Annotated in this window: 112 protein-coding genes, 2 pseudogenes and 1 riboswitch (1 of these 115 cut by a window edge); of the genes and pseudogenes, 51 read left to right on the forward strand and 63 right to left on the reverse strand. The window is 71.0% G+C overall.

All coding sequences use genetic code 11. The features are described from left to right. Positions 1–151: 151 nt before the first annotated feature. The gene (locus tag AB0C38_RS15565) at positions 152–1,144 is read left to right on the forward strand and encodes a putative zinc-binding metallopeptidase (protein WP_360672678.1); all 993 of its coding nucleotides are present in this window, start codon (positions 152–154) and stop codon (positions 1,142–1,144) included. 24 nt (positions 1,145–1,168) lie between these two features. On the opposite strand, the gene AB0C38_RS15570 is transcribed toward AB0C38_RS15565, so the two are convergent. Continuing rightward, positions 1,169–1,654 carry a DUF4383 domain-containing protein gene (locus tag AB0C38_RS15570; protein WP_360672680.1) on the reverse strand — a complete coding sequence of 162 codons (486 nt, stop codon included), beginning with the start codon at positions 1,652–1,654 and terminating at the stop codon, positions 1,169–1,171. A gap of 503 nt (positions 1,655–2,157) precedes the next feature. On the opposite strand from AB0C38_RS15570, the gene AB0C38_RS15575 reads away from it, so the two are divergent. From AB0C38_RS15575 to AB0C38_RS15585, 3 genes and pseudogenes are all read left to right on the forward strand, one after another. Continuing rightward, positions 2,158–2,925, forward strand: coding sequence for a hypothetical protein (locus tag AB0C38_RS15575; RefSeq protein WP_360672682.1), 768 nt, complete (start codon positions 2,158–2,160; stop codon positions 2,923–2,925). A 2-nt stretch (positions 2,926–2,927) separates the two neighbouring features. Continuing rightward, a pseudogene (locus AB0C38_RS15580) lies at positions 2,928–3,916 on the forward strand (glycosyltransferase). A gap of 70 nt (positions 3,917–3,986) precedes the next feature. Then, positions 3,987–4,252, forward strand: a pseudogene (locus AB0C38_RS15585) (SRPBCC family protein); the annotation flags it as partial. Positions 4,253–4,277: 25 nt separating this feature from the next. Here AB0C38_RS15585 and AB0C38_RS15590 read toward each other — a convergent pair. Then, the gene (locus tag AB0C38_RS15590) at positions 4,278–4,775 is read right to left on the reverse strand and encodes an STAS domain-containing protein (protein ID WP_360672685.1); all 498 of its coding nucleotides are present in this window, start codon (positions 4,773–4,775) and stop codon (positions 4,278–4,280) included. Positions 4,776–5,029: 254 nt separating this feature from the next. On the opposite strand from AB0C38_RS15590, the gene AB0C38_RS15595 reads away from it, so the two are divergent. Then, positions 5,030–6,037 carry a DUF5914 domain-containing protein gene (locus AB0C38_RS15595; RefSeq protein ID WP_360672688.1) on the forward strand — a complete coding sequence of 336 codons (1,008 nt, stop codon included), beginning with the start codon at positions 5,030–5,032 and terminating at the stop codon, positions 6,035–6,037. On the opposite strand, the gene AB0C38_RS15600 is transcribed toward AB0C38_RS15595, so the two are convergent. Genes AB0C38_RS15600 through AB0C38_RS15635 form a run of 8 tightly spaced genes read right to left on the reverse strand, consistent with a single transcriptional unit; the run spans position 6,038 to position 13,537 of the window. After that, positions 6,038–7,543, reverse strand: a complete 1,506-nt coding sequence (locus AB0C38_RS15600; RefSeq protein WP_360672691.1) for an FAD-dependent oxidoreductase — start codon at positions 7,541–7,543, stop codon at positions 6,038–6,040. Further along, on the reverse strand, positions 7,540–8,241 hold the full coding sequence (locus AB0C38_RS15605) for a class I SAM-dependent methyltransferase (RefSeq protein WP_360672693.1): 702 nt from the start codon (positions 8,239–8,241) through the stop codon (positions 7,540–7,542). The genes AB0C38_RS15600 and AB0C38_RS15605 overlap by 4 nt, the downstream gene beginning before the upstream one ends. After that, positions 8,238–8,558: a lycopene cyclase domain-containing protein gene (locus AB0C38_RS15610; protein WP_360672696.1), complete on the reverse strand. Its 321-nt coding sequence runs from the start codon at positions 8,556–8,558 to the stop codon at positions 8,238–8,240. Before AB0C38_RS15610 ends, AB0C38_RS15605 begins: the two co-directional genes overlap by 4 nt. Continuing rightward, positions 8,555–8,905, reverse strand: a complete 351-nt coding sequence (locus tag AB0C38_RS15615; RefSeq protein WP_360672699.1) for a lycopene cyclase domain-containing protein — start codon at positions 8,903–8,905, stop codon at positions 8,555–8,557. Before AB0C38_RS15615 ends, AB0C38_RS15610 begins: the two co-directional genes overlap by 4 nt. A 1-nt stretch (position 8,906) precedes the next feature. Continuing rightward, the gene (locus AB0C38_RS15620; RefSeq protein ID WP_360672701.1) at positions 8,907–9,875 is read right to left on the reverse strand and encodes a phytoene/squalene synthase family protein; all 969 of its coding nucleotides are present in this window, start codon (positions 9,873–9,875) and stop codon (positions 8,907–8,909) included. Continuing rightward, positions 9,872–11,392: a phytoene desaturase family protein gene (gene crtI / locus AB0C38_RS15625; protein WP_360672703.1), complete on the reverse strand. Its 1,521-nt coding sequence runs from the start codon at positions 11,390–11,392 to the stop codon at positions 9,872–9,874. Before crtI ends, AB0C38_RS15620 begins: the two co-directional genes overlap by 4 nt. Further along, on the reverse strand, positions 11,389–12,462 hold the full coding sequence (locus AB0C38_RS15630) for a polyprenyl synthetase family protein (protein ID WP_360672707.1): 1,074 nt from the start codon (positions 12,460–12,462) through the stop codon (positions 11,389–11,391). Before AB0C38_RS15630 ends, crtI begins: the two co-directional genes overlap by 4 nt. Before the next feature lie 37 nt (positions 12,463–12,499). Then, on the reverse strand, positions 12,500–13,537 hold the full coding sequence (locus AB0C38_RS15635; RefSeq protein WP_360672710.1) for an acyl-CoA desaturase: 1,038 nt from the start codon (positions 13,535–13,537) through the stop codon (positions 12,500–12,502). Between the two features lie 241 nt (positions 13,538–13,778). Here AB0C38_RS15635 and AB0C38_RS15640 point away from each other — a divergent pair, with 241 nt between their 5' ends. From AB0C38_RS15640 to AB0C38_RS15650, 3 genes are read left to right on the forward strand one after another with little or no spacing between them, the layout of a single operon-like run. Continuing rightward, positions 13,779–14,558 carry a hypothetical protein gene (locus tag AB0C38_RS15640; RefSeq protein ID WP_360672713.1) on the forward strand — a complete coding sequence of 260 codons (780 nt, stop codon included), beginning with the start codon at positions 13,779–13,781 and terminating at the stop codon, positions 14,556–14,558. Continuing rightward, positions 14,555–15,013, forward strand: a complete 459-nt coding sequence (locus AB0C38_RS15645; protein ID WP_360672716.1) for a phage holin family protein — start codon at positions 14,555–14,557, stop codon at positions 15,011–15,013. The genes AB0C38_RS15640 and AB0C38_RS15645 overlap by 4 nt, the downstream gene beginning before the upstream one ends. After that, entirely contained in the window at positions 15,010–15,615 is a 606-nt protein-coding gene (locus AB0C38_RS15650) for a DUF3618 domain-containing protein (RefSeq protein ID WP_360672719.1), read from the forward strand. Before AB0C38_RS15645 ends, AB0C38_RS15650 begins: the two co-directional genes overlap by 4 nt. Positions 15,616–15,717: 102 nt before the next feature. Here AB0C38_RS15650 and AB0C38_RS15655 read toward each other — a convergent pair whose 3' ends face one another. The 3 genes from AB0C38_RS15655 to AB0C38_RS15665 all read right to left on the reverse strand — a co-directional run bounded on the left by AB0C38_RS15655 (position 15,718) and on the right by AB0C38_RS15665 (position 18,709). Then, entirely contained in the window at positions 15,718–16,116 is a 399-nt protein-coding gene (locus AB0C38_RS15655; RefSeq protein WP_360672722.1) for an ankyrin repeat domain-containing protein, read from the reverse strand. 12 nt (positions 16,117–16,128) lie between these two features. Further along, a complete protein-coding gene (locus AB0C38_RS15660) occupies positions 16,129–18,372 on the reverse strand; it encodes a catalase (protein WP_360672725.1) in 2,244 nt (747 codons plus the stop codon). 130 nt (positions 18,373–18,502) lie between these two features. Then, positions 18,503–18,709, reverse strand: coding sequence for an ATP-binding protein (locus AB0C38_RS15665; RefSeq protein ID WP_360672728.1), 207 nt, complete (start codon positions 18,707–18,709; stop codon positions 18,503–18,505). Positions 18,710–18,909: 200 nt separating this feature from the next. Between AB0C38_RS15665 and AB0C38_RS15670 the strand changes: the two genes are divergently transcribed. After that, a complete protein-coding gene (locus tag AB0C38_RS15670; RefSeq protein ID WP_360672731.1) occupies positions 18,910–19,362 on the forward strand; it encodes a DUF6292 family protein in 453 nt (150 codons plus the stop codon). A 172-nt stretch (positions 19,363–19,534) separates the two neighbouring features. After that, on the forward strand, positions 19,535–20,281 hold the full coding sequence (locus AB0C38_RS15675) for a GAF and ANTAR domain-containing protein (RefSeq protein ID WP_360672734.1): 747 nt from the start codon (positions 19,535–19,537) through the stop codon (positions 20,279–20,281). A gap of 24 nt (positions 20,282–20,305) precedes the next feature. Here the strand turns inward: AB0C38_RS15675 and AB0C38_RS15680 are convergent, their stop codons facing one another. Continuing rightward, a complete protein-coding gene (locus tag AB0C38_RS15680; protein WP_360672736.1) occupies positions 20,306–20,488 on the reverse strand; it encodes a hypothetical protein in 183 nt (60 codons plus the stop codon). Positions 20,489–20,632: 144 nt separating this feature from the next. Between AB0C38_RS15680 and AB0C38_RS15685 the strand changes: the two genes are divergently transcribed. From AB0C38_RS15685 to AB0C38_RS15695, 3 genes are all read left to right on the forward strand, one after another. Next, positions 20,633–21,070 (forward strand): Hsp20/alpha crystallin family protein, encoded by a 438-nt coding sequence (locus AB0C38_RS15685; protein ID WP_360672739.1) that lies wholly within the window; start codon positions 20,633–20,635, stop codon positions 21,068–21,070. Between the two features lie 398 nt (positions 21,071–21,468). Continuing rightward, positions 21,469–21,906, forward strand: a complete 438-nt coding sequence (locus AB0C38_RS15690; protein ID WP_360672742.1) for a hypothetical protein — start codon at positions 21,469–21,471, stop codon at positions 21,904–21,906. 647 nt (positions 21,907–22,553) lie between these two features. Next, positions 22,554–22,754 carry a hypothetical protein gene (locus AB0C38_RS15695; protein ID WP_360672745.1) on the forward strand — a complete coding sequence of 67 codons (201 nt, stop codon included), beginning with the start codon at positions 22,554–22,556 and terminating at the stop codon, positions 22,752–22,754. Positions 22,755–22,781: 27 nt separating this feature from the next. Here AB0C38_RS15695 and AB0C38_RS15700 read toward each other — a convergent pair whose 3' ends face one another. Further along, positions 22,782–23,231: a MarR family winged helix-turn-helix transcriptional regulator gene (locus AB0C38_RS15700; protein WP_360672748.1), complete on the reverse strand. Its 450-nt coding sequence runs from the start codon at positions 23,229–23,231 to the stop codon at positions 22,782–22,784. A gap of 91 nt (positions 23,232–23,322) precedes the next feature. Here AB0C38_RS15700 and AB0C38_RS15705 point away from each other — a divergent pair, with 91 nt between their 5' ends. Then, the gene (locus tag AB0C38_RS15705) at positions 23,323–24,540 is read left to right on the forward strand and encodes an amidohydrolase family protein (RefSeq protein WP_360672751.1); all 1,218 of its coding nucleotides are present in this window, start codon (positions 23,323–23,325) and stop codon (positions 24,538–24,540) included. A 42-nt stretch (positions 24,541–24,582) separates the two neighbouring features. Here the strand turns inward: AB0C38_RS15705 and AB0C38_RS15710 are convergent, their stop codons facing one another. From AB0C38_RS15710 to AB0C38_RS15720, 3 genes are all read right to left on the reverse strand, one after another. Then, positions 24,583–25,335 (reverse strand): D-Ala-D-Ala carboxypeptidase family metallohydrolase, encoded by a 753-nt coding sequence (locus AB0C38_RS15710; RefSeq protein ID WP_360672754.1) that lies wholly within the window; start codon positions 25,333–25,335, stop codon positions 24,583–24,585. A 313-nt stretch (positions 25,336–25,648) separates the two neighbouring features. Beyond that, positions 25,649–25,987, reverse strand: coding sequence for a hypothetical protein (locus AB0C38_RS15715; protein ID WP_360672757.1), 339 nt, complete (start codon positions 25,985–25,987; stop codon positions 25,649–25,651). A 33-nt stretch (positions 25,988–26,020) separates the two neighbouring features. Beyond that, positions 26,021–26,452, reverse strand: a complete 432-nt coding sequence (locus AB0C38_RS15720) for a MarR family transcriptional regulator (RefSeq protein ID WP_360672760.1) — start codon at positions 26,450–26,452, stop codon at positions 26,021–26,023. Between the two features lie 46 nt (positions 26,453–26,498). On the opposite strand from AB0C38_RS15720, the gene AB0C38_RS15725 reads away from it, so the two are divergent. Next, positions 26,499–27,194, forward strand: a complete 696-nt coding sequence (locus AB0C38_RS15725) for a class I SAM-dependent methyltransferase (protein ID WP_360672763.1) — start codon at positions 26,499–26,501, stop codon at positions 27,192–27,194. A gap of 368 nt (positions 27,195–27,562) precedes the next feature. Here AB0C38_RS15725 and AB0C38_RS15730 read toward each other — a convergent pair whose 3' ends face one another. Next, on the reverse strand, positions 27,563–29,647 hold the full coding sequence (locus AB0C38_RS15730; protein ID WP_360672766.1) for a glycine/betaine/sarcosine/D-proline family reductase selenoprotein B: 2,085 nt from the start codon (positions 29,645–29,647) through the stop codon (positions 27,563–27,565). Positions 29,648–29,720: 73 nt separating this feature from the next. Here AB0C38_RS15730 and AB0C38_RS15735 point away from each other — a divergent pair, with 73 nt between their 5' ends. Continuing rightward, a complete protein-coding gene (locus AB0C38_RS15735) occupies positions 29,721–30,299 on the forward strand; it encodes a CGNR zinc finger domain-containing protein (RefSeq protein ID WP_360672769.1) in 579 nt (192 codons plus the stop codon). A 37-nt stretch (positions 30,300–30,336) separates the two neighbouring features. On the opposite strand, the gene AB0C38_RS15740 is transcribed toward AB0C38_RS15735, so the two are convergent. The 4 genes from AB0C38_RS15740 to AB0C38_RS15755 all read right to left on the reverse strand — a co-directional run bounded on the left by AB0C38_RS15740 (position 30,337) and on the right by AB0C38_RS15755 (position 34,195). Continuing rightward, the gene (locus tag AB0C38_RS15740) at positions 30,337–31,587 is read right to left on the reverse strand and encodes an alpha/beta fold hydrolase (protein WP_360672772.1); all 1,251 of its coding nucleotides are present in this window, start codon (positions 31,585–31,587) and stop codon (positions 30,337–30,339) included. Between the two features lie 88 nt (positions 31,588–31,675). Continuing rightward, positions 31,676–32,539 carry an RNA polymerase sigma-70 factor gene (locus tag AB0C38_RS15745; protein WP_360672775.1) on the reverse strand — a complete coding sequence of 288 codons (864 nt, stop codon included), beginning with the start codon at positions 32,537–32,539 and terminating at the stop codon, positions 31,676–31,678. A gap of 116 nt (positions 32,540–32,655) precedes the next feature. Further along, complete coding sequence (locus AB0C38_RS15750; protein WP_360672778.1) at positions 32,656–33,087, reverse strand: nitroreductase family deazaflavin-dependent oxidoreductase; 432 nt, start codon at positions 33,085–33,087, stop codon at positions 32,656–32,658. Between the two features lie 79 nt (positions 33,088–33,166). Further along, positions 33,167–34,195, reverse strand: a complete 1,029-nt coding sequence (locus tag AB0C38_RS15755) for an aldo/keto reductase (RefSeq protein WP_360672781.1) — start codon at positions 34,193–34,195, stop codon at positions 33,167–33,169. Positions 34,196–34,341: 146 nt separating this feature from the next. Here AB0C38_RS15755 and AB0C38_RS15760 point away from each other — a divergent pair, with 146 nt between their 5' ends. The 11 genes from AB0C38_RS15760 (at position 34,342) to AB0C38_RS15810 (ending at position 45,772) form a co-directional block, all read left to right on the forward strand. Then, positions 34,342–35,259 carry an AraC family transcriptional regulator gene (locus AB0C38_RS15760; protein WP_360672784.1) on the forward strand — a complete coding sequence of 306 codons (918 nt, stop codon included), beginning with the start codon at positions 34,342–34,344 and terminating at the stop codon, positions 35,257–35,259. A 798-nt stretch (positions 35,260–36,057) separates the two neighbouring features. Continuing rightward, positions 36,058–36,627, forward strand: a complete 570-nt coding sequence (locus tag AB0C38_RS15765; protein WP_360672786.1) for a helix-turn-helix domain-containing protein — start codon at positions 36,058–36,060, stop codon at positions 36,625–36,627. Between the two features lie 286 nt (positions 36,628–36,913). After that, a complete protein-coding gene (locus AB0C38_RS15770) occupies positions 36,914–37,888 on the forward strand; it encodes a dihydroorotate dehydrogenase (protein WP_360672789.1) in 975 nt (324 codons plus the stop codon). 28 nt (positions 37,889–37,916) lie between these two features. Further along, complete coding sequence (locus tag AB0C38_RS15775) at positions 37,917–39,170, forward strand: MFS transporter (RefSeq protein ID WP_360672792.1); 1,254 nt, start codon at positions 37,917–37,919, stop codon at positions 39,168–39,170. A 14-nt stretch (positions 39,171–39,184) separates the two neighbouring features. Beyond that, the gene (locus AB0C38_RS15780) at positions 39,185–39,973 is read left to right on the forward strand and encodes an IclR family transcriptional regulator (RefSeq protein ID WP_360672795.1); all 789 of its coding nucleotides are present in this window, start codon (positions 39,185–39,187) and stop codon (positions 39,971–39,973) included. Then, positions 39,970–40,434, forward strand: a complete 465-nt coding sequence (locus AB0C38_RS15785; RefSeq protein ID WP_360672797.1) for a hypothetical protein — start codon at positions 39,970–39,972, stop codon at positions 40,432–40,434. Before AB0C38_RS15780 ends, AB0C38_RS15785 begins: the two co-directional genes overlap by 4 nt. Further along, complete coding sequence (locus AB0C38_RS15790; RefSeq protein ID WP_360672800.1) at positions 40,431–40,913, forward strand: hypothetical protein; 483 nt, start codon at positions 40,431–40,433, stop codon at positions 40,911–40,913. Before AB0C38_RS15785 ends, AB0C38_RS15790 begins: the two co-directional genes overlap by 4 nt. Beyond that, positions 40,910–42,205: a Zn-dependent hydrolase gene (locus AB0C38_RS15795; protein ID WP_360672803.1), complete on the forward strand. Its 1,296-nt coding sequence runs from the start codon at positions 40,910–40,912 to the stop codon at positions 42,203–42,205. Before AB0C38_RS15790 ends, AB0C38_RS15795 begins: the two co-directional genes overlap by 4 nt. Then, positions 42,202–43,053 carry a dihydroorotate oxidase electron transfer subunit gene (locus tag AB0C38_RS15800; protein WP_360672806.1) on the forward strand — a complete coding sequence of 284 codons (852 nt, stop codon included), beginning with the start codon at positions 42,202–42,204 and terminating at the stop codon, positions 43,051–43,053. Before AB0C38_RS15795 ends, AB0C38_RS15800 begins: the two co-directional genes overlap by 4 nt. Beyond that, positions 43,053–44,375, forward strand: coding sequence for a dihydroorotase (locus tag AB0C38_RS15805; RefSeq protein WP_360672809.1), 1,323 nt, complete (start codon positions 43,053–43,055; stop codon positions 44,373–44,375). The genes AB0C38_RS15800 and AB0C38_RS15805 overlap by 1 nt, the downstream gene beginning before the upstream one ends. Next, positions 44,372–45,772 carry an aspartate ammonia-lyase gene (locus tag AB0C38_RS15810; protein ID WP_360672812.1) on the forward strand — a complete coding sequence of 467 codons (1,401 nt, stop codon included), beginning with the start codon at positions 44,372–44,374 and terminating at the stop codon, positions 45,770–45,772. Before AB0C38_RS15805 ends, AB0C38_RS15810 begins: the two co-directional genes overlap by 4 nt. Before the next feature lie 54 nt (positions 45,773–45,826). Here the strand turns inward: AB0C38_RS15810 and AB0C38_RS15815 are convergent, their stop codons facing one another. From AB0C38_RS15815 to AB0C38_RS15835, 5 genes are all read right to left on the reverse strand, one after another. Further along, a complete protein-coding gene (locus tag AB0C38_RS15815; protein WP_360672815.1) occupies positions 45,827–46,111 on the reverse strand; it encodes a YciI family protein in 285 nt (94 codons plus the stop codon). A gap of 58 nt (positions 46,112–46,169) precedes the next feature. Next, positions 46,170–46,415 (reverse strand): acyl carrier protein, encoded by a 246-nt coding sequence (locus AB0C38_RS15820; RefSeq protein WP_360672818.1) that lies wholly within the window; start codon positions 46,413–46,415, stop codon positions 46,170–46,172. Between the two features lies 1 nt (position 46,416). Next, entirely contained in the window at positions 46,417–47,634 is a 1,218-nt protein-coding gene (locus tag AB0C38_RS15825) for a ketosynthase chain-length factor (protein ID WP_360672821.1), read from the reverse strand. Then, positions 47,631–48,896, reverse strand: a complete 1,266-nt coding sequence (locus AB0C38_RS15830; protein WP_360672824.1) for a beta-ketoacyl-[acyl-carrier-protein] synthase family protein — start codon at positions 48,894–48,896, stop codon at positions 47,631–47,633. Before AB0C38_RS15830 ends, AB0C38_RS15825 begins: the two co-directional genes overlap by 4 nt. Before the next feature lie 116 nt (positions 48,897–49,012). After that, positions 49,013–49,444, reverse strand: a complete 432-nt coding sequence (locus tag AB0C38_RS15835) for a MerR family transcriptional regulator (protein WP_360672827.1) — start codon at positions 49,442–49,444, stop codon at positions 49,013–49,015. A 50-nt stretch (positions 49,445–49,494) separates the two neighbouring features. Here AB0C38_RS15835 and AB0C38_RS15840 point away from each other — a divergent pair, with 50 nt between their 5' ends. After that, positions 49,495–50,943 (forward strand): DHA2 family efflux MFS transporter permease subunit, encoded by a 1,449-nt coding sequence (locus AB0C38_RS15840; RefSeq protein WP_360672830.1) that lies wholly within the window; start codon positions 49,495–49,497, stop codon positions 50,941–50,943. 396 nt (positions 50,944–51,339) lie between these two features. On the opposite strand, the gene AB0C38_RS15845 is transcribed toward AB0C38_RS15840, so the two are convergent. Genes AB0C38_RS15845 through AB0C38_RS15875 form a run of 7 tightly spaced genes read right to left on the reverse strand, consistent with a single transcriptional unit; the run spans position 51,340 to position 56,652 of the window. Beyond that, positions 51,340–52,578, reverse strand: coding sequence for a cytochrome P450 (locus tag AB0C38_RS15845; RefSeq protein ID WP_360672832.1), 1,239 nt, complete (start codon positions 52,576–52,578; stop codon positions 51,340–51,342). After that, on the reverse strand, positions 52,575–53,639 hold the full coding sequence (locus AB0C38_RS15850) for a methyltransferase (protein WP_360672835.1): 1,065 nt from the start codon (positions 53,637–53,639) through the stop codon (positions 52,575–52,577). Before AB0C38_RS15850 ends, AB0C38_RS15845 begins: the two co-directional genes overlap by 4 nt. Then, positions 53,636–54,100, reverse strand: coding sequence for a cupin domain-containing protein (locus tag AB0C38_RS15855; RefSeq protein WP_360672838.1), 465 nt, complete (start codon positions 54,098–54,100; stop codon positions 53,636–53,638). The genes AB0C38_RS15850 and AB0C38_RS15855 overlap by 4 nt, the downstream gene beginning before the upstream one ends. Before the next feature lie 2 nt (positions 54,101–54,102). After that, complete coding sequence (locus AB0C38_RS15860) at positions 54,103–54,435, reverse strand: hypothetical protein (RefSeq protein WP_360672841.1); 333 nt, start codon at positions 54,433–54,435, stop codon at positions 54,103–54,105. Next, positions 54,432–54,818 carry an SCP2 sterol-binding domain-containing protein gene (locus AB0C38_RS15865; RefSeq protein ID WP_360672843.1) on the reverse strand — a complete coding sequence of 129 codons (387 nt, stop codon included), beginning with the start codon at positions 54,816–54,818 and terminating at the stop codon, positions 54,432–54,434. The genes AB0C38_RS15860 and AB0C38_RS15865 overlap by 4 nt, the downstream gene beginning before the upstream one ends. 5 nt (positions 54,819–54,823) lie before the next feature. Then, positions 54,824–55,834 (reverse strand): methyltransferase, encoded by a 1,011-nt coding sequence (locus AB0C38_RS15870; RefSeq protein WP_360672846.1) that lies wholly within the window; start codon positions 55,832–55,834, stop codon positions 54,824–54,826. Further along, positions 55,834–56,652: an aromatase/cyclase gene (locus AB0C38_RS15875; RefSeq protein ID WP_360672849.1), complete on the reverse strand. Its 819-nt coding sequence runs from the start codon at positions 56,650–56,652 to the stop codon at positions 55,834–55,836. Before AB0C38_RS15875 ends, AB0C38_RS15870 begins: the two co-directional genes overlap by 1 nt. Positions 56,653–56,810: 158 nt before the next feature. Between AB0C38_RS15875 and AB0C38_RS15880 the strand changes: the two genes are divergently transcribed. Both AB0C38_RS15880 and AB0C38_RS15885 read left to right on the forward strand, forming a co-directional pair. After that, entirely contained in the window at positions 56,811–57,212 is a 402-nt protein-coding gene (locus AB0C38_RS15880; protein ID WP_360672852.1) for a group 1 truncated hemoglobin, read from the forward strand. 81 nt (positions 57,213–57,293) lie between these two features. Continuing rightward, the gene (locus tag AB0C38_RS15885) at positions 57,294–57,836 is read left to right on the forward strand and encodes an NAD(P)H-dependent oxidoreductase (protein ID WP_360672855.1); all 543 of its coding nucleotides are present in this window, start codon (positions 57,294–57,296) and stop codon (positions 57,834–57,836) included. A gap of 6 nt (positions 57,837–57,842) precedes the next feature. On the opposite strand, the gene AB0C38_RS15890 is transcribed toward AB0C38_RS15885, so the two are convergent. From AB0C38_RS15890 to AB0C38_RS15900, 3 genes are read right to left on the reverse strand one after another with little or no spacing between them, the layout of a single operon-like run. Beyond that, positions 57,843–58,010: an acyl-CoA carboxylase subunit epsilon gene (locus AB0C38_RS15890; protein WP_360672858.1), complete on the reverse strand. Its 168-nt coding sequence runs from the start codon at positions 58,008–58,010 to the stop codon at positions 57,843–57,845. Next, positions 58,007–59,551, reverse strand: coding sequence for an acyl-CoA carboxylase subunit beta (locus AB0C38_RS15895; RefSeq protein ID WP_360672861.1), 1,545 nt, complete (start codon positions 59,549–59,551; stop codon positions 58,007–58,009). The genes AB0C38_RS15890 and AB0C38_RS15895 overlap by 4 nt, the downstream gene beginning before the upstream one ends. Continuing rightward, the gene (locus tag AB0C38_RS15900) at positions 59,551–60,315 is read right to left on the reverse strand and encodes a cyclase family protein (RefSeq protein WP_360672864.1); all 765 of its coding nucleotides are present in this window, start codon (positions 60,313–60,315) and stop codon (positions 59,551–59,553) included. The genes AB0C38_RS15895 and AB0C38_RS15900 overlap by 1 nt, the downstream gene beginning before the upstream one ends. Positions 60,316–60,444: 129 nt before the next feature. On the opposite strand from AB0C38_RS15900, the gene AB0C38_RS15905 reads away from it, so the two are divergent. Then, positions 60,445–60,840, forward strand: a complete 396-nt coding sequence (locus AB0C38_RS15905) for a lipocalin-like domain-containing protein (RefSeq protein WP_360672867.1) — start codon at positions 60,445–60,447, stop codon at positions 60,838–60,840. A 123-nt stretch (positions 60,841–60,963) separates the two neighbouring features. Here the strand turns inward: AB0C38_RS15905 and AB0C38_RS15910 are convergent, their stop codons facing one another. From AB0C38_RS15910 to AB0C38_RS15930, 5 genes are all read right to left on the reverse strand, one after another. Continuing rightward, positions 60,964–61,749, reverse strand: a complete 786-nt coding sequence (locus AB0C38_RS15910) for an AfsR/SARP family transcriptional regulator (RefSeq protein WP_360672870.1) — start codon at positions 61,747–61,749, stop codon at positions 60,964–60,966. Between the two features lie 130 nt (positions 61,750–61,879). Continuing rightward, the gene (locus tag AB0C38_RS15915; protein WP_360672873.1) at positions 61,880–62,305 is read right to left on the reverse strand and encodes a hypothetical protein; all 426 of its coding nucleotides are present in this window, start codon (positions 62,303–62,305) and stop codon (positions 61,880–61,882) included. 393 nt (positions 62,306–62,698) lie between these two features. Further along, positions 62,699–65,380 carry a tetratricopeptide repeat protein gene (locus tag AB0C38_RS15920; protein WP_360672876.1) on the reverse strand — a complete coding sequence of 894 codons (2,682 nt, stop codon included), beginning with the start codon at positions 65,378–65,380 and terminating at the stop codon, positions 62,699–62,701. A gap of 108 nt (positions 65,381–65,488) precedes the next feature. Beyond that, positions 65,489–66,121 carry a TetR/AcrR family transcriptional regulator gene (locus tag AB0C38_RS15925; protein WP_360672879.1) on the reverse strand — a complete coding sequence of 211 codons (633 nt, stop codon included), beginning with the start codon at positions 66,119–66,121 and terminating at the stop codon, positions 65,489–65,491. 89 nt (positions 66,122–66,210) lie between these two features. After that, positions 66,211–67,131 (reverse strand): YafY family protein, encoded by a 921-nt coding sequence (locus AB0C38_RS15930; protein ID WP_360672882.1) that lies wholly within the window; start codon positions 67,129–67,131, stop codon positions 66,211–66,213. Between the two features lie 61 nt (positions 67,132–67,192). On the opposite strand from AB0C38_RS15930, the gene AB0C38_RS15935 reads away from it, so the two are divergent. Then, positions 67,193–67,744, forward strand: a complete 552-nt coding sequence (locus AB0C38_RS15935; protein WP_360672885.1) for a DinB family protein — start codon at positions 67,193–67,195, stop codon at positions 67,742–67,744. Further along, positions 67,741–68,829, forward strand: a complete 1,089-nt coding sequence (locus AB0C38_RS15940; RefSeq protein WP_360672888.1) for a winged helix DNA-binding domain-containing protein — start codon at positions 67,741–67,743, stop codon at positions 68,827–68,829. The genes AB0C38_RS15935 and AB0C38_RS15940 overlap by 4 nt, the downstream gene beginning before the upstream one ends. On the opposite strand, the gene AB0C38_RS15945 is transcribed toward AB0C38_RS15940, so the two are convergent. Then, the gene (locus tag AB0C38_RS15945; RefSeq protein WP_360672891.1) at positions 68,826–69,782 is read right to left on the reverse strand and encodes a YafY family protein; all 957 of its coding nucleotides are present in this window, start codon (positions 69,780–69,782) and stop codon (positions 68,826–68,828) included. The two genes, AB0C38_RS15940 and AB0C38_RS15945, sit on opposite strands and share 4 nt — an antisense overlap. A 100-nt stretch (positions 69,783–69,882) precedes the next feature. Between AB0C38_RS15945 and AB0C38_RS15950 the strand changes: the two genes are divergently transcribed. After that, complete coding sequence (locus AB0C38_RS15950) at positions 69,883–70,341, forward strand: nucleoside deaminase (protein ID WP_360672894.1); 459 nt, start codon at positions 69,883–69,885, stop codon at positions 70,339–70,341. Between the two features lie 25 nt (positions 70,342–70,366). Beyond that, positions 70,367–71,332, forward strand: a complete 966-nt coding sequence (locus tag AB0C38_RS15955) for a 2-oxoglutarate and iron-dependent oxygenase domain-containing protein (RefSeq protein ID WP_360672897.1) — start codon at positions 70,367–70,369, stop codon at positions 71,330–71,332. Here AB0C38_RS15955 and AB0C38_RS15960 read toward each other — a convergent pair. After that, positions 71,326–71,799, reverse strand: coding sequence for a hypothetical protein (locus AB0C38_RS15960; protein ID WP_360672900.1), 474 nt, complete (start codon positions 71,797–71,799; stop codon positions 71,326–71,328). The genes AB0C38_RS15955 and AB0C38_RS15960 overlap by 7 nt on opposite strands. Positions 71,800–71,934: 135 nt before the next feature. Then, the gene (locus tag AB0C38_RS15965; protein WP_360672904.1) at positions 71,935–73,194 is read right to left on the reverse strand and encodes a GGDEF domain-containing protein; all 1,260 of its coding nucleotides are present in this window, start codon (positions 73,192–73,194) and stop codon (positions 71,935–71,937) included. A 240-nt stretch (positions 73,195–73,434) separates the two neighbouring features. On the opposite strand from AB0C38_RS15965, the gene AB0C38_RS15970 reads away from it, so the two are divergent. Both AB0C38_RS15970 and AB0C38_RS15975 read left to right on the forward strand, forming a co-directional pair. Continuing rightward, positions 73,435–74,385, forward strand: coding sequence for a chitinase (locus tag AB0C38_RS15970; protein WP_360672906.1), 951 nt, complete (start codon positions 73,435–73,437; stop codon positions 74,383–74,385). 186 nt (positions 74,386–74,571) lie between these two features. Further along, positions 74,572–75,945 carry a cytosine permease gene (locus AB0C38_RS15975; protein ID WP_360672908.1) on the forward strand — a complete coding sequence of 458 codons (1,374 nt, stop codon included), beginning with the start codon at positions 74,572–74,574 and terminating at the stop codon, positions 75,943–75,945. Here AB0C38_RS15975 and AB0C38_RS15980 read toward each other — a convergent pair. Then, entirely contained in the window at positions 75,909–76,388 is a 480-nt protein-coding gene (locus tag AB0C38_RS15980) for a hypothetical protein (protein WP_360672910.1), read from the reverse strand. The two genes, AB0C38_RS15975 and AB0C38_RS15980, sit on opposite strands and share 37 nt — an antisense overlap. Positions 76,389–76,515: 127 nt before the next feature. Next, positions 76,516–78,297 carry a murein biosynthesis integral membrane protein MurJ gene (murJ, locus tag AB0C38_RS15985; RefSeq protein ID WP_360672913.1) on the reverse strand — a complete coding sequence of 594 codons (1,782 nt, stop codon included), beginning with the start codon at positions 78,295–78,297 and terminating at the stop codon, positions 76,516–76,518. A gap of 132 nt (positions 78,298–78,429) precedes the next feature. Between murJ and map the strand changes: the two genes are divergently transcribed. Next, positions 78,430–79,212, forward strand: coding sequence for a type I methionyl aminopeptidase (map, locus tag AB0C38_RS15990; protein WP_360672916.1), 783 nt, complete (start codon positions 78,430–78,432; stop codon positions 79,210–79,212). A 37-nt stretch (positions 79,213–79,249) separates the two neighbouring features. On the opposite strand, the gene AB0C38_RS15995 is transcribed toward map, so the two are convergent. Then, positions 79,250–79,507 carry a hypothetical protein gene (locus tag AB0C38_RS15995; RefSeq protein WP_360672920.1) on the reverse strand — a complete coding sequence of 86 codons (258 nt, stop codon included), beginning with the start codon at positions 79,505–79,507 and terminating at the stop codon, positions 79,250–79,252. Positions 79,508–79,719: 212 nt separating this feature from the next. On the opposite strand from AB0C38_RS15995, the gene AB0C38_RS16000 reads away from it, so the two are divergent. Further along, positions 79,720–80,184, forward strand: a complete 465-nt coding sequence (locus AB0C38_RS16000; RefSeq protein ID WP_360672922.1) for a hypothetical protein — start codon at positions 79,720–79,722, stop codon at positions 80,182–80,184. Positions 80,185–80,229: 45 nt separating this feature from the next. Here AB0C38_RS16000 and AB0C38_RS16005 read toward each other — a convergent pair whose 3' ends face one another. The 8 genes from AB0C38_RS16005 to AB0C38_RS16040 are packed head-to-tail and all read right to left on the reverse strand — an operon-like array spanning position 80,230 to position 90,008. Continuing rightward, positions 80,230–80,832, reverse strand: coding sequence for a TetR/AcrR family transcriptional regulator (locus AB0C38_RS16005; protein ID WP_360672925.1), 603 nt, complete (start codon positions 80,830–80,832; stop codon positions 80,230–80,232). After that, positions 80,829–81,662, reverse strand: coding sequence for an NAD(P)-dependent oxidoreductase (locus tag AB0C38_RS16010; protein WP_360672928.1), 834 nt, complete (start codon positions 81,660–81,662; stop codon positions 80,829–80,831). Before AB0C38_RS16010 ends, AB0C38_RS16005 begins: the two co-directional genes overlap by 4 nt. Before the next feature lie 9 nt (positions 81,663–81,671). Further along, positions 81,672–82,838 (reverse strand): acyl-CoA dehydrogenase, encoded by a 1,167-nt coding sequence (locus AB0C38_RS16015; protein ID WP_360672931.1) that lies wholly within the window; start codon positions 82,836–82,838, stop codon positions 81,672–81,674. Beyond that, positions 82,835–84,784, reverse strand: coding sequence for a biotin carboxylase N-terminal domain-containing protein (locus AB0C38_RS16020; RefSeq protein ID WP_360672934.1), 1,950 nt, complete (start codon positions 84,782–84,784; stop codon positions 82,835–82,837). Before AB0C38_RS16020 ends, AB0C38_RS16015 begins: the two co-directional genes overlap by 4 nt. Positions 84,785–84,791: 7 nt before the next feature. Further along, the gene (locus tag AB0C38_RS16025) at positions 84,792–86,390 is read right to left on the reverse strand and encodes a carboxyl transferase domain-containing protein (protein ID WP_360672936.1); all 1,599 of its coding nucleotides are present in this window, start codon (positions 86,388–86,390) and stop codon (positions 84,792–84,794) included. Beyond that, positions 86,387–87,535: an acyl-CoA dehydrogenase family protein gene (locus tag AB0C38_RS16030; RefSeq protein WP_360672939.1), complete on the reverse strand. Its 1,149-nt coding sequence runs from the start codon at positions 87,533–87,535 to the stop codon at positions 86,387–86,389. The genes AB0C38_RS16025 and AB0C38_RS16030 overlap by 4 nt, the downstream gene beginning before the upstream one ends. Beyond that, on the reverse strand, positions 87,532–89,220 hold the full coding sequence (locus AB0C38_RS16035; protein WP_360672941.1) for an acyclic terpene utilization AtuA family protein: 1,689 nt from the start codon (positions 89,218–89,220) through the stop codon (positions 87,532–87,534). Before AB0C38_RS16035 ends, AB0C38_RS16030 begins: the two co-directional genes overlap by 4 nt. Then, entirely contained in the window at positions 89,217–90,008 is a 792-nt protein-coding gene (locus AB0C38_RS16040; protein WP_360672944.1) for a TIGR03084 family metal-binding protein, read from the reverse strand. Before AB0C38_RS16040 ends, AB0C38_RS16035 begins: the two co-directional genes overlap by 4 nt. Positions 90,009–90,147: 139 nt before the next feature. Here AB0C38_RS16040 and AB0C38_RS16045 point away from each other — a divergent pair, with 139 nt between their 5' ends. The 6 genes from AB0C38_RS16045 to metE all read left to right on the forward strand — a co-directional run bounded on the left by AB0C38_RS16045 (position 90,148) and on the right by metE (position 99,425). After that, positions 90,148–90,978, forward strand: a complete 831-nt coding sequence (locus AB0C38_RS16045) for an enoyl-CoA hydratase-related protein (protein WP_360672947.1) — start codon at positions 90,148–90,150, stop codon at positions 90,976–90,978. After that, positions 90,975–91,574 (forward strand): acetoacetate decarboxylase family protein, encoded by a 600-nt coding sequence (locus AB0C38_RS16050; RefSeq protein ID WP_360672950.1) that lies wholly within the window; start codon positions 90,975–90,977, stop codon positions 91,572–91,574. The genes AB0C38_RS16045 and AB0C38_RS16050 overlap by 4 nt, the downstream gene beginning before the upstream one ends. 281 nt (positions 91,575–91,855) lie before the next feature. Next, entirely contained in the window at positions 91,856–94,795 is a 2,940-nt protein-coding gene (locus AB0C38_RS16055) for a ribonucleoside-diphosphate reductase subunit alpha (RefSeq protein ID WP_360672953.1), read from the forward strand. Between the two features lie 14 nt (positions 94,796–94,809). Beyond that, on the forward strand, positions 94,810–95,883 hold the full coding sequence (locus AB0C38_RS16060) for a ribonucleotide-diphosphate reductase subunit beta (protein WP_323330286.1): 1,074 nt from the start codon (positions 94,810–94,812) through the stop codon (positions 95,881–95,883). A gap of 89 nt (positions 95,884–95,972) precedes the next feature. Next, positions 95,973–96,881, forward strand: coding sequence for an alpha/beta hydrolase (locus AB0C38_RS16065; protein ID WP_360672956.1), 909 nt, complete (start codon positions 95,973–95,975; stop codon positions 96,879–96,881). 3 nt (positions 96,882–96,884) lie between these two features. Then, positions 96,885–97,087, forward strand: a riboswitch (cobalamin riboswitch). 97 nt (positions 97,088–97,184) lie between these two features. Continuing rightward, positions 97,185–99,425 (forward strand): 5-methyltetrahydropteroyltriglutamate--homocysteine S-methyltransferase, encoded by a 2,241-nt coding sequence (metE, locus tag AB0C38_RS16070; RefSeq protein WP_360672959.1) that lies wholly within the window; start codon positions 97,185–97,187, stop codon positions 99,423–99,425. 37 nt (positions 99,426–99,462) lie between these two features. Here the strand turns inward: metE and AB0C38_RS16075 are convergent, their stop codons facing one another. Continuing rightward, entirely contained in the window at positions 99,463–99,867 is a 405-nt protein-coding gene (locus tag AB0C38_RS16075; protein ID WP_360672961.1) for a pyridoxamine 5'-phosphate oxidase family protein, read from the reverse strand. Between the two features lie 81 nt (positions 99,868–99,948). Here AB0C38_RS16075 and AB0C38_RS16080 point away from each other — a divergent pair, with 81 nt between their 5' ends. From AB0C38_RS16080 to AB0C38_RS16095, 4 genes are all read left to right on the forward strand, one after another. Further along, positions 99,949–100,860 carry an AraC family transcriptional regulator gene (locus tag AB0C38_RS16080; RefSeq protein ID WP_360672964.1) on the forward strand — a complete coding sequence of 304 codons (912 nt, stop codon included), beginning with the start codon at positions 99,949–99,951 and terminating at the stop codon, positions 100,858–100,860. An 87-nt stretch (positions 100,861–100,947) separates the two neighbouring features. Continuing rightward, positions 100,948–102,408, forward strand: a complete 1,461-nt coding sequence (locus AB0C38_RS16085; RefSeq protein WP_360672967.1) for a cytochrome P450 — start codon at positions 100,948–100,950, stop codon at positions 102,406–102,408. A gap of 269 nt (positions 102,409–102,677) precedes the next feature. After that, positions 102,678–104,495, forward strand: coding sequence for a diguanylate cyclase (locus tag AB0C38_RS16090; RefSeq protein ID WP_360673403.1), 1,818 nt, complete (start codon positions 102,678–102,680; stop codon positions 104,493–104,495). A gap of 175 nt (positions 104,496–104,670) precedes the next feature. After that, a complete protein-coding gene (locus AB0C38_RS16095; protein ID WP_360672970.1) occupies positions 104,671–105,132 on the forward strand; it encodes a peroxiredoxin in 462 nt (153 codons plus the stop codon). Between the two features lie 230 nt (positions 105,133–105,362). Here the strand turns inward: AB0C38_RS16095 and AB0C38_RS16100 are convergent, their stop codons facing one another. From AB0C38_RS16100 to AB0C38_RS16120, 5 genes are all read right to left on the reverse strand, one after another. Next, positions 105,363–105,884 carry a GNAT family N-acetyltransferase gene (locus tag AB0C38_RS16100; RefSeq protein WP_360672973.1) on the reverse strand — a complete coding sequence of 174 codons (522 nt, stop codon included), beginning with the start codon at positions 105,882–105,884 and terminating at the stop codon, positions 105,363–105,365. Next, positions 105,881–106,414 carry a GNAT family N-acetyltransferase gene (locus AB0C38_RS16105; RefSeq protein WP_360672976.1) on the reverse strand — a complete coding sequence of 178 codons (534 nt, stop codon included), beginning with the start codon at positions 106,412–106,414 and terminating at the stop codon, positions 105,881–105,883. The genes AB0C38_RS16100 and AB0C38_RS16105 overlap by 4 nt, the downstream gene beginning before the upstream one ends. Positions 106,415–106,456: 42 nt before the next feature. Next, positions 106,457–107,662 (reverse strand): LCP family protein, encoded by a 1,206-nt coding sequence (locus AB0C38_RS16110; protein ID WP_360672979.1) that lies wholly within the window; start codon positions 107,660–107,662, stop codon positions 106,457–106,459. 103 nt (positions 107,663–107,765) lie between these two features. Further along, positions 107,766–109,013: a cyclopropane-fatty-acyl-phospholipid synthase family protein gene (locus tag AB0C38_RS16115; protein ID WP_360672982.1), complete on the reverse strand. Its 1,248-nt coding sequence runs from the start codon at positions 109,011–109,013 to the stop codon at positions 107,766–107,768. Positions 109,014–109,108: 95 nt separating this feature from the next. Then, entirely contained in the window at positions 109,109–109,801 is a 693-nt protein-coding gene (locus tag AB0C38_RS16120; RefSeq protein WP_360672985.1) for an alpha/beta fold hydrolase, read from the reverse strand. Between the two features lie 116 nt (positions 109,802–109,917). Here AB0C38_RS16120 and AB0C38_RS16125 point away from each other — a divergent pair, with 116 nt between their 5' ends. Next, the gene (locus tag AB0C38_RS16125) at positions 109,918–110,646 is read left to right on the forward strand and encodes an SIS domain-containing protein (protein WP_360672988.1); all 729 of its coding nucleotides are present in this window, start codon (positions 109,918–109,920) and stop codon (positions 110,644–110,646) included. Between the two features lie 114 nt (positions 110,647–110,760). Then, positions 110,761–110,947, forward strand: partial view of a serine hydrolase domain-containing protein gene (locus tag AB0C38_RS16130; RefSeq protein ID WP_360672991.1) — the 5' end (the start) only. It continues 974 nt past the right edge of the window; 187 of the gene's 1,161 nt are visible here — the first part of the coding sequence; the start codon lies at positions 110,761–110,763; its stop codon lies beyond the right edge, outside the window.

The raw sequence follows: 110,947 nt of genomic DNA on the forward strand, positions 1-110,947 counted from the left end.
CTCGTCACCGTCGTCGCCGTCATCGTCGGCGGCGCACTGCTCGGCGTCGTCGGCGCCCTCGTCGCCATCCCCATCGCCGCCGCACTCCTGCTCCTCGTCAGGGAAGTCCTCTACCCACGGCTCGACCGCACCTGACCGGAAGGACGTCCAGTTGCGCACGTTCACCTGCCCCCACTGCGCGAACCTGCTGTTCTTCGAAAACTCGGCCTGCGTGGTGTGCGGCACCGACGTCGGCTACGACCGCGCCACCCGGTCGATGCTCCGCACGACCGGAAGCGATCGCTGCGCCAACGCCGAACTCGCCGGCTGCAACTGGCTCGCCGCGGACGGCCCCCTGTGCGGCTGCTGCACGCTGACCCGGACCCGCCCCGCCGACGAAGACGTCGACGCCCTCGAAGCCTTCCGCGCCGCGGAAGCCGCCAAACGACGGCTCGTCTACCAGCTGGACGACCTCGGCCTGCCCGTGACACCACGGACCGCCGATCCCCTGCACGGCCTGGCCTTTGACCTGCTCTCCAGCACGGACCGTCCGGTGACCACCGGGCACGCCGGCGGCGTGATCACCATCGACCTGGCCGAGGGCGACGACGGGTTCCGCGAAGGCCTGCGCGCGCGGCTGGCCGAGCCGTACCGCACCCTCCTCGGCCACTTCCGGCACGAGACCGGCCACTGGTACTGGGACCGGCTGGTCGCCGACGCGCCCGCCGCGTTCCGGGACCTGTTCGGCGACGAACGAGCCGACTACCAGGAGGCACTGGAGAAACACTACGGAAGCGACGCCGGCACCGGCTGGGCAGAGGACCACGTCAGCCATTACGCGGCCGCGCACCCCTGGGAGGACTGGGCCGAAACCTTCGCCCACCTCCTGCACATCCGCGACACCGTGCAGACCGCCGCGGCGCTCGGCGTCCTCGTGGCCGGCACGCCGATCGCGCCCCACCCCGGCAGCCGGGTCGACGCCGTCCCCGAAGACCGGACCGACGACGTCGACGACCTGATCGCGACCTGGATCCCGCTCTCGCGCGCCCTCAACCAGCTCAACCGCAGCATGGGCAAGGACGACCTCTACCCGTTCGCCCTGTCGCCCGTGGTGCACACGAAACTCCGGTTCGTCGGCGCGATCGTGGCCGCGAACCGGGCGTGAAGGAGCCGGCATGGACGCTCACGGTCAAGATTCGACAGGCCCGGCACGCCGGGCCCGCAGAACCCGGAACGCCGCATACGACAGCAGCGCGGCGCCGGCCATGGTGACCAGGTGCAGGATCACGTCGGCCCAGTTGAGGTTGATCCGGTCACCGGTGCCGACGGTGAGCACCAGGATGCTGTACGCGTTGAACCCCGCGAACCCGATCGCGAGGGCGAGTGTGTAGATCGCGGTGCCGGTGACCTTGCGAGCGGCCAGGAGACCCAGCACGCCGACGAGCGTGTGCAGGACGTTCATGAGCGGGCTGACGCTGAAGATCAGGAACGTGTACTGCGGCTGGTGTGTCCCGAACGGACCGGCGGACGTGGATCCGGCGTTGCCGGGGACGAAGAACCCGGCAACGCCGAGCACGAAGTAGACCACGCCGAGCGACAACGCGGCGAGCCGCACTGGCGTGCCTTGGCCTCGCCTCTCGCTGGTGTCCTCATGGGTGCGGATGGGGGTGGGCATACAGCTCTCCGTTCTCGGCCGGATTCCGCGGTTACCCGGGGACATCGGCCAGAAACCCGCGGAAACGGCGAGCTCCCGTGACGGAGCCGACACCGAACGCCCGGCATCATCAAACGTAGGTCCGGGGCTCCTCAGAAATGTCGCAACAAACGGCGGTGAGCCCTGGTGGCAGAACTGATCTTCGCAGTGAGGCGTGCATACCTCCCGCAGTGTCCGAATGTTTGCGGTGGCACGTCGGGGGCATCCGCCTCACGAAGAGCCACACTGGCTCGGGTACCACACCCCAGACCCGGTGTTCAACGGCGAGCGTCACGTGTTCGCAGAAGTCGCCCCGACAATTCTGGTTCGATCTCTCTCGCTCAACTCCGGTAACGCCATCGGAGCTTTTCAGCTGACCAACCCGTGAGGCGTCTGCCGACGGCACGGGCAGTCCTGCCGTCATTCGAACGATCGGCCGTTCCGCTCACGTCCGGCCGGTCACCGGACCACCCGAGGAGACCCCCATGCCCACCGAACGCGAACGCAACGACCGCGGCACCACCCCTGACTCAGCGCAGCCCACCACTCAGGAACCCGGTCGACGGGAGTCGGCGGTTCGCAGCCGGCTGACCGGCCGGTCCGGTCCCGGACAGCACACCGCTGTCGACCGGACCGAACTCGATCACCACAGCGCGCTGGAGCAGGACATCGAACCTTCCCGCGGAGATCTCCTCCACGAGCAGAAGGAGCGCTTCGGTGGCATCAAGTGGGGCTCGGCGTTCTTCGGCTGGCTCACCGCGATCGGCACCGCTGTCCTGCTCTTCGCGCTGCTCACCGCGATCGGCGGGATTATCGGCCTGTCACTCACCGACGACAGCCGGCAAGCGGCCGGCCAAGCCGCGCAGAACGCCGACATGACGCAGACCGCAGGAGTCGTCAGCGCCATCATCGCGGCGGCCGTCCTGCTGATCGCCTACTACTGCGGCGGCTACGTCGCCGGACGCATGGCCAGGTTCAACGGTATGAAGCAAGGCATCGCCGTCTGGGTCTGGACGATCGTCATCACCGTCGTCGTCGCGATCCTCGCCGCCATCGCCGGAGACCGGTTCGACGTCATGAGCCGCGTCGACGGGCTGCCGAAACTCCCCGTCAGCGACGACGCCGCCACCATCACGGCGATCATCGGTGCGGTCGTCGCGCTCATCGTCGCCCTGGTCGGAGCGATCCTCGGCGGCCTGGCCGGAATGCGGTTCCACCGCAAAGTCGACCGCGCCGACCTCGGCACGCCCTGACCGTGAAGATCGCGATGGTGTCGGCGCACGCCAGTCCGCTGGGAGCCGCGGGGGAAGCCGATACCGGCGGCCAGCACGTCCACGTCGACGAGCTGGCCTCGGCGATGACCAGAGCCGGGCACGACGTGATCGTCTACACCCGGCGCGAATCCCGGAGTGTCCGTTCCAGAGTGGACACCCCGGCCGGGTACCCCGTGGTGCACGTGCCGGCCGGGCCACCCCGGCGGACCCCGGAAGCCGGCCTGGTGCCGTTCACCGGCGAGTTCAGCGACTTCCTGCGAGCCCGATGGGTGACGGATCCACCTGACTTGGTCCACGCTCACTCCTGGATCTCCGGGATCGCGGCCGCCCTCGCGACGAGCGAACTCGGGATCCCGTTCACGCAGACCTTCCACACGCTCGGGAGCGTGGAGCAGCGGCACGGGGGCGAGCGAGCCACCGGCCTCGCCGACCGGACACGGATCGAGCGGATGGTCGGTCGGCGCGCCGACCGGACCATCGCCACCTGCTCGGCGGCCCGGAACACGGACCACTGGCAGACGACGCCGAAGCTCGCCGGTTGCGGCACCTGGCGACCCGGCTGGGCGTAGCCGGTCGCGTCCGCTGGCCGGGGCGGATCGCCCGGGCGGGCAGGCCCGGGTTGCTGCGCTCGGCGGACGTCGTGGTGTGCACGCCGCGGTACGAGCCGTTCGGGATGGTGGCGCTGGAAGCCATGGCCTGCGGTGTACCGGTGGTCGCCGCGGCGGTCGGAGGGCTGACCGACACGGTCGTCGACGGTTTCACCGGACTTCTCGTACGGTCCAGGCAGCCGGGTGCCGTGGCGTATGCGATCCGTCGGCTGCTCGGCGACCCCGCGCTGCGCGGTGCCTACGGCGCCGCGGGCCAGGACCGGGCGAACGCGCGTTACTCGTGGAACCGGGTCGCCGCGGACACGGTCCGGGCCTACCTCATGGCCGCAGCCGGCCGCCTGCCGACTGCGAAATCACGCTGAGCACCTGCAGCCCAGTCCACAGACAAGGCCTACAGACGACCTCAGCTGTCCCTGATGAGCGGAGAATGCTGTGACCGAAGTCAGCCGGATGGTTGGCGTACCACCGGAAGCTGTGTTCGCTGTGCTCGCCGACGGGTGGTCCTTCGGCGGGTGGGTCGTCGGCAGCTCGCACATCCGGGTCGTCGACGAGGACTGGCCCGCCGTCGGTGCCCGGAACACGCCGTCCGGGGGCCGGGCAAACTGCTGCCGGACGCCGTGCAAGCGTTGCTGCTGCGCTCGCGCAACAAGGAATCATCGGCCCGCTTGGCCGACATCGCCGTCGGCCGGCACACACGCACCCCGGATTGGAGCGGACCGATCCTCACCGGACGAGCCGGAGCCTTTCCGCCATGCCGAACAGCTCGGTCAAGCCCAGTTGCTCGAAGCCCCGCCGGACCGTCGGAGACGCGATCACCGAAAGCTGCGCCGAAACCTCCCGGCAGCGCTGTTCCAGGTCGAGCAGCATGGTGACGCCACACGCGGACAGGAAACCCACCCCGCTCAGATCGACGAGCACCTGGTGGTGCGGTGTCCGGCAGAGCGCGTTCAGCTCGTCGGCCAACTGGGAGGCGGTGACCAGGTCAACGTCTCCGCGCACGGTCACGATCGCGGCACCGGGGCGGGGATGAAGAGTTTTCACATCCAGTGACGAACGCCCGTCGGCGTCGATGATGGTGAAAGGCCAAGCCATGGTGGCTCCCGACGCTCGAAATCCGAGGTTGCCGGCGGGCGAGGTCCAGGCCAGGCGAAAACCGTGCTGTGACTGTCTGTTCAACCACGTAGCGCCACCATAGCTGCGCGATTCGGCGCGAACAACCATCCTCGGACGAACAGGTCGAAGGCCGCAGCAAGAAGAATTGCCCCTCGCCGAGGACCAGCACGTGACCGGCTGAAGAGAATTCCGGTTTACCCACGAGTACGGCGGGTAGCCGATCACTGGCCATGTATTGCGCCGAACATGGCGAAGGGCCCACCGCGTCACCGGACGGCCGCTTCCTCTCCGTGAGAGGTCACTCTTGAGGAGCACCGGCCGTCCAGCGCGTGCGAGGCACGGCCACCGGCGAGGAGCCCGACATGAGCGTGAGATCCCGGATCACCGGGCACTGGCCGCAGCGCTGGCCTGTGCAGCCGTTCAGCGAGGCGCGCTGGCCCCGGCAGCGCCCCACCTACCAGGAGGCGAGTCCCGCGGTGATCGAAGCCGCGGTGAAACGCGGCGAAGCCCGGCCATCCGGCAACTGGTACGTCGTGGGCGCCTCCCGGGACGTCCGCCCGGACGCACCGCTGGGCGCGGCGGTCGCCGGCCGCGAACTGGTCCTTTGGCGAGACGACGGCGGCGTGCTCCGCGCCGGGCCGGGCGCGTGCCCGCACCTCGGCGCACCGCTGGCCGAGGCCAAGCTCGACTGCGGAGAACTGGTCTGCCGGTGGCACGGCCTGCGGCTTGGCGCCGGCACGCGCGGCGCGTGGTCTCCGGTGCCGTGTCACGACGACGGCGTGCTCACCTGGGTCCGGCTCGACGACCTCGGCGGTGAGCCGCCGACCGATGCTCCCGTCCTGCCCGAGCGCCCGGCGCCCGAGACCTCCGTCGAGGCGGTCGCGGCGCTGACGGGAGTCTGCGAGCCGGCCGACGTCGTCGCGAACCGGCTGGACCCGTGGCACGGCGCCTGGTTCCACCCGTACTCCTTCGCCCGGCTGCGGGTGCTGGACGCGCCCGTGGCCCTGGACGTCGCCGAGGAGGACGACCGGTTCCTGGTCGAGGTCACGTTCCGGCTCGCCGGTCGCTGGGGTGTCCCCGTCCGGGCCGAGTTCACCTGCCCGGAACCGCGGACCGTCGTCATGCGGATCACCGACGGCGAAGGTGCCGGCAGCGTCGTGGAGACCCACGCGACCCCGCTCGGCGCCGGTGCGGACGGCCGCCCCCGCACCGCCGTCACCGAGGCGACGATCGCCACGTCCGGCCGGCCGGGGTTCGCGCTCGCCCGGCACGCGGCGCCGCTCCTGCGGCCGCTGATGCGTCGCACCGCGGCCCGGCTGTGGCGGGACGACCTCGCCTACGCCGAGCGCCGCTACCAGCTCCGCGGCTGATCAGCGGCGGCGGACCGCGAACCGTCCGTGGTTGGGCACCGTCGTCAAGGGGTGCCCGGCCAGTCCCCAGCCCGCCAGCAACACCCCGGCCGCGGTGAACCCCGTTGTCGCAGCGCGTTCCATCAGCGCGACCGGGAGGTCGACGCGGATCCCGTCACCGGCCAGGACCACGTCCGGGTCCGGGGTGGTGACCGTCGGGCGAGCGGGGAAGGTCCCGACGCCGAAGAGCGGGCAGTCCTGGCGCCACAGGGACACCTCGTCGACGATGCGCGCGCCGGCCGTCTCCGGGTAGAGCGCGTGGAGCCGGTCCAGCGCCCGGCGGGACACCGCCGCGCGATCGGCCGTGTCGACGGCGTACGCGTGCAACTCGACGACACTGCCCCCGGTCTTCACTGCCCATCGGCCGGCTTCCCCTTCGTACCGGTCGAGGACGCTGATGTTGTCCAACGGCCGCAGGCTGCCCGTGCCGAGGAACGGCGACCGCTCCGGCGCGACCCCCCGGTCCAGCCACAACCGCCGCACCAGGAAGGGCGGCGCCTCCCGCACCGCCGCCACCCGATTCCGCCACGCGTCGTCGCCGAGGGCGGGCGACGCGGCGACGAGCCGGCGCAGGCCGCCCGGGTCGCAGGCCAGCACCACGGCGTCGACCGGGAGCGCCGGGCCGTCCCCGGGGTGGACGACGAGCCGTCCCGTCCGGTCGCGGTCGATCGACGACACCGCCACCCCGAGCCGCACCGAAACGTCCGATGTAGACAAATAGCCGACCAGAGGATCCCACAGTGCCTGGGAAAACGGCTCGGTCGGGACGTCGAAGACCAGACCCTCACTCGACCCGAGGAAGTACAGGTGGAACATCACCGCGAGCTCGGCCGCCGACAGCCTGCCGGGGTCGGCGAAGAAGCTGCGGGAGAACACTTCGAAAGCCAGATGCCGGGCCGCCAAAGGAAAGTTGAGCCGCTCCAGGAACGTGGCCGCGTCGATCCCGTCGAGGCGCTCGTAGATCTCCGGGACGCGCACGGTCACCAGCGGCCACGCGGCCCGCGGCTTGAGCCGCAGCAGGTCTGCGGTGCGGAAGGTGGGGCTGCGCAAGGCGAACGCGAGCGCGTTCCACGGCGGGGTGCGCGGCAGCCCGGCGAACGTATCGGTGCGTCCGCGCGCGTCGAGCAACGGGTAGTCGTGCAGCGGCGCCAGCCGGTCCAGGCCGGGGTCGGTGCGCCGCAGCAGCGCGCGAAGGTTGTAGTACTGCCGGAAGAACGCGTGGAAGCCGCGGCTCATGGTGACCGCGCTGCCGTCGGCCAGGGTGTGCGGCCACCCGCCGGCCCGGCCACCCGCGTACTCCTCGCGCTCGAACACCGTCACGGCCACACCGCGTTCGGCCAGTGCGGTGGCCGCGGCCAGCCCGGCGATTCCCGCGCCGACCACGGCGACCGCCGGACGGCGTCCGAGGTCCCGCGCGTGGGCCACGCCCGGCGGGGCGGGGATCCGCGTCCGGCGGCGATCGCTCATCGGGCGGTGGCCGTGACGGTGTGGGCGATGCCGCGCTGCCAGCCGCTCATCGGGTGGACGCGGACGTCGGTGAAGCCGGCCCGGTCGAGCCGCCCGGCCAGTGTCCCGAGCCCGTCGAAGGCCAGGACGCTGCGGCGCAGGTGCCGGTACAGCGTCGCGTCCCCGGTCACCAGCCGGCCGGCGGGGATCACGATCGTGCCGCACACCAGGTTCCAGACCACCCGGGCGCGTCGCGAGTCCCGCACGGAGTACTCGTGCAGGGCGAGGCGGCCGCCGGGACGCAGCGCCGTCCGGAACGCGGTCAGCTGCCGGTCCGGGTCCGCCAGGTTGCGCAGCAGGTAGGCCGCGAAGATCCCATCGAAGTCCTCGCCGGCACCGAAGTCTTCGATGCGACTGTGCACGAAGGTCACCGTCGCCGGCCAGGACTTCCGGCGCGCCTCGGCGAGCATGCCGGCCGAAGCGTCGACGGCGGTGATCCGCGCGTGCGGGAACGCGGTCAGCAACGCCGCGGTGGAGGCGCCGGTGCCGCAGCCGGCGTCGAGGAGGCGCAGCCCGGCGCCGCCCAGCCGGCGGGCCGACAGCCGCAGCTGCGCGTGGTAGCCGGGGTTCACGGCGACCAGTCGGTCGTAGGCGGCCGCTCCGGCGTCGAAGGCCGGCGGGACGCGCTCGCGGGAGAGCCCACCACGGTCGAGGGTCACGGGGACTCCTTCCGGCGGGCCCGCTCCCAGAGCATCAGCACCGCGGTGACGAGGGCGAACCCGAACAGGAAGTCTTCGACCGGGATGTCCCACGGGAACCGCAGGCCGGTGATCTGGTCCGGGGCGTAGCGCACGATCGGGGCGCTGAGCTTGGTCAGCCAGCCGTCGACCGGAATCTGGAACGCGGTGACGATCACCATCGTGATCCAGTACCGGGCCTGGCGGAACAGCCCGGAGCGGACGATGAGCACCTCGGCCCCGACCACGACGAGGACCGCCGCGACCACGGGCACGGTGTACCCCCAGGGAACCGTCACGACCGCGACCCGGCGCGGTCGCGGCGGCGGAGCCGGGCGCCCACGGTGAGCATCAGCCCGACCGCCTCGTAGGTCATCACCCCGCAGATCGGCACGACAACGAAGAACAGGATCTCCTCCAACGGGATGTTCCCGGGCGCGCGCAGGCCGGAGACGAACGCCGGGTCGTAGGACCAGACGCCCGCGCTGATCGCCAGCACGTCCCAGAGCAGGAAGACCGCCGCCACCGGCAGGACGGCCCGCGCCAGCCGCCGCGGCCGGCGGTAGACGCGGGCGCCGGCGAGCTCCAGCGGCAGCGTGACCAGCACGCAGGCGGCGAGCACGAGCAGGTACTCGGCCCGGCCCACCTCAGGTCACCCCCGCCGGGATCGGCACGGCGGGCGGCCGGTGGCGGCGACGCGCCCACAACGCCCGGGTCAGGGCCCCGGAAGCGACGGCCAGTCGCCGCTTCCGCGAGACGGTGGCCCGGCCGGCGAAGACGTCGAGGTCCTGGTCCTCCAGCCGGTCGAGGATCCGGGCGTAGAGCGTCAGCGCGGTGGCGACGCACGGGCGGGACACCGGGTGCAGCATCGCGACGCCGGGCGCGGCCTGCCGGTAGACCGCGCGGGTGGTGGCGATCTGATCGGCCAGTGCCCGCCGGACCCGGGCTTCGACCTCGCCGCGCGTGGCGCACCAGGTGAGCAGGTCGCGGTCGACGCCGAAGGCGGCCAGCTCGTCGGCGGGCAGGTAGACCCGGCCGCGATCGAGGTCCTCGGCGACGTCGCGCAGGAAATTGGTCAGCTGGAACGCTTTGCCGAGCGCGGCGGCCCGGAGTGCGGCCTCGTCGAAGCTCACCGTGGTGCCGAGGATCGGCAGCACCTGCAGGCCGATGACCTCGGCGGAGCCGTGCACGTACGCGTCCAGCTCGGTCCGGTCGCGGTAGTCCGTCTTCGTGAGGTCCAGCCGCATCGACCGGATGAACGCGCTGAAGTACGCCGCGGGAATCCCGTAGCGGACGGCTGTGTCGATCACCGCGCACAGCAGCGGATCGGCACTCTTCCCCGACGTCAGACCGGCCGTCAGCCCCGATTCGGCCTCGGCGAGGCGAGCCTCGAGCAGCTCGGGGGTCACGCCCGGTGCCGGCTCGTCGACGATGTCGTCCAGCCGACGCGCGAACGCGTAGAGCGCGTGGATCGCGGGCCGCTGGGCCGGGCTCAGCATCGCCGTGGCGAGGAAGTACGTCCGGCCGTGCGCCGCGTTGACCCGGCGGCACCACGTGTACGCGGCCCGCAGGCCGGGGTCGTGGATCCCGGCCGCGTCGAGTTCCCGGTTGGTCATGGTGTTCCTTTCGCCGCGAGGTCGATCGCCGTCCGGCGCGGGCCCGGTTCCGGGCCGGTCACGCGGTCGGCGGCGAGCCGCCCGGACAGCAGCACGGTCGGCACCCCGACACCCGGGACGGTTCCCCCGCCGGCGAGCACGACGTTGCTCACGCCCCGCGGCAGGTTCCGCGGCCGAAAGGGGCCGGTCTGCGGGAACGAGTGCGCGTAGCTGAACGGGGTGCCGGCCACCATCCCCTGGGCGGCCCAGTCCGCCGGGCTCAGCACCCGGCGCATCTCCGGTACGAAGTCCGGCAGCAGGCGCTCCCGGACGACTGCGGCCAGCTCGTCGGCGTAGCTTTCGGCAAGACCGGCCCAGTCACGCGGACCGCGTTCCAGGTTCGGGACCGGCGCCAGGACGGAGTACAGCTCCTTGCCCGGCGGTGCGAGGGAGGCGTCCGTCGCCGTCGGCCGGGTGATCAGCAGGGACGGGTCGCTCATCAGCCGTCCCGTCTTGATCAGCTCGTCGAACGTCGTCGCCCACGCGCCGCCGAAGGAGATCGTGTGGTGACCGAGGTCCGCCGCGGCCGACGGCAACCCGGCGTGCAGCACCACCGCCGACGGCGCCGCCCGCAGCCGCACCGGGCGTTTCGGCGTCCGGCCCAGGAGCCGGTAGCTCACCGCAAGCTCCGTGGCCAGCACCACGGCGTCGCAGGGGACGCGCTGACCGTGTCCGGTGTGGACGGCCGTGATCCGGGTTCCCCGGCGTTCCAGGGAAACCACGGGCTCGCCGTACCGGAAGGTCACCCCGGCACCGGCCGCCGCGGCGGCCATCGCGCGGGGCAGTTCGGCGACGCCGCCTTCCGGGAAGACCACACCGCCGACGGTGTCCATGTACGAGATCACGGCATAGAGGGCCAGCGCCCGCATCGGCGACTCGCCCGCGTACAGCGCCTGGAAGCTGAAGACCCGCTGAAGCCGTTCGTCGTGCAGGAACGACGCGATCTTCGGGGTCAGCCGCCGGAACCCGCCGAGGGCGACGAGCCGCGCGAGGTCACCGGACAGCAGGCCGAACGGCGAGTCGACGTTGGCCGCGACGAACCGGCCGAACTCGACGTCATGAAGCCGGGTCAGCCAGGCGCGCAGCCGCCGGTAGCCGTCCGCCTCCCGCGGCCCGGCGAACGCGCGGACGGCGTCGGCCATCCGGTCGCCGTCGGCGTGCACGGCGAGGCCGCTGCCGTCGGCGAAGCACGCGGTGTAGGCGGGGTCGAGCGGGCGCAGGCGGAGGTGGTCGTCGAGGTCCGCCCCGACGGCGGCGAAGGTGTCCCGCATGATCCCGGGCATGGTCAGCACGGTCGGGCCGGTGTCGAGCCGGTAACCGCCGTGGTCGAGCCGTCCCGTCCGGCCGCCGGGGCCGGCGTCGCGTTCGAGCACGGTGACGCTCCGGCCGCGCCCGGCCAGGTGCATCGCCGTCGCCAGCCCGGCCAGGCCCGCACCGACGACGACCACGTGGTCGCCGCGGCCCTCGATGCGCCTCATCGGGCCCGCTCCGTGCAGGAGGACGCCAGCTCGGCCAGGGCGGCCCGGGCGGGGTCGGGGAGCCCGGCGCGTTCGACGGCCTCGAGCGCGTCCGCCGAGCGCCGCCCGATCATCCGCTCCAGCTCGCCGGGGGCGCCGGTGGCCGCGATGAGCGCCTGCCAGCGCCGGACGTCGGCGGGTTCGACGGCGTCGAGGCGGGTCAGCGCGCGCAGCTCGCGGGCCTGCGCGGGGTCGGCCAGCTCGGCCGCCAGCACGACGACGCTCGTCGCCTTCCGGTCCCGCAGGTCCTCCCCCACGGGCTTGCCCGTCACCCGCGGGTCGCCGAACACGCCGAGCAGGTCGTCGCGGAACTGGAAGGCTTCGCCGACCAGGCGTCCGTAGGCGCTCAGACCGGCCAGCTGCTGCTCGCCGCAGCCCGCCAGCGCCGCACCGAATTCGAGCGGGCGGCGCACGGTGTAGTTGCCGGACTTACGCCGAAGCACATCGAGCACCGAGTCCCACCCGGGCGCTCGGCCGGCGTCGTTCACCAGGTCGGAGAACTGGCCGACGGCCAGCTCCGCACGCAGGTCGTCGTAGCGTGGCCAGCCCCGGCTCAGCGCTGCGGCCGGCAGGCCGCACTCGCGCAGCATCCGCTCGCTCCACACCAGGAACAGATCGGCGAGCAGGACGGCCGCCGACTCGCCGAACTTCTCCGGCGAACCGGACAGGCCTTCCTCCCGGTGCCACTGCGCCATCCTGCGGTGCAGCGCCGGTTTCCCGCGGCGAAGGGAAGATCCGTCCATCACGTCGTCCTGGACCAGCGCGAAGCAGTGCAGGAGCTCCAGGCTCCCGGCGGCCCGCAGCGCGGCGTCCGACTCCGCGCCGCCGCACGTCCAGCCGATGTAGGCGAACACGGGGCGGAGGAACTTGCCTCCGGCCAGGAAGGACGTCAGCGCGTCCGCGACGAAGCCGCCGCCCCGGTGGCCGCCGAGCTCGTCCCGGCACCGCGCCACGACGAACTCGTGGGTCACGGTCAGGCACTTCGACCGGATTTCCTTCAGCCGCACGCCTGGCTCGAGATCGGCTCCCACGAGGCGCTCCTCTGCGTCGTCCATCGTCCGATGTGGACTAGTGCGCCGCGCGGAGCGGTGCGCTGACGTCGTGCAGGTGCCGCAGGACGTAGTAGTAGGTCTTGAACAGCCCGCACTGGGCGTAGTCGATCCCGTGGTCCTCGCAGAACTTCCGCACCAGTGGTTGCGCACGGCGCAGGTTGACCCGGGGCATGCTCGGGAACAGGTGGTGCTCGATCTGGTAGTTGAGCCCGCCGAGGGTGAAGTCGACCCACCGGCCGCCGCGGACGTTGCGGCTGGTGAGCACCTGCTTGCGCAGGAAGTCCAGCTTCGTCTTGTCGGTGTAGGTCGGCATGCCCTTGTGGCCCGGTGCGAACGAGCAGCCCATGTAGACGCCCCACAGTCCTTGGTGGACGGCGATGAACGCCACCGCCACCGGCGGGGACAGCACCACGAACACCGCGCCCAGATAAATACCGATGTGGGCGAACAGGAGCACCGCTTCGAGCCGGCGATGCTTGACCTCGTCGTCCCGTACGGCCTGGATGCCGGCCCAGTGCAGGCTCAGCCCTTCCAACAGCAGCAACGGGAAGAACAGGAAAGCCTGGTACTTCGACGTCCAGCGCACCAGCCCGTGCTTGTCTCCCGTCTGCCCGCGGGTGAAGGCGAGCAACGGGATGTCGATGTCGGGGTCGTCGTCCTCGTGGTTGGGGCTGGCGTGGTGACGGGTGTGTTTGCCCATCCACCAGCCGTAGCTCATCCCGACGATCCCACCCAAGGCGTAGCCGAGACGGTCGTTGGCCCGGCCGGTGCGGAAGATCTGGTTGTGGCCCGCGTCGTGGCCGAGGAACGCGATCTGGGCGAACATCACGGCGAAGAACACCGCGGTCGCCAGCTGCCACCACGAGTCGCCCAGCGCCACGAACGCGACGCACCCGCCGGCCAAGGCGAGCAGGGTGAGGGTGACCTTCACCGCGTAGTAGCCGTAGCGGCGGTCGAGCAGACCTTCGCGCCGCACGAGGCGGCCGAGGTCTCCGAAGTCGTTGCGCGACGTCGCGCGGGTCTCGGCATCGCTGCGCACAGCAGACGTAACCATGCAGGTCCTTCCGGGTTCGGCGTCGCCGGGGACTCGGGCGACCGCTGATTACTCGCGGCGGGTTCCCGGACCCGTCCGCCGCCAAACGATTCCCCCGGCGGTGTCTCCGGAATCCCGCACGGACCAGCGCTTGCGTGCCCCGGTTTATCACCGAACGGCTCGGGTAGCCGAGCCCACTACCAGCCGATCCCGCGTCGGCGCCGTCGAGGCACGGAGCTGCCTCTTCCACCGGAGGTTCCTTATGACACACGGACAGGGTGGCCAGTCGCCGCCCACGCAGTACCCGAGCGAATCACCCTCGAAGCCGGAGGCCGCCAAGGACGAAGCACGCGAACTCGCCACGACCGCCGCCGACCGCGGCGGCGAAGTGGCACACACCGCGGTCGACGAGGCGAAGAACGTCGCGGCACACGCTCAGCACGAAGCGCGTGATCTGCTCCGTGAAGGCCGGGCCCAGCTGGAGTCCCAGGCCCGGGACGGCCAGCGGAAGGCGGCGGAAAGCCTCCACCAGCTCGCCGGCCAGCTCGAGCGGATGGCTGAGAAGACCGACTCCCCCGGCGTCGCCTCCGACGTCGCGCGGCAGGTGTCCGGGCGGACCCGATCGGTCGCGGACTGGCTCGAGCACCGGGAGCCCGGCGACCTGCTCGACGAAGTGCGGCGCTTCGCCCGCCGTCGCCCCGGCACGTTCCTCGTGGGCGCGGCGGTGGCGGGCGCCGTCGTCGGCCGGCTCACCCGGGGCGTCGTCGCCCAGCAGCAGGAATCCTCCGGGGACAAGGCTTCCTCGAACGGCCAGGCAGCGGCACCGCAGCCCTTGCCCGCGACCCCGCATGTGCCGCAACCCTCTGCGCTCCTGCCGGCCGACGCCGGTCACCCGGCCGCGGCCCCGCCGTTGCCGCAACCGTCGGCACCGCAGCCGGGGGGCGCGGGCTACCCGGCCGGCCCTGGCGGGTACACCGCGCCGCAGCCGCCGGGCGCTGTCCCCGTGCCCGGCTTCTCTGCGCCGGGGCAGGCACCGCGATGACCCAGCCGCCGCCCGCCGCCGCGCCCCCGGTGACCCCACCCGCCGCCGCACCTCCCGCGGCCCCACCAGTCAACGTCGCCGACACCTCGGTCGGCGAGCTGCTGACCAACGTCATGAAGGACGTCTCCACCCTGGTGCGCCAGGAGGTGGAACTGGCCAAGGCCGAGGTGAAGGTCGAGGCGGGCAAGGCCGCGAAGGGCGCGGGCATGCTCGGTGGAGCCGGGTTCGCCGGCTACATGATCGTGCTGTTCCTGTCCCTCGCCCTCTGGCAGGGCCTGGCCAACGTGATGGACGAGGGCTGGGCCGCGCTCGTCGTCGCCGGCGTGTGGGTGATCGCCGGCGCCGTGCTGTACACGAACGGGCGGCGCGAGCTCCGCCGGGTCAGCCCCAAACCCGACCGCACCGTCGAGACGCTGCAGCAGGTCCCGGACGCACTGAAAGGCGAACGACCATGACCGAAGCCGACCGGATCCGCCGTGAGATCGAAGGCACGCAACGGAACCTGAGCACGGACGTGAACGCGTTGACCGAGAAGGTCAGCCCGGGCCGCGTCGTCGAACGCCGCGTCACCCGGGTGCGCTCGGCACTGGGCGGGGCGAAGGACCGGGTCATGGGCACCGCGGCCGGCCAGGCCTCGACCGCGGGTGACAAGGTGGGCGCCGTCGCCTCGGCGGCCGGGGACAAGGTCAGCTCGGCCGCCGACACCGTCGGCGACGCCCCGGAGTCGATCCGCCGGGGCACGCGGGGCAACCCGCTGGCCGCCGGCCTGATCGTCTTCGGCGCCGGCTGGCTCGTCTCGTCCCTGCTCCCGGCGAGCGAGGCGGAGCGCAAGCTCGCCGGCCAGGCGACGGACCTGGCCCAGGAGCACATCGTGCCGGTCGCCCGGCAGGCGGCCGAAGAGGTCAAGGAGAACCTGCGTGAGCCGGTGCAGCAGGCCGCCGACTCGGTGCGGTCCGAAGCCACCGACGCGGCGACGACTGTCAAGGACCAAGCGCGCTCGGCGACCGAAGACGTCTCCGGCCGCGCTCAGGAAGCCCAGCAGAACCTGCGCGGCTGAGCGATCCCGAGGTGCGGTCCGGCCACCGCACCTCGGGCTCTTGCTGGACGTGTTCCTGCACGGTTTGGTGGAAACCGAACGCTGCCATCCGCCGGCCCGCGGCTATCCGCGGTGCTGAACGAGAAGCGTGAGCATCTCGGGCAGGTCGAAGAAGCGGGCGATGTCGAGCGCGGACCGCGGGCCGAGGGCGGGGTCGGCGCCCGCGGCCAGCAAGTGGGTGACGCTGCGCTGGGAGCGGCGGAACACCGCCGCTCCCAGCGCGGTCTGGCCCCGGTCGTTGACCCGCGCCGTGTCAGCACCCGCGTCGAGCAGCGCACGGACCATCTCCGGGTGGTCGTGGTACGCGGCGAGCATGAGCAGTGAGTCGCCGGCCTCGTTGGTGAGGTTCACCGGTATCCCGGCCTCGATCGCCTCCGCCAGCCGTTCGGTGTCGCCGGTGCGGGCGAGGTCGAACAGCGAGCGGAGGTAGTCGAGTTCCTCATCGGTGAGTGCTTCGGTCACGACCGGCCTCTCTCAGGAGATCGACGTTGGGAATCGCTCCCACACGCGGTGGGCCCCGAGCAGCTTCGTGGTCTTCGCCAGCACCACTGCCGGATCGTCGTCGAGGACGACCCCCGGTCCGGTGGCACAGCCGGCGGCCTCGAGCGCGGCTCGCCCGCTTCCCCACGCGCCGATGGCTTTCGCGTGCCGGAAGCACTCCTGGACGATCAGGACGACCCGGGGATCGACGGCGTCGTCCCCGGCGGGCAGCACGTCCGCGCCGGGCGGCGGGCTGCCCGCGAGCAGCAGGGCGTCGAATTCGACCGAACGAGCGGTGAGGAAGGTGCGCTGGGCGACCAGGCCGCTGTCGGCGTCGAGCGGTCCGCCGGTCGGCGCGATCAGCAGCGGCACCATGCCTTCGGCCAGGATGGTTTCCCGGACCGCGCGCACCCCGTCGAGGTCGGTGGGGTCGACCACGATCCCGATGATGCGCCCGTCGGTCGGCCACGTCCCGCCGATCTGCGAGAGCGCTGCGCTCGGCGTGACCTTCTTCTGCCGCCCGGGAACGGCCGGGGCCGGAAGACCGAGACCCTGCGCCACCTTCTGACTCAACTCGCGGTCCACATTGGCCAGGACGAGCAGCTCGCGTTCCTTGATCGCCTGCTCGTAGCACTTGCCGAGTTCGAAGGTGAACGCCAGCACGACGTGCTGCTTCTCGATCGGCGACAGGCTCAGCCAGAACAACCTCGCCTGCGTGTAGTGGTCGGTGAACGACACCGGTGACTGCCGGACCTTCGCGGATTTCGGCAGCGGCTGAGCCACCTCGACGAACGGTTTCGCCTCGGCACCAGCCTCGAACGGGTTACCGCCGTCGAGGGTATTCGGCTTGTACGGGGCGACGCCGCCGTGGATCGCCTGCTGGTGGAAGCCGTCGCGCGTCATGTCGTTGACCGGCACGTGCGGGCGGTTGACGGGGATCTGGTTGAAGTTCGGCCCCGCCAGCCTCGTCAGCTGGGTGTCCAGATAGGAGAACAGCCGCGCGTGCAGCAGCGGGTCATCGGTGACGTCGATGCCGGGCACCAGGTTCCCGACGTGGAACGCGACCTGCTCGGTCTCGGCGAAGTAGTTCGTGGGGTTCCGGTTGAGCGTCAGCATCCCCACCGGCTGCACCGGAGCGAGTTCCTCCGGGACCAGCTTGGTCGGGTCCAGCAGGTCGATGCCTTCGAACGTCTGCCTCGGCGTGTCCGGGAAGATCTGCACGCCGAGCTCCCACTGCGGGAACGCGCCGGACTCGATGGCGTCGGCGAGGTCGCGGCGGTGGAAGTCCGGGTCGACGCCGTTGAGCAGCTGCGCCTCCTCCCAGACCAGGGAGTGCACGCCCAGCTTCGGCTTCCAGTGGAACTTCGCGAGCGCGGACTCCCCGTCGGCGTTGACGAGCCGGAAGGTGTGGACCCCGAAGCCCTCCATCGTCCGGTAGGAGCGGGGGATCGCGCGGTCGGACATCTGCCACAGCACGTGGTGGGTGGCTTCGGTGTGGGTCGACACGAAGTCCCAGAACGTGTCGTGGGCGCTCTGCGCCTGCGGGATCTCCCGGTCCGGGTGCGGTTTGGCCGCGTGGATGATGTCGGGGAACTTGATCCCGTCCTGGATGAAGAAGACCGGGATGTTGTTGCCGACCAGGTCGAAGTTGCCTTCCTGCGTGTAGAACTTCGTCGCGAACCCCCGGGTGTCGCGCACGGCGTCGGCCGATCCGCGCGAGCCGACGACCGTGGAGAACCGCACGAACACCGGCGTCTCGACCCCGTTGCCCAGGAAGCCGGCCTGGCAGACGTGCGAGGCCGTGCCGTAGCCGACGAACACCCCGTGCGCGCCGTAGCCACGTGCGTGCACGACCCGCTCCGGGATGCGCTCGTGGTCGAAGTGCATGACCTTCTCGCGCAAGTGGTGATCCTGCAGCAGAGTCGGGCCCCGCTCCCCCGCTTTCAGGGAATGGTCGGTGTCAGGCAGCCGGACGCCGACCGTCGTGGTGAGGTACTCACCCTGCTGCCCCACCGAGAGCTTCGGCGCGCCGGTGGGCGCGCCCGTCGGGGTGACCGTTTCCGGCCCGTCCTGGTCCGGTTTCGGCGGCAGCGGCCCACGCGGGTCGACCGGTTCCTCGATGGACGGAGCTTCACTACCGGGTGAGCCGGGGATCGGGGGGTTCGTCAGCTCGGTGACCTTCTCCACCGCCTTCTCGAGTGCGGTCTTCACAAGCTTGCCGGGGGTCTTGCGGGCCACTGCGTCCTCCTCGTGGTGGAAAGCTGAGGGGCCAGGTACCCGCGGATCCGCTGATTAACCGGCGACGACTCGATCAAGCCCCGACCAGAGCACGAGCCGCTGACGCTGACGCTGACGCTGAACAACTCAGCTAGCCGGCCTCGATGCAGGAAACCGCGACTTCGGCCCAGACCGTCTTCCCGGCCTCGAGCTGCCTCTTCCCCCATCGCCGACCGCAGGCGTCCACCAAGATCAGCCCGCGCCCGCCGGTGAGATCCGGCAGGCGCGATTCAGCCGGTCCGGGACTGGCATCGGTGACTTCGATTCGCACGCAGCCGAACTCGTGGGCGAGCAGCACCTGGGCAGGCGGGGCGCCGTGACACACACATTCGACACGAGCTCGTCCACCACCAGAATGGGCATACCCACGCCTGCGTGCCCCAAACCGAGGCCGAAAGGACCTTCCGATCTTCCGCGTCACGATTACGTCACCGCCGCTGGGGTAATCACGGGGAAAGGTGGTGTCGAACGCCGTAGTCGAGAATGGGCAGGTGGGCCATGAAGATCATTCCTCCCGTCGAGGCAGCCCTTCCCGGCTACATACGCGCCGTGGCGACGGAACTGGGGTTGCCGGCCGAAGACACCACCACCGAGTCGACCGAGCCGATGTGCGGGCAGATCCGTTTCGCCGGCCGACCGGCAGACCGCTCTGACCGAGACCTGCTCCTGATCTGGGACACCCTCGATGGCTGGCAACTCGCGGCCGCCGACGGCGCCTCGTCAGCGATGCACGTGATCGCCGCCCTACGAGGCCCGGCCCAGCCCGATCCGCGAGCGGTGGCGGACTTCACCCTCAACACCCTCCGCAGACGTGGGGAACGCCTCGTCCGCCGACAGTGCGACGGCGACCGACTGGCCCTGTTGCTCGATCGCCACACAGCCGACTTGACCGGCGGCACTCTGCCTTCTCGTTCGGCCCGTCCCGATTACCCCGCCGAAACCCGGTCGTAGCTCTCGCGCGGGCTCAGGACGGCATGCAACGGGGAATCCGGTCGCTCCCGAGCTCACACCACCCCGCGGGTCTCCACCGATGGCGCCAGGAACCTGGTCACGACCTGGTCTTCGGTAGAGCCGCACGCCGATCACCCGCGAGACCGAGCGCATCGCCCCGAAGGAGCGCCATATGGACGAGAACCTGCTTGACGAGCGGGACGCCGCACGGCGAGTGGACGACGTCACCGCCGCGTTGGACCGGCTGGCCGGCACCTTCACGGAAGAAGAGGCGCTGCCAGTGGTCCTGCAGCGGGTGTGTCAGCAGGTCGTACACGCGGTGCCGGACGCGGAACTCGCCAGCATCACCCTGCTGCGCGACGGCGACCCTTACACGGCGACGTCGACCTGTGACAGCGCGCACCACATCGACCAGGCCCAGTACAAAGCCGGGCAAGGCCCCTGCCTGGAAGCCGCCAGAACCGGTGAGCTCCAGCGGGTCAAGGTGGCCGAGGCGGCACAACAGTGGCCCGAGTTCGCCGCCGCGGCGGCCGAGTCAGCGGTGCTCGGCTACCTGTCCGCGCCGTTGTTCGTCGACAGCGAGTACCACGGTTCACTCAACCTCTACGACACCGGCGGCAACAGCTTCGGCGCTCTCGACGGAGCCCTGCTGGATCTCTACACCACCGCCGCCGAAGCGGCGCTTCGGAGCACCCGCCGGCACCAGACAGCCCGCGAGACGATGGAACAGCTACGCACTGCGCTGACCTCCCGTGCGGTGATCGACCAGGCGAAGGGCATCCTGATGGCCCTCCACCGCATCCCGGCCGACGACGCCTTCGCACTGCTCGTGAAGGCGTCACAGGAGCAGAATCTGAAGCTGCGCGAAGTCGCCCAGGACTTCCTCGACACTGCCCTGGCCGCCCCGGACCGACCTTGACACGAGGAAGTGGTTCTGCGGCGGTCAGGTGGCACGATCACGACGGTGCCCGGCAGCGTGGCGGCGCACCACGTCGACGTGATCGCCGAGCTGGTCGGCCGGGCCGGCATGATCACGTTCCAGGTGACCACGGACCGCCACCCGCGGAAGCGGCAGGCTGGTGACGTCGCCCAGTGCCGCACCAAGGCCGAGTTGCGCCGAGCCCACTCGGCGACCTCCTGCACGGCTCGAATCAGGCCCACTTCCCCACTTGTCATCCCTTCGACGACCAGTGACTTGTCATCGTTCCGATGACATGTTAGAAAAGTGGGGCGTGTTGACACCCGACATCGAACCCAGGAGGTGGAACCCATGTTGATGCGCACCGACCCGTTCCGCGAGCTCGACCGCTTCGCCCAGCAGGTCTTCGGCGGCCCCGGAACCTGGTCCAAGCCGGCCGCGATGCCCATGGACGCCTACCGCGCCGGCGACGAGTTCGTGGTCTGCTTCGACCTGCCGGGCGTCACCCCTGACGCGATCGAACTCGACATCGAACGCAACGTCCTCACCGTCAAGGCCGAACGACGGCCCCTCCCCGGCGGCAGCGACGTGCAGATGCAGGTCTCCGAACGCCCGCTGGGCGTGTTCTCCCGCCAGCTGTTCCTCGGCGACACCCTCGACACCGACCGCATCGCGGCCGACTACGAAGCCGGCGTCCTGACCCTGCGCATCCCGGTCGCCGAAAAGGCCAAGCCACGCCGCATCGACATCACCGGCGCAACCGGCGACCGCAAGGAAATCCCGGCCTGACGAGCCCACCCGGCGCAGGACCGGAAACCCCGATCCGGTCCTGCGCCGGCCCCGCCCGTCCCGAAAGACACTGTCCTCGAACGACACTGTCCCCGGAAGGCACCCGCACCCGTAACCGCATCGCTGCACATCCCGACCGGCCACCCCGCCCTCACCGCGCTGCGGAGTTCAGCAGCGGCCCTGCGCTCACCACCCGACAGTGGAGCGGCCCGGTCAGCGAGCGGACCGCCGTCGCCAAGCAGGCCGGCAGAGCAAAACGCCCGTCTGGTTTTCGGGTGCCTGCATCCGGGTGAATCGGATCGGCGCGGATAAACCTCGGCACCGGCGTCGGCGTGCTGACCTTTGGCCCTGGAGCATCACCGTGGGCATCGAGGCGACACCAACGGGAGGGAATCGTCATGTTCTCGACGCTGAGGTCCTTTGCGCATCGCACGCCACCAACCAGCCATCGCATCGGCCGATGCCGCGCGGCCGCGGCGATCGGCGCCGCCGCCGGACTCGTGCTCACGGGCGCGCCGGTCGCCACAGCCGCGCCAGCTTCGGTCACGAAGCCCGTGACCGTCTGGTACGGCGCGAGTTCCTTCAGCGGCACCGTCAACTTCAGCAACCGCACGGTGACCCTGCAGGGCAGGCTGCACGCCGTCGGCTGCCGCTACGTCGGAGGTGTTGCCTACGCAGGTAGCACAGGGCTCGGCTCCAACACCACGCCCTGGATCTGCAACACCGACACGACGGTGACGCTCCCGGTGCCCGCCAACCAACCCGGCGGCGCCGACAACGCCGACGTCATCCTCAAGGCCACCGACGGCCAAGGACTGAAGAACGTCCACAAGTAGCCGGCTTTCCGCAAGAGGTGCGATCGTGCGGGAGACTGGCGCGCCCGGCTTCCCCGCACGATCAGCGCAAAGCCCAGACGCCGGTGACCGTCGCCGGCATCGCCGCCGCGGCCGGGGTGTCCACCGACTTCACTGAGTCGGCGACAACGACCCCGGCCAATCCGGGAAGTACGCCGGGACCGCATCCAGCTCACCCAGCACCCCGGCAAGCCGGCCCAGGTTGCCCGGATCGACCGCGGGCACCACGTCGAGATCGTTCGGTCGCAGCCGGGCTGCCGTAAAGCACGAGCACTGCCGACCCGCTCAGCACCCACTCGACATCGCGCTCCCGCAGGAGGCGAATCAGCGGACCGGCCCGCAACGGTGAGCTTCCGGCTTGGGACTCTCCGCGGTGCCCGCGTCGAGGTAGGTCGGCAGTGCGGGCGTCGACGTCGAGCACGGGGTCGCGATGATCTCGCTGCCCGCGCTCGGCGCCGTCCTGGTGTGGCGCCGAGTCCGGGCGCTGCTGGTCCGCGTGGTGCGGCAACTGGTGTCGCGGCGGCTCGGGATCGACGGAGACCAGCGCGGGCAAGGAGGCCGTCGAGCGGCGCAAGGCCATGCTGTACAACGTTTCCACGGCGGCCACGCTGGCGATCGGGGTGGCGTGCATGTACACGATCCTGTTCGTGGTCGCACTGCTCGCGGTGGCCGTCGTGATCGACAGCGGCTATTTCGCACAGACCCCTGGTGTGGCTGTGCAGTTCGGTCGGGATCGTCGCCGGTGCGCTCGGGTCGAGCCTGGAGGACGAGGAGACCGTCGCGAACGGGAACGCCAAGCGCACAACCGGCACGGGCGGGAAGGCGAGTGACCGGCCAGCCACCGATGGACGCCGCCCCTAGTCGCCGGTCAAGCCTCGGCGGCGAGACCAGGCGCCGGCGTCCGTGACGTAGCGGACGAGCAGCCGCGCGAACTGCGTGCGTTCCTCCGGCGACCAGGCGGCCGTGATGTCCTCGAACGCCGCGCGCTGGTCGGTGGCGAACCGGGTTCGCTCGGCCTCACCGCGATCGGTGAGCTCCAGCACTGTCCGGCGACCGTCGGCCTGGGAGGCCGCCCGCCGCAGCAAGCCCTCGGCGATGCAAGCCGCGACCGTCCGGCTGGCCACCGGCTGCGCGACGCCCATCTCCGCGGCCAGCCCGCCGACGGTCATCTCGCCCGGGGCGTCGGCGACCACGTTCAGCACCAGATTGCGGGAGAGGTCCCGGCCCGAGGCCGGCGTACGCCGACGCAAGCGGGACAGGGCCGGGCCGATCTGGTCCAGCAGGGCATCTTCGGCGGAACTGCTCACCTCCCGGAGCGTAGTACCTCTCGCATTTGCATACCAGATGTAAAGTGCATAGCATCAGGTATGTAACTGCGAGCGAGAAAGTGAGACAGCCATGGCCAGCACTGCCATCACCGGCGCCCGGATCTTCGACGGGGAGAAGCCCTTGGGGGTGCAGACCGTCGTCCTCGACGGCCGGAAGATCCGCCAGGTCGGCGGCGAAGTACCCGAGGGCGCCGAGGTCGTCGACGGCCGGGGCGCGACCCTGCTGCCCGGGCTGATCGACGCGCACGTCCACTCCGCCCCCGGCTCCCCGGCACTCGCCCTGCGGTTCGGCGTCACCACCGAGCTGGAGATGCAGGGCATGAACACCCGCGAGAACCGCGCGCACATCACCGAGGACGACACGGTGGCCGACATCCGGTCATCCGGCTTCGCCATCACGCCGCCCGGCGGACACCCCAGCGAGCTCATGCCCGAAGGTTTCCGGCCGGCCGGAACCCTGCCGCCGGTCATGCCGCTGATGCCGTTCTCCACCACCCCGGACCAGGCCGCCGCCTACGTCCCCCAGCTCTTGGCGCGCGGCTCGGACTACATCAAGTTCATGATCGACGACGGCAGCGTCGAGGGACACCCGGGGCTGCCGATGCTCGACCAAGCCACGCTGAACGCGGGGGTCGCCGAAGCCAAGAAGTACGGCGCGCTCACCGTCGCTCACACGCTGACCCTCGATGCGACCCGGATGGCCGCCGAAGCCGGCATCGACGGCGTCGTCCACCTATTCATGGATCGCCCGCACACCACGCAGATCGTGGACCTGATCGCCCAAGCGGACATGTTCGTCGTGCCGTGCGTCTGCCTCGACGCGTCGATGATGGGCATCACCGGCAGCGACCTCGCCGACGACCCCCGGGTCGCCCGCCGCCTCGACGCGAAGTGGGAAGAAACCCTGCGGTCCAGCTACCACCGCTATCCGCAGGGCAAGCTCGAAGACGTCCTGGAGACCGTGCGGGCGCTGGCCGACGCGGGCGTGGACATCCTGGCCGGCACCGACGCCTCCATGGCCGAGACCTTCTTCGGCGGCCTGGCACACGGAGCCAGCCTGCACCAGGAACTGCAGTACCTCGTGGCGGCCGGACTGACACCCGCGCAGGCGCTGCGCGCCGCGACAGCGACCACGGCCCGCCGCTTCGGGCTCGTCGACCGCGGCCGGATCGCCGAGGGACTCCGCGCCGACCTCCTGCTCGTCGACGGCGACCCGACGACGAACATCGGCGACACGCTCGACACCCGCGCGATCTGGCGGCGGGGCACCCGGTTCGAAGAATCGTGATGCGAGGGTGCGTTCGGGCTTCGTCACGTCTCCGTGTTCACGTCAGATTCCGCAGGACGACGCCGACCAGAACCGGCTCGAGCGGTGCGCCACGTGCGTGTGATCGCTGTGACCCGGGTATCCCGGCCCGAGGATCTCGCTGAAGCCGTGGTTGCGGGCCTGCAGCGCCAGTCCGCAGAAGCCCTGCGCCCCCGCCCCGAGGTCGACCGCGTCGCCGTAGAGGTGCCGGCTGGCGGCCGCCCCGCCGACCGCGTTGTTGCAGGCGACGCTGCGGAAACCGCCGTTGACCACGATCGGGCGGTCACCCATGGCATGCCGCATCGCCTGCAACTTCCACATCGACACCAGCGCGTTGGCCTTCGCCGTCGCGGCGGGGACGTTGCCGCCCGACCAATCCGCGTTGCACCGGTTCAGCTCGGCGTAGGTGAAGTTGACCGGCGTGCAGTCGTCGTCCTGCAGCTGGTAGATCTTCGCGAACGTCGCCGGTCCGGCGATGCCGTCCGCGCCGAGACCGTAAGCCTGCTGGAACCGCGTGACCGCCGCCTTGGTCCCCGGGCCGAACTGGCCGTCGAGGGCCAGAACACCGCCGTAGCCCGGGTAGCCGGAGACCCGGATCTGCAGTTGCCGGACGTCATCACCGGACGCCCCTTGCGACAGCGTGCGTCCCCAGGCGTAACAGGCATCAGCGGCAACCTCGGCCGTCACCGGACCCGGGTCGGCGGCCACCGGAGCGGCCACCGCCGAGCCGACTCCGGCCATCAGCGCGAGCATGGTCAGTACACGACGAAAGCGCATGACAGGAACACCTTTCAAGCAGGGAAGGTGAGACCCGTGACCCCGCAGCTGGTCTGCGATTCACTGTCCTGCACGGTAATACGGTCCCCGGCACCACACTGTGGGGCGTTCGCACCACAAGGCCGCCGGCCCGTCTTGTCATCGCTTGGATGATCAAGGTGGCCTGCGCAGCGTCGGCGGCGAGGTCAGCAGAGAACGAACCGGCGAACCGTGGCGACCGCGTAGCCGACGAGTGCGACGGTCATGCCGATTCAGAAGTTCGTCATGGACGAGGCGATCCGGTAGAGCCTGCTCGGCAACGAGTCGGCGACCGTCAGCCGTGTCGCGGTCCTATCGGGAACGATTCGCCGGAGCGCGAAAGGAAGTCGACGACGACGCGGCGGGCGCGCGGCAGCGCCTGGTGGGTTGTGCCGGACTGTACGCCGAGACCTTCGCCCAAGGCGGCCGCATCTGCCTCTGCGGCGTCTTCGCCGTGGATGCGGAGAGCCTGCCCGTTCAGGTGCGGCAGGCGACGGACGCGTTCTTCGCCGATCAGCGGCAATGGGTGGCCGGTGTGCTGGCCGAGGCGGGCATGCCCGCCACCCGGACCGGTGCGGCGGCCGAGGCTTACCTGGCCTCCCTGGAGGGGGCCCTGCTCCTGGCCCGCGCTCACGGGCAGCCGGACGGCGCCGCTGTCCCGGTGGGATCACCGCCGGGACACCACCCGGCCGGCCGCGACGAGGAGCCGCCGGAACTCGCGCCGATCGTGTTCGTCGAGATCGGCCAGAACCCGATTCTCGGCCTCCGCCACCTCGGGGTCGAGGCGCGCCAGCATGGTCACACCCTCGCGCGTCAACGTGGCGGGCAACGACCTCCCGGACGACACGGTGGCGGGTCGCGTCACCAGGCCGCGATCCTGCAGCGCGAGAACCACCTTGTTCATCGCCTGCGGCGACACCTGCGCCTCGCGGGCCAACTGAGCGTTGGACTTCGGCGACTGCGACAGCATCCGCAAGCAGAGGTACTCCGGCGCCACCAGCCCCGAAGGCTCGAGCACGGTGGCAGCCACCTCGGCGCGCAAGGCCGCGGTGACCCGATGCAGCAGGTAGCCGAGTGGCTCGTCCCGGACACTTTCCATGTCAACCATGTTGACATATATCAACCTGGTTGACACTCTGAGGTGCATGACGAGCTCATCCAGCGACGCGTTGTTCGAATCCGCCTATCGTGGCCAGGCACCCGAGATGGGGCAGGGCTTCCGGCCGCCGTGGAGCATCGGCGAACCGCAACCCGAGATCGCCGCGCTCATCGACGCGGGCGCATTCCACGGTGAGGTCCTCGACGCCGGCTGCGGCGAGGGCGCGACGTCGCTCCACCTCGCCGAGCGGGGCTTCACAACCGTCGGCCTGGACCTGTCGCCGACCGCGATCGAGCTCGCACGTTCGGATGCCGCCCAGCGCGGCTTGGTCAACGCCGGCTTCGCGGTCGCCGACATCAGCACGTTCACCGGCTACGACGGCCGTTTCGGCACCATCGTCGACAGCACCTTGTTCCATTCGATGCCGGTCGAGCTGCGCCAGGGATATCAGGAATCGATCGCGCGCGCCGCAGCGCCCGGCGCGTCCTATTTCGTGCTGGTGTTCGACAGCGCGACCGTGCCCTCCGGCAGGGTCAACTCGGTCTCCGCGAAGGAACTGCGAGAGGCGGTGGGCGCGTACTGGACGATCGACGAGATCCGGCCGGCCCGCATCCACGCCAACGTCCCCGAGAACTTCCCGGACTTCCCGGACTTCCCGGGCTTCGCCGGCAGCGATGTCCGCAACGAGGGCAACGGCCGCAAGTCGACACCGGCCTGGCTGCTGTCGGCACACTTGTCCTGACGGTGTCAGGCGTGGTGCTGATGGCGGCGGCGGGCCTGCTGTGGCGGAGGCAAACTCCGCACGGTCAGCAGGCCAGAGCTGGATCAACCAGCGTTCGATGCCCGTTGCGAAGCCGCCTTCACCAAGTTGGGCGGTGTCGCGCTGGTTGCCGACATGGACCCGGGCGTGGCGCGCGCCGGGGCGGGGGATGGGAAGTGTGTGGTCGCCCGGGGCAGCGGTCACGGATCGCAGCCGCACCTCGGTGGCGAGGTCGCAGGCAAGCTCGATCACCTGGTCGTACTCGACGTCGACGGTGTCATCGACAGCGGTGATCAGGCGTGGCATCCCCACTCCCCCAGAGCTATTCACCACTCACAGCACGTCGCACCCTAAGCCATCGACGCTCGACTGCGGTACGTCTCAGGGATCCGTTCGATCGTTCCGGCCTCCCGCGCGTGCACCACCAGGTCCAACGCCGCGGTCAGAATCCGCCGCTGCTGCGCTGTGTCGTGCGGTGCTCCGAGTGCCGCACCCATCGGGGTGTCGGTTGCCGCGATCCTGGGCGCGCCGAGTTGCGCTGCCACCGCCGGCAACGATGCGATGATGACGGTCGGGATTCCCGCCTGCTCGACCAGTCGTTGCAACACCACCGCGGAACGGTGGCAGCTGCCGCAGGCGCCGATCAGCACGACCGCGTCCACACCGGACTCCTGCAACCGCTCGACGAGCTTCGGGCCCGTGCGGGTCTTCACCAGCTCGATCTCCGTTCCGCCGCCCTGCATGGCGAAATGGGCCGGGCTGACCCGGCCGATCACGCCCGCCTCGGCGAGCTCGCGCAGGCGAGCCAGCGGGAACAGGCAGTTGGGGTCGGTGTTGACGTCGCTGTTGTCGTAGCTGCCGGAGGCGAAGGTCAGGTCGTCGTCGATCGCCGCGCCGGGTATCTCGCGCAAGCTGTAGTCGGCGTAGGGGCGAAACGGAGTGTCGCCGACCGTGTGCGCGCCCGCCGAGGACACCAGGGCGACCGTGGCCGTCCGGAGCGATCGTGCCAGGGCCGTGAGCGGGGTCGGCGCCGTGGCGGACACCGGTACCTCACTGCGGATCCCCTCGGTCAGGGTCGGCCGGCCGCTGTTGCCGGCTGCCGCGGCCTCGACGAGCTTCTGGTTCTCGCGCGCGAGACCGGCCTCCCACGAGCGGGGCGAAGGCAGCGTGTCCGCGCCGAACAACAGCGTCTTCAGCATCGCGATCGCCCGGCGCGCGTCGTGGGCGTCGGCGGTGTTCTCGCCGAGGACGTCCGACTCCTGGCCGCTCGTCGCCTTGTTCACTTCGACCAGCGCGTACATGTATTCGTTGCCCGACACCATGCCGCGCGCGGCGGACCAGCACACACCGACAGTGGGCGTGCCGTACTTCGCGATCTCTTCGATCTCGGCGGCGAAGTCGATGTGGTTGTTGCCGAAGCCCTCGGTGGCCACGATCGCGCCGTCCACGCCGGCGGCCGCGACCATCGCGCCGACTCGCCGGGCGACGAAACGCTTGTCCGCTTCCTGCGCGGGGCTGCCCACCACGATGACACCGGTCAGTTTCACCTCGCTGTCCTCGGCGAGCGCGGCCACCAGCGGGTCGCGGTAGTAGTGCAGGGTGGTTTCCTTGCTGGAAGGCCCCACACAGCACAAGGAGTGCAGCGCGCCATCACGGACCTCGTTGACTCGCAGCTGCTGCGGCAGGTTGCCCAGGTCGATCAAGGAGGCGCCACCGCGCACACCGCCGGGCTCGGCGGGGAGCACCAGGTTCTCGTGCATCGCGCCCTGGCCCATGACCAGCTTGACCAGCGCCACGCGCGGACCGGGACCAGCGGGTTCCGCGAGCGTCCGACGCTCGATGCCGGCGTCGGACGGGGCCTCGAGCAAAGCCCGGCGGAGCCGGTCGGCGACGAGGTCCGCGGCGCGGTGAGCCGCTGCCGGTCCGGGTCGCTCCATCCGCTGTCCCGCGGCGATCGTGACCGCGATCCGGATGATCCAGTCGCCGGGATCCGGGGTCCCGGCGGCGGCGTCGGCCATGCGCTCGGACAGCACGCCGGCCGAATTGCCCGCTTCGCCGAGCTGGGTGCCGTCGGCATCGACGCCCGTCACCACCAGAACGACGCCCCCGGCCAGCCGGGTCACGCCTTCGCCGAGGCCACCTTCGACCTTGACGGCCAGTGGCGCGACGTCCAAGACGGTGTCCGTACGCACGTCGCGCCGACCAGGCGCGACGATGTCGACCGCGACCGAGGTCACCAATGGGACGGCGACCCCGGCGGCGAGGTCACGCGCGACGGTCAACGTGCCGTCGCGCCACTCGCTCCGCTCGCCGGGCACCACCGCGCTGACCGGCAGGATCTCCTGCGTCAGCTCAGGTGGCGGCAGGACCTCGCAGTCGCAGTGCACCGGCAGCCGCGTGGGCGCCGCGGCTTGGCCCGTGGTGGTCGAGCTCATCCACACACTCCTAGCGTCAGCAGTAACCTGGTCTTTGGTAATGACGGTAGGTGGCGGCGACGTCAGGAGTCAAGTGAACTTAGGTGCTTACGAAAGTCGCGCGATCCAAACCGGCGTCGACCTGGTCAACGCCGATTCCGGCGACGACCTGCAGGAACCCGCCCGCGCGGCGGAGCTGCTGACCGCCCAGGGCTGGGTCGTGCCGGCGCCGCCATCACCGGCCGACCTCACCCGGCTACGCGCGCTCCGCGACGTCTTGCGGCGAGCGTTCGACGCCGCCGAGGAGCGTGAGGTGGTGGAACTCCTCAACCGGACCCTCGCCGGCCTGCGCGCGCTGCCTCAGCTCACCGATCACGACGGCGGTTGGCACTGGCACTACTCGCCGCCTGCCGCGGGGATCGCCGATCGGGTCGCCGCCACCGTCGCCGCCGCGCTGCTGTCGCTCGTCGCCGACGGTGGCCACGGCCGGATGCGCGCGTGCTCGGCCGACGAGTGCGAGAACGTCTTCGTGGATTTCTCGCGCAACGGAGCGCGCCGCTTCTGCAGTTCGCGCGCGTGCGGCAACCGCACCCACGCCGCGGCGTATCGCGCTCGCCGGCGCTCGACCGAGGATCGGCCCGCACCCGCCGACCAGGAGTCCCCTGTGGACTGAGGAACTCCCGGTCGGCGCAATGGCTCGTGCGGGCCTCTCACCTCACGCAACCACCGTGCACCGGCACGGTTTCACCCGCGAACCGGTCAGCGACCCAGGCGATGATGTCCGGCATGGCGCCGTCGTCGATACCGGTCGACTGGCCGGGGTAGGAATCGTGCGTCAGCCCGGGATACGTCCGGTAGTCGACCCGCGCGCCGGTGCCGCACAGCCGCGCCGCGACGTCGTCGGTGATCGCCTGCGGGATGATGACGTCCGCGGTTCCCTGCAGGAGCAGCAGCGGGCCGCCGATCGGCCGGGTACCGGTGCTGTTGCGGCGCAGGTAGCTCGCGAAGTGCGGCTCCTGCAAGTAGTCCGGACGCACCAGGGCGGTCCCGGTGAGATCCGCGTAGACGGCGCCGAGGACGCCGAGACACCCGGTGCGGGTGACGTCGATCCGGCTCAGCGCCGCCGGGGTGAGCACCCGGTCCAGCCGGATGCGGTGGTCGCTGCCCTGGGCGCCCGCCGCGATGAGGGGCGCGAACCCGCCGAGTCCGGGGGTGTCGACGGCGTTGGCGAGGCTGCGCTCGAGGTCGGCGGCCGGCGAGGTGACCACGGCGCCGAGGTAGCCCGGTTCGGGGGCGCGGAGCTGCTGTTCCGCGAGGCCGAGCACGGCGCCGCCGCCTTGCGAGTGGCCCCAGGCGACCCAGCGGCCGCCCAGGTCGGGACGGGTCTGGTGGGCCGCCCGGAGCGCGGCGACGAGGTCCTCGGCCTCGGCGGTCTTGTTGAGGACCTCCGGGTCGCCGGTGGTGCCGAGCCCGGCGTAGTCGGGTGCGACGACCGCCCAGCCCCGCGCGGTGAACCGCGCCATCTGGTCCCCGTGGTAGAGGTCGCGCATCAGCGACGGCGCGCAGTCGAGGCCCATCCCGCTGGTGCCGTGGGCATCCACGACCACCGGCCAGCCGCCCCGCGGGGCCCGGCCCGGCGGCACCAGCAGCACGCCCGACGCCGCGACGTCCCGGCCCGCGGAAGTGCGGGAGTGGTAGAGGATCCGGGTCGCCCCGACGCTGGCTCCGTCCACTTGGTACTCCGTGGTGAACGCCGCCCGGATCAGGGTTCCCGCGGGCGCCGGGCGGAGCGGGTCCGGCGGGTCGTAGAACGTGCCGCGCGGCAACGTGTTCTGCCGTTGCTGATCCCATTGCCACTGGCACTGCGCGTCGCAGCCGGCGGGGTCGGCCGCGGCGGCGGTGGCGATCGGCGCCGTGCCCAGCGCGAGCAGGGTCGCAGCGAGAAGTGTTCTCAAGCGCATGTGGTTCTCCTGTCCGGTAGCGAGAGGTGGCTACTGGACGGGCGAGCCGGCTCCGGCGTGACCGTCACGCACTGTGACGCGCGTCTCCTCAGGCGGGGCGGACGTGAGCCAGCTTGTCGGGGTTGAGGATCCCGTAGACGGCGTGGATGCGGCCGTCGCGGACGTCGAGGGTGATCAGCTGGTCCTGCCCGTCGAGCCGGCTCCACACCGCGGGTTCGCCGTTGGCTTCGGCCGGGCGGATCTCATCGATCGGGTACCGCGAGAGCAACCCGGCCACGAAGGCCAGCACCTTGTCCCGGCCCTCGATCGGCCGCAGCGCGGCCCGCGTCCGGCCGCCACCGTCGTTGTAGGCGACGACATCCTCGCTCAGCAGCTCCTTGAGCGTGTCGAGGTCGCCGCCGCGCGCCGCGGCGACGAAGCGGTCGAGCAGCTCGCTGTGCTCGGCCGGGGAGGGCCGGAACCGGTCGCGGCCCCGGTCGAGCTGCTTACCCGCGCGGCGGTGCAGCTGCCGGCAGTTGACGACGGTGTCCCCGACGATCCCGGCGATGTCCTCATAGGGCAGCTCGAAGGCTTCTCGCAGGACGAACACGGCTCGCTGCGGCGGAGTCAGCCGCTCCATCAGGTGCAGCGTCGCGTAGGAGAGCGTGTCTCGCAGCTCGGCGGCATCCGAGGGGCCGAACGCGTCCACCGGCACCGGCTCGGGCAGCCACGGCCCGGTGTAGGCCTCCCGCTTGACCCGCGCCGAGCGCAGCTGGTCGAGCGCGAGCCGCGACACGACGGTCACCAGGAAGGCCCGCGGTTCCTCGACCGTCTCCCGGTCCACCCGCTGCCACCGCAGGTACGCCTCCTGCACGACGTCCTCGGCGTCCCACATGCTGCCGAGCATCCGGTAGGCCAAGCCCAGCAGCAACGGCCGGAACCGTTCGAAGTCCGCGTCGACCGGACGACCCATTTCCACCACGCTCCTGAGGACTCTCGCGTGAGAGCCATCATGACTGCCGGTCGGCCAGACCGCGTGACGACGTCCGGCGATGAGGGATGCGACCGTCGGCCGCACCCCTCACGCTGCTACTTCGGGTCGAGCACGAACACCGGGATCTGCCGGTCGGTCTTCGTCTGGTACTCGGCGTACGACGGGTAGGCCGCGACCGAGCGTTCCCACCACTCGGCCCGCTCCGCCCCCTCGACCTCGCGCGCCGTGTAGGTCTTCGTCACGGTCCCGTCCTGCAGCGGGAACTCCGGGTGCGCCTTGATGTTGTAGTACCAGACCGGGTGCTCCGGAGCACCGCCCTTGGACGCCACCACCGCGTAGCTCCCGTCGTGCTCCACCCGCATCACCGGCGTGTAGCGCAGCTTGCCGGACTTCGCGCCGCGCAGCGTCAGCAGCACGATCGGCGAGCCGAGCACCTCGATCCCCTCGGTGGTCCCGGTCTCCAGGATCGTCTTGGTCTGGCCCTGTACCCACTCGGTGGGACTGAATTCTGCGGTTTCGTCGGACATGCCGATGATCAACACTTCGAGCCCGGATTTCATTCCCGCGCACGGTGTCGTGCTGCCCACTTGAAGCCGGCGTGGCGCTTCAGGCGGCCGAGCGCTCTCCGGCCGGCCGGCGGCGCAGGCTCGTGGTCGTGACCGCCGGCGGTGCGTAGGCCACCTCGTTGGGACCGGCATCGGTGCCCGGCGGAGCGATTTCGTCGATCCGGTCGAGGATGTCGTCGCCCAAGGCGACGTCGGCACCCGCGAGCAGGTCGTCGAGCTGGTCCATGGTGCGCGGCCCGATGATCGCCGAGGTGACGCCCGGGTGGGCGATCGCGAAGGCCATCGCGAGGTGGGTCATCGGCACGCCGGCCTGCTCGGCGAGCGGAACGAGTTGTTCCACGACGTCGAGCTTGCGGTCGGCGTCGAAGTGCTGCGGCATCAGGCCGGAGCGGTGGGTGCGGGACCGCTCCCCCTTGCGGAACCGCCCGGTGAGCATGCCCTGCCCCAGCGGGCTCCAGACCAGCGTGCCCATGCCGTACCGCAGGCAGACGGGCAGCACGTCACGTTCGATGCTCCGGTTGATGATCGAGTACGGCGGCTGCTCGGTCCGGAAGCGCTCGTAGCCGCGGCGCTCGGCGACCCACTGCGCCTCGACGAGGTCCGAGCCGAGGAACGACGACGTGCCGATCGCCCGCACCTTGCCGCTGTGGACCAGGTCGGACAGTGCCGACAGTGTCTCTTCGATGTCGGTCGCCGGATCGGGGCGGTGGACCTGGTAGAGGTCGAGGTGATCGGTCTGCAGGCGCCGCAGGGAGTTTTCGACCGCGGTGACCAGCCAGCGCCGTGAGCTTCCTTGGTGGTTCGGGTCCTCGCCCATCGGCAGGTGCGCCTTGCTCGCGAGCACAACGTCGTCGCGACGGCCCTTGAGCGCTTTCCCGACGATCTCCTCGGACTCGCCGAGGGAGTACACGTCGGCGGTGTCGACGAAGTTGATCCCGGCGTCCAACGCTTGGTGGATGATCCGGATCGATGCGTCGTGATCGGGGTTTCCCATGGCGCCGAACATCATGGTGCCCAGGGCGTAGGGACTGACCTTGATCCCGGTCCGGCCCAGCGTGCGGTACTTCATGATTCATCCCTCGGGGTGGTCGGCGATGTTCTTTCCCCTCCAGGAAACCGGCGCCGCGGGGGCCTCGGCCAGCAAGATCGTCGCGAGTGCTTGCACGATCCTGCCGCCGCGGCACCCCGGCGGCCGGGGTTTGCTCTACTGGGGACATGGACGAGTTCCGTGGCCTGCTCGAACGGCACGTGCGGCCGGACGGGGCGACCGCGATCGACGGGGTCCGCATCTGCCGGTCCGATCAGCACGGCGGACCACGGACCTCGATGTCGGGCACGGTGCTCGCCGTCATCGCCACCGGCGGCAAGCGGCTGGCGCTGGGTGAGCGGGTCTTCGACTACCGGGTGGGCCAGTACCTGGTCGCCTCGGTCGACCTGCCCGTGACGGGGCACCTCCTCGACGACGAGCCGGGGCGGTCGTCACTGGGGTTCGGGATGACGCTCGAGCCCGCCGAGATCGCGGAACTGCTGCTGACGGGCGGCCCCGTCACGGCGCCGCCCCCGGCCGGCCCCGGCATCGCGGTCAGCGACGCACCGGCCGAGCTGATGGACGCGATCGTCCGGCTGCTGCGGCTCCTGGACCGCCCCCAGGACCGGATCGCGCTCGCTCCCCTGGTCAAGCGCGAGATCCTGTGGCGCTTGCTCACCGGCGAGCAGGGTGACGCGGTGCGCCAGCTCGGCCTCGCCGACAGCCGGCTGTCCCACGTCCGTCGTGCGGTCCGGTGGATCCGGGAGAACTACCCGCACCCGGTCCGGGTCGACGACCTGGCCCGGCTCGCGGGCATGAGCGTGTCGGCGTTCCACCGGAACTTCCAGGACGTCACGGCGATGACGCCCCTCCGGTTCCAGAAGCAGATCAGGCTGCAGGAAGCGCGTCTGCTGCTGGCGCGGGGCTCGAAGGACATCACCACCGTGGCTTACGAAGTGGGATACCGGAACCTGTCGCAGTTCAGTCGCGAGTACCGGCGCCAGTTCGGCGTGCCACCGAGCCTCGACTCGCTGCAGCGGCACGAAGACGAGCTCCCGGAGCTGGTCCGCGCCTCCGGCTTTCCCGGGCGAGCGCGACGAAGCTGACCAAATGCAGCGCGACGGCCAGCGGTACAGCGGCCAACGGCACCAGCACGAGCGGCAACGTTCCCGCCTGCTCGGCGGACGGTGTCACGTCGAGCACCACCCGCTGGCCGACCCCGGTCAGGAACCCGAGCGTCATCGCCACGACCAGGTCGAGCAGGCCCGTGATGTTGAGCCACAGCACGCGGCCGCTGCGGATCGCGAACGGCGCGGCCAGCCCGACCGCGAGGTCGCCGAGCCCGGCGGGCAGCGCGAACGCGGCGGGCAGCTTGCCGATGATCATCGCGAGCAGGAACACGACGCCGGCGACGCGCAGCACCTGCGGCCACGCCAGCAGGCGCAGCGCACCGGGGGCGGCGAGGATCTCCTGGACGCCGGGCAGCTTGCTCGCGGTGAAGGCGAGGACGATCCCGACCACGAACGCGAGCGGGATCCACGGTTGCTGCTGAGACGGCGGTAGGTGGAACAGCCCGGCCGCGGCCAGTGCCCAGATCACCGTGGTCCACGCGGCCCACCCGGCGCCGGCGACCGCGGCCGTGCGCGCCGCCGATCGTCTCGACCGGTCGATGGTCCGCGCACCGCGGTAGAGCGCCACGCAGGTCACCGCGGGGATGCCCACTGCGGCCAGGAGCGTGAAGAACCAGAGGTAGATCGACATTCGGAGGGCCTCTCTTGTGAACACGGTGTCCGTTGATGAACACTCTGTTCGGCTACCTGGCCGCGGTTCAACAACCAAAACCGAGCTGGTGTGCGCTACCGGACAGTCGCCGCGAACTGTCCGGGAACGGTCGAAGGAGGGGCATGGCCGAGCAGGATCGCCGGGTGCGCAGGACGCGTCGCCTGCTCCGCGACGCGTTGTTCGAGCTCATCTTCGAGAAGGGCTACGACCGAGTCACCGTGCAGGACGTGCTGGATCGTGCCGACGTCGGCCGGTCGACCTTCTACACGCACTACCGGGACAAGGAAGCGTTGCTGCTCGCCGCGTTCGACGAGTTGAGTGAAGACTTGCGGGACGAGTTCGGCGCCTCCGCGCCGGGTGCCGATCCCGCGGCGCCCGCCGAGGCCGTGTTCCGGTTCGCCTACGGCCGCCAGCCCGCGTTCCGGGCGTTGTGCGGCAAGCGGGGCGGCGAGGTCGTCCAGCGCCACCTGCGCCGGCTGCTCGCCGAGCTGCTCACGGCACACCTGCGGCCGGACGCGGCGGACCCGCCCGTTCCGGCCGGCCTGGTTGCCGAGTTCTGCACGAGCGCGACGCTCGGCCTGCTGGGCTGGGCCATCGACAACGACTTCCCGCACGACGCCGGCTGGCTGGCCGGAACCTACCGGCGGCTGGCCGAACCCGGTCTCACGGCGCTGCTGGCCGAACACGCCTGATCAGATCCTCCCTTTACCCCCTCGGGGCCCAGCACAGCCGTTTGCGCACGCACATTTGTGTTCACACCGGACGAGCTGACCACGAAACGGCCTCTGGCCTGGAGAACTTCTCCGCCGCCCTTCCGCGCGCTTTCCACGTCACGGAAACTCGACCGACCACCCCTGCCGCCTGGTGAAACCCCGTCCCCGCACCGGCAGCGCGCAGCACACACACAGCCTTGACACTGCGATTTCCGGCGCTCATTCTCACTTCTCTGTTTCCGTTCCATGGAGGGTGTGATTCCGCATGACGGAGGTGTTGGACCGGCCGGTGAGCGGCGACGACCGCGACCGGATGTTCGCCACCACGCCGGGCCTGGACGTCGACCTGTCCGTTCCGCTGGGTCCACTGACCCTCGCCAACCCGGTGATGCCCGCCTCCGGGTGCTTCGGGCCGGAGCTGGGGCCGCTGCTGCCCGTGCGGGAGCTGGGCGCGGTCGTCACCAAGACGCTGTTCGCCCAGCGCCGGTCCGGCAACCCGTCGCACCGGTTGACCGAGAGCGCGCTCGGCATGCTCAACAGCGTCGGCATTCCCAGCCCGGGCACGAGCCGGTTCGTCCACGACGTCCTGCCGCGCTACCGCGAGTTCGGCGTGCCCGTGATCGCTAGCGTCGGCGGGCTCAGCGTGGCCGAATACTGGCAGGTGACCGAGGAGCTGGCCGGTGTGGACTGTGCGGCGCTCGAGGTCAACGTCTCGTGCCCCAACCTCGAACACGGCGGCCTCTCCATCGGCGCCGACCCGGCCGCGGTGGAGGACGTCGTGGCCGGGGTCGCCGCCCGGACGCCGCTGCCCCTGATCGTGAAGCTCACCCCCGGCGTCACCGACATCGGCGAGATCGCCCGCGCCGCCGAGCGGGCGGGCGCCACCGCGGTGACCGTGAGCAACACCTTCCCGGCCATGGCCGTCGACGTGACAACCCGGCGGGCGGTGCTCGGCAACGGCACCGGCGGGCTGTCCGGTCCCGCGGTGAAACCCCTGGCCCTGCGCCTGGTCTGGCAGGCCGCCGCCGCCGTCGACATCCCGGTGATCGGCTGCGGTGGCATCAGCTCCGCCCGCGACGTCGTCGAGTTCCTCATCGCGGGCGCGACCGCCGTGCAGGTCGGCACCGCGACCTTCACCCGTCCCTACGCGATGGCCGAGATCGTGCGCGATCTCCCCGGCCAGTGCGCCGGCCTCGGTGTCGGCGCCGTCCACGAACTCATCGCCACGCTGCGCGCCTGATCCGTCCCCACTCACTGAGGAGTGCCCCATGTCCGACGACGCGATGGCCGGCCGCACCGCGGCCCCACCGGATTCAGCGTCCACCACCGTCTCCCGCTACGCCCGGAAAGCAGTGTTCGCATCCTCCCTCGGCTACGCGATGGACGGGTTCGACCTGCTGATCCTCGGCTTCGCGCTGTCCGCCATCTCCGGCGACCTCGGGCTCGGCACCGCCGAAGCCGGCTCGCTCGCGACCATCACGCTCATCGGCGCCGTGGTGGGCGGCATCGCGTTCGGCATCCTCTCCGACCGCGTCGGGCGGGTCCGGGTGCTGACCTACTCGGTGATCTTCTTCGCCGTGTTCACCGGGCTCACCGCGGTGGCCACCGACTACTGGCAGATCGCGGTCTTCCGGTTCCTCGCCGGAGTGGGTATCGGCGGGGAGTTCGGCATCGGCATGACGCTCGCGGCCGAAGCCTGGCCTGCGAAGAAGCGCGCACGAGCGACATCGCTGGTGGGCCTGGGCTGGCAGGCCGGCGTGCTGCTCGCGGCGCTCGTCTCGGCACCGGTGCTCACCGCCTGGGGCTGGCGCGGTCTGTTCCTGATCGGCGCGTTCCCCGCCGTCGTGGCCATCGTGTTCCGCTCCCGGCTGCACGAGCCGGAGCAGTTCACCCGGCATCGCGACAGCCAGGTGGGCAAACCGAAGGTGCCGCTCAAGCTGCTCGTCAAAGACGCCCGCACGACCCGGACGACGATCGGCGTCCTCGTCCTCACCTCGGTGCAGAACTTCGGCTACTTCGGCATCATGATCTGGCTGCCCACCTACCTGTCCACCCAGTTCGGGTACAGCCTCACCAAATCGGGGCTGTGGACCGCCGTCACGGTGATCGGCATGGGCGTGGGGATCCTCGCGTTCGGCGAGCTCGCGGACCGGCTCGGCCGGCGCAAGGCCTTCTGGACCTTCCAGGCCGGCGCAGCCGTCTCGGTGCTGGCGTACAGCCAGCTGTCGGCGCCGTGGGCACTGATGGTGGGCGGCGCGATCATGGGCGCGTTCGCCAACGGCATGATCGGCGGCTACGGCGCGCTGATGGCCGAGCTCTACCCCACCGCGATCCGGTCCACCGCGCAGAACGTGCTGTTCAACCTCGGCCGCGCGGTCGGCGGGTTCGCGCCGATCGTGGTCGCCCTGGTCGCCGGGAGCTACGGCTTCGGCTTCGCCATCGGCGTGCTGTCGGTGATCTACCTGTTCGACATGGTCGCGATGATCTTCATCCCCGAGCGCCGCGCCGAACAGCTCGCCTGAACCCGAGGAGAACCATGCAGGTCGTCATCCGCGCCTTGTCCGTGCTGCGCGCACTTTCGACGAAGGGCAAGGGCGCCACGCTGCAGGAGCTGCACGAGGAGCTCGACATCCCCATCGGCAGCGCGCACCGCATGCTCACCACGCTGATGGACGAGAACTTCGTCACCCGCTCCCCCACCAACAAGCGGTACTTCCTGGGCCCGGCCGCGCGCCAGCTCGGCGAACCGGCGCCCCACCGGACCGCACTGCTGATCAGCCCGCACCAGGCGGTGGCCGACGCCGCGGAGGCCAGCGGCGAGACCGTGTTCCTCACCGAGCTCATCGGCACCCACGCGGTGTGCGTCGCGCTGGTGGAGGGCCGCCACCCGCTGCGGCTGTTCGTGCGCATCGGCCAGGAGATGCCGCTGCACGCCGCCGCGTCGAGCCGGTCGCTGCTGGCTTACCTGCCCGAACCCGCGGCGCGACGGGTGCTCGAGACGCAGCCGCTCGACGCGTTCACCCCGGACACCCCGACCACAGTGGACGAACTCGTCGAGCACCTGGCGGTGGTGCGGGCCCGGGGGTACGACATCTGCGACGACGAGCTCGACCGCGGCGTGTGGGCCGTCGCCGCGCCGGTGTTCACCTCGACCGGGGCGGTGGCGGCGAGCGTCACGCTCGCCGCGGCCGGCAGCCGGATGCGCGAAGGCGGGGTCCGCGCCGCCGCAACACGATCAGTGCTCACCGCCGCGCGTGAGCTGTCCGCCGAACTCGGCTTCGCCGGCGTCGAGCCGGCCGCGCACGCTGCCGGGGGTGCCCGATGAGCAGCTCCCGAGCCACCGGTTTCCCGGACGTGGTCATCGGCACCACGCGGCGCCGCGACGAGCTGAGCGCGGACCTCGACGCCGTCGGCGCCACCGCGTTCACCGGCCGGACCTCGATCCTCCGCCGCGCCGCGGCGCTGCTCGCGGAAGAGCTGCCCACCGCGGTCGACCGCTTGGTCACCACCGGCGACGCGGACGCGGTCGCCCTCACCACGGCCGTCGCCCTGCACACCGGGCTGCCCTTCGCCGTCGTCGCGGGGAAGCGGCCCGCTCGAGGTGACCTGCAGCGCGGCGACCGCGTCGCCGTGCTCGTGCCGATCGCCGACGAAGAGCTGACCACCGCGCTGGCGGAGCACGTACGCGCGGCCGGCGCCGAGCCGGTCGCCACGCTCAGCGTGCTCGCACCGGACGGCGCATTCGCCCTCTTCCCTTCTCGATCCACCTCGGAGAACACGCCATGACGATTTCCTCGCCGGACGTGGCGGCGGCCGTGCGCAAGCTCGGCGTCAGCCCCGACACCTACGGTCCCAGCCTCGACACCCACACCGACCCGGCCGCCGCCGAAGTCGTCGGCACCGCGCTGGCCGGCCTGCTCGCCGCGCACCCGGCCGACCAGGTCGTGACGTGGCACGGCGCCGACGACGCCGTGCTCGCCCACGTGGTGGCCCGTCGATTGGGCGCGGCGGTGTCCCGCGCGTCGGAGCTCGAAGGCGTAGTCGGCTTCTACCCGGTAGTCCCGGCCGGAGCCCGTGTCGTGCTGCTCGGCACGGCGTGGCAGCCCGCGCGGCTGCGCACGCTGCTCAACCTCGCCGCGACCGAGCACATCGACGTCGTCGCCGTGGCCGCGGTGCTCGCCACGCCCGCGCTCGACGAGGTGAGCCAAGCGCCGGTCGTGGCGCTCGTGTCCGGCGACGACGGCTTGCCGGGCGGTGCACGATGACGTCGTCGACCGTGGAGGTTCGCCTGACGGCGGACCAAGACCGGCTCGGCCGGTGGCTCGACACGTTCGCCGCCCTGTCCGAACCGGACTCCGGCCCCGGCGTGACCCGGCTCGCGCACACGCCGCTCGAAAGGCGCGCCCACGCGCTGTTCATCGAGCACATGAGCGGTCTCGGGCTCGACGTGCACACCGACGCCGTGGGCAACACGATCGCCGAACTCTCCGGCACCGCACCGGATTCGCCCGCTCTCGGCACCGGTTCGCACCTCGACAGCGTGCCGAACGCCGGCGCCTTCGACGGCATCGCCGGAGTGGTCGCGGCCATGGAGACCGCGCAGCTGTACACCGAGCACGACGTACGGCCGGCGCATCCGGTGCGGTTCGTCGCCTTCGCCGCGGAGGAGGGCGCGCGCTTCGGTCAGGCCTGCACCGGCAGCCGCGTCGCCGCCGGGCTCACCACCGCACCCGACCTGGAAACCAAGTTCGACGCCGACGGCGTGAGCCTCGCCGAGGCGATGCGCTCCGTCGGGCTCAAACCCGCCGAAGCGGCCGGCGCGCGCTGGAGCACCGCCGGCTGGGCGGCGTTCCTCGAACTGCACATCGAACAGGGCAGCGTGCTCGAGTCGACCGGCATCCCCCTCGGGGTCGTCGACCTCATCTCCGGCAGCACCCGCTTCCGCCTCGACCTGACCGGCCGCGCGTCGCACACCGGCGGGACCCCGATGCACCAGCGCGCCGACACGCTCGCCGCGGCCGCCGAGATCGTGCTGCTGATCGAAACGATCGCCACCGACAGCCGCCACCACGGCACCCGCGCGACCGTCGGCAAGCTCGACGTTGCGCCCGGTTCGATCACCACCATCGCCGGGAACGCGCGGCTGCACGTGGACGTTCGCGACGTCGACAGCGATCGTCAGCGCCTCACCGCGGCCGAGATCATCGATCGCGCGCACGCCGTCGCCGCCCGGCGCGGCGTCGGTTTCCGTGCCCACCCGCTGGCCGACGCCTCGCCCGTCCTGCTGCCCCGCCGGATCACCGATGTCGTCGCGGCCACCTGCGACGAACTCGGCTTCGCGCACCGCGTGCTGCCGAGCGGCGCGAGCCACGACGCGCAGATGGTCAACCACGTCACCCCCGCCGGAATGATCTTCGTGCCCAGCCGCGCCGGGGTCAGTCACAGCCCCGACGAGTGGACCGACGTCGCCGACATCGCCCGCGGCACCGAAGTGCTGGCCCACAGCCTGATCCGGCTCGACACCACCCTCCCCGTCCCGGGATCGGAGCAGCCATGACCACCACCGAACCACGCGCCGTGCGCGATCACGTGACGCCGCTCGCCACCGGAACGGCCGCCCCGAAGCCGACCTGGCACCACGCGACGGTCTTGGAACACCGTCCCGAAGCCGACCGGTACCAGTACCTGCGGCTGCACGCACCGACCATCGCCCGCACCGCGGCCGCCGGGCAGTTCGTGATGCTGACCGCCGCGCGAGCGGGCGAGCGGGGTCCCGTGCTGCCCCGGCCCATGGCGATCTACCGCCGTGACGCCGAGGAGGGCACGATCGAGGTCGTCTACGGCGTGGTCGGCGACGGGACGCGCAAGCTCGCCACGTTCGCGGCGGGCGACACGATGTTGGTGGTCGGCCCGCTCGGGCAAGGTTTCCACCTGCCGGCCGACACCACTCGCCTGCTGCTGGTCGGCCGGGGCATCGGCACGTGCTCGCTGACCACCGTCGCACAGGATCTCGCGAGCGGCACGGCACTGACCGCCGTGGCCAGCGGCCGCACCCCGGACGCCGTGATCGGCGCTGGCTTCTACCGTGACTGCGGCGCGGAGCGGGTGATCACCGTGACCGACACCGAGGGCACCAGCGGCGTCGAGCACCTGCGCGGGCTTCTGCTCTCCACTTTGGACAGTGCGCCGCCGCAGCAGATCCTCACGTGCGGGTCCGACCGGCTGGCCTGGCTGTGCCGGCAGCTGGCCGACCGCTGGGGCGCCGAAGTGCAGGTGTCCCTCGAAGCCCACATGGCGTGCGGGCTCGGCTACTGCCACGGCTGCGCCACCGGAACGCGGGGTGGCCCCGAGGAATCCCCGCTGATCTGCAAGGACGGGCCCGTGTTCCGGCTCGAGGAGGCGTGATGACTCCGCTCACCCGCGCCCCGCTCGGCACCGCCGTGCTCTCCGGCGTGGCCCCGTTCGGCGGCGAGCCGGTCGATCTGGTGCTGCGCGACGGCCGGATCGCCGAACTGCGTCCCCACGGCAGCGCACCGGAACCGAACCGGTTCGGCGCCGAGGGCCTGGTGCTGCTGCCCGCGTTCGTGGACCTGCACACGCACCTGCGCGAACCCGGCGGCGAGGACGCCGAGACCATCGCCACTGGTACGGCCGCGGCGGCGCACGGCGGCTACTCCGACGTGTTCGCCATGGCCAACTGCACTCCCGTGACCGACTCCCCCGAGCGGGTCCGGCACGTGCTCGGCATCGCCGCGCGCACCGCGTCGTGCCGCGTGCACGCGGTCGGTGCGATCACCGAAGCCCTGGCCGGGAAACAGCTTGCGCCGATCGAAGCGATGGTTGCCGCGGGTGCGCGGATGTTCTCCGACGACGGCCGCTGCGTCGACGACCCCGTGCTCGTGCGCGACGCCCTCGAGGCGAGCGGCCGGGCGGGCACGGTGATCGCCCAGCACGCCCAGTGCGGCCGGCTCGCCGGGAGCGGGCAGATCAACGCCGGCGCCGCCGCCGGGCGCACGGGGCTGCCGCCGTGGCCGTCGACCGGTGAGGAAACCGTCGTCGCCCGTGACCTCGTCCTGGCGGCCGACGCCGGGGCGGCGCTGCACGTCTGCCACGTGTCCACGGCCCGCAGCGTCGCCCTCGTGCGCTGGGCCAAAGAGCAGGGCTGGCCGGTGACCGCCGAGGTCACGCCGCACCACCTGCTGCTCACCGACGGCGAAGCCGCGACCGGGGACACCCGGTACAAGGTCAACCCACCCCTGCGCTCCCCCGCCGATGTCCAGGCGCTGCGAGCCGCGCTGCTCGACGGCACGATCGACGCCGTCGCCACCGACCACGCCCCGCATCCGGCCGCGGCGAAGGCGGCCGACTGGTGCGGGGCGCCGTTCGGCATGACCGGGCTCGAGACCGCGCTCGCCGTGGTCGCCGAGGTGCTGCACGCCGGCCGTGGCGTGGACTGGGCGCTGGTGGCCGACCGCATGGCGCACGCCCCGGCCCGGATCGGCGGCATCACCCGGTTCGCCGGCCGTCCGATCGCCGTCGGCGAGCCCGCCACCTTCACCCTGGTCGACCCGCGGGCGCGCTGGACGGTCGATCCCGCCGACACGGCCGGCCGCTCGCACAACACCCCGTTCGGGGGCCTTTCCTTCCGCCACCGGCCCGTCGCGACCGTCGTCGAGGGCCACGTCACCGCCGACCGCGGCGGACTCTTCTCCAGGAGCGCCCGATGACCACGCCCACCCGCACCGAACGCGACCTGCTCGGCGAACTGACCGTGCCCGCCGAGGCGTACTACGGGGTGCACACCCGCCGCGCCATGGCGAACTTCCCCATCAGCGGCCTGCCGCTGCGGACGCACCCCGAGCTCGTGGTCGCGCTGGCGCGGGTCAAGCAGGCGGCCGCGCTGGCCAACCACGACGTCGGTCTACTGCCCGGCGACAAGACCTCGGCGATCGTCGCGGCGTGCGAGGACATCGTGGCCGGCGAGCTGCACGACCAGTTCACCGTGGACGTGATCCAGGGCGGAGCGGGCACGTCGTCGAACATGAACGTGAACGAAGTCGTCACCAACCGCGCGTTGGAGCACCTCGGCCACGCACGCGGCGACTACGCGCGGCTGCACCCGATCGACGACGTGAACCTCGGCCAGTCCACCAACGACGTCTATCCCACCGCGGTCAAGCTCGCCGTGCACGCGGCCGCGACCGAGCTGCTCGACGCGATGGCCGAGCTGCGGGGCGCCCTGCACGCGAAAGGCCGCGAGTTCGCCGACGTCGTGAAGATCGGGCGCACGCAGCTGCAGGACGCCGTGCCGATGACGCTGGGCCAGGAGTTCACCGCGTTCGCCGTGACCCTCGGCGAGGACGAGCAGCGCCTGGCCGAAGCCCTCACGCTGCTCGACGAGATCAACCTCGGCGGCACCGCGATCGGCACCGGGCTCAACGCCCACCCCGACTACGCGCGCCACGCGTGCGCCCACCTGGCCCGGCTCACCGGCCGGCCGTTGGTCACCGCCACCGACCTGGTGGAAGCGACGGCGGACGTCGGCGTGTTCGTGCAGGTGTCCGGCGTGCTCAAGCGGGTCGCGGTGAAACTTTCCAAGACCTGCAACGACTTGCGGTTGCTGTCGTCGGGGCCGCAGGCCGGGTTCAACGAAATCCGGCTGCCGAAGGCGCAGGCCGGGTCGAGCATCATGCCGGGCAAGGTCAATCCCGTGATCCCGGAGGTCGTGAACCAGATCGCGTTCGAGGTGATCGGCAACGACACCACCGTCACGCTCGCCGCCGAAGCCGGGCAGCTGCAGCTCAACGCGTTCGAGCCGATCATCGCGCACTCCCTGCTCAAGTCGCTCCACCACCTGCGCACCGGTGTCCGCACGCTGGCACGCCGGTGCGTCACGGGCATCACGGCCAACACCGAGTACCTGCGGCGCCAGGTCCACGAGTCCATCGGCCTGGTGACCGCACTGAACCCCGTGATCGGGTACGAAGCGGCCAGCGGGCTCGCGAAAAAGGCCGCGGCGACCGGCCGGTCGATCCACGCCCTCGTCGTCGATGCCGGCCTGCTGACCGCCGAACAGCTCGACATCCTGCTGGCGCCGGGCCTGCGCCCGCTCGCCGACCGGTGACGAACGCCGAGACGGTTCAGCCGGGGCGCGGCGTGCCGCGCAGCCGGACCGGACTCAGGCGTCCGGGGTAAGCCAGAAACCGAGATTCGGCTGGTACTCCCCCGCCGACCGTTCGGACGTCGGATCCGCGACGTGGTAGGGGTCGGCGTTCAGCACGTCCCACAGTTCCGTGTCGTTCTCGGCGCGCATGATGAGGACGCCACCGCTGCCGTCGACCATCGGGCCGCCCACGGCGAGCTTGCCACGACGGACCAGATCGTCCATGTACGCCAGGTGTTCCGGGTGCGCCGGCTCGATCTTGTGGTGGTCGTAGTGGGTTCGCACGAGGTACCAGGGCATTCGCAACCTCCTCTGGGTCGGCTACCCACCATAAGATCGTTTTCCGGACTGCGCCGGACTAGACCCCGATCCGGTCGTTGATCAGGCGGAGCAGCTCGCCGGGTGTGCGCGCCTCGGTGATCAGGTCGTCGGGGACGACCAGGCCGCGGTCCCGCTTGAGCACCGCCGACGTCTCGATGAGCGCGAGCGAGTCGTAGCCCAGCTCCTCGAACGGGACGTCCGCGATGTCGGCCGGTAGCGCGTCGCCGCCGGCGCAGCCGACGAGGATGCCGCGCAGGTCCTCGATGCTCAGCGTGTCGGTCATGTCAGCTCCTGTCTCCGAGTGCCTGGATGACGGTGGCCGCGTTGAATCCCCAGCGGCCGCGGGCGAGGACGAGGGCGGTGCGCACCGGCACCGGCCGCGGCTCGCCGGTCACGAGGTCGATGCCGTAGTCGCCGGGCACCGTGGCGGTGCCGAAGGTCGGCGGGATCACGCTCTCCTGGATGCTCATCAGCGCGGCGACGACGTCGAGCACGGCCCCGCCGGACAGGAGCCTGCCGGTCAGCGCCTTGGGCGCGGTGACCGGTACGCCGCGGATACCGAACAACTCCCGCAGTGCCAGCGCCTCGGCATCGTCGAGCTCCGGGACCCCTGCCGCGTCGGCGAACACGACGTCGACGTCGCCGGGCTCGATCCCGGCGTCGGCCAGGGCGAGCGCGGCGGCGCGCCGCAACCCCGGCGGCGCGCCGGTGTCCGGGTGCGGGTCGAACGTCGCCGCGTAGCCGGCGATCTCGCCGTACCCTTGCACGCCGCGTGCGCGCGCCGATTCCGCGCTCTCCACGATGCACATCGCGCCGCCTTCACCCGGGATGTACCCGGCCGCGTTCGCGTCGAAGGGGCGGTACGCGGTGGCGGGGTCCAGGTCGACGCTGACCCGGCCGCCCGCGAGGTGGGACAGCCATCCCCACGGATCGAAGGCGGAATCGACCCCGCCGCCGACGACCAGCGGCACGCCGCCGCGGATCGTGCGGGCGGCGTGGCCCAGCGCGTCCAAGCCGCCTGCCTGCTCCGCGACGAGCGCGCTGCTCGGGCCGCGCATCCCGTGCCGGATGGAGATCTGGCCGGTGTTCACCGCGTAGAACCACGCGAACGACTCGTACACGCTGACGTGCTCGGGCCCGTGCGCCCACAGCTTGTTGAACTCCCGGTGGGTGAATTCGAAGCCGCCGGAGGCGTTGGCCGTGACGACGCCCATGTCGTAGTCGGCCAGCTCGGCGGGGTCGACCTCGGCGTCCTCCAGCGCCCACTGGGCGGCGACGAGCGCGAGCCTGGTGGAGACGTCCGTCTGCGGGAGCAGCCTGCCCGGCAGGTACTCCGCGCTGTCGAGCTCACGGACCAGACCGGCCAGCCGCGCCGGGTAGCCCGACGTGTCGAACCGGTCCAGCTCGGCGATCCCGCTGCGGCCGGACAGCGTCGCCTCCCAGAACTCCTTGACGCCGAGCCCGTTCGGCGCGATCACCCCCAGCCCGGTGATGACGCTCATGCCGCCGCCCTGGTCAGCACCATCGCGCTCTGGAACCCGCCGAACCCGCTGCCGACGGTCAGCACGGTGTCCACGTGGTGCTCCCGCGCTTGCACCGGGACGTAGTCGAGGTCGCATTCGGGGTCCGCGGAACGCAGGTTCGCCGTCGGCGGGACGGCCTGGTTTTCCATGGCCAGCAAGGAAGCCGCGATTTCCACCGAGCCGATGGCGCCCAGCGAGTGCCCCACCATCGACTTGATCGAACTGACCGGCGTGCGGTACGCGTGCTCGCCCAGGCTGCGCTTGAACGCGGCGGTCTCGTGCCGGTCGTTCTGCTTGGTGCCCGACCCGTGCGCGTTGATGTAGTCCACGGCGTCGCCGTTCACCCGCGCCTGGTCCAGCGCGACGCGGATGGCTTCGGCCATCTCCCGGCCGTCGGTCTTGAGCCCGGTCATGTGGTAGGCGTTGCACCGCGTGGCGAACCCGCCGACCTCGGCGTAGATGTGCGCGCCGCGGCGGCGGGCGGCGGTCAGCTCCTCCAGCACGAACATCGCCGCGCCCTCGGCCAGCACGAAGCCGTTGCGGGTGCCGTCGAACGGCCGGGACGCCTGGTCCGGCACGTCGTTGTAGGTGGTCGTCGCCCTGATCGCGTCGAAGCTGGCGACCACGATCGGCGTGATCGGGGTGTCCGCGGCGCCCGCGACCACGACGTCCGCGCTGCCCTCGCGGATCAGCGCGGCACCGTGGCCGACCGAGTCCAGCCCGGAGGTACACCCGTCGGACACCATCGCGACCGGGCCCTCGGCACCGGCCGCCCAAGCGACCTCGGCGGCCATGACGCTGGGGACCATGTAGTCGAACATCTGCGGCGTGAGCTGATCCGGCGACATCGTCCAGCGCTTGCCCGAATCCGACAGCACGAGGTACTCGCGTTCGAGGCTGGTCGCCGCCGCGACCGCCGAGCCCAGGCTGATTCCTGTGCGGTGCGGGGAAATGCCGGCCAGCCCGCTGTCGGACAGCGCCTCACGGGCGCAGACCACCGCGAACTGCGTCGCGCGGTCCATCCGCCGGATCTCGCGCGGACTCAGTCCTTCGGACGTCGCGTCGAAATCCACCTCCGCGGCGACCTGGGAACGATACGGCGACGGGTCGAAGAAGGTGATTCTCCGGGTTGCCGTCCGCCCGGCGGAAAGCAATTCCCAGAAGGCGTCCTTGCCCAGCGATCCGGGTGCCCGGACGCCCATTCCGGTAATGGCGACCCGGCGGTTCAACCTGCCGTGCATAGGTGCGCCCTTCTCTGCGGAAGCCAGGTGCGGGAAAGGGTTCCCGATCAAGGGGAAAGCTAGGCTTTCCCTCTCGACCCCCGCTCAACCTGGGCTCTACCGAGAGAGTCGCGCTTTCAGCGTGCCGGCGTCCACAAAGTGTCGGCGTCGCCCGCCTCCAGGCGGCCGCGGTAGACGTCGATCTTGTGGTCGATGAGCTCGAGATTGTCCTGCAGCACCGCGATCTGCTCCAGCACGCCGGCGCGGTGCGACTCGAGCAGCGCGAGGCGTTCCTGCTCGTTGCCGTGGCCCTCGGCGACCAGCTCGGCGTAGCGGCGGATCGTCCTGATCGACATGCCGGTGGCGCGCAGCTTGGTGCAGACGAGGATCCAGTGCAGGTCACGCTCGTGATAGCGGCGCCTTCCACCGCTGGTGCGGTCGACGTCGGCGACGACGAGACCGGCGCGTTCGTAATAGCGCAGCGTGTGCGCACTGACTCCGGTACGGCGGGCGGCCTCGGCGATGGTCAGGCCCGCCTCCGGTGCGGGTGGCGACTTGACTTCGAGCACGCTCTAAATCCTAGCGTAGCGAGGTACGAGAAGCCCACCGAGGAGATCCCATGCCCGAACTCAGCCGACGCCGGCGCCTGCTGGTGCTCGTGATCTGCTGCGCCAGCATGATCGTCGCGACGATGGACATCTCGATCGTCACCGTCGCGTTGCCGTCGATCCGCACTGATCTGCACGCCACCGAGTCGAGCCTGCAATGGACAGTCGACGCCTACACCCTGGTACTGGCCGGTTTCCTGGTACTGGCCGGATCCACCGCGGACCGGTACGGCCGCAAGCGGGTGTTCCTGATCGGCCTCGCCACCTTCGGCCTCGGCTCGCTGCTGTGCGGGCTCGCCACCGGCGTCGGCTGGCTGGTCGCGGCACGGGCGTTGCAGGCGGTCGGCGGGACGATGCTCAACCCGGTCGCGATGGCCATCATCGCCACCACATTCCCCGTTCCCGCTCAGCGGGCCAAGGCGATCGGCGTGTTCGGCGCGACGTCCGGCCTGGCGCTGGCGCTGGGCCCGATCCTGGGCGGCGCGCTGGTCGACGCCTACGGCTGGCAGTCGGTGTTCTGGATCAACGTGCCGATCGTGGCGATCGCGATCGTGTGCACCGCGCTGTTCGTCCCGGAGTCCCGCGCCGAGCGCGCCCGCCGATTCGACCCGGTGGGCCAGGTTCTGGTGGTCCTGATGCTGGGCACGGTGGTCTACGCGATCATCGAGGCCGGGCGGCTGGGCTGGACGTCGCCGACGATCCTGATCCTGCTCGCCGTGGCCGTGCTGGCCGTCGCCGGCCTGGTCGGCTACGAACCGCGCCGCGCCGACCCGCTGCTGGAGCTGCGGCTGTTCCGGAGTGTGCCGTTCGCGTCGGCACTGGTCATCGCGATCGCGGCACTGGTCGGGTTCGGCTCGTTCCTGTTCCTGACCACGCAGTACCTGCAGGAGGTCCGCGGGATGACCGCGATCACCGCCGGGCTGAGCCTGCTGCCCGCCGGCGCGATGATCGCGGTGGTCTCGCCGATTTCCGGCAAGATCGTCGGGGCGCGCGGGCCGCGGGGACCGCTGCTGGTTTCCGGGGCCACGCTGGCCGCGGGCGCACTGGCGTCGCTGTGGCTGACGCCGACAACGCCACTGCCGGCCGTGCTGGCGATCTACCTGCTGTTCGGGGTGGCGCTGGGGACGAGCGCGGCGCCGATCACCAACACGGCGGTGTCCGGAATGCCGCGTTCGATGGCCGGTGTGGCGGCTTCGGTGGCTTCCGCCGGACGGCAGACCGGGACCACGCTGGGCGTCGCGATCGCGGGTGCGACGGTGAGCTCCTCCATCGGGCACGGCGGAATCGCGTTCACGACCGCCGAGCACGGCGTGTGGTGGCTGGTCGCCGGGCTCGGGATCGCCGTGGTCGTGCTGGGCGTGGTGAGCACGAGCCCGCCCGCCCTGCGCTCGGCCGCGCGTGCCGCCGCCATGTTCGAAGAGGTCGACCGAGGGCGCTCACCGGTTCCCGCGGCCCGATGAGGGTCGGCGAAGAACGCCCGGGCGCGGTGGACGAATTCGGCCGCGGTCCGGGCGGCTTCGTCGGGCAGGGTTTCGATGCCGGCCAGGCGGGAGTGGCCGTCGGCGGCGGAGCGCGGGGAAAGGCGGGGCCCCGCCGGCCTCGGGGCCCCGCCGCGCGCGACCGGTCGGCCTTGGTCGCTGCCTTTGCCGTGGATCAGCCGGCCACCGCCGGGGATCCGGCCGGTCTTCTTCGCATCGAGGTGGACATCTGCCCGGGACAGCGGGGCATTACGGGGGCGCAGGGACGGGTCTTTCCGCTCGGCGGACGAGGTGGTCGCACTCCTCATCCTGCCGCCGAAAGACCCGTCCCGCGTCTCAAGCCCGGTCAGCCGGCACCAACGCCATGACCCGCGGCGACTAGCTGAGGCGGAACCGGATGCGGAGGTTCTCCACCTGCGGGAAGGCAACCCGGGTGCGCGGCCGCGGGGACTCGGCGAGCGTGAGGTCCGCGTAGCGGGTCAGGAGAGCGCTGAACACCACTTCGGCCTGCAGGTTCGCGAGCCGCCAGCCCAGGCAGAAGTGCGTGCCCAAGCCGTACGACATCAGCGCGGTGCCGGTCCGGGTGACGTCGAAGCGGTCCGGGTCCGGGAAACGCGCCGGGTCGCGGTTGGCGGCCGCGATCATCACCATCACCCGCGCGTTCTCCGGGATCGTGACGCCGCCGACGTCCACCGGCGACGTCGTCGTCCGCGGGATCATGTGCGCGGCCGGCGCGTACCGCAGTACCTCGTCGATCGCGCCGCTCAGCAGCGAACGGTCCGCCCGCACCAGGTCCGCCTGGTCCGGGTGGGCGATGAACTGGTGCACGCCGTTGGTCAGGAAGAACGTCGTGGTCTCGCTGCCCGCGGCGATGATCATGTGACACATCTGCACGAGCTCGTCGAACGACAGCCGCGCACCCTCGTCCGACGTGTCGATCAACGCGGACAGCAGGTCGTCACCACGCTCGCGCTGCCGCGCGCGCACCAGCTCCCCGAAGTAGTCGTCCAGCGAGCGAGCGGCCTCGTTCGCCGTCCGCAGTTCCGAAGCGGTCATACCCACCTCGAACACCCGCTGGAAGTCCCGGATCCACTCCCGCAGGCGCGGCGCGTCCTCCTCCGGCACCCCGATGAGCCCGCCCACCACGCTGAACGCCAGCGGGAAGAACACGTCGTTGCAGATGTCCCCGCCGCCGTTTTCGTCCAGTGGACGCATCAGCGAACCGAACCGCCGCTCGATCGACGCCCGATACTCCTGCACCCGTTTCGGGGTGAATGCCCGGTTCACGAGGCGGCGCAACCGCGTGTGGTCCGGAGGATTCGCCCACAGCATGTTCGCGGCGAGCTTCCGCAGCGCGTGGTGCTGTTCCCACTGCCCGCTGAACCGCCCGCCCATCCACGTGTGCACGTTCTTGTCGACGTGCTTGTCACGCAGGAACTCGTCGACGTCGTCGTGGCGTGTGAGCACCCAGCTGCCCAGGGTGCTGCGGTGCACCGGCGCGGCCTCACGGATCCGGTGGTACCGCGAGAACGGGTCCGCCAGGCCCTCCGGCGAAAACAGCAGCTCCGCCAGTGCCTGGTCGGCAGCGTGCGAGGACTGCGCGACCGTCGCCGTCATCCGGTTTTCCTGGCACTCAGGATCGCTTGCGCGGCCCAGGAATCCGGCGGCATGTCGGCGGGGTTCTGCGCGATCGCCCGGGTGACCTCGAATCCGCACTCCGCCAGCCACGCACAGTAGGTCGAGAGCTTCTGCGGGCCGCCCTTCCCCATGGCACAGCCGAGGAAGAACGCCGGGAAGAAGTCGACGCCGTAGGAGTCCTTGACGTTTTCGGGGTACACCGGAACGAGAATGTGGACCAGCGAACCGGTCTCGACCGCGGAATTGACTCCCTGGAGGATGGCGAAGACGTCCTTCTTGTCGAACATGTCGAGGAAATGCTTGATCAGCACGACGTCGAAGCCCGAGGGAACGCTCTTGAAAACGTCACCGCCGATGAACCCGCACCGGTCCTCCACACCGTGTTCGCGGAAGTTCCGCAGGGCGGGCTCCCGCTTTTCCGGCAGGTCGAACGTCGTCGCGCGCAGCCCGGCCGAGCCCTTCAGCTTGTGCGTCAGGATCGCGCCGAGGCCGGTGTTCCCGGCGAGGTCGAGCACCTGCGCACCGGCCGGGATCTCGACGTTCTCGAAGAACCACGGATCGATGTGCGCGGTGTAGGTGTCCATCGCCTTGCCCCAGGACTCGCGCAGTTCCGGGTGTTCGCCCGCGGCGTCGTACACGTTGCCCTCGAAGCCGTAGAACTCCCTGAGCCCCACGGGAACCCCGGCGCGGACGCTCTCGGTCATGTAGTAGCCCTGGCGCAGCATCAGGACCTTGATCATCCGCGAGATCGACAGCACGCGCTGCAGGTCGGCGTCGGCGACGTCCGCGAGCCCGCCGAGGGTATACGTCCCGGCAGCCTCGTCGAAGGCGACGAAGTCGTCCTTGACCAGCAGGTGCAGCAGCTGCTGCACGGCGTCCGGGGTGACACCGGCGGTGCCGGCGAGCTGCTCCGCCGTCTGCGGCCCGGCGTCGCGCAGCGCGTCGACCAGGCCGAGTTCGAAGCAGGACAACAGGGTGATGAACCTCGACGGCCCGACCATGTACTCGCGGAACCGGGTGAGAGTGGCTTCGGCGGTCATCGGGATCCTTCCACTGGGTGAGGTTCGGGCGCGCCGGTGGCGCGGATGCGCGGCCCGAGCAGCCGCAGGCCGAGCCCCGGCACGTCCGGGAACGACTCCGGGTCGTCGCCCTGCGCGGCGAAGAAGTGCTCCAGCCCGCCGGGGCTGCAGATGGTGAGCACAGTGACTTCCCTGGCGGCCGCGTTGGCGAACGCGTGCGGCGTGCCGCCGGGCGCCCACGCCAGGTGCCGCGGGCCGAGGATGTGGCGACGTTCTCCCAGCTGGATCTCCAGCTCGCCGTCGATGACGTAGAACGCCTCGGTGAAATCGTGTGCGTGCAGGAACGGCCCGGACTGCCACGGGCTGAGCGTCCACTCGAGCAGGCTCAGCTTGCCGCCGGTGTCCTCGGCGAGCAGCTTGAACGGGATAGTGCCGGGAGAGTTCGGACGGTACTGCGAAGGATTCAGGATGAGAGGTTCCATGATCACCTCGGGTCGGACTCGGCGGGCGGGCCGGCGGTGTTGATCGCGACCACCCGGAAGGGAAACTCGCTGCGCCACCGTTTCGCGTACTCACCCAGCGGCGGGTGCGCGAACAGCTTTCGCAGCGATTCGACGTCGGCACAGCGGATCTGCACCATCGCGGACGCGGCGAAGGTCGACGCGTCGACGGCGCTCGGCACGGCAACGCCGGTCCAGTGGTGGTAGGACTCCGCGAAGCCCGAGCCGAGCACGACCGCGGCGCCGTCCTGGAAGAACAGCTCACGGTCCTTTTCGGACATCGTGTCCGGGAACGACAGGACCAACGTGTGCGTCACCATGTCGTCCGCGCCCACAGATCGGCGATGAACCGCTGGTAGTTCCCGGACTGCAGCACCACCATCAGGTCCAGCACCTTCGCCCGGTCCCCGGTCACCGCGAACTGCCCGGTGACGAACGCCGTCGCGGCGTGCAGCTCACCCGACTCGAACGCCAGCAGATCGCGGTAGCTCGCGCGGATCGCCAGGTCGCTGTCGGCGAGCAGGCCGCGGCCGGCCCGGACGACCACACCGCGCTCGGCCACCAGGTGGTAGTCCACCTCGCCCTCGGGGGTGCCGGTGGCGTGGAACTGCAGCCGGACGTTGACGTGCGGGACCTCCGGCAGGTCCGGGGCCACCAGGTCACCGAGCTCGTCGAGATACTCGTCGGACAAGAACTTCACCGCGGTCATGGGATCACGGCCTCCACGATGTGCAGCAGCGTCCCGGCCGGGGTGACGTTCTCGACGCGCAGGCCCGCTCGCTCGGCGAGCGCGGTCACACCGGCCTTGGTGTGCCGCTTTCCGTTGGTGTTGAGCAGGAACAGCAGGTCGATGCCGGTCGCGTAGCGGGGCTCCGGGCTGTCGTCGATCAGGTTCGTGATGATCAGCACCCGGCTGCCGGGGTGTCCGGCGCGCTTGGCGTTGCCCAGCGCCTTGACCGTCAGCTCGTCGTCCCACTCGAGGATGCTCTTGAACTGGTAGACATCCGCGTCGACCGGGATCTCGGTCAGGCAGTCGCCCGCGACGACCTGGGACCGCGCGGCCAGCTCACCGCCGGGACGCAGCCGCGGATCCGGCGTCGCGACCGCGGCGGGCAGGTCGACGAGCGTCCCGTGCAGGTGGGGGTGGCGCTCCAGGATCGTCGCCAGGGTGTACCCGCGACCGCCGCCGACGTCGGTGAAGGTCTTGACGTCGGCCACGTCCAGTGCGTCCGCGATCGCCGCCGACGTGAGCACGCTCAGTTCGGTCTGCGACCGGTTGAACGTCTCGGTCGACTCCGGCCATTCCTTGTGCAGCTGGGTGAAGAAATCCTCGCCGAAGCGCTCGTCGAAGTGCCCGCGCCCGGTGCGCAGCGCCTGTTCGAGGTCCGGCCACAGCTGCCACACCCACGGCTCGGTGACCCACAGCACCCAGTTCTTCAGGCGCTCCGGGTGGTCCTCGCGCAGCAGCTTCGACGCGGCCGTGTGCACGATGCCCGCGCCGGTATCGTCGAACAGGCCGTAGCAGCGCAGGTTCCGCAGTACGCGCACGAGGATCGCGGCGTCGACACCCAGCGTGTCCGCCAGCTCGCCGACCGGCATCGGCGAGTCTCCGAGCGCGTCGGCGACGCCCACCCGGATGACGGCCCGCAGCGACGCCGACGCGGCCGACGCGAGCGACAGCTCCCGCAGGGCCGTGACAGGTGAGTCGGCAGTCATCAGGCCGGGCTCCCGACGCGCTGGGCGCGCTTCTCCGACTCGTCGCGCACGGCGGCGAGGTCGGCATGGCTGTTGTTCTCCACCGCGGCCTGCATCAGCCTGGTCGCCTCCTCCTGGCTGGGCACCTTGTCGGTCGGCCGGGCGGCGAAGTCGTGCGTGATGACCAGCTGGGTGCGGTCTTCGCCGAGCGGAAGCGCCCGCCACTCGCCGCTCATGTGCTGGATCATCGGGGCGTTCTCCAGCTGGCGGTAGGCGATCGTCCGGTTGGGACGGTCGAGATCGCGGCGGGACACCCAGCTCTGGACCTGCCCGCTGACGTTCACCACGAGCCGCGCGATCTGGTACGTCTCGGTCTCCTCCAGCATCGTCACCGCGTCGGTGGGCGGAAAGAGCTTCGCATAGCCGACGACGTCGGCGAGCACCTCGTAGACGAGGTCGGCGTTCGCGTTCACGGTCACGGTGTGTTCGGTGTGGAACATGGCATCCCCGTTCTGTGCGTTGGCAAGCAACACTTCGTGGTTCGCGTACGCGGCGTCGTATTCGATCTTCCCGCGCCAGTTCGAAATGAATTCGTGCACCGGCGCCGATTCGGAGAACTTCCGGAGCGTCGGCACGTCGGCGCAGGAGAACTGCGCGATGTGCGTCGCCGTCATGCCCTTGGAGTGCTCGTCCGCCGGCAGGAGCACATGCCGCTGCCAGCCGAAGTCCGTCACCAGTCCGGATTCGCCCGCCAGCGCCTGCAAGCCGGAGAAGAAATCACGAATGTCACCCTCCTCGGCCTCCGCCGGAAAACGGTACAGAAGAGTGTGTACGATCATGGTTTTCCCTCCGCGTCGCGATGTGTTCCTGCCGTCGGATGCTGGTGGCCGGTGGTCAAACGGCGCTCAAGGGCGGCTAACCCGCGAACACGCTTTAGTGCGGTTCGAGGGCGACGGCGTAAGCCTGGCGGAAGCGACGGACCAGACGAGGAGAATCCATGGCGGACGCACCACCGGTTCCTTCCCTCTTCGAGCGGCTCGGGGGCATCTTCGGCATCGCGCACATCATCGATGTGCTCGGCGACCGGCTCTACGACAACGACACGCTCAACCAGAATCCCGCCGTCATGCGGCTGCACAACGAAAAGGGCCGGCCCGGCTTCAAGTTCACGCTCATCGCGTGGATGATCGAGCAGACCGGCGGGCCCAAGGTGTACCCGGGCGCGGACATGCGCAGCGCGCACGCCGAAATGACCGTCAGCGACTTCGAGTTCGACGTGGTGCTGTGGGAGGCGGCCGCCGTGATGACCTACTGCGGGGTGCCGCAGCAGGAACACAAGGAGCTCATGGCGGTGCTGGAGAGCGTCCGCGACGACGTCCGGGCCGGCTCGGCGGCGTAACGGCCGAGAGACTCGTGAGTGTCGCGGCCGGTCCGACCGGCCGCGACACTCACGAGTCCGATCAGCGAGGAAGGACCGACTGTGCCCACGTTGACCGTCATCATCGCCGCCACCCGCCCCGGGCGGGCCGGGCTGCCGATCGCCGAGTGGTTCGCCGAGCGGGCCCGCGCGCACGGCGGATTCGACGTCGCCGTGGCGGATCTCGCGGAGATCGGCCTGCCATTGCTGGACGAGCCGAATCACCCGCGGCTGCGGCAGTACACGCGGGAACACACGTTCCGGTGGAGCGCGATCGTCGAGGCGTCGGAGGCGTTCGCGATCGTCACGCCGGAGTACAACCACGGCTATCCCGCGACGATCAAGAACGCGCTCGACTACCTGCACCAGGAGTGGAACGGCAAGCCGGTCGGCTTCGTCTCCTACGGCGGTGTCGCCGGCGGCACCCGCGCGGTGCAGCAGCTCAAGCAGGTCGTGCTCCCGCTGCGGATGCGACCGGTGTTCGAGACCGTGACCATCCCCTTTCATTTCCAGCGGGTTTCCGGCGGAACGTTCCAAGCCGACGAAACCCTGGAAAGCGCGGCCAAGGCGATGCTCGACGAGCTGTTCGAGGCGCGGGAACACTGACGGTCGCTAGCGGCCCCGCCAGCTCGACGGCGACACATACGCCCGCCACGGCACCGGCCGTGTCCGCGACACCGGTCCCTTCCCGGGGGCCGGTGTTCGCGTGAGCGCGGTCAGCACGAGCGTGAGTGCGGCCAGCTCGTCGTCGGTCGGCGTGCCTTTCCGGATCCGGATCATTGCGGCGGGTTCCCGTGCTTGCGGAACGGCTGATCCGCGTGCTTCCCGCGCAACATCGCCAGCGACTCCGCGAGGACACGGCGGGTGTCGGCGGGCTCGATGACGTCGTCCACGAGTCCGCGTTCGGCCGCGTACAACGGGTGCATCAGCTTGGTGCGGTATTCCTTGATCTTCTGTGAGCGCACTTCGTCGGGGTCCTCCGCGGCCGCGATTTCGCGGCGGAAGATCACATTCGCCGCGCCTTCCGCGCCCATCACGGCGACCTCGTTGGCCGGCCAGGCGAACGCCAGGTCCGCGCCGACCGAACGGGAGTCCATGACGATGTAAGCGCCGCCGTACGCCTTGCGCAGGATGACCTGGATGCGCGGCACAGTGGCCGTGCAGTAGGCGTAGAGCAGCTTGGCGCCGCGCCGGATGATCCCGTTGTGTTCCTGGTCGACACCGGGCAGGAACCCGGGCACGTCCAGCAGTGTGACGAGCGGGATGTTGAACCCGTCGCAGAACTGGACGAACCGTGCGGCCTTCTCCGACGCGTCGATGTCCAGTGAGCCGGCCAATGTGTACGGCTGGTTGGCGATGATCCCGACGACCGACCCGCCGATCCGCGACAACGCGCAGATCACGTTGGCGGCGAAGCGGCTGTGCACTTCGAGCCAGTCGCCGTCGTCGACGATCTCGGTGATCACCCGGCGCATGTCGTAGGGTCTGTTGCCCTCGGCGGGGACCAGGTCGGCCAGCGCCGGGCAGAGCCGGTCGACCGGATCGGTCACCGGCGTGGGAGGCGCTTCCTCGCGGTTGTTCGATGGCAGCAGCGAAAGCAGGTACCGGACTTCCTCGAGACACGTGCGTTCGTCGTCGTGGGCGAAACCCGCGACGCCGGAAACCTCGGCGTGCACGTCGGCGCCGCCGAGCTCGTTGTGCGTGACGTCGGCGCCGGTGACCGCCCGCACGACGTCGGGCCCGGTGATGAACATCTGCGAGATGTCACGCACCATGAACACGAAGTCGGTCAGCGCGGGCGAGTACGCCGCCCCGCCCGCGCACGGGCCGAGGATGACACTGATCTGCGGGATGACGCCCGAGGCGCGGCTGTTGCGCAGGAAGATCCCGCCGTACCCGGCCAGCGCGGTGACGCCCTCCTGGATGCGCGCGCCGGCACCATCGTTGAGCGACACCAGCGGTGCGCCCGCGGCCAGCGCCATGTCCATGATCTTGTGGATCTTCTCCGCGTGCGCCTCGCCGAGCGCGCCGCCGAATATCCGGAAGTCGTGCGCGTAGCAGAAGACGGTACGGCCGAAGACCTTGCCCCAGCCGGTGACGACGCCGTCGGTGTGGGGCCGCTTGTGCTCCAGCCCGAACCCGGTGGCGCGATGGCGGCGGAACGGCTCGATCTCACGAAAGGATCCCTCGTCGAGCAGCAGGTCGATCCGCTCGCGCGCGGTCAGCTTGCCCTTGGCGTGCTGGGTCTCGGTGGCCTTCTCGCCCGGCCCGTTCAGCACCTGCAGGCGGAGCTCGGAAAGCTCGGATTCCGGTTGGCCCATCACGGTTCCTCGGTGTTCGGCTCGGGCACGATCGCGACCACGCGCGTCCACCCCGCGCCCAGCCCGGCGAGCTTCGCGGGGAAGCAGGCCACGGTGAACCCCGTGGCGGCGGGCAGTTCTTCCAGATGGGCGAGCTTTTCCAGTTGGCAGTAGGGCTTTTCCCGGCCGTAGAGGTGAGCCGGCCAGAGCACGGAGTTGTCGCCGTCGCGGCGGTAGTCCCCCACCATCGAGGCGAACGGGCGGTCGAAACCCCAGGCGTCGATGCCGATCACCCTGGCACCGCGCTCGACGAGGTACGCGGTCGGCTCGCGCGTCATGCCGGGGTGGTCGGTGCGGTACGCCTCCGTGCCCCACAGCCGATCCGCCCCGGTCCAGATCAGCGGGATGTCGCCGGGTACGAGCTCGTGCGGAATCTTGGCCAGCGCATCCTCGATGTCGGCGACGCTGATCGCGGCGCCGGGTGGGATGTGCCGCAGGTCGAGCCGGACGCCGGGCGCGTAGCACCACTCCAGCGGGATTTCGTCGATGGCGGCCGCGCGCTGCCCGCCGCTGCGCAGGCCGTAGTGCAGCGGGGCGTCCATGTGGGTCCCGGTGTGGGTGGTCAGGGTGACCGTCTCGTTCGAGATCGACTCCCCGTCCGGGAAGTCCTCGGGCCGCAGGCCCAGCGCGGCCGGCGCCGAGGCGTGGTCGAGGAGGCTGACCTCGACCGGCGTTGCCTCGCTCGGACCGTCCACAGTGGGCACAGTGAGATCGATGAGCCGCACGATCGTGGTCTCCCTCCGACTGGCGATTTCGCTCGAAGCTAGGCTCGCCACCTCAAGGATGAGTCGATCGGCGCTCTACCTTCGCCGACGTTCGAGCGCCGTTCGAGGCGGCTGCGCCACGGTGGGACCATGCTGGCTGACACGGATCTCATCGGGGCCTGGCGGCTCGTGGCCCACTACTACCTCGACGACGACGCCACGGTGGCCGAAGGCCCCCTGGGCGAGAAGGCGGACGGCATCCTGATCTACCACGCGGACGGCTACATGGCGGCCAGCCTGATGCGGACCGAGCCCGCGGCCGACGGCGCGACCTACCTGGGCTCGGCCGACCACTATCTCGGGTATTCGGGCCGCTGGCGGCTACGGGACGGCGAGGTCGTGCACGACGTCGTCATCGGGTCTCACGCCCGGGTCGTGAACACCGAGCAGATCCGGGAGGTCACGCTGGCCGACGGCCTGCTGAGCCTGCGGCGCCGGCTCGGCGGCCCGCACGACTGGGTCGTCATGGACTGGCAGCGTTGCTGACCCCCGTGGACACCGGCCGGGTCGGTGCCGCACGTCCCCCAGCGGCGGCACGGCCCGGCCGGTCCCCGACACAGGAATGGCACATCGAGGGCCCTGGAGCCCCTCGATGTGCCATTCCTGGCTTCACCGGCCGACCAGGATCTCCTGATGGACCTTGCGCACCTCGGGCGAGGGCTCGAGGCCGAGCTCCTTGTTGAGGGTGGACCGCAGCTCTCGATAGACGTAGAGCGCCTCGCCGCGCCGCCCGGAGCCGTGCAGCGCCTGCATCAGCCGCAGGTGGAAGACCTCGTGCAGGGGATGGGTGGCCACCAGTGAGCGGAGCTCGCCCACGACCTCCAGGTGCCGGTCGCTGGCCAGATCGGCCTCGATGCGCAGCGAGACGGCCTCCAGCCGCTGTTCTTCCAGGAAGACGGACAGCCCGCGCAGCCGCGGCCCCGACGTCACATCGGCGGGTATCGGGCCGTGCCACAGCTCGAGGGACCGGCGCAGCATTTCCGCGGCGCAGCCGAACTTCTGCTCGCGCAGCGCGCCGCGGCCGTCGTCGACGAGGGCCTGGAACCGGAACAGATCGATGTTCTCGCGCGGCACCGACAAGACGTAGCCGTCGGGGTCGGTGCTGAGCAGGTCCTTTCCGTCCGGCGCCCGGAAACTCCGCGCGAAAAGCTTGCGCAGCTGGTACACGTAGGTCTGCACAATGGTCCGGACGGTCTGCGGCGGACCGGACGGCCACAGTTCGTCGATCAGCTGGTCGGTCCGCACCGTCGTGCCTGCGTTGACGGCCAGCAGCACCAGGACCTGACGCAGCTTGGTCGCGGTGATCTTGAGGCTCGGATCAGGCGTGGGCACCCGGGCGACGGGTGCGACCTCGAGCTTCCCGAGCACGGTGATCTGTACATGCCCTTCAACCATAAACTGTGTACCCCCCAAAGGAAATCGGCGGAATTGCCTCAGCGGCACGCGTCCTCTCACCCGCCCGGCGACGGCGCGCGTCGCGGCCCCGATGCCACGGCGCGTGATGACGTTCCGGCTCAGCGAGGGGTCAACGGGTCCGTCCGCGGATGACACGAGGAGCGATCGTCGCGAAGCTGCTACCCCAGTCGCGGCCAAGACGGTTTTCCGCCGGCCCGGCAATTGTTCGAAATCCGCGATTGCTACCAATCCCCAGTAAGCCCGTCAACTGTCGGATAGTTTCCTTCTTCGAGTGACGCTGACCTGTCAGAAATTGACTGTTCCACAAGATTGCCTTGGGTGTCAAGAGAACTACGCAGCGCGCCGGCCAGTGCAAATCCAAAATGTCCTTTAAGGAATGGCGAACCGGCTGTTCAACCGGAGCGGGCCCGAGCCGAAGGACGGAATTCGTATTTCGTCGGCTGATGTCGGCTCGTCCGGTCAGGCGCAGCGCGCCGATGGCGAGGTTGCGGAGGGCGGCCATGACGCGGGGTACCGGCTCGCGCTCATTCTCCATGTTCGGCCGCGAGACGTTCCGCTGCTTCGACGCACCGTTCAAACGACAGACGGATGCCGAACACATCTGTCAGAGAGTGAGCTGCCGTCGCTTGCCCGAAACTGTCCGGAAAAGGCCAAGGCTCCCGGCGTTCCGGTGCCGACGGCCGATGACGGTGAGTCGCTTGACCCGGACGCCGCACGAGTCGAATCTTCGCCCGTCGTCGACGTCGTCCCCTCCCGCGGGTCACAGCGGTTCGGCGTCACCGCCTCCCCCGGAGTTCAGGACGCCGAACCGCCGGACCGTGCCGGGAACACCGGCACGCCGCCCCCGACCGGCACACTCCACCACGGCCACCGCCGCCGGCCGCCGGATCCTGGACAAACCTGGACGTGCGCGAACGCCCGGCTCCCGTCACCGGCGTCCGGACGGCAACGACGTCAGAACCGCGTCGGCGCGCTCGACGCCGAGGCGGCAGGCCGCTTGCCCGTGGATGGCGCGAGCCTGCTCGGCATGGGCCCGTGCGGCCTGGAACTCGCCGCGTCCGTGCTCGACGGCGGCCATCGCCAGCAGGCTGTCGGCCCGGATCAAGCTGTGCCCGGTCTGCTCGCTGACGGCCAGGGCCTCGCCGGCCGCGGCATAGGCCTCATCGAACGCCTTCTGTCGCAGGTGCACCGTGGACAAGGCGACCAGAGCGTCGCCGCGACCACGAGGGTGGTTCGCCGCGATCGCAAGGTTCAGCGCGGAATCGAGCTCGACCCTGGCTTCGTCGACCCGGCCGAGCTCCACCATGACCGTGCCGAGGACGTGGCGCGCGCTCGCCTGCGTCCGGAGCATGGCGAGCCGGGTCGCCTTGCCCAGGGCATCGCGGGCAGTCGTCAGCGCGTCGTCGTGTTCCCCGAGATCACGCAACGCTCCCGCGAGGTTGGCGAGCACGCTGGCCTCGTCCGCGTGCTCCCCGGTCGACCGGCACAACTCGAGACCGGTCCGGTAGTGCTCGACGGCGCGCTCCAGGTCACCGAGCGCCTGACCGGCCCGGCCCGCGTGGCTTTCGGCGAGCTGCAGTCCGGCGGCGTACCCCTGCCGAGTCGCCGTCTCGATCGCCCTGACCTGGAGCTCGTAGGCATTCGCCAGGTCCCCCAGTTCCCACCGGACATCGCCGAGCACGACCAGGTTCGCAACGGAGGCGACCCCGCCCCGGGCCGACTCCAGGTCCAGAGCCCGCCGGTAGTACTCGGCGGCGTCGTGGAGCCGGCCGATCGAGATCGACGTACGTCCCAGGTCGCTGAGGACAAGCCTCCGGAGGTCCGGCGCGTCGAGCTCGTCGGCCAGCCGCACGGCCTCGTCGAGGTGGCGAAGCGCTTCGGCGTGGTCCGATCTGCTCCAGTGCGCACTGCCAAGCACCCGCAGGCACAACACCTGCCCGGCCGCGTCCCCGGCGACGCGGGCCGCGGCGAGCGCGGCCTCGCTGACCGGCAGCCACTCCGCGGAACGGTGCCGTTCGAACTCGAAGTGCAGAGCGACGCACAGCTGGGTCGCCAGCGCGTCGAGGCCCGCCGCGGCGGCCTGCCGGGTCAGCGTGGCCAGGGTGGTGAATTCGACGTCGAACCAGGTCATCGCCGCGGCGGCGTCGGTGAACGACGCACCGCCGGAACGGACGCACGCGTACTTCTCCCGGTACGGCCGTGGGTGCCTCAGCTGCGCCGCCTCGGTCGCGAGCCCCGCGTAGTGCGAGATCAGGCGCAGCAGCGCCGAGTCACGCACGTCGTCGGCGTCGTCTTCCCGGCAACGGAGCCTGGCCCACGAATGCAGCAGGGCGTGCTGGCTGTACCTCGCCGGCGTCCGCTCGACGAGGAGGTGCATGTCGAGCAGGGTGCCGATGACCGGGACCAGCGATTCCGGCTCCAGCTCGGTCGCGGCCGCCAGCGCCGGTAACGCGATCCCATCGACCGGAAACAGCCCGAGGAGCCGGAACACCCGTTGCGCCGGGGGTTCCAGCGCCCGGTAGGACAGGGCGATCGCGGTCCGCACCGCCGTCTCCCGATCGACCGCCGCATCCAGCACCGCGAGCGGATCGGCCGAACGGAGCTCCTCGACGATCGCGGAGAGGGGCATACCCGCACGGACGCGAGCGTGGGCCGCGGCGATCCGCAGCGCGAGCGGCAGACGTCCGCAAACCCGGGCCAGTTCCGCGGCCGATGCCGGGTCGGCGTCGACCCGGCCCGGGCCGGCGGTGTGCCGGATCAAGGCGATGGCGTCGTCCGTCCCGAGCGGTCCCAGCTGGTGTGGGACCGCTCCCTCCCGGGCGACCAGGCCGACCAGCCGGGTGCGGCTGGTGATCACCACGGCGCAGCTCGGTGTTCCGGGCAACAGGGGACGCACCTGCTCGGCACTGCTCGCGTCGTCGAGCACCACCACCATCCGCCGGCCGGCGACCGCGGACCGGAAGCACGCTGCGAGCCGGTCAGCGTCCCTCGGTATCGCACGCTCGGCCATCCCCAGAGCGCGCAGAAACCCGAACAGCACGTCGGCGGGATCGGCCGGGCGAGCGTCGGCGAACCCCCGCAGGTTCGCGAACAGCTGGCCATCGGGAAAGCTCGCCGCGGCCCGGTGCGCCCACCGGATCGCGAGAGCCGTCTTGCCCACCCCAGGCATCCCGGTGACGAGGGCGATCCCGGTGTCCGGAGAGCCGGTCAGCAGCTGGTCCAGTCCGGCGAGATCCTGCTCGCGCCCCGCGAAGCCGCCGACATCGAGCGGCAGCTGCCGGGGCGCCCCCGCGACGAGCTCCTTCTTCTCCGCGTGAAGGTGGGCGGCCACGCGGAACCAGGCTTCGTTCCAGCTCGCCCACGCGCCGCGCGGGACACGCAAGGCGATCACGATCCGGTCGAACACGTCGGACGGCGGGTGGATCTTCCCGGACACGTACGCGTGCACGGTCGAGCGCGGCACGTCCACCGAACGGGCGAGCTCGGTCAAGCTGACCCGCGCCTTGCCCGTGCCGCGGGCCGCCAGCCGACGCAGCAGATCGACCTCGCGCACGAAACCCGCGACGTCCCTGATCCGGGCCGGATCCGGCCCTCCGGCATCGCCGTCCACTCGCTTCACCCCCCACAGTTGCCGGGACTACCCAATCGGACTTGCAAGGGACGGTCGACCGATGAGCGACGCTGGGACCGCCGGCAGGGTGTCCGCGAAAGCGACCGCTCAGTTTGTGACCGGGGTCTCAGGCTGAGCCGCGCCGAGCATCCGCAGCACCAGCCCGCCGTACTCCTTGCCGAGCGCGGTCGGCGTCTGACGGGCGCGCTCGGTGTACCAGCGGGCCACGTCGACGCCCAGGGAGAGCACCGCGCGGGCCGAGATGTGGGCGTCGGAGACGGTGAAGACGCCGGCCTCGGCGCCGGCGGTGATGACGTCGCGCACGATCCGCTCGATGCGGCGCCGCAGCTCGGCGACCACTTCGAACTCCTTCTCCGGCAGGGCCTGCAGCTCGTACTGGACCACCCGGGCGACGGTGTGGCGCCGCGCGTGCCAGGCGACGAAGTCCTCGACGATGAGACGGATCCGCTCGACGGGGTCGGACTCCTTCGCGACGACGTTCTCGACGAGGGCGAGGGTCTGCTCGTGGCCGTACCGGCTGATGGCGAAGAGCAGCGCGGCCTTGGAGGGGAAGTGCACGTAGAGCGCGGCGGGGCTCATCCCGGCGGCGCCGGCGATGTCCCGCGTGGTGGTGGCGTGGTAGCCGCGCTTGGCGAAGGCTTCGACGCCGGCCAGCATCAACCGGCGAGCGGTCTCGGGCTGCACATCCGGCCACAGTTCGGCCGACAGCGACATCGTCATCCGGTGATCCTCCCAGACCGCACCGCCCGGGATGGCCGGCTCCGATCGCCCCCATTGTAAGCAAGCGCTAACCTGCGGTTTTGGAAGGATCACCCGGCCGCCGCGGCGTAACGGCGGGCCAGCCGCGCAAACGCTTCCCTCAGCTCCGCCGGCCCGACGACCTCGATATCCGCGTCGAACCGGCCGATCGACGCGGCCAAGCCGGCCCACGACCACGCCCCCAGCACGAGCCGGCAGCGGTCCGGCCCCAGCTCCTCCACCACGCCGTCGCCCGCGTACGTCGACACCACACTCGCCGGCAGGGCGAGGATCACCTCGCCGCGGCACTCGTCCTTGCCCGAGAAGCGGTCCGCCACGAACGCCGCCACGTCTCCCCCGGGCACCTCCCGCGGAACGAAACGAGGGCCGGTCGGGACCCGCGGCGTCATCCGGTCGACGCGGAACGTGCGCCAGTCCGCGCGGTCGAGGTCCCACGCCACCAGGTACCAGCGGCCGCCTCGCGTCACCAGGTGGTGCGGCTCCGCGCGGCGCGGCACGTCCGAAGACGCGTAGCCGAACCGCAGCACCTCACGCGCGTGGACCGCCGCGCTCAGCGTCGCCAGCGCGGACGGATCCACCGGCGGCCCCGCCGGAGAGACCGCCGTGACGTGCACCGCGTCGACGCGGTGGCGCAGCCGGGCCGGCATCACCTGCCGGACCGTGGTCAGGGCCCGCGCCGCCGCTTCCTCGATCCCGCCGCCCGTCACCGTCCGCAGCGCCACCGCGAGGGCGACCGCCTGCTCGTCGTCGAACAGCAGCGGCGGCAGGTCCGCGCCGGCGGCGAGCCGGTAGCCGCCGTCGGGGCCCTTGGCCGTCGCGATCGGGTAGCCGAGCTCCCGCAGGCGGTCGACGTCGCGGCGGACCGTGCGCGCGCTCACCTCCAGGCGCTCGGCCAGCAGCGCCCCCGGCCAGTCGCGGCGCGCCTGCAGGAGCGAAAGCAGGGCGAGCAGACGCGCTGACGTTTTCGGCATCACCCGATCTTGCCTGAAGTAGCGGACACGTCCTGTCCGCTACCCCTGGCAAAGTGGTCCCATGAGCAACGAAACCGAACGCGACGACCTCATCGCCGAGCTGGCGGCCGCCCGGGCCGCCCTCGTCGCCGCCACGAACGGCCTCACCGACGAGCAGGCCGGCGCGCGGCCGACCGTCAGCGCGCTCTGCCTCGGCGGGCTCGTCAAGCACGTCGCGTCCATGGAAGAGAACTGGCAGCGCTTCGCCGTCGACGGTCCGTCAGCCATGCGCTACGACCTGCCCGACGGCGTGACCTGGGCGGACATGGCCGCCGGGACCGCCCGGGAGTACCCGCAGTGGGCGATCGACCACCAGAACGAGTTCGCCATGCAGCCGGGCGAGACGCTGGCGGGCGTGCTCGCGCGCTACGAAGACGTCGCGAAGCGCAGCGAGGAAATCGTCGCCAAGGTCGACCTCTCCGCGACGCACCCGCTGCCGGACGCGCCGTGGAACCGGCCGGGGACGGTGTGGAGCGCACGGCGGGCCATGCTGCACGTCATCACCGAGACCGCCCAGCACGCCGGCCACGCCGACCTCCTCCGCGAGACGCTCGACGGCCAGAAGTCGTCGTGACGCTGCTGGATGCCCGGTCGCTCAACCGCGCGGCGCTCGCCCGGCAGCTGCTGCTCGACCGCGCCGACCTGCCGGTGCACGACGCCGTCGCGCACCTCGGCGGCCTGCAGGCGCAGGAGCCGCAGGAGCCGTTCACCGGGCTGTGGTCCCGGCTGCGCGCGTTCGACCCGGCGACGCTGTCGGACCTGCTCGCCGGGCGGCGCGTGGTGCGGACGCACCTGATGCGCCGGACCGTCCACCTGCTCACCGCCGAGGACGTCCTGGCGTGGCGGGCCCGCTTCGACGCCATGCTGCGCCAGCGCGTCCTCGGCACCTACCGCCGCGAGCTCGAAGGGGTGGACCTCGGCGACCTCGCGGCGGCGGGCCGGGCGGTCCTGGCCGACGGTGAGCCCCGCTCGATGAGCGAGCTGGCCCGGGCGGTCGCGGACCGGTGGCCTTCGTGCGGCCCGCGGCCGCTCGGCGAGATGCTCATCGCCGCGCTGATCCCGGTGGTGCAGCTGCCGCCGCGTGGGCTGTGGCGGGCCAAGGGCGGGGTGCGGAACCTGCCGGTCGCGGCGTGGCTGGGCCGGGACATCGACCCGCTCGACCCGGCCGACGGCGTCGGGCAAGCGCTGGTGAAGCGCTACCTGGCCGCATTCGGTCCGGCGGCGACGGCGGACCTGCGCATGTGGTCCGGTCTGGCCGGGTTGCCGGCGGCGGTGAAAGCCGTGCGCGACGAACTGGTGGTCTTCCGCGACGAGCGCGGCCGCGAGCTGCTCGACCTGCCGGACGCGCCGCGCCCCGACCCGGGCACGCCGGCGCCGGTGCGGTTCCTGCCGGCGTTCGACAACGCGATCCTCGGCTACGACGACCGGACCCGCATCATCGACGACGCCCACCGGGGGTTGTCGGTCGCGGGCGAACGGGTGGTGCTGGTGGACGGCCGGGTTTCGGCGACCTGGACGGTCGACGCCGACGCCGTGGTGGTGCAGCCGGTGCGGCGGTTGACCAGGCCCGAACGCTCGGCGGTGACCGCGGAAGGCGGCGCACTCGCGTCGTTTCTCACCGACGGCGAGAGCGATCGCATCCGCGTCGAACCGACCTAACCGACGGCCCGCGCGAAGCGCTCGGCCACCTCCCGCAGCCGCTCCACCAAGCCCGGCGGCGCCTCCTCCACCACGAAGTCGTACCCCCACTGGGCCAGGTAGTACGGCACCGTGTCCAGGGTGTTCGCCCCGGTGCGGACCCGGCAGCTGTGCTCGTCGATCGGCTCCACGGCGCCGCTCGCGGGCGGCACCCGGCTCGACAGCTCCGACGCCGGCGCTGCCACCCGCAGCACCAGCTGGAGCGGGTACGGCGCCGACGAGATCTGCTGGGACACGTACGCCGCCAGGTCCTCCGCCGGGGGTTCGCGCGGGGTGAAGCGGAAGCTCGGCGCCGGGACGCCCGTGACGCGGTCGACGCGGAACGTGCGCCAGCCGTCGCGGTCCAGGTCGAACGCCACCAGGTACCAGCGGCGCCCGGTGTGGACCAGCCGCAGCGGCTCGACCGAGCGTTCCGTCTCCGTGCCCGCGCGGTCGCCGTAGCCGAAGCGCAGCCGCTCGTGGTCGCGGCACGCCGCCGCGATCACCGTCAGCACCGACGCGTCCACCGTCGGGCCGCCGCCCGGGAGCGACATCGTCGCCGCCTGCAGCGCGCCCACCCGGGGCCGCAACCGGGCCGGGAGCACCTGCTCCAGCTTCGCCAGCGCGCGCACCGACGTCTCCTCGATGCCGCTGACCGTGCCGCTCGCCGCCGTGCGCAGGCCGACCGCGACCGCGACGGCCTCGTCGTCGTCCAGCAGCAACGGCGGGAGCGCGGCGCCCGCGCCGAGCCGGTAGCCGCCGGCGACGCCGGGGGTCGCGTGCACCGGGTAGCCGAGGGAGCGCAGCCGCTCGACGTCGCGGCGGATCGTGCGGACGTCGACCTCGAGCCGCGACGCGAGGTCGGCACCGGGCCAGTCGCGCCGGGCCTGCAGCAGGGAGAGCAGCCTGAGCAGGCGTTCCGAGGTGCCGTACATGGCACGCAGTGTGCCATGCATCGAGGACAGTTTCGGTCCTCGATCCACCTGAGGTGGTCAAACACTTGCCACGGACCGCGCCGGGTGGAAAGAGTGACGCATGCCGATCGACCCTGGCGCCCTGCTCGCCGTCGCCCGTGAAGAAGCCGAGCTGGGCAAGGCCGAGGGTGGCGTGCCCATCGGGGCCGCGCTGTTCGACACCGCGGGCACGCTGCTGGGCCGCGGGCACAACCGGCGCGTGCAGGACGACGACCCCTCGATGCACGCCGAGACCTCGGCGTTCCGCAACGCCGGGCGCCGTCCGCACTACCGCGACACGATCATGGTCACCACGCTTTCGCCCTGCTGGTACTGCTCCGGGCTCGTCCGTCAGTTCGGGATCGGGCGCGTCGTCATCGGCGAGGCCGAGACGTTCCACGGCGGGCACGACTGGCTCGCCGGGCTCGGCGTGGAGATCACCCTGCTCGACGATCCCGCGTGCACCGCGCTGATGACGGAGTTCATCGCGGCGCGCCCGGACCTGTGGTTCGAGGACATCGGGGTCGAGAAGTCCGAATAGGACAGTGCGTTGCTGAGGAGCCGGTATGTCGTCATCCGTTCCGCTCGTGGACCTTTCGCCGTGGTTCGCGGGCACGTCCGAGGGCCGCGCCGAGGTGGCCGGGCAGATCGACCGCGCCCTGCGCGAGTCCGGGTTCCTGCTGGTCACCGGGCACGGCGTCCCGGACGACCTGCGCCGGCGGACGCGTGAGCTGGCGCGGGAGTTCTTCGCGCTGCCCGAGGACGTCAAGCAGCGCTACGCCGTGACCGTCGGCGGCCGCGGCTGGCTGCCGCCGGGCGTCGAGGCCAACGGCTACGCCGAGGGCACCGAAACGCCGCCGGACCTCAAGGAGTCGTACTCCGCGGGCGCGGACTTCGGTGTCGGCGTCGCCGAGGTCGACGGGTTCTGGTTCCAGCCCAACGTCTGGCCGGACGAGGTCCCGGCGCTCGCCGAGACGGCCACGGAGTACATGCGCCGGATGCGGGCCCTGTCGGACCACCTGCTGGAGATCTTCGCCGCGGCGCTCGGCCTGGCCGAGAGCCACTTCACGCGCCACACCGCGCACCCGACGTACACGTTCAACATCAACTGGTACCCGCCGATGACCCACGTCGGCGCGCCGGAGCCGGAGCAGTTCCGGATCGGGCCGCACACCGACTTCGGCACGGTGACCGTGCTCGACCGCCAGGCCGGGGTCGGCGGGCTGCAGGTCTTCACGCCCGGCGGCGAGTGGGTGGACGCGCCGTTCCACCCGGACGCGCTCACGGTGAACATCGGCGACCTGATGGCCCGCTGGACCGGCGACCGGTGGCGGTCGACGCGGCACCGCGTCCTGCCACCGGCCGCCTCGGCACCCGACGAGGACCTCGTGTCGCTGATCTTCTTCTACGAGACCGACCACAACGCGCGGATCACCTCGCTGGCGCCGCCGCTGGGCAAGCGGACGTACCCGGAGGTGATCGCGGCGGACTACCTGCGCGAGAAGCTGGACGCCATCACGGTCACTCAGTAACAGATCTGCTGGGCGATCGCGGCCGGGACCTTTTCACACAATTCTCCGGTACCCCCGCCCACCGGAACCCAGGTCCCGTTCCGCTGGGTGAACAAAACGCTGCCGCCGTCGATGTCATTGGAGAAGTGCGCGAAAGCCCAGGGTGCCACGCATTTGATGCGCTGCAGCCCCTTGCCGTCGATGACCAGCGCACCGGACGCTTTCTCGTCCGCCTTGAGCGCGGCTTCCAACGTGGCCTTGGTGGCGGAGGCGCAAGCGTTCACCTTGGCCGGCGCCGGCTTCGCCACCTGCGCGGACGTCGTGGCCTGCACGGGAGCGGCGGCGGCCGTCGTCGCCGCCGGTGTCGTCGTCGGCGCCGGGGTCGCTCCGCCATTCGACGGAGAATCCTGCTGACCAGTGCACGCCGACAGAATCGCCGCCGCCGCCACAATTGCCGCGGCGCCCACGACACGACGAAGTGAAGACATTTGTTCCCCCTGAATTCCCCGGCGGCCCCTCGCCGCCTTCCCTGCTCCCAAAGACGCCCCGGGATATTGCCGGTTGTACGGCCGACCTAACGGAAAGATAACGCCGATGGTGCGGGGACATCGGGCCCGGACGCGCTAGCCCGGCTCCGCGCAGATCGTCCGGTTCCGGCCCGCCGCCTTCGCCCGCAGCACCGCCGCTTCCGCGGCCAGCAGCGCGTCCGGAAGCAGCCCGTCCGCGCAGACCGCGACCCCGATCGACACCGTCACGCCGACGAACTGCGGCCCGTCTCCCGAGGCCTTCAGCGCCACCAGCGTCGACGCGACCTTCAGCCGGATCCGCTCGGCGATCGCCACGGCGTCGAAGCGGCCCGTGCCGGGCAGCAGCACCGCGAACTCCTCGCCGCCGGAGCGGCCCACGAGATCCGCGGCGCGGACCTCGTCGCGCAGGGTGTCGGCGACCGCGCGCAGGACGGCGTCGCCGATGCGGGCGCCGTAGCGGTCGTTGAGCTGGCGGAAGTGGTCGAGGTCGAGCAGCAGCACGGCCTGGCCGGGGCCGTGGCGGCCGAGCCGGTCCAGCTCGGCTTCGGCGGCGCCGCGCCACGACGCCGCGGTCAGCACGCCGGTACCGGGATCGAGGGTGACGTGGTCGCGGCGGCCGCGGCCCAGCCCGCCGCGGTGCAGCACGACGGTGGCGCCGGCCAGCAGCGGGACCAGCAGCGGTGCGGCTCCGGCGGCCCAGGCGAGCGGCAGGGCGGACGCGGTCATCGCGGCGTCGAAAGCATGTCCCGGGAGCGCGTCGCGGGGGCGGCGGGGACCGTCGGCGGCGGTCACGAGCGAGGCGTTCACCGCCAGGAACACCACGCCGGCGACGGTCAGCAGGAGGACGGTGCGGGCGTCGAGGACCCCGCCGAGCGGCCGGACGCCCGTCGCGGTGAGGAACGCGCCGGCGACGAGGCCGGCCAGCGCCGTCGCGGCGGCGCCGAACACCTGCCGGTACACGGGTCTTCTGCGGACCCGGAACCACTGGTGCAGCGCGGAGAGCACGACCAGCGCGACGGCGAGGCCCGGCCGCAGCACCAGCACGCCGGCGAAGATCCACGGGGTGTCGACGCCGGGGCCGAGGAGGGTTTCCTCGCGGTGGCGCTCCACCGTGCGGGCGAGCTCGGCCGACACCAGCATCCCGCCCACGAGCAGCGCGAACGGCGCCACCATGGTGGCGAGCGGCGGGAACCGGAGGGCGGCGAGCACGGCCGCGGCGACGGCGAGGGCGTCGATCACGACGATGTAGAGGACCTGGCCCCGGCGCGGCAGCCGCCACAGTGCCCAGCGCTGCAGCACGAGGGCGGGCAGGAACCGGCGGCGTCCCCCGCCGGCGGCGACCGAATCCCCCACCATTTCGGCAAAGTAGCCGGAATGCGGGGCGCTGTCACTCCGCCTTCAGGGGAATCTCACGTCGCCGACGCTCGGGAGCCGGTCGCGCACGGTAAGTCATATTTCCGACCCTCGAAGGGTTGACATCGAACATTGGTCTAGTCCACTGTGTGGTGGCACACAGTGCTCCTCCCGGGATGATCCCGCCGCCTCAAACCGGAGGTGCTCCAACCTGCACGTTTGGAGGACCCCATCATGAAATCCATGCGCCGTCTGGTGACCCTCGCGGTCGCCGCCGGAGCCGCGATGGCGACGGCCGTCGGCCTCGCCCCGCAGGCCATGGCCGCGGTCGACCCGGTGCTCGCCTCGCCGTACCTGTACCAGTGGGGCGGGCAGACCAGCCCCACCGCGGCGATGTCCGCGACCGGCGTGAAAGCGTTTACCCTCGCGTTCGTCCTGTCCGACGGCACCTGCAACCCGAAGTGGGACGGCAGCCGCTCGCTGACCGGCTCGGACAAGACGATGATCCAGAACATCCGCAACGCGGGCGGGGACGTGATCCCCTCCTTCGGCGGCTGGTCCGGCACGAAGCTGGGCTCGAAGTGCACGTCGGCGTCGGCGCTGGCGGGCGCGTACCAGAAGGTGATCGACGCCTACGGCCTCAAGGCGATCGACCTCGACATCGAGAACACCGACGAGTTCCAGAACAACACGGTGCAGGACCGCATCCTCAACGCGGTCAAGCTGACCAAGCAGGCGAACCCGAACCTGAAGGTCGTCATCACCATCGGCACCACGACGACCGGCCCCGACTCGTGGGGCAAGCGCCTGATCAACCAGGCCAAGGCGATCGGCGCGCCGGTCGACGTCTGGTCGGTCATGCCGTTCGACTTCTCCAGCGGCGGCGACATGGCCGCGCTGACGAAGTCCGCGGTCGACGGGCTGAAGAACCAGCTCAAGACCACGTTCGGCTGGAACGACGACACCGCCTACCGGCACAGCGGCCTCTCCTCGATGAACGGCAAGACCGACAACGCGGGCGAGACGGTCACGGTCGCGAACTTCAACTCCATCCGCGGCTACGCGGCGAGCCACCACCTCGCCCGCTTGACGTTCTGGGCCACCAACCGCGACTGCAGCGGCGGCGGCGAATGCAGCGGCATCACGCAGGACAAGTACGCGTTCACGAAGATCGTCGCCGGGTACGCCGGCTGACACTGAGCCCGTAGTGGGGCTGTCGAAGGCCCTCTCACCGGCATCGGGGCCGGTGAGGGGGTCTTCGCGGGTTCCGATGAGCGGGAACCGTCCGGGGATCCGGGTTCCGGTCAGCGAAACAGTTTCCGGTCACCGGGAACCGGATTCCGTCACACCGCCGCAATCTTCGTCGCCTACCGTCTTCGCATGGCGAGCACCGAGCACCCCGGCTACGGCGAAAAGGTCGTCGCCGTCGAACCCGGCGGGGTCGAACCCGTCGCCGACGCCGACCGCCACGGGAAGCCCCGGCAGCTGGCCTGGACGTGGGCCTCCCCCAACCTCGAGTTCGCCACGGTCTTCGTCGGCGTTCTGGCCGTCACCGCCTTCGGGCTCTCCTTCACCCAGGCCGCGCTCGCCGCGGTCGTCGGCAACGGGCTCGGCTCTCTCGCGCACGGCGTGCTGAGCGCCCGCGGGCCGCGCTACGGCGTGCCGCAGATGGTGCTCGGGCGGGCCGCGTTCGGCTACCGCGGGAACCTGGTGCCGGCCGCGCTCATGTCGGTCATGGCCGGCGTCGGCTGGTTCGCCGTCAACAGCGTCAGCGGGGCCTTCGCGCTCGCCAGCCTCACCGGCCTGCCCACCGTCGCCTGCCTCGTGCTCGTCGTCGCGCTGCAGATCGTCATCGCGTTCTTCGGGCACAACCTCGTCCAGGCGTACGAGAAGTACGTCTTCGCCGTCCTCGCGGTCGTGTTCGCCGTCGCGAGCGTCGTCATCTTCGGGAAGTCCGGCGCCACCACCAACTCCGGGAGCGTGGGCGGGTTCCTCCTCGCCGTCGGCACCGCGTTCGGCTACACCGCGGGCTGGAACCCGTACGCCGCCGACTACACGCGCTACCTGCCGAAGACCGCGTCACCACGCGCGGTCGGCCTCTACGCCGGCGGTGGCCTGTTCCTCTCCACCACGGTCCTGATGCTCGTCGGCGCCGCCTCGACGACCATCGCCGGTCCGGGCGGCGACAACCCCGCGACGGCGTTCACCGGGCACCTGCCCGGTTTCGTCGCCGCCGCGACGCTGCTGGCGATCACCCTCGGCGCCGTCGCCGCGAACGTCCTCAACGTCTACTCCGGCGCGCTCGCCTTCCTGGCCCTCGGGATCCGGCTGCCGCTGGCCTGGCGCCGCGCCGTCGTCGCGCTCGCGTTCGGCGCGGTCGGCTTCGTGCTGGCCTGGCTCGGGCTGGCCGACGCCGGGCACGCGTACGAGAACTTCCTGCTGGTCATCGCGTACTGGATCGGCCCGTGGCTCGGCGTGTTGCTGGCCGACCACCACCTGCGCCGCGGCACGGAGTTCGGCGAGCTGCTCGCGGACCGGCGCCACCGCAACGTCGCCGGGTTCACGGCGTTCCTCGTCGGGCTGGTGGTCTCTGTCGGGCTGTTCGCGAACCAGGCGCTCTACACCGCGCCGATCCCGAAAGCCGTCCCCGGCACCGGCGACCTGACCTTCGCCGCCGGGTTCGTGCTCGCCGCCGGGACCTACCTGCTGCTGCGGCGTCAGCGCACCGGCGTGCCGTCGCGACGGCAGCCGTAGGGGTAGCACCGGTAGTCCGGGGTGAACGTCGGGAGCGTGACCGTCGTCGTCGGTGACGGCGGGAGCTCGACCGTCACGGTCGGCGTGGGGGTCGGTGTCTGGCGCGCGTGCATGACCACCGGCGACGGGGTCGTCGTCTGCGTCGGCACCGCGATCACGGTCGACGCCGGGACGCCCGTGGCCGGCTGCAGCTGCGGGAACTGCGTGGACCCCGGAACGGGTTCGGTCCGGGTCGCCAGGACGAGCACGAGCCCGCCGAGCACCACGAGCACCGCCGACGCCAGCGCGATCCGGCCCGCCGCGCCGCGTGGCTCGGCGTCGGGATCACGCCGGGCGGCCGCCTCGGCCGAGCGCGAACCGGGTTTGCGGGGCCGCGCCCCGGCCTCCCGCAGCAGTTCGTCGACCGTGACCCGGTCCCGCCGCCTGCGCGCCCTGCGCGTCATGCACGCCCTCCACCCCATCGCTGATCCGGGTGGATCGTAGAAAGCCGCGCCGGAAATGTAAACGCGCTGATCGCAGCGGTCTCGTTACCGTTTCGAGACATCCGGATCACGCTCCCGGCCGTAGTCGTCAACGAGACGCGAATCGCCGCAGGAGAGCGCCCGCGCGCCGGGTCACCGGGGTGAACTCCGGGAGCTTCAGCAGGGCGAGCAAGCCGAACGGGACGGCCATCCCGAGCAAGGTCTGGACCGGAAGTTTCACCCACGCGGCTGGGATGACCCCGAGGGAGCCGGGCACGGCGTAGCCGGCGAGCACCGCGGCCCCGACGCCGAGCGCGCTCACCCCGAGGGTGATCAGCCCGACCCGCAGGGATCGCTTGCTGCGCAGGTGCCCGAGCCGGACCCACAGCCAGACCTGGCCGAGGACGGCGCCGACGACGAACCCGGCGCCGTTCACGAGCATCACGCCGTAGACGACGTGCTCGCCGTCGAGCAGGCCGCGGCAGAGCAGGAGCAGCGGGATCTTGACCGCGGTCATCACGAGCATGATGAGCGTCGGCGTGCGGGCGTCCTTCATCGCGTAGAACACCCGCAGCTGCAACATGACCAGCGCGAAGGGCAGCAACCCGACGGCGGAGACGGCGAGGGTCTGGCCGAGCCGCTCGGCGTCGTCGAGGGTGCCGCGGCCCCAGGTGAAGATCGCGATGCCGACCGGGGTGCCGACCACGGCCAGCACGGCGGAGATCGGCACGAACAACACCGTCGACATGCGGGACGCGAGCGAGAGGTCGCCGACGAGCGAGCTCGTGTTGCCGTCCGCGGCGGCGCGGCTCATCCGCGGCATCAGCGCGGTCAGCAGCGAGACGCCGAGGATGCCGTACGGGAGCTGGAAGAGCAGGGATGCGTAGCTGTAGGCCGTGACGCCGCCGCTGCTCCCGTGCGTCAGCACGCGGGTGGTGACGACGAACCCGACGTGGCTGACCACGACGTAGCCGAGGATCCACGCGGCGAGCCCGCCGAACTCCTTGATCCGCGGGTCGAAGCCCCAGCGCCAGCGGAACCGGAACCCGGTGCGCCGCAGCGCGGGGATCAGCACCAGGGCCTGCACGACGATGCCGAGCGTGGTGCCGAGGCCGAGCACGAGCAGCTTCGGGTCGCCCATCCGCGCCGGGTCGACCGTCAGTTCCCCGGGCACCAGCGCGAACGCGACCAGCGTGGCGGTGACGACGACGTTGTTCAGCACCGGCGCCCAGGCCGGCGGGCCGAAGACGTTCTGGGCGTTGAGGATCGCCGAGAGCAGCGCGAAGAGGCCGTAGAACAGGATCTGCGGCAGCAGCAGGTACGCGAGCGCGGTGGTGAGCCCCGGGTTCGCCTCCGCTGACGATTTGTCGACGTAGAGCGCGGTGAACAGCGGGGCGATCGCCACCGCGACGGCCGTGCCGATGACGAGCAGCACCAGCGCCATCGTGATCAGCCGCTGCGTGTACGCGAGGCCGCCGTCCGGGTCGTCCTGGGAGCGCACCAGCAGCGGCACCACGACACTGGCCAGCACGCCGCCGAACAGCAGCTCGAACACGATGTTGGGCAGCGTGTTCGCGACGGTGAAGGAGTCGTTGACCACGCCGGTCCCGACCACGGCGGCCAGCAGCAGCTTCGCGACGAACCCGGTGACCCGGCTGACGGCCGAGGCGACGGCCATCCGGCCGCTGGAGCGGGCCAGCGACGAGCCGGCGCCCACACCCCGGCCGGCGCTGACGGGCGAGGCGGGCGGGCGCGCGACGATCTGGGTGGCGAACTCGTCGTAGGGCCGCCGGGAGACGTCGAGGTCGCGAGTCGGCCAATGGGGGCCGCGCAGCTCGCTGGGGAGGAAGACCGTCGCCTCGGGGTCCACCTGTGGTGGGGGTTCCGCCATGGCCCAAGCCTGCCAGGTCGGACAGGCTTGCGTACCCTCCCGCGGCCGACCGGCCCCGCCTGGTATTTCTATACCGGACGCGTGCTACCGTTCCGGTATAACTATACCGGCCACCCGAGACACGAGGTTTCCGTGATCGAACTGAAGACCCCTGCGGAGATCGAGCGCATGCATACGACCGGCCGCTTCGTCGCCGAGGTGCTCACCGAAGTCGGCCGGCTCGCCGACGTGGGCGTCAACCTCATGGACCTGGAGCACCACGTCCGCGGCATGATCAAGCGACGCGGGGCGGAGTCGTGCTACTGGGACTACGCGCCGTCCTTCGGCGAGGGCCCGTTCCGCAACGTCATCTGCCTGTCGGTCAACGACGCCGTCCTGCACGGCCTGCCGCACGACTACGTGCTGCGCGACGGCGACGTGCTCACCGCCGACTTCGCGGTCAGCATCGACGGATGGGCGGCCGACTCGGCGCGCACGGTCATCGTCGGCACCGCCGCCGAGGAGGACCGGCGGATCGTCCGCGCCACCGAGGAAGCCCTGGAAGCGGCGATCGGGGCAGCCCGGCCGGGCAACCGGCTGGGCGACATCTCGGCGGCGATCGGGGCGGTGGCCCACGACTACGGCTACCCGGTCAACACCGAGTTCGGCGGCCACGGCATCGGCCGCACGATGCACGAGGACCTGCACGTCCCCAACACGGGCAAGGCCGGACGCGGGATGAAGCTCCGGCCCGGCCTGACGCTCGCGCTCGAACCCTGGTTCGCGCGCACGACCGACCGGATCGTCACCGACCCCGACGGCTGGACCATCCGCTCCGCGGACGGCTCCCGCACGGCGCACTCCGAGCACACGATCGCCGTCACCGAAGACGCTCCCCTGGTGCTGACCCGGCGGGAGCAGGAGTCGAACAGATAAGCGATTCGACGACGCACTGTGACGCGCGTGCAGGTGCTCAGGCGGCGAGGGTGATCTCCAGTGCGGCGCGGCCGGCGTCGGTCAGCTCGGCCGGGACGCGCCCGGCGGCGGCGTCGGCGGCGGGCTGCAGGTAGCCGCCGTGGGCCAGCGCGTGGGCCGTCATCTGATCGCAACAGGCGAATCCGTCGATGAAGAGGTCGGGCTCGCAGCTGCACGACATCTGTGCCCGGCCTGCTGCCACCGCCCTCAGCATCGCCATCGCGCGGTGGGTGAGCTCGACTCCTGAACCGGACACCGGACTGCCTTCCTTCGAGAACCACTACAACCAGTCATTCGCCCATTGGGCCGATTGTGTTACTTACAACACTATGACGGTTCGGACGCGGGTGCGGTTCCGGATTGGTCCGGCGTGTCGCCGACCGGTCCGGGAGTCGCGGCGAGCGGCAGCTAAACCGCCGGACCGGCTGGGGCGTGGAGGCGGCGTCCACCGACTTTCGAAGGAGCCTCATGCCGAAGCGAGCCCTCGCGCTGCTCACGTTGCTCTGCACGGCCTTCGCGCCCAGCCTGCTGTTCTCGGCCGCCACGGCGGCCCCGGCGGCACCACTCGCGGCCGTCGCGTCGCCGAAGTGCTCGGGCACGCTGTCGCACGGCAAGATCCGCTACCAGGTCTGCTTCCGCTGGAACTGCGACAGCACGAAGTGCAACGTGCTCGGCTACCTCGGGCTGATCAACACGGCCACCAGCACCCGCACCGTCAAGTGGCGGCTCGGCTACGCCATCGACGACGGCTTTCGCTACGACGACGGCGACGGCTCGGCCGTGCTGGCCGCGGGCGAGCAGCGGACCATCTATTCCGCGGCGGGCCGGCAGACGCGGCTGTGCGTCCGGAACGAAGAGAGCCTCCAGATCAGCTACGACAGCACCGGCTCGAGCCTCGCGGCGATCACCAGCGACTACGTCGGCTGCCTGTAGGGCCGCCCGTGGCGCGGCTCCGGTGTCCTGCTGCCGGGGCCGCGCTCAGCCGCCGGCGAGCCGCAGCTCCAGCGTGCGGGCCCACTCCCGCACGACCTGCCGCCGGCGCCGGGTGTCGTCGGTGAGCAGGTTGGCCAGCCCCAGGCCACGGGCCAGGTCGAGAGTGGCCTGGACCAGTTCGCGCACGCCCGGCCGGGACTCGTCGACGCCGAGGAGCTCCACCGTCACCCGGTGCGCCTCGCGCCCGACGCGCGCCTCCAGGGGCACCAGCACGTCCCGCAGCGCCTCGTCGGTCGCCGCGACCGACCACAGCTGCAGGGCCGCGCGGAACAGCGGCCCGGTGTAGAGGTTCAGCACCATCTCGACGACGCGCTCGATGCGCGACGTCCCGCTCGGCAGGTCCGCGGCCTGGGCCCGCAGCTCGTCGATCTGGGCCTCGCCCAGGAGGTCGACCGCCGCCGCGACGAGGTCTTCCCGCGTCGGGAAGTGGTGCTGGGCGGCGCCCCGGGAGACGCCCGCGCGTTCGGCGATCACAGCCACCGTGACACCGTGCCAGCCGCGCTCGCCGAAGCTGTCGAGCGCGGCCTCGATCAGCCGCCGCCGCGTGGTGCGGCTGCGTTCCTGCTGGGGTTCGCGGACGCCGGTCAAGCCGGGTCGACCCAGAAGTCGAGCTGGAGGTCCTCCTCCGAGCCGCCGATGCGGTACTTCGAGAAGTCGGTCACCCCCGAAGCGCGCAGCACCTCGTCGTCGAGGAAGAAGTTCCCGGTCGCCTCACGGCTCGGCTTGGTGAGGATCGCGTACGCGGCGTCGGCCATGATCTCCGGCGTGCGGCTGCGGTCGGCCAGCTCGGCGCCGACGACGTTGCGGATCGCCGCCGTGTCGATCGTGGTGCGCGGCCAGAGCGAGTTGACCGCGACGCCGTCCTTCTTCAGTTCCGCGGCCAGGCCGACGGTCACCAGGCTCATCGAGTACTTCGCGATGCTGTACGCGAGGTGCCCGGCGGTGAACCACTTCTCATCGAGGCTGATCGGCGGCGACAGCGTCAGGATGTGCGCGTTGGCCGACGCACGCAGGTGCGGGATGGCCAGCTTCGACAGCAGGAACGTGCCGCGCGCGTTGATGTCCTGCATTAGGTCGTAGCGCTTCATGCTGACCTGCTCGGTCGGCGTCAGGTCGATCGCGCTGGCGTTGTTCACCACGATGTCGATGCCGCCGAACTGCTCGACGGTCTTCGCCACCGCCGCCGCGACACCCTCGTCGTCCCGGACGTCGCCGAGGATCGGCAGCGCGTGGCCGCCGGCCTTCTCGATGGCCTCCGCAGCCGTGTAGATGGTGCCGGGCAGCTTCGGGTGCGGTTCGGCGGTCTTGGCGAGCAGCGCGACGTTGGCGCCGTCCTTCGCGGCCCGGAGCGCGATCGCCTCGCCGATGCCGCGGCTGCCGCCGGACATGATGATCGTCTTGCCGTCCAAAGTAGACATGGCGACCTCCTAGTAGGACTTGGGCAGGCCGAGGCTGTGCTGGCCGACGAAGTTGAGCACCATCTCGCGGCTGACCGGGGCGATCCGGCCCAGCCGGACGGCGGTGACCAGCGTGCCGAGGCCGTACTCGGTGGCGAGGCCGTTGCCGCCGTGGGTTTGCACGGCCTGGTCGGTCGCGCGGATGGCGACCTCGGCGGCGGCGTACTTGGCCATGTTGGCCGACTCCCCCGCACCGAAGTCGTCGCCGGAGTCGTAGAGCGACGCGGCCTTCTGCGTCATCAGCTTGGCCAGTTCCAGCTCGATCTTGATCTCCGACAGCGGGTGCGCGAGCCCCTGGTGGGCGCCGATCGGGGTGCCCCAGACCTGGCGCTGGTTGGCGTAGGTGACGGCCTTGCTCAGCGCGTAGCGGGCGATGCCGAGCGAGAACGACGCGCCCATGATGCGTTCCGGGTTGAGGCCGGCGAACAGCTGCGCGATCGCCGCGTCCTCCTCGCCGACGAGCGCCTCGGCCGGGAGGTGGACGTCGTCGAGGAACAGCGAGAACTGGTTCTCCGGCGCGACGATGTCCATCGGGATCTTGGTGTACTCGAACCCGGCGGTGCCGGTCTGCAGGATGAACAGCGCGGGCTTGAGCTTGCCCGTCTTGGAGTCTTCCATCCGGCCGACGACGAGCACCGCGTCGGCCTCGTCGACGCCGGAGATGTAGACCTTGCGTCCGCTGAGGACCCAGCCGTCGCCGTCGCGCTTGGCGGTGGTGGTGATCTTGTGCGAGTTCGACCCGGCGTCCGGCTCGGTGATCGCGAAGACCATCCGCTTGCTGCCGTCGGCGATGCCGGGCAGCCACTGCTTCTTCTGCTCTTCGGTGCCGAAGCGGGAGATCACGGTGCCGCAAATGGCCGGCGAGACGACCATGAGCAGCAACGGCGAGCCGGCGGCGGCCAGTTCCTCCAGCACCGCGGCGAGGTCGGCGATGCCCGCGCCCCCGCCGCCGTACTCCTCGGGGATGTTGACGCCGAGGTAGCCCAGCCGCCCGGCCTCGTCCCACAGCTCGTGGGTCTTCTCGTCGGCGCGGGCCTTGCGCGCGTAGTACTCGTGCCCGTACTTGGTCCCGAGTTCGGCGACGGCCTTGCGGAGCGCGATCCGCTCTTCGGGCTCGATGAAGTTCATCGCGTTCATGCTTCTTCTCCCACCACAGCCAGAATTGTGCCGACTTCGACCTGCTGCCCGACCGTCACCGGCAGTTCGGTCACCACGCCGTCCGCGGGCGCCGCGATCCGGTGTTCCATCTTCATCGCCTCGAGCCACAGCAGCGGGTCGCCCGCCTTCACCGGATCCCCGGCCTGCACGGCCAGCCGGACGACGGTGCCCGGCATCGGCGCGACCAGCGACCCCGCGGCCAGCGCCGCGTCCGGGTCGGCGAACCGCGGCTCGGCTTTGAGCGCCACCGAACCGAGCGCGGAGTCCACGTAGGACACTCCGTCATGCCGGGCGACGTCGAAGGTGCGCCGCACCCCGGCGACGTCCAGGACGACCCGGCCCGGCTCGGCGGTGACCAGTTCAGCGTCGTGACCCTCGGCTTTCAAGCCGTCCCGGGTCAGCGAATAGACCACTTCGTACTCGCGGTCGCCGACCGAGAAGAGCTTGCGCTGCCCGGCCGAGCGGACGTTGCGCCAACCGCTGGGCAACCGGCCCTGCGTGGTCGCCGACGCCCGGTTGCCCGCCGCGTCCGCGAGCGCCGCGGCCAGCGCGGAGAGGCGCTCGGTGTCCACAGTGGCCAGCGGCGCGGCCAAGGTGTCCAGGCCATGGCGGTCGAAGAACGCCGTATCGGTCTCCCCCGCCAGGAATGCCTCGTGACGCAGGATGTTCACGAGCAGGTCGCGGTTGGTGACGACGCCGTGGATCTTCGTGGCCGCCAGGGCCTTGGCGAGCCGCCGCGCGGCCTCGGCGCGGGTCGGCGCCCAAGTGATCACCTTGGCCAGCATCGGGTCGTAGTGCACCCCGACGACCGACCCGGTCTCGAAGCCGGAGTCGAGCCGCAGCCCAGGACCGTGCGTGAACGAACGGTCCACATCCGGCACCTCGAAGGTGTGCAGCGTGCCGCTCTGCGGCTGCCAGTTCTCGGCCGGGTCCTCGGCGTAGAGCCGGACCTCGATGGAGTGGCCCACGGTCGGCGGCGGGTCGGCGGACAGCCGTTCACCGTCGGCGACGCGCAGCTGCAATGCCACCAGATCCAGCCCCGTGACGTTCTCGGTGACCGGGTGCTCGACCTGCAGCCGGGTGTTCATCTCGAGGAAGTAGAAGCGTCCGTCCGGACCGGCGAGGAACTCGACGGTGCCCGCACCGACGTAGTCGATCGCCTGGGCCGCCTTGCGCGCGGCGTCGAACAGCTCCGCGCGCATGGCGTCATCGACGAACGGCGACGGCGCCTCTTCGACGACCTTCTGGTGGCGACGCTGGATCGAACACTCCCGCTCCCCCACCGCCCACACCGTGCCGTGCCGGTCGGCGAGCACCTGGACCTCGATGTGCCGCCCGGTCTCCAGGTAGCTCTCGCAGAACACGGTGGGGTCGCCGAACGCGGACCCGGCCTCCGCGCTCGCGCCTTCCACGGCCTCGGCCAGCTCGTCGAGGGAGCGGACCACGCGCATCCCGCGTCCGCCGCCCCCGGCAGATGCTTTGACCAGCAACGGAAGATCGGACTCGGTCACCGAAGCCGGGTCCAGTTCGGACAGCACCGGGACACCGGCGGCGGCCATCAGCCGCTTCGACTCCACTTTGGAGCCCATCGTCTCGATGGCCTCCGGCGGCGGCCCGACCCAGGTCAGCCCGGCGTCGAGCACGGCGCGGGCGAACGCGGCGTTCTCGGACAGGAAGCCGTAGCCGGGGTGGACGGCGTCGGCTCCGGTGTCGGCCGCGGCCTTGACCAGCAGTTCCGCACGCAGGTACGTCTCGGACGGCGCGTTGCCGGGCAGCCGGACGGCCGCGTCCGCTTCCAGCGTGTGGGGCGCGGCGGCATCGGCGTCGGAGAACACCGCGACCGTGCCGATCCCGGCGTCGCGGCAACTGCGGAAGACGCGGCGGGCGATCTCGCCGCGGTTGGCGACCAGCAGGTTCTGGATCATCGCTCACTCACATCCGGAAGACGCCGAAGCCTTCGGCGCCCTTCACTGGTCCATTGTGGATCGCGGACAGGCTCAGCCCCAGCACGGTGCGGGTGTCGCGCGGGTCGATGATGCCGTCGTCGTAGAGCATGCCGGAGAGGAACATCGGCATCGACTCGGCCTCGATCTGGCCTTCCACCATGGCGCGCATGGCTTTGTCGTGCTCCTCGTTGTACTCCTGGCCGCGGCTCTCGGCGGCCGCGCGGGCCACGATGGACAGCACGCCGGCCAGCTGCGCCGGGCCCATCACCGCGGACTTCGCGCTCGGCCACGCGAACAGGAAGCGGGGATCGTAGGCCCGGCCGCACATCCCGTAGTGCCCGGCGCCGTAGGACGCTCCCATGAGGACGGACAGGTGCGGCACCTTCGAGTTCGAGACGGCGTTGATCATCATCGCGCCGTGCTTGATGATGCCGCTCTGCTCGTACTCCTTGCCGACCATGTAGCCGGTCGTGTTGTGCAGGAACACCAGCGGCGTGTGGATCTGGTTGGCCAGCTGGATGAACTGCGCGGCCTTCTGCGACTCCTCGCCGAACAGCACGCCTTGGGCGTTGGCGAGCACGCCGACCGGGTAGCCGTGGATGCTCGCCCAGCCCGTCACCAACGAAGAGCCGTAGAGCGGCTTGAACTCGTCGAAGTCGGAGCCGTCGACGACCCGGGCGATGACCTCGCGCGGGTCGAACGGCACCTTCAGGTCGGTCGGCACGATGCCGAGCAGGTCCTCGGTGTCGTAGACGGGCTCGGCGTACTCCGGCTTCGGCGTCGGCCCCTGCTTGGTCCAGTTGAGCCGCTTGATGATGCTGCGGCCCAGGCGGATCGCGTCCTGCTCGTCGACGGCCAGGTAGTCGGCCAGGCCCGACGTGCGCGCGTGCATCTCGGCGCCGCCGAGCGACTCGTCGTCGGACTCCTCCCCGGTGGCCATCTTGACCAGCGGCGGGCCGCCGAGGAACACCTTCGCGCGTTCCTTGACCATCACGACGTAGTCCGACATGCCGGGCAGGTACGCCCCGCCCGCCGTCGAGTTGCCGAAGACCAGCGCGACCGTCGGGCAGCCCGCGGCCGAAGCCCGCGTGATGTCGCGGAAGATCCGGCCGCCCGGGATGAAGATCTCCTTCTGCGTGGGCAGGTCCGCGCCGCCGGACTCGACCAGGTTGATCGACGGCAGCCGGTTCTGCGCGGCGATGTCGGAGGCCCGGAAGCTCTTCTTGGTCGTCCACGGGTTGCTCGCGCCGCCCTTGACCGTCGGGTCGCTCGCCGAGACCAGGCACTCGACGCCCTCGACGACGCCGATGCCGGTCACGAGACTCGCGCCGACGCGGTAGTCGGTGCCCCAGGCCGCCAGCGGCGACAGTTCCAGGAACGGCGAGTCCTCGTCGAGCAGCAGCTCGATCCGTTCGCGTGCCAGGAGCTTTCCGCGCTTGCGGTGCCGTTCGACGTACTTCTCGCCGCCGCCGGCCACGGCCTTGGCCTGCTCGGTGTCGATCTCGGCGAGCTTCTCGAGCATCGCCTCGCGGTTCGCGCCGAACTCGGCGGCTCGCGTGTCCACAGTGGACCTCAGGGTCGTCATGAGGTGTATCCCAATCGCTTCGCGGCCAGGCCGGTGAGGATCTCGTTGGTGCCGCCGCCGATGCCGAGGATGCGGACGTCGCGGTAGTGCCGCTCCACTTCGGCCTCGCGCATGTAGCCGAGCCCGCCGTGCAGCTGGACGGCCTCGTTGACCACCCACTCGGCGGCCTCGACGGCGGTGTTCTTGGCGAAACAGGCCTCGGCGATGACCTCCTCGCCCGAGACGTGCCGGATCGCGGCCTGCCGGGCGTAGGTGCGCGCGACGTCGGTCTTGCGCGCCATCTCGGTGAGCTTGTGCTGCACGACCTGCCGCGAGATGAGCGGACGGCCGAAGGTCTCGCGCAGCCGGCACCAGTCCAGCGTCAGGTCGAGCGCCCGCTGGGCGTGCGAATACGCCTGCACGGCCAGGGAAAGCCGTTCGGTGACGAACTGGGTGGCGACCTGCGCGAACCCGCTGTTCTCGGCGCCGACGAGGTTCTCGACCGGCACCCGGACGTCCACGTAGGACAGTTCGGCGGTGTCGGAGCAGAGCCAGCCCATCTTCTCGAGCTTGCGGGAGACGGTGAACCCGGGCGTCCCGCGCTCGACGACGATCAGCGAGAGCCCGTGGGCGCCCTCGCCGCCGGTGCGCACGACCGTCGTCACGAAGTCCGCGCGGCAGCCGGAGGTGATGTAGGTCTTGGCGCCGTTGATGACGTACTCGTCGCCCTCGCGGACCGCGGTGGTCCGGATCCCGGCGACGTCGGATCCGCCGTCCGGTTCGGTAACTGCCAGGGAGCCGATCTTGTCTCCGGCCAGGGTCGGGCGGACCCAGCGTTCGATCTGCACCGGGTCGTTCGCCTCGGCGATGTGCGGGACGGCGATGCCGCAGGTGAACAGCGACGCGAACAGCCCGCCGGACCCGCCGGCGTAGTGCATCTCCTCGGCGACGACGAGCGCGTCGAGGTAGTTGCCGTCGCCCCCGCCGATCTCCTCGGGGAACGCGACGCCGAGCAGTCCGAGGTCGCCGGCCTTGCGGTGCAGGTCCCGCGGCAGCTCGCCGGCGCGTTCCCAGTCGTCGAGGTGCGGCAGGACCTCCTGCTCGACGAACTTGCGCACGGTCTTGCGCAGCTCGGCCCGCTCGGGCGTCCGGAAGGGATCGGTCACAGGAGCACCTCGGGGATGTCGATTTCGCGGGACCGCAGCCATTCCCCGAATGCCTTGGCCTGCGGGTCGAACCGGGCCTGCGACGCGACACCCTCGCCGAGGATGCCCTCGACGACGAAGTTCATCGCCCAGAGGTTCGGCAGCAGGTAGCGCGTCACCGGTAGGTCGGCGGTCTCGGGCAGCAGCAGCTTGAACTCGGCGACGGTCAGCCGGTGCACCAGCCACCGCCAGGCCTCCTCGGACCGCACCCAGACGCCGAGGTTGGCGTTGCCGCCCTTGTCCCCGCTGCGAGCGCCGGCAATCGTTCCCAGTGGTGCCCGGCGGACCGGGCCGTGGTCGAGGGGCTCGGGCAGCGCGGGCTCGTCCACATCGGACAACTCCACAGTGGACGTGGATGGCGCTATGTCGACCCGCATCCCGTCCGGGAGCAGAGCGATGTGCGGGACCTGCCCGGCGTCCACATAGGCCGCGGTGTAGACGCCGTACGGCGAAGCGTCGGACGGCGGCGCGGTGACGTGGAACCCGGGGTAGCTGGCCAGGGCCAGCTCGACGGCGGCACCGGTGAACGCGCGCCCGGCCACCTTGGGGTCGGCGTCCTTGACCGCGACGTGCAGCAGGGCACTGGCGGTCTGCTCGGTGTCGGCGTCGGCGTGGTCGGTCCGGGCCAGCGTCCACTTGACGTCGGCGGGTGGCCGTTCCTTCAGCGCCGCTTCGAGCTGTTCGCGCACCAGTGCGGCTTTCGCCTCGATGTCGAGTCCGGTGAGGACGAACGTCGTCTCGTTGCGGAACCCGCCGAGGGTGTTGAGCGCGACCTTCAGCGTCGGCGGCGGGGCTTCCCCGCGGACGCCGGAGATGCGGACGCGGTCGGGCCCGTCTTCGGTCAGCGAGAGCGTGTCGAACCGGGTCGTGACGTCCGGCCCGGCGTACCGCGCACCGGTGATTTCGTACAGCAGCTGCGCGGTGACCGTGCCGGCGGTCACCACTCCCCCGGTGCCCGGGTGCTTGGTGATGACGCTGGAGCCGTCGGCCTCGATCTCGGCGATCGGGAACCCCGGCACACCCAGGGAGTGGTCGGTGAAGAAGGCGTAGTTGCCGCCGGTGGCCTGGGCGCCGCACTCGATGACGTGCCCGGCCGCGACCGCGCCGGCGAGCGCGTCGAAGTCGTCGCGGGCCCAGCCGTAGTGGGCGGCCGCCGGGCCGACGATCACCGAGGCGTCGGTGACGCGCCCGGTGACGACGACGTCCGCGCCCGCGTTCAGGCACTCGACGATGCCCCACGCGCCGAGATAGGCGTTGGCGGTCAACGGTTTCCCGAGGTTCAGCTCGTCGGCGCGGGCGACCAGGTCGTCGCCTTCGACGTGCGCGATCTTGACGTCGAGGCCGAGCTTGCCGGCCAGCTCACGCAGGGCGTCGGCCAGGCCGGCGGGGTTGAGCCCGCCCGCGTTGGCGACGATCTTGACGCCTTTTTCCCGGGCCAGGCCGAGGTTCTCCTCCATTTGACGGAGGAACGTCTTGGCGTAGCCGCGGTTCGCGTCCTTCATCCGGTCGCGGCCGAGGATGAGCATGGTCAGCTCGGCCAGGTAGTCGCCGGTCAGGACGTCGAGGGGGCCGCCGGTGAGCATCTCGCGCACCGCGGAGAAGCGGTCGCCGTAGAAGCCCGACGCGTTGCCGATGCGGTAGGTCATGCGAACTGCCCCGGCTTCCGGCCTTCCCCGGGAGGTCCCGCGAAGGCCTGCGCGATGGTCAGCCACTCCTCGACGTCGGCGCCCTGCGCGACGAGGTCGGTGTCGGCCGGGTGCCGCCGCTGGGTGACGACCAGGCAGAAGTCCACGGCGCTGCCGGTGAGCTTCTGCTCGGCGTCCTCGGGCCCGAACGCCCAGGTGGAGCCGTCGGGCGCGACCAGCTCGACGCGAAACTCCTCGGCCGGCGGCGCGAGGGAGTTGAGCAGATAGGCGAAGTCGCGGGTGCGCGTGCCGAAGCGCGCGACGTGCCAGAGCCTCGCCGTCGGTTCGCGGGTCAGGCCCAGGGCGTCGTGGATGTCCTGGCCGTGCGCCCAGGTCTCCATCAGCCGCGCGGTCACCATCGACGCCGCGCTCATCGGCGGGCCGTACCAGGGCAGCTTCTGCCCGTCCGGCACCGCGGCGAGGGCCTCGGCCAGCCGCGCCCGCCCGGTCCGCCAGCGTTCGAGCAGCTCGCGGGGAGGCTGTTCGGCGCCCTCGGCGGCGCCGTCGTCGACGTAGTGCTCACCGCCCTTGAGCAGCTCTTCGACCTCGGCCTGCCAGTCTTCCGGGTGGGCCGCCGCGATCAGGGCCTTCTCATCGGTCCAGGCCAGGTGCGCGACCTGGTGCGCGATGGTCCACCCCTCGGCGGGCGTCGCGCGCGCCCAGTCGGACGCGGGCAGGTTCGCCACCACGTCGTCGATCGTCCGTGTCTCCGCGTCGAGATCCCCGAGGATCACGCCGAGATCCGCCATCGCCGCCTCCTTGCGTCCTGCGGCCAGGGTGGCACCGGCCGCCGGAAAAATCAAGCACGCCTGATTGTTTCGTCCCGGGCGCTGCGGACACACTATTGACATCTTGCCAGTAGTGTCGGTCTGCCTTAGTTTCATCGGCATGGCCGAGACCACCTACGCCGTCGCGGACCGGATCGCCACGGTGACGTTGAACCGCCCCGAGGCGCGCAACGGCTACACGATCCGGATGGCCGACGAGCTCGGCGAGGCAATGGACCGCGCCGACCGCGACGAGGACGTCCGCGTCGTCGTGCTGACCGGCGCCGGCAAGGACTTCTGCGTGGGCGCCGACCTCTCGCAGGGCGGCTTCGACTTCGATCCCGCGACCGGCCCCGACGCGGCTTGGCAGGAACCCGCCGGCCGCTGCTCGAAGCGGATCTTCACGATGAACAAACCCGTGATCGCGGCCCTGCACGGCGCGGCCGTCGGCGCGGGCAGCACCATCACGCTCCCCTGCGACTACCGCCTCGCCTCCGAGGACTCCCGGTTCGGCTTCGTCTTCACCCGCCGCGGCATCTACCCCGAAGGCGCGTCGGCGTGGTTCCTCCCCCGGCTCGTCGGGATGGGTACGGCACTCGACTGGATGATCAGCGGCCGCGTCTTCCCCGCGGCGGAAGCCCTCGAAAAGGGCCTGGTGCACCAGGTCTTCCCCACCGGAACCGTGCTCGACGAGGCGTACAAGCTGGCTCGCGAGCTGATCGCGAACACCGCGCCGGTGTCCGTCGCGGTCACCCGGCAGCTGCTCTACCGGATGGCGAGCGCCGAGTCGCCGTTCCCGGTGCACGAACTCGACTCGAAGCTGATCGGCGGGCTCGGCGCGAATGCGGACGCCGTCGAGGGAGTCATGTCGTTCCTGCAGAAGCGGCCACCATCGTGGGGCCTGCGCGTCGACCAGGACCTGCCCGACTACCTGCCCTGGCTGGAGAAATGAGCCTCTACCCGCCGCAGCCCTGGAACCTCGTCGCGGACGCACGCGTGTCGATCTGGCGTGTGCCGGTGGCGGACCTGCCCGAGGTTCCCGCCGAGCCGCTGGTGCTCGCCGGGCACGCGTCCGTGTTCACCGCGTGGATCGACTACACCCCGCCGGGGCAGATGGCGTACCACGAACTGCTGGCCGCGGTGTCGATCAAGGCACGGCGGGTTTCCTGCTCGATCACCGAGATCTGGGTCGACAGCGAGGCGTCCCTCGCCGGCGGCCGCGAGCTGTGGGCCATCCCGAAGGACCTGGCGACGCTGGACTTCACCGGCGGCCGTACGTTCACCGCCACGGCGGCGACGGCGGACGACTGGATCGCCACGGCGGCGTTCCGGCGCCGGGCCGGGCTGCCGGTGCGCCTGCCGACGTCGTTCGAGGTGGTCCAGGAACGCGACGGCCTGCTGCGGACCCCGGTCGGGGCGAGGATCAGCCCGCGCCCGGCCTCGGCCGACTGGAGCTTCAACCCGGAGGGCCCGCTGGGCTACCTCGCCGGGCGGCGGCCGGTGACGAGCCTGGAGCTCCCCGCGTCCCAGCTGCGCTTCGGCGCCTGAGCGCGGCCGCGAGGCCCGGAAACCTACTCCCTCACCGCCCTGTTCCGCGGCCTGAGCAGCACCTCTGGGTGATCGCGTAACCCGGCAGGGTGAGCCCGCGACACGCCACCCCTTGGGGCCCGTGCGGTCGATCACCCCTACATGTAGTCTCTGATGACCGGCAGCGCCCAGCGACGGGGAGACCGCTGCAGAGTACTGCCGGGCAGCTTTGAAGAACCTGCAGCGCACGGCCTTGTGCGGCCGTGCGGCGATCCAACGCGCCTGAAAACTTGGAGACACGCATGTCAGTCGAAACCGGTCAGCGGCCGCCCGCCGCCGCCGATACCCCCACCGCGATCCGGGTCATCCGGCGGGACGGCAGCGTGTCGCCGTTCGACGCCGGGAAGATCTCGGTGGCGCTGACGAAGGCGTTCCTCGCGGTCGAGGGCGGCGACGCCGCCGCGTCCTCCCGCGTGCACCACGTCGTCGCCGAGCTGACCCAGCAGGTGGAGACCACCCTGCTGCGCCACGCCGGCCCCGAGACCGCCCTGCACATCGAGCAGATCCAGGACATCGTCGAGCTCGCCCTCATGCGCGGCGAGCACCACAAGGTCGCCCGCGCGTACGTCCTCTACCGCGACGAGCGCATGAAGGCCCGCGAGGCCATCAAGCCCGCCGCCACCGAGGTCGCGCTGAACGTCAAGGGTGTCGACGGCATCCTCCGCCCGCTCGACTGGGCCCGCGTTTCCCACGTCGTGGGCGAGGCCGTCGCCGGCCTCGAAGACGTCAGCGCCGAGCCCGTGCTGGCCGAGGCCAAGCGCAACCTCTACGACGGCATCAGCGCCGACGAGCTGGCCCTGGCCCAGGTCCTGGCCGCCCGCGTGCTGGTCGAGCAGGAGCCGAACTACTCGTACGTCTCCGCCCGGCTGCTGCTGGACAAGCTGCGCGGCGAAGCGCTGAGCTACCTGGCGAAGAAGCCGCGCCTGGCCAGCCAGGACGAGATGGCGACCGAGTACCCGGCGTACTTCCGCGCCTACCTGCGCCGCGCCGTCGAGCTGGAGCTGGTCGACGGCGAGCTGCTGTCCTTCGACCTGGACAAGATCACCGCCGCGATCGAGGCCAAGCGTGACCTCGACTTCGGCTTCCTCGGCCTGCAGACCCTGTACGACCGGTACTTCCAGCACCACGACGGCACCCGCTTCGAGCTGCCGCAGGCGTTCTTCATGCGCGTCGCGATGGGCCTGGCGATCCGCGAGGACGACCGCGAAGCCCGCGCCATCGAGTTCTACGAGCTGCTCTCGACGTTCCACTTCATGGCCTCGACGCCGACGCTGTTCAACTCGGGCACCACCCGCGCGCAGCTGTCGTCCTGCTTCCTGACCACGGTGGACGACGACCTGGACTCGATCTTCCAGGCCTACAAGAACAACGCGCTGCTGGCGAAGTACTCGGGCGGCCTCGGCAACGACTGGACCCCGGTCCGCGGCCTCGGCGCCCACATCAAGGGCACCAACGGCCAGTCGCAGGGTGTCGTGCCGTTCCTCAAGATCGCCAACGACACCGCGGTCGCCGTCAACCAGGGCGGCAAGCGCAAGGGCGCGGCCTGCGCGTACCTCGAGACGTGGCACGTGGACATCGAGGAGTTCCTCGACCTGCGCAAGAACACCGGTGACGACCGCCGGCGCACCCACGACATGAACACCGCGAACTGGGTGCCCGACGAGTTCCTCCGCCGCGTCGAGGCCAACGCCGAGTGGACGTTGTTCTCGCCGAACGAGACCCCGGACCTGCACGACCTCTACGGCAACGAGTTCTCCGCCCGCTACCGCGAGTACGAGGCGATGGCCGACCGCGGCGAGATCAAGGTCTTCCGCCGGATCCGCGCGGTCGACCTGTGGCGGCGCATGCTGACCATGCTGTTCGAGACCGGCCACCCGTGGATCACGTTCAAGGACCCGTGCAACCTGCGCTCGCCGCAGCAGCACGTCGGCGTCGTGCACTCGTCCAACCTGTGCACCGAGATCACGCTGAACACCACCACCGACGAGGTCGCGGTCTGCAACCTCGGCTCGGTGAACCTGCTCAAGCACGTCACGCCGTCCGGTTTGGACACCGCGCGCCTCGAGAAGACCGTGCGCACGGCCGTCCGCATGCTGGACAACGTGATCGACATCAACTTCTACACGATCCCGGAGGCGCGCCGCTCCAACCTGCGCCACCGCCCGGTCGGCCTGGGCATCATGGGCTTCCAGGACGCGCTGTTCGAGATCGGCGTCCCGTTCGCCTCCGCCGAGGCCGTGAAGTTCGCCGACGTCTCCATGGAACACGTGTCCTACTACGCGATCTCGGCGTCGACCGACCTCGCCGAGGAGCGCGGGCAGTACCAGACGTTCGAGGGTTCGCTGTGGAGCAAGGGCATCCTGCCGATCGACTCGATGCAGCTGCTCATCGACGCCCGCCAGGGTGACGGCCTCGACGTCGACACCTCGTCGACGCTGGACTGGGCGCCGCTGCGCGAGCGCGTCAAGACCGTCGGCATGCGCAACTCCAACGTGATGGCGATCGCGCCGACCGCGACGATCTCCAACATCTCCGGGGTCGGCCAGTCGATCGAGCCGCTGTTCCAGAACCTGTTCGTCAAGTCGAACATGTCCGGCGACTTCACCGTCGTCAACCCGCACCTGGTCAAGAGCCTCAAGGCCCGCGGCCTGTGGGACGAGGTCATGGTCAGCGACCTCAAGTACTTCGACGGCAGCCTCGGCCAGATCGACCGCGTGCCGGACGACCTCAAGGCGCTGTACGCGACGGCGTTCGAGATCGAGTCGAAGTGGATCGTCGACGCCGGTTCGGTGCGCCAGAAGTGGATCGACCAGGCGCAGTCGCTGAACCTGTACATCGCGGCGCCGAGCGGCCGCAAGCTCGACGAGCTGTACCGCTACGCGTGGCACAAGGGCCTCAAGACCACGTACTACCTGCGGGCGCAGTCCGCGACGCACGTGGAGAAGAGCACCCTGCGCGGCACCGACGGCAAGCTGAACGCCGTCTCGGCCACCTCGGCTCCGGCGGCCCCCGCCGCCGCTCCGGCCCCGGCACCGGCACCCTCGGCTTCGGTTCCGGCCGTGCCGGTGACCCCGGCTCCGAAGCCGGAGTCCCAGGAGCTGCCGAAGACCGACGTCGACTTCGTCGCCACCGAAGGCGCCGCCTGCCGCATCGACGACCCCGACTGCGAAGCCTGCCAGTAAGGAACCCCTGAGACATGACCAACGTGGAGACGACCGGCGCCACCGGCCTCGGTGAGATCGAGGTCGGGGCCGCCCGGATCAACGTCGACGACAAGCGCATGATCAACGCGCGCGCCGACGTCAACCAGCTGCTGCCGATGAAGTACACCTGGGCCTGGGAGAAGTACCTGGCCGGCTGCAACAACCACTGGATGCCGACCGAGGTCGCCATGCAGGCCGACATCGCGCTGTGGAAGTCGAAGGACGGCCTCACCGAGGACGAGCGGCAGATGCTCAAGCGCAACCTGGGCTTCTTCGCGACCGCGGAGTCCTTGGTGGCCAACAACATCGTGCTCGCGGTGTACCGGCAGATCACGAACCCCGAGTGCCGCCAGTACCTGCTGCGCCAGGCGTTCGAGGAGGCCGTGCACACGCACACCTTCCAGTACATCTGCGAGAGCCTCGGCCTGGTCGAGGGCGAGCTGTTCAACATGTACCGCGAGGTCCCGTCCATTTCGGACAAGGACGCGTGGGCGCTGAAGTACACGCAGCACCTGGAGGACCCGGACTTCGAGACCGGGACGCCGGAGGCCGACACGGCGTTCCTGCGTGACCTCGTCGCGTTCTACGTGATCTTCGAAGGCATGTGGTTCTACACCGGCTTCGCGCAGATCCTCTCGCTCGGCCGCCGCAACAAGATGGTCGGCATCGCCGAGCAGTACCAGTACATCCTGCGCGACGAGTCGATCCACCTGAACTTCGGCATCGACTGCATCAACCAGATCAAGATCGAGAACCCGCACCTGTGGACGCCCGAGTTCCAGGAAGAGGTCCGCGGGATGCTCAAGGACGCGTGCGAGCTGGAGGTCGCGTACGCACGCGACACCATGCCGCGCGGCATGCTCGGCCTGTCGGCGCAGCTGTGCGAGCAGTACATGCACTTCATCACCGACCGGCGCGCGCAGCAGATCGGCCTCCAGCCGATCTTCGGCGAGACCGAGAACCCGTTTCCGTGGATGTCCGAGGCGATGGACCTGAAGAAGGAGAAGAACTTCTTCGAGACCCGCGTCATCGAGTACCAGTCAGGCGGCGCGCTCGACTGGGACTGATCTCCCTCCGGGTTCCTGCCTGGGAACGATTCTTCCCAGGCAGGAACCCGCCGCTTTTCCCGGGCACATCGCGGGTCGATGGTGGAGCCATGACCACCACCGTCACCTTCACCAGCGCCGGCCTCGACATAGCCGCGCACCTCTACGTTCCCGACGACGCCGACGGCCGGGCCCTCGTGGTCGGCCACCCTGGCACCGGCGTCAAGGAACAGACCTCCGGCACCTACGCAAGTCTGCTGGCCGAGCAGGGTTTCGTGACCCTCGCCTTCGACGCCGCATACCAGGGCGAGTCCGGCGGCCTGCCGCGCGGCCTGGAGGATCCCGCCCAGCGGATCGAGGACTTCAAGGCCGCCGTCTCCTTCCTCACCACCCGGCCCGAGGTCGACGCCGGCCGGATCGGCCTGCTGGGCATCTGCGCCTCCGGCGGCTACTCGCTCGCCGCCACCGGCGGTGACCACCGGGTCAAGGCCGTCGCGACCGTGTGCACCGCCGAACCCGCCCGCCAGTTCCGCTACGGCGCCGACGGCACCCAGGACCCGGCCGTCTTCCAGGGCCTGCTCGACACCGCCGCCCAGGCCCGGACGACCGCCGCCCGCGGCGAAGACCCCGGCGTGCTGACCCTGTTCCCCGAGACCGCCGCACAGGCCGGTGCGCTCGGTGGCGAGCACGGCATCGAAGGCTGGGAGTACTATTGCGGCCCCCGCGGCTACCACGAACGCTCGGCGAAGTTCCTCACCTGGGATAGCGTCGACAAGATGGCTTCGAGTGACGTCTTCCACGCCGTCCCGCTGATCGGCCCGCGCCCGATCCTGCAGGTCCTCGGCGAGCGCGCCGTCACCGCCTGGATGGGCCTGGAAGCCCACCGGCGCGCCACCGGCCCCGCGGAGATCCACTGGATCGAGGGCGCCAGCCACGTCGACCTCTACGACAAGCGCGAGTACGTCGATCTCGCTGTCGGCAAGCTCACCGACTTCTTCACCGTCAACCTGGACAAGTGACCTAGACTCGGACTCGCCACTGGTTCCCCGGGGTTCGCCCCGGGGAGGCAACAGGGAACCCGGCGCGAATCCGGGACTGCCCCGCAGCGGTGAGTGGGAACGAAAGCCGTCAAGAAGCACTGAGCGCGAGCTTGGGAAGCGACGGCCGGTAGGACTGCGCAGTGCGCCCACGAGTCCGAAGACCTGCCCGTGGTGCGTGCGCCGACGGCGTGCGCGAGTCCGGGCCTCGCGGGATGGGCACGACCGAAACGCTCGCCTTCGCGCGCGTCCGGACTCTTCGGACTAGCTCGCGAGGAGAGAGCTGTGACCATCGGCACCACTGTGCTGGGCTACCCCCGGATCGGCCCGGACCGGGAGCTCAAGCGCGCTCTGGAACGCTATTGGGCGGGCAAGATCGACGAAGCCGCCTTGCTGGCCGTCGGCCGCGAACTGCGTCAGCGGACCTGGCTGGAACTGCGGGACGCCGGGCTGGACTCGGTCCCGTCCAACACGTTCTCGCACTACGACCAGGTGCTCGACACCGCCGAGCTGTTCGGCGCGCTGCCCGCTCGGCCCGGTCTTTCGCCGCTCGACACGTACTTCGCCGCCGCTCGGGGCGTCCAGGACGCGCCGGCGCTCGAGATGACCAAATGGTTCGACACCAACTACCACTACATCGTCCCCGAACTGGGGCCGGACACCGAGTTCACCCTCGCCGGGACCAAGCCCCTCGACGAATACCGGGAAGCTCGTGCGCTCGGCATCGAGACGCGGCCGGTGCTGGTCGGGCCGGTGACGTTCCTGCTGCTGAGCAAGGGCACCGACGGGTTCCGCCCCTTGGACCTGCTCGACACCCTGCTCCCCCGCTACGCCGAACTGCTGGCGCGGCTGCACGACGAAGGTGTCGAGTGGGTGCAGCTCGACGAGCCCGCGTTCGCCGCCGACCGCACCGAGGCCGAGCTGAACGCGCTGATCCGCGCGTACCACTGGCTCGGCAAGGCGGCCGCCCGGCCGAAGCTGCTGGTCGCCGGGTACTTCGGCGGACTCGGCCGCGGCCTCGGCGCGCTGGCCCGCTCCCCCATCGACGCGCTGGCCGTCGACCTGGTCACCGACGAGTCCTTTGTGGACGCAGTCGCCGCCGAACCGGCGTTGCGGGACAAGGAGGTGCTGGCCGGGGTCGTCGACGGGCGCAACGTCTGGCGGACCGACCCGCAGCGCGCGCTGAGCCGGGCCGCGACCCTGCTCGGCGTCGCGAAGTCGGTCAGCGTGTCGACGTCGTGCTCGCTGCTGCACGTGCCCTACGACGTCGCGCGGGAGGACCTGCACCCGCGGCTCGCGGGGTGGCTCTCGTTCGCGCGGCAGAAGGTCGACGAGGTCGTGCTGCTCGGTCGCGCCCTGCGCGGGGAGGACGCGGACCTGGCCGGCGCGCGTGCCGCCGTCGCCGATCGCGCCTCGGCGGCCGAACTGGCCGACTCCGGCGTCCGCGCCCGGCTGGCCGCGCTTCCGGACGTCGCCCGGGCGCCGTATGCGGAGCGGGCAGCGGCTCAGCAGGCCGCGCTGGGTCTCCCGCCGCTGCCGACCACGACGATCGGCTCGTTCCCGCAGACCCTGGAGGTCCGCAAGGCGCGGGCGGCGCACCGCGCGGGCACGCTCGACGACGCGGGCTACGCCGCCGCGATGCGTTCGGAGGTGCAGCGGGTCGTCCGGCTGCAGGAGGAGCTGGGCCTCGACGTCCTCGTGCACGGCGAGCCGGAGCGCAACGACATGGTGCAGTACTTCGCCGAGCAGCTGACCGGTTTCGCGGCGACCGCGCACGGCTGGGTGCAGTCCTACGGCTCCCGCTGCGTCCGCCCGCCGATCCTCTACGGCGACGTCTCGCGGCCGGCGCCGATGACGGTCGAGTGGGCGCGGTACGCCCAGAGCCTGACCGCGAAGCCGGTCAAGGGCATGCTGACGGGCCCGGTGACGATCCTGGCGTGGTCGTTCGTCCGCGACGACCAGCCCCTCGGCGAGACGGCGCGGCAGGTGGCGCTGGCGATCCGCGACGAGGTGCACGACCTGGAGGCGGCGGGTATCCGCGTCGTCCAGGTCGACGAGCCGGCGCTGCGGGAGCTGCTGCCGCTGCGGTCCCGCGCGCATCGGGCGTACTTCGACTGGGCGGTGTCGGCGTTCCGGCTGGCGACGTCCGGGATCGCCGACGCGACGCAGATCCACACGCACATGTGCTACTCGGAGTTCGGGGAAGTGCTCCCGGCGATCGACGCGCTGGACGCGGACGTCACGTCGATCGAGGCGGCGCGTTCGAAGATGGAGGTGCTCACGGACCTGAACGCGGGCGGCTTCGGCCGCGGCGTCGGGCCGGGGGTGTACGACATCCATTCTCCGCGAGTGCCTTCGTCGTCCGAAGTGGCTTCGTTGCTACGGACGGCGGTGGGCGCGGTGCCGGCTTCGCGGGTGTGGGTGAACCCGGACTGCGGGCTGAAGACCCGCGGGTATGCGGAGGTCGAGCCGGCGCTGCGGAACCTGGTCGAAGCGGCCCGGGAGGTGCGCGCCGAGCTGGGTTGAGGCGAACGCCCCGGGCGGTGCGCCCGCCCGGGGCCGTTCAGTAGGCGTAGCGGTGCACGGTTTCCGGGTGCAGGACCAGCCGAACCTGGTCCGTGGCCAGGATTCCCTTGAGGTCGGCCGCTCGGGCCGGGTCGTCGAGGTCCCAGTAGCGAGCGGCCAGGCGCGCGGCGAGGTCATGCGCGCCGTCGGGTTCCACCGTGACGCGGCCGGCGGCCGAAACCCACCGCTCGCGTTCGCCCACCGGCGCGGCGACCACGAGAGACGCGCGGGGGTCGCGGCGCAGGCGGCGCACCTTGGGCGCATCGGGTTCCGAGAACAGCTGGATCGTGCCGTCGGCAGCGGCCTCGAACCACACCGGGCGCGGTTGGCCGCCTGCCACGGTCAGGAATCCGTGCAGCGGGCGGCGGAGGAACTCGAGGTCCTGCTCGGTCAACGCGGTCATGCCGTCCAGTCAACCCGACCGGCTCGGACGATCCCATGGCTGAGACCCCGGAATGCCTGTCCGATCGTCTAACCTGAGGGCGTGGACGCGTTCGGTGACCTGCGAGCGCACGGCTCGCTGTTCGGCAGCTCGACCCTGTCCGCGCCTTGGGCGCTGCACTTCGTCGACGGCGCGCCGTTGACGCTGTGCACCGTCCTCGACGGGAGCGGCTGGATCGCGCCGGAGCACGGCGAGCCCGTGCCGCTGAACGCCTACGACACGGTCGTCGTGCGCGGGCCCGGAACCTTCTCCTTCGTCGACGAGGTCGGCACCGGCGCCGAGCCGGTGTCCTGCGGCGAACACTGCGCGACACCCGAAGAAGGCGGGACGCGGCACCGCCGCGGCTGGCACGACCCCGGCGACGGCGCGACGACGTTGATCGTCGGCGCCTACCCGGTGCGCGGTGAGATCGGCGCCCGGCTGCTGGACGCACTGCCCGCCGTCCTGCGCGTCGAAGGTGGGGGCACCGGCGACGCCGTCCTGGACCACCTCGCCGCCGAGGTCGCCGTCGACGCGCCCGGCCAGCAGGTCGTGCTCGACCGGCTGCTCGACTGGATGCTGGTCTGCACCCTGCGCGAGTGGTTCGACCGGCCCGGCGGCGAACCGCCGGCCTGGTGGACCGCGCAGCGCGACCCGGTGGTCGGCCAGGCGCTGCGTCTCCTGCACGCCGAACCGGCCGCGCCGTGGACGGTCGGGGCGCTGGCGGACCGCACCGGGGTGTCGCGGTCGACGCTGGCCAAGCGGTTCGCCGACCTGGTCGGTGAGCCGCCGCTGACCTACCTCACCCGCCGGCGCATGACGCTCGCGGCCGACCTGCTGGCCGAGCGGGACGACAAGACGGTCGCGGAGGTCGCCCGCGCCGTCGGGTACGCCGACCCGTTCGGGTTCAGCGCCGCGTTCAAACGGGTCCGGGGCGCGAACCCCAGCGAGTTCCGCCGCGCGGCGGCGCGCTGAGAAGCCACCCGAAAAGAGGGCGGCCCAGGTGTTGTCACATCGCCAACAAGGGTGCATCGTGGAGGGGTAGCCGATCTCAGCGGGGAGATGGTCACTTTGCCGGGCACCGTGAGCCGAGCCGCCGAAGCACTGCGCGAACGCGTGCCGCCGCTGACCTCGCTCCCCCTCCCCCATCGGGTCGACGAACGCTGGCTGCACTCGCGCTGGCCCGTCAAGGAACTCGCGACGCCGCCCGCGGGCAGCGGCCTCAAGCCCGTCCTCGGTGACGAAGGCCCGCCGGTCGTCGGGCACATGCTCGAGATGATGCGCTTCGGGCCCGCTTTCGGCCTTCGCCGCTACGAGCTCTACGGCCCCGTGTCGTGGACCGGCGGGTTCGGCCGGCGGATCGTCGCGCTGTCCGGGCCGGAGGCGACGCAGATCGCGCTCGTCAACAAGGACAAGGCGTTCTCGCAGGAGGGCTGGAAGTTCTTCATCGAGAAGTTCTTCGAGCGCGGCCTGATGCTGATGGACTTCGGCGAGCACCACCTGCACCGCCGGATCATGCAGGAGGCGTTCACCCGGCAGCGGCTCGTCGGCTACGTCAACGAGATGGGCCCGGCGCTGCGCGAAGGCGTCGCGAGCTGGGGGTCGACCGAGCGGCCGCGGCTGTACTGGGCGCTCAAGCAGCTGACCCTCGACGTCGCGACGCGCGTGTTCATGGGCATGCGCAGCGGCGGCGACGCCCACCGGATCAACCGCGCGTTCGTCAGCTCCGTGCGCGCCGGCACCGCGCTGGTGCGCTTCCCGGTGCCCGGCGGGCGCTGGTCGGCCGGGTTGCACGGGCGGAAGGTCCTCGAGCGCTACTTCAGCGAAACCCTGCCCGCCAAGCGGAAGTCGGCCGGCGACGACCTCTTCACCGCGCTCTGCCACGCCACCACCGAGGACGGCGACCGGTTCACCGACACCGACATCGTCAACCACATGATCTTCCTGATGATGGCCGCGCACGACACGACGACCATCACCAGCAGCGCCATGGCGTACTACCTCGCCAAGCACCCCGAGTGGCAGGAACGCGCCCGCGAGGAGTCCCTCGCCCTCGGCGACGACGTCCTCGACATCGACGCCGTCGACAAGCTCGAAACCCTCGACCTCGTCATGAAGGAAGCGCTGCGACTGGTCGCGCCGGTGCCGTCGCTGACCCGCCAGACCGTCAAGGACACCGAGGTGCTCGGCCACTATATCCCCGCGGGCACCCTGTGCGGCGTCTCGCCGACGATCAACCACTTCACGCCGGAGTGCTGGACGAACCCCTTCGAGTTCGACCCCGAGCGGTTCGCCGAGCCGCGCCGCGAGGACAAGTCCCACCGGATGGCGTGGATGCCGTTCGGCGGCGGCGCGCACAAGTGCATCGGGCTCCACTTCGGCGGTCTCGAGGTGAAGTTGCTGATGCACGAAATGCTGCGGGCCCACCGCTGGTCGGTTCCGGAGAGTTACACCGCGAAGTGGGATTACGTGTCCCTGCCGGTGCCCGCCGACGGTCTCCCGGTCCGGTTGACCCCTCGCTGACCCGTGCCGCCGACCAACGCTGACCAACGCCGACCAACACTGTCCACCATTGCATACGCCGTGTGACAAAAAGTTACCGCATGTGGAGATTCGTTCACTCGTTCAGCCGGTAGACACCCCGTTACGCGCATGATGACGTGGCATCGGTCACGGGTGAGGGGTACCTAGTGTGGCTTCATGATCCCCGACACCGTGTCTGAACTGGCCTGACCTGTGCGTGAAGAGGGTGGAGTGTGCCTGAGTCCGGTGCCGCGCCAGGACTGCTGGACGTGGCGCGCCGGTGGGCGGCGACGTTGGCCGACACCAAAGGAGTAACACTTCCCCTGGAAGAGCTCGAACCGCTGCTGCTGGAGATCGCGCACGACGCGGTCGACCACGCCGGCTCGGGCCACGGCGGCGCCCTGCACCGGTTCACGGCGCTCTACGCCGCGTCGCCGATGGGGATCGCACTGGCCGGCCCGGACGGCGAGATCGTGGAGGCCAACCTCGCGCTCGGCCAGCTGCTCGGCTGCTCGCCGAACCGGTTGCGGGGCCGGCACCTCACGGACCTCGGCTCGACCGACCACGACGTCTCGCGGCTCAAGGCGGGGCTCGAGAAGGTGCGCTCGGGGCGTGAGCGCTACCAGGAGCGGATGCTGCTCGACCACACCGAGGACGGGCAGCTCTGGACCGACGTCACCCTCGCCCGGCTGCCCGGTGACCGGCCGGGCTCGGTCTACCCGGTGCTGATGGTGTCCGACGCGAACGAGCTGCACCTGCTGCAGGAACGGCTGCTGCACCAGAACGTGCACGACCCCCTGACCGGGCTGCCGAACGCGTCGTCGTTCACCACCAAGCTCGAAGCGACGCTCGGCGCCGGCGCGCGCGACGACATCGCGCTGATCTACCTCGACGTGGACGGCTTCAAGGTGGTCAACGACGGCCTCGGCGCCGGCGTCGGCGACCAGGTGCTGCGCGGGGTCGCCGGCAAGCTGTCCGCCGTCTTCACGGGCCACCACGACGGGTTCGTGGCGCGGTTGTCCGGTGACGGCTTCGCGGTGCTGCTGCGGGGCGAGCTCAGCGCGTCCGAGGTCGTCGAACTCGTCGAACGGGCGCTGGAGGACCTCAACGAGCCGATCTACCTCGGCGGCCACGGCATCGGCGTGAGCGCGAGCGCGGGCATCGTGGTGCGCGCGGCCGTCGAGGGCGGCGGGGCGGAGCTGCTGCGGGCGGCGGAGATCGCGCTGCACCGGGCCAAGGAGGCCGGCAAGGCGCAGTGGATGCTGTTCGACCCCGAGCTGGACGCCCGCGACCGCGGCCGCTACCAGCTGGGCGCGGTGATCGCCGGGGCGCTGGAGAACGGCGAGTTCTCGCTCGTCTACCAGCCGACGGTGAAGCTCGCCGACCCCGACCGCCTCGCCGCGGTCAACGCCGGGCTGCGCTGGAACCACCCGGAGAAGGGCGACCTCGGCTCCGACGAGTTCTACCCGCTGGCCCAGACCACGGGCATGACGGTGCCGCTGGGCCGCTGGCTCCTGGCGGAGTCCCTGGCGGCGACGGCCCGCTGGCGGGCGCGCTTCGGTTCGGCGGCCCCGGACGTGTGCGTCCAGCTGCCGACGAGGCTGGCGATCGACCCGGACCTGGTGCTGCTGGTGAGGGAGCAGCTGGACAAGCACGAGCTGCCCCCGAACGCGCTCCGGCTGTGCACGGACCGCGAATCGGTCCTCGACCCGGGCGGCGAGGTGCTGGACTCGTTCGCGGTGCTGTCCGACCTGGGCACGCAGCTGGTGCTGACGATCTCCGGCTCGGCGGACCTGGAGCTGATCCCCCAGCGCGGGCTGCCGGTCCACCACGTGGTCCTCTCGGGCGCGGTGGTCGACGCGCTGGACACGGACTCGCCGCCGGAGCCGGCGCTGCGGCACCTGACGCAGCTGGTCACGCGCGCCCGCGAGCTGCAGCTGCGGGTGGGCGCGGAGGGCGTCCGCACGCACGAGCAGGCGGCCCGGCTGCGGCAGCTGGGCGTCCTGGCGGCCCGGGGCCCGTTCGTGAGCGATTCGGCGACCGGCGACGAGGTCGACGAGCTCATCGCCCGGCACCCCGCCCCCTGACCCGAGCGCCCCGATGTGGCCTTCGGTGCGTTCGACGCACCGAAGGGCCCCATGGGTGCGTTGAACGCAACCAAGGCCACATTGGGGCGCTTCGGCGGGGGAAGACCAAGCCGGTTCCGCGGCGGCTCCGAAGACCCGGCAGGATGGGTTCTGCCGCCGACGAGAAGGGACCTCCATGGACGCCGGAGACCTCGCCCCCGATTTCACGCTGCCCGACGACCAGGGCGCCGACCGCACGCTGTCGGACTTCCTGGCCACCGGCCCGGTGGTGCTGTTCTTCTACCCGGCCGCGATGACCGGCGGCTGCACGGCGGAGAGCTGCCACTTCCGCGACCTCGCCGCCGAGTTCGCCGAGGTCGGCGCGCACCGCATCGGCATCAGCCCGGACGGCGTCACCAAGCAGCGCCAGTTCTCCGAGGCCAACAGCTTCGACTACCCCCTGCTGTCCGATGTGGAGGGTGAGGTCGCCAAGCAGTTCGGCGTCTGGCGGAAGCTGCTGCCGCTGCACGCCAAGCGCGCCACGTTCGTGATCGGCGAGGACCGGAAGATCCTCGAGAAGATCAAGAGCGAGCTGAACTTCACCGTCCACGCCGACCAGGCGCTCAAGGTGCTGCGGGAGCGGAACAAGGTCTCCTGAGCGTCAGCGACGCCACCCGCGGGGCGGCCAAGGCCGCGGCCGGCACACTCCGGCCGCCGGCCACCCCCTCGGGCTGTCGCGCCGGCGCCGCCGGCCGCCAGGCCGCCGGATCGCGTACTCGTGCGCGTCCGCGCGGTTCCCGCGTTTCTCGGCCCGGTTCGTGAAGTCACGGCGCTGGCACAGCCACCGGTGGCTCGACTCGGTTCCGCGCGGGAAAGCCAGTGTCTCTCTCACGGCCGCTCCAATCGCCAGACATGGTTGGTGCCCGTGCACGCCGGGGCGAGCGGCTTCTCGGCGGGCTCTTCGCGCACCTTCACGAAGCCCAGCCGCTCGGGTACCGCCCCGCTGCGGACGTTCCGCTCGTCGTGCTTGATCTCGACGTACCCCGCGCCGAGCCGGAATGCCTCGGTGGTCAGCAGCGAAACCGCACGCGTCATCAGACCGCGGCCGACGAAGTCCCGCGCCAGCCAGTAGCCGATCTCGACGCCGCCCTCACGCGCCATCACGCCGATGCCGCCCGCGACGCTGTCGCCGACGCGGATGGCGAAGTCGTGCGTTTCCCCGGTCTCCCAGTGCTTCCGGGTGCGCTCCAGGAACTCGGCGCTGTCTTCGGCGGTGTAGCCATCGGTCGCCCAGATCAGCCACGCGCCGAGGTGCTCCAGCGACCCGGCGACCGCCGCGCCCAGCACATCGGCGTCCTCGGACTGCCAGCGAGCGAGAGTGAAACCGCTCTCGATGTACGACGACTTCACGGCTTCTCCTTCCGCCACACCTGCTTGACGCCCACGCACGCGACCGGCCGGTCGCCGGCGTCCCCGGGTTCCTTGCGCACGAACGAAAACCCGAGCCGAGCCGGAATCGCTCCACTTCGGACGTTCGCCTCGTCGTGCCGGATCTCCGCATACCCCGCGCCGCGGCGGAACGCGTCTTCGAGCACCAGCTCGACCGCGCGGGTCACCAGGCCGCGGCCGGTGAAGTCCTTCGCCAGCCAGTAGCCGATCTCGACGCCGCCCTCGCGGGTCATCACGCCGACGGCCCCCGCGAGCGAACCCCCGGCCCGGATCCCCCACTCGTACGCCCGGCCGGTCTCCCAGTTCTCGTGCGTCAGCCGCAGGAACGCGGCCGCGTCCTCGTCCGTGTAGCCGCCGGCCGCCCACGGCACCCAGTCGGCCAGGTGCTCGCCGGAGCCCGAGACCGCGGCCTGCACCGCGACGGCGTCTTCGAAACGCCAGCGGGTCAGCGAAAACTCGTCACGGGTCAAAGTCTCGGCCGGGGTCTCCATGGGTCCCATGGTGCCCCGGCCGAGCCCTCGAGCGCTCCCGAATTAATTGACGATGATGCTGTCCGGGATCTCCGTGTCGTTCTTCAGCGCGTCGAACAGCTGCTTCGACTTGGTCTTGTCCCAGTTCTCCGCCGACCCGTTGGTCACCGGGACCGTCGTCGTCACCACGCCGCCCGAGGAGATCCCGCGCATCGCGATCGCCAGGCCGGCCAGGTTGTGCACGTGGTCGCCCGAGTCCATGGTCAGCGCGTCCGGGCCTGAGCCCAGCAGCGGGAAGAAGTGGAACGGGTTGAGCAGCGTGCCCGGGCTGGCGATCTGGCTGACCAGCGCGCCGATGAACTTGCGCTGGTTGGCGACGCGGTCGAGGTCCGAGCGCGGCGTCGCGTCGCTGTGGCGCATCCGGACGAAGCCCAGCGCCGAGCGGCCGTCGAGCGTCTGGGGGCAGCCCGCCTTGATGCTGATCCCGGTGACCGTGTCGTTCATGTCCTGGTCGATGCACATGTCGACACCGCCGATCGCGTCGACGATCTTGGCGAACCCGCCGAAGCCGATCTCGGCGTAGTGGTCGATGTGCAGCCCGGTCGCGCCTTCGACGGTCTGCGCGAGCAGCTTCGGCCCGCCCAGCGAGAACGCCGCGTTGATCTTGTTCTTGCCGTGGCCGGGGATCGCCACCTGCGAGTCGCGCGGCAGCGACAGCAGCGTCGGCTTGGTGGAGTTGTCCGGGAGGTGCGCGACCATGATCGTGTCGGTGCGCTGCCCGCCGCCGGCGGCCGCCACGTCCCCGGTGGCCAGGCGTTCCTCGTCCTCGGTGGTGAGCCCCTCGCGGCTGTCGGAGCCGACGATCAGCCAGTTGGTGCCGGACGCCGCGACCGGGCGGCCGGAGTAGTCGGTGAGCGCGTCCACGCGCTTGATGGAGAACTCCAGGTAGACCCAGATGCCGGCGAAGAAGACGACGAACACCAGCAGCAGCGTCAGCAGGATCCGGCCGAAGCCCCAGCGACGCCGGCGCGGTGGCCGGGACGGCGGGTAGTCGTCGTCGACCGGGCGCCGGGGCGGGTCCTGGCGCGGCGGAGGCGGCGCGTACTGCCGCTCGTCCTCGCGGGTACCCATCGGGCGGGTCCGCTCGTCGTACGGGCTCTGACCGCGGCCGGGCAGCGGCATCATCTGCGCGCGCTGGTGGTCGCGGGAGCGCCCGCCGGGCCGGGGCGGCGGCATCCGGCGCCCGCCGTCATCGCCACGGTACGTCATCACCCATCACCCAATCCCGATCCGGACAAACGTGTCGTCGTCAGTAGACCGCACGTCCTCGGAAGGAGGACGTGCGGCACCGGGGTCGGGTTGTCCGGCGAAGTTACTTGTCGGTCGCCTCGTAGCCGAACTGGTGCACCTTGAGGTACCCGGAGCGGAACCCGGCCTCGGAATAGGCCAGGTAGAACTCCCACATCCGGCGGAAGACGTCGTCGAACCCGAACCCGGCGATGTCGGTCCAGCGGTGCAGGAACCGTTCGCGCCACAACCGTAGCGTGTGCGCGTAGTCCTGGCCGAACTCACGCATCCCGGCCAGCTTGAGCCGGGTGTTCGCGACCAGGCCGTCCTCGATCGAGCGGACCGACGGGATGATGCCGCCGGGGAAGATGTACTTGTGGATCCAGGTGTAGGCGCGCGAGGCCGCCAGCATCCGGTCGTGGTCCATGGTGATGGCCTGCAGGCCGAACCGCCCGCCGGGGCGCAGCCGCTCCCCGATCGTCGCGTAGAACGCCGGCCAGTAGGACGCGCCGACGGCCTCGATCATCTCGACGCTGACCACGGCGTCGTACTGGCCGCTCGACTCGCGGTAGTCGCACAGCTTCACGTCGACGCGGTCGGAGAACCCGGCCGCCGCGATGCGTTCGGTGGCCAGCGCCCGCTGTTCCTCCGAAATGGTCAGGGAGGTCACGGTGGCGCCCCGGGCCGCGGCGCGGATGGCGAGTTCACCCCATCCGGTACCGATTTCGAGGACCTCGCTGCCCGCGCGGACGCCGGCGTAGTCCAGCACGCTGTCGATCTTGCGGTGCTGGGCGGCGGTGAGGTCCTCGCCGGGGCCGAACAGCGCCGAGGAGTACATCATCGACTCGTCGAGGAAGGTGCCGAAGAGGTCGTTGGACAGGTCGTAGTGCCGGTGGATGTTGGCCCGCGCGCCTTCGAGGGTGTTCTCCTCGGCCGGCGGCTGCGTGCGCTCGGCGATCCGCCGGAACTTCTGCAGCACCGGCGGCACGAGGGTGGCCATCCGCTCGGCGAACGGCGTCAGCACCTCGGCCAGGTCGGACGCGGTCCAGTCGCCGGCCATGTAGGACTCGCCGAAGCCGATCTTGGCGTCGACACCGAGGCGGTGGAAGAAGGACTCGGGGCGCAGAATACGCATTTCGGGCGATTCCGGCCCGCCGGCGCCGAGCACGGTGCCGTCCGGGAACGTCACCCGCACGTCCAGCGGGCGGACCGCGCGACGGAACAACGCGGCGGCGATCCGCGCGCGCAGCGCCGACTGCGGCGGGCTGGCCAGACCCGGCCAACGGGACTCGTCGGGAATGTCCTGAGCGCGGTCAACACTCGAGGTGGTCACGGGTTCTCCCTCCGGCCGGCCAGGTGCGCCGGTGATCGATCGTAGTCGCGGCACCCCCGCGGCGCGCTTCGCAATATGCCCTGTTCGGGGTGGTGTCACACGGGTATTCGCAGCCGCTCGGGCCCCGGTGCGGCCCACGCTCCGCGGAGCTCGTCAGCGGTGTCCCCGGCGAGCACTTCCAGTGTGAAAGCAATCGTGAGCCGGGTCCACACGGACGACCGGCGGAGCATCGCGTGTCCTTCGTTGGCGATCTCGAACCGGGCGACGCGGGCGGCGACGCCCTCGGCGCGTTCGGCGAAGGCGTGCGACTCGGCGGGGCTGGTCATCCGGTCGCGGGTGCCGTGCACGATGAGCACCGAACGCCCGGCGACGGCGTCCACCGGCTCGCCCCGCGGCGTCCACGGTGCCAGCGCGCAGACCCCGCGCACGGCCGGGTCGTCGGCCACGCGCAGCGCCACCCGGGCACCCATGGAGTGCCCGACCAGCACGACCGCCAGGCCCGGGTGGTCGGCGCGGATCCGCTCGAGGGCCCAGCGGGCGTCGTCGACCGGGTCGAGGACGGGAGCGTTCCAGCCGTACCGGCGGTTGCGCAGCAGCCGCACCTCGACGCCGTCCTTGCGGCCGGCCCGGTGCAGGGCGCGCGCGATCGGGACCATCCGGAGGTAGGCCAACTTCCAGGGCGGCACGCTGCCCGTGCTGCGCTCGGTGCCGCCGTGCAGCACGAGCACGACCGCCTCGGTCCGCCCGCGTGCCGGCCACACCGACACCGCCGGTTCCGCTTCGCTCACCCGTGTCCTCCCGTCGCCCGCATCCGGGTCAACCCCGCCCGCCCACCGGGCTATTCCACCGCGTACCACCATCTTCGCGGTAGATTCGGCGCCCGGTCCCCTACGGAAGGGTGGGTGTGGTGAGCGCCACGGACATCTCGGGCAGCGTCGCGAAGCAACTGGCGGACGTCGAGCAGGCCAACGCCGAGGCAGTGCGCGAAGCGGCGGATCTGGTGCTGGGGGTGATCCGGGCCGACGCACTGGTCTACACCGCCGGGGCCGGGCACTCGCTGGCCGCCGTCGCCGAGACGTTCTACCGGGCCGGCGGCCTGGCCTGCGTCTACCCGCTGTACCACCCGGACCTGCTCCCGCTGCACGGCGCGGTGAGCAGCACGAAGACCGAGCGGCGCACCGGCCTGGCCGCCGAGGTGCTGGCCGAGCGCGCGCCAGGACCCGAGGACGTGCTGGTGGTGTTCTCGACGTCCGGGTCGAACCCGTACCCGGTCGAGCTGTGCATCGAGGCCCGCGAGCGCGGGGCGGCGGTCATCGCGATCACGTCGCGGGCGTGCGTGGCGGCGGCGCCGCGGCGGTCGTCGAGCACGCTGGTCGAGCAGGGCACCGTCGTGCTGGACTCGCTGGTGATCCCCGGCGACGCGAGCTACCCGCCGGACGCGCCGCGCACCGCGCCGCTGTCCACTGTGGTCAACGCGTTCCTGTGGAACCTGGTGCTCGCGCAGGTCTACGACCGCGGGACGGCCGAGGGTCTCGACGTCCCGCTGTGGCGCAGCTCCAACGTGGCAGGCGGCGACGAGGCGAACGCGGCGCTGCTGGAGAAGTACAGCGCGATCGTGCCGCGGCTGAAGTAGCCCTTTTCCGTAAAAAAGCACCGGCCGGGCACGCCTTGACGGGCGTGCCCGGCCCCCTTTAGCGTCGCCATACCGACTGGTCGGTGTGCTCAACGACGAGCTGAGGAGATCCCCATGGACGGTGCCACGGCGACGGTGCACGGCGAGTGCGCCCCGGGATTCGAGCCGGTGCGCGAAGCCTTCGAGGAGAACTTCCGCGAACGGGGCGAACTGGGAGCCGCGTTCACCGCCATCCGCCACGGCGAGGTCGTCGTCGACCTGTGGGGCGGCTGGTCCGGGCCGGACCGCGCGCGTCCGTGGC

It is taken from the genome of Amycolatopsis sp. NPDC048633 (assembly GCF_040650695.1).
In the GTDB taxonomy this organism is placed as follows: Bacteria; Actinomycetota; Actinomycetes; order Mycobacteriales; family Pseudonocardiaceae; genus Amycolatopsis.

Excerpts from the sequence above, each read along its gene's own strand:
- AB0C38_RS15570 (WP_360672680.1), bottom strand. The coding sequence starts at position 1,654 with ATGCCCACCCCCATCCGCACCCATGAGGACACCAGCGAGAGGCGAGGC.
- AB0C38_RS15575 (WP_360672682.1), top strand. The coding sequence starts at position 2,158 with ATGCCCACCGAACGCGAACGCAACGACCGCGGCACCACCCCTGACTCA.
- AB0C38_RS15590 (WP_360672685.1), bottom strand. The coding sequence starts at position 4,775 with ATGGTTGTTCGCGCCGAATCGCGCAGCTATGGTGGCGCTACGTGGTTG.
- AB0C38_RS15595 (WP_360672688.1), top strand. The coding sequence starts at position 5,030 with ATGAGCGTGAGATCCCGGATCACCGGGCACTGGCCGCAGCGCTGGCCT.
- AB0C38_RS15600 (WP_360672691.1), bottom strand. The coding sequence starts at position 7,543 with ATGAGCGATCGCCGCCGGACGCGGATCCCCGCCCCGCCGGGCGTGGCC.
- AB0C38_RS15620 (WP_360672701.1), bottom strand. The coding sequence starts at position 9,875 with ATGACCAACCGGGAACTCGACGCGGCCGGGATCCACGACCCCGGCCTG.
- crtI (WP_360672703.1), bottom strand. The coding sequence starts at position 11,392 with ATGAGGCGCATCGAGGGCCGCGGCGACCACGTGGTCGTCGTCGGTGCG.
- AB0C38_RS15635 (WP_360672710.1), bottom strand. The coding sequence starts at position 13,537 with ATGGTTACGTCTGCTGTGCGCAGCGATGCCGAGACCCGCGCGACGTCG.
- AB0C38_RS15640 (WP_360672713.1), top strand. The coding sequence starts at position 13,779 with ATGACACACGGACAGGGTGGCCAGTCGCCGCCCACGCAGTACCCGAGC.
- AB0C38_RS15645 (WP_360672716.1), top strand. The coding sequence starts at position 14,555 with ATGACCCAGCCGCCGCCCGCCGCCGCGCCCCCGGTGACCCCACCCGCC.
- AB0C38_RS15650 (WP_360672719.1), top strand. The coding sequence starts at position 15,010 with ATGACCGAAGCCGACCGGATCCGCCGTGAGATCGAAGGCACGCAACGG.
- AB0C38_RS15670 (WP_360672731.1), top strand. The coding sequence starts at position 18,910 with ATGAAGATCATTCCTCCCGTCGAGGCAGCCCTTCCCGGCTACATACGC.
- AB0C38_RS15675 (WP_360672734.1), top strand. The coding sequence starts at position 19,535 with ATGGACGAGAACCTGCTTGACGAGCGGGACGCCGCACGGCGAGTGGAC.
- AB0C38_RS15685 (WP_360672739.1), top strand. The coding sequence starts at position 20,633 with ATGTTGATGCGCACCGACCCGTTCCGCGAGCTCGACCGCTTCGCCCAG.
- AB0C38_RS15690 (WP_360672742.1), top strand. The coding sequence starts at position 21,469 with ATGTTCTCGACGCTGAGGTCCTTTGCGCATCGCACGCCACCAACCAGC.
- AB0C38_RS15695 (WP_360672745.1), top strand. The coding sequence starts at position 22,554 with ATGTACACGATCCTGTTCGTGGTCGCACTGCTCGCGGTGGCCGTCGTG.
- AB0C38_RS15705 (WP_360672751.1), top strand. The coding sequence starts at position 23,323 with ATGGCCAGCACTGCCATCACCGGCGCCCGGATCTTCGACGGGGAGAAG.
- AB0C38_RS15710 (WP_360672754.1), bottom strand. The coding sequence starts at position 25,335 with ATGCGCTTTCGTCGTGTACTGACCATGCTCGCGCTGATGGCCGGAGTC.
- AB0C38_RS15720 (WP_360672760.1), bottom strand. The coding sequence starts at position 26,452 with ATGGAAAGTGTCCGGGACGAGCCACTCGGCTACCTGCTGCATCGGGTC.
- AB0C38_RS15725 (WP_360672763.1), top strand. The coding sequence starts at position 26,499 with ATGACGAGCTCATCCAGCGACGCGTTGTTCGAATCCGCCTATCGTGGC.
- AB0C38_RS15730 (WP_360672766.1), bottom strand. The coding sequence starts at position 29,647 with ATGAGCTCGACCACCACGGGCCAAGCCGCGGCGCCCACGCGGCTGCCG.
- AB0C38_RS15740 (WP_360672772.1), bottom strand. The coding sequence starts at position 31,587 with ATGCGCTTGAGAACACTTCTCGCTGCGACCCTGCTCGCGCTGGGCACG.
- AB0C38_RS15745 (WP_360672775.1), bottom strand. The coding sequence starts at position 32,539 with ATGGGTCGTCCGGTCGACGCGGACTTCGAACGGTTCCGGCCGTTGCTG.
- AB0C38_RS15750 (WP_360672778.1), bottom strand. The coding sequence starts at position 33,087 with ATGTCCGACGAAACCGCAGAATTCAGTCCCACCGAGTGGGTACAGGGC.
- AB0C38_RS15755 (WP_360672781.1), bottom strand. The coding sequence starts at position 34,195 with ATGAAGTACCGCACGCTGGGCCGGACCGGGATCAAGGTCAGTCCCTAC.
- AB0C38_RS15760 (WP_360672784.1), top strand. The coding sequence starts at position 34,342 with ATGGACGAGTTCCGTGGCCTGCTCGAACGGCACGTGCGGCCGGACGGG.
- AB0C38_RS15765 (WP_360672786.1), top strand. The coding sequence starts at position 36,058 with ATGGCCGAGCAGGATCGCCGGGTGCGCAGGACGCGTCGCCTGCTCCGC.
- AB0C38_RS15770 (WP_360672789.1), top strand. The coding sequence starts at position 36,914 with ATGACGGAGGTGTTGGACCGGCCGGTGAGCGGCGACGACCGCGACCGG.
- AB0C38_RS15775 (WP_360672792.1), top strand. The coding sequence starts at position 37,917 with ATGTCCGACGACGCGATGGCCGGCCGCACCGCGGCCCCACCGGATTCA.
- AB0C38_RS15780 (WP_360672795.1), top strand. The coding sequence starts at position 39,185 with ATGCAGGTCGTCATCCGCGCCTTGTCCGTGCTGCGCGCACTTTCGACG.
- AB0C38_RS15785 (WP_360672797.1), top strand. The coding sequence starts at position 39,970 with ATGAGCAGCTCCCGAGCCACCGGTTTCCCGGACGTGGTCATCGGCACC.
- AB0C38_RS15790 (WP_360672800.1), top strand. The coding sequence starts at position 40,431 with ATGACGATTTCCTCGCCGGACGTGGCGGCGGCCGTGCGCAAGCTCGGC.
- AB0C38_RS15795 (WP_360672803.1), top strand. The coding sequence starts at position 40,910 with ATGACGTCGTCGACCGTGGAGGTTCGCCTGACGGCGGACCAAGACCGG.
- AB0C38_RS15800 (WP_360672806.1), top strand. The coding sequence starts at position 42,202 with ATGACCACCACCGAACCACGCGCCGTGCGCGATCACGTGACGCCGCTC.
- AB0C38_RS15805 (WP_360672809.1), top strand. The coding sequence starts at position 43,053 with ATGACTCCGCTCACCCGCGCCCCGCTCGGCACCGCCGTGCTCTCCGGC.
- AB0C38_RS15810 (WP_360672812.1), top strand. The coding sequence starts at position 44,372 with ATGACCACGCCCACCCGCACCGAACGCGACCTGCTCGGCGAACTGACC.
- AB0C38_RS15815 (WP_360672815.1), bottom strand. The coding sequence starts at position 46,111 with ATGCCCTGGTACCTCGTGCGAACCCACTACGACCACCACAAGATCGAG.
- AB0C38_RS15820 (WP_360672818.1), bottom strand. The coding sequence starts at position 46,415 with ATGACCGACACGCTGAGCATCGAGGACCTGCGCGGCATCCTCGTCGGC.
- AB0C38_RS15825 (WP_360672821.1), bottom strand. The coding sequence starts at position 47,634 with ATGAGCGTCATCACCGGGCTGGGGGTGATCGCGCCGAACGGGCTCGGC.
- AB0C38_RS15830 (WP_360672824.1), bottom strand. The coding sequence starts at position 48,896 with ATGCACGGCAGGTTGAACCGCCGGGTCGCCATTACCGGAATGGGCGTC.
- AB0C38_RS15840 (WP_360672830.1), top strand. The coding sequence starts at position 49,495 with ATGCCCGAACTCAGCCGACGCCGGCGCCTGCTGGTGCTCGTGATCTGC.
- AB0C38_RS15845 (WP_360672832.1), bottom strand. The coding sequence starts at position 52,578 with ATGACGGCGACGGTCGCGCAGTCCTCGCACGCTGCCGACCAGGCACTG.
- AB0C38_RS15850 (WP_360672835.1), bottom strand. The coding sequence starts at position 53,639 with ATGACCGCCGAAGCCACTCTCACCCGGTTCCGCGAGTACATGGTCGGG.
- AB0C38_RS15855 (WP_360672838.1), bottom strand. The coding sequence starts at position 54,100 with ATGGAACCTCTCATCCTGAATCCTTCGCAGTACCGTCCGAACTCTCCC.
- AB0C38_RS15870 (WP_360672846.1), bottom strand. The coding sequence starts at position 55,834 with ATGACTGCCGACTCACCTGTCACGGCCCTGCGGGAGCTGTCGCTCGCG.
- AB0C38_RS15875 (WP_360672849.1), bottom strand. The coding sequence starts at position 56,652 with ATGATCGTACACACTCTTCTGTACCGTTTTCCGGCGGAGGCCGAGGAG.
- AB0C38_RS15880 (WP_360672852.1), top strand. The coding sequence starts at position 56,811 with ATGGCGGACGCACCACCGGTTCCTTCCCTCTTCGAGCGGCTCGGGGGC.
- AB0C38_RS15890 (WP_360672858.1), bottom strand. The coding sequence starts at position 58,010 with ATGATCCGGATCCGGAAAGGCACGCCGACCGACGACGAGCTGGCCGCA.
- AB0C38_RS15895 (WP_360672861.1), bottom strand. The coding sequence starts at position 59,551 with ATGGGCCAACCGGAATCCGAGCTTTCCGAGCTCCGCCTGCAGGTGCTG.
- AB0C38_RS15905 (WP_360672867.1), top strand. The coding sequence starts at position 60,445 with ATGCTGGCTGACACGGATCTCATCGGGGCCTGGCGGCTCGTGGCCCAC.
- AB0C38_RS15910 (WP_360672870.1), bottom strand. The coding sequence starts at position 61,749 with ATGGTTGAAGGGCATGTACAGATCACCGTGCTCGGGAAGCTCGAGGTC.
- AB0C38_RS15915 (WP_360672873.1), bottom strand. The coding sequence starts at position 62,305 with ATGGAGAATGAGCGCGAGCCGGTACCCCGCGTCATGGCCGCCCTCCGC.
- AB0C38_RS15925 (WP_360672879.1), bottom strand. The coding sequence starts at position 66,121 with ATGACGATGTCGCTGTCGGCCGAACTGTGGCCGGATGTGCAGCCCGAG.
- AB0C38_RS15930 (WP_360672882.1), bottom strand. The coding sequence starts at position 67,131 with ATGCCGAAAACGTCAGCGCGTCTGCTCGCCCTGCTTTCGCTCCTGCAG.
- AB0C38_RS15935 (WP_360672885.1), top strand. The coding sequence starts at position 67,193 with ATGAGCAACGAAACCGAACGCGACGACCTCATCGCCGAGCTGGCGGCC.
- AB0C38_RS15945 (WP_360672891.1), bottom strand. The coding sequence starts at position 69,782 with ATGTACGGCACCTCGGAACGCCTGCTCAGGCTGCTCTCCCTGCTGCAG.
- AB0C38_RS15950 (WP_360672894.1), top strand. The coding sequence starts at position 69,883 with ATGCCGATCGACCCTGGCGCCCTGCTCGCCGTCGCCCGTGAAGAAGCC.
- AB0C38_RS15955 (WP_360672897.1), top strand. The coding sequence starts at position 70,367 with ATGTCGTCATCCGTTCCGCTCGTGGACCTTTCGCCGTGGTTCGCGGGC.
- AB0C38_RS15960 (WP_360672900.1), bottom strand. The coding sequence starts at position 71,799 with ATGTCTTCACTTCGTCGTGTCGTGGGCGCCGCGGCAATTGTGGCGGCG.
- AB0C38_RS15965 (WP_360672904.1), bottom strand. The coding sequence starts at position 73,194 with ATGGTGGGGGATTCGGTCGCCGCCGGCGGGGGACGCCGCCGGTTCCTG.
- AB0C38_RS15970 (WP_360672906.1), top strand. The coding sequence starts at position 73,435 with ATGCGCCGTCTGGTGACCCTCGCGGTCGCCGCCGGAGCCGCGATGGCG.
- AB0C38_RS15975 (WP_360672908.1), top strand. The coding sequence starts at position 74,572 with ATGGCGAGCACCGAGCACCCCGGCTACGGCGAAAAGGTCGTCGCCGTC.
- AB0C38_RS15980 (WP_360672910.1), bottom strand. The coding sequence starts at position 76,388 with ATGACGCGCAGGGCGCGCAGGCGGCGGGACCGGGTCACGGTCGACGAA.
- murJ (WP_360672913.1), bottom strand. The coding sequence starts at position 78,297 with ATGGCGGAACCCCCACCACAGGTGGACCCCGAGGCGACGGTCTTCCTC.
- AB0C38_RS16000 (WP_360672922.1), top strand. The coding sequence starts at position 79,720 with ATGCCGAAGCGAGCCCTCGCGCTGCTCACGTTGCTCTGCACGGCCTTC.
- AB0C38_RS16010 (WP_360672928.1), bottom strand. The coding sequence starts at position 81,662 with ATGTCTACTTTGGACGGCAAGACGATCATCATGTCCGGCGGCAGCCGC.
- AB0C38_RS16015 (WP_360672931.1), bottom strand. The coding sequence starts at position 82,838 with ATGAACGCGATGAACTTCATCGAGCCCGAAGAGCGGATCGCGCTCCGC.
- AB0C38_RS16020 (WP_360672934.1), bottom strand. The coding sequence starts at position 84,784 with ATGATCCAGAACCTGCTGGTCGCCAACCGCGGCGAGATCGCCCGCCGC.
- AB0C38_RS16025 (WP_360672936.1), bottom strand. The coding sequence starts at position 86,390 with ATGACGACCCTGAGGTCCACTGTGGACACGCGAGCCGCCGAGTTCGGC.
- AB0C38_RS16035 (WP_360672941.1), bottom strand. The coding sequence starts at position 89,220 with ATGACCTACCGCATCGGCAACGCGTCGGGCTTCTACGGCGACCGCTTC.
- AB0C38_RS16040 (WP_360672944.1), bottom strand. The coding sequence starts at position 90,008 with ATGGCGGATCTCGGCGTGATCCTCGGGGATCTCGACGCGGAGACACGG.
- AB0C38_RS16045 (WP_360672947.1), top strand. The coding sequence starts at position 90,148 with ATGGCCGAGACCACCTACGCCGTCGCGGACCGGATCGCCACGGTGACG.
- AB0C38_RS16050 (WP_360672950.1), top strand. The coding sequence starts at position 90,975 with ATGAGCCTCTACCCGCCGCAGCCCTGGAACCTCGTCGCGGACGCACGC.
- AB0C38_RS16055 (WP_360672953.1), top strand. The coding sequence starts at position 91,856 with ATGTCAGTCGAAACCGGTCAGCGGCCGCCCGCCGCCGCCGATACCCCC.
- AB0C38_RS16060 (WP_323330286.1), top strand. The coding sequence starts at position 94,810 with ATGACCAACGTGGAGACGACCGGCGCCACCGGCCTCGGTGAGATCGAG.
- AB0C38_RS16065 (WP_360672956.1), top strand. The coding sequence starts at position 95,973 with ATGACCACCACCGTCACCTTCACCAGCGCCGGCCTCGACATAGCCGCG.
- AB0C38_RS16075 (WP_360672961.1), bottom strand. The coding sequence starts at position 99,867 with ATGACCGCGTTGACCGAGCAGGACCTCGAGTTCCTCCGCCGCCCGCTG.
- AB0C38_RS16085 (WP_360672967.1), top strand. The coding sequence starts at position 100,948 with ATGGTCACTTTGCCGGGCACCGTGAGCCGAGCCGCCGAAGCACTGCGC.
- AB0C38_RS16095 (WP_360672970.1), top strand. The coding sequence starts at position 104,671 with ATGGACGCCGGAGACCTCGCCCCCGATTTCACGCTGCCCGACGACCAG.
- AB0C38_RS16105 (WP_360672976.1), bottom strand. The coding sequence starts at position 106,414 with ATGGAGACCCCGGCCGAGACTTTGACCCGTGACGAGTTTTCGCTGACC.
- AB0C38_RS16110 (WP_360672979.1), bottom strand. The coding sequence starts at position 107,662 with ATGACGTACCGTGGCGATGACGGCGGGCGCCGGATGCCGCCGCCCCGG.